The 115,006-nt window shown below is 64.2% G+C and carries 102 protein-coding genes and 2 pseudogenes (1 of these 104 cut by a window edge); 37 read left to right on the plus strand and 67 right to left on the minus strand.

What is annotated here, in order from left to right:
• Window positions 1-163 precede the first annotated feature (163 nt).
• Window positions 164-883: a cell division protein ZipA gene (zipA, locus tag ABB29_RS09700; RefSeq protein WP_057658544.1), complete on the minus strand. Its 720-nt coding sequence runs from the start codon at window positions 881-883 to the stop codon at window positions 164-166.
• 70 nt (window positions 884-953) lie between these two features.
• Window positions 954-4,457, minus strand: a complete 3,504-nt coding sequence (gene smc / locus ABB29_RS09705; RefSeq protein WP_057658546.1) for a chromosome segregation protein SMC — start codon at window positions 4,455-4,457, stop codon at window positions 954-956.
• Window positions 4,458-4,860: 403 nt separating this feature from the next.
• Here smc and ABB29_RS09710 point away from each other — a divergent pair, with 403 nt between their 5' ends.
• Window positions 4,861-6,063: an amino acid aminotransferase gene (locus ABB29_RS09710; RefSeq protein ID WP_057658548.1), complete on the plus strand. Its 1,203-nt coding sequence runs from the start codon at window positions 4,861-4,863 to the stop codon at window positions 6,061-6,063.
• A gap of 126 nt (window positions 6,064-6,189) precedes the next feature.
• Here ABB29_RS09710 and ABB29_RS09715 read toward each other — a convergent pair whose 3' ends face one another.
• From ABB29_RS09715 to ABB29_RS09730, 4 genes are all read right to left on the minus strand, one after another.
• The gene (locus ABB29_RS09715; RefSeq protein ID WP_057658550.1) at window positions 6,190-9,822 is read right to left on the minus strand and encodes a transporter substrate-binding domain-containing protein; all 3,633 of its coding nucleotides are present in this window, start codon (window positions 9,820-9,822) and stop codon (window positions 6,190-6,192) included.
• Between the two features lie 76 nt (window positions 9,823-9,898).
• The gene (locus ABB29_RS09720; protein WP_057658551.1) at window positions 9,899-10,540 is read right to left on the minus strand and encodes a response regulator; all 642 of its coding nucleotides are present in this window, start codon (window positions 10,538-10,540) and stop codon (window positions 9,899-9,901) included.
• A 377-nt stretch (window positions 10,541-10,917) separates the two neighbouring features.
• The gene (locus tag ABB29_RS09725; RefSeq protein ID WP_083487758.1) at window positions 10,918-11,727 is read right to left on the minus strand and encodes an OmpA family protein; all 810 of its coding nucleotides are present in this window, start codon (window positions 11,725-11,727) and stop codon (window positions 10,918-10,920) included.
• Between the two features lie 26 nt (window positions 11,728-11,753).
• The gene (locus tag ABB29_RS09730; RefSeq protein WP_057658553.1) at window positions 11,754-16,421 is read right to left on the minus strand and encodes a YadA-like family protein; all 4,668 of its coding nucleotides are present in this window, start codon (window positions 16,419-16,421) and stop codon (window positions 11,754-11,756) included.
• 313 nt (window positions 16,422-16,734) lie between these two features.
• Between ABB29_RS09730 and ABB29_RS09735 the strand changes: the two genes are divergently transcribed.
• Both ABB29_RS09735 and ABB29_RS16375 read left to right on the plus strand, forming a co-directional pair.
• Window positions 16,735-17,331 (plus strand): transposase, encoded by a 597-nt coding sequence (locus ABB29_RS09735; protein ID WP_083487762.1) that lies wholly within the window; start codon window positions 16,735-16,737, stop codon window positions 17,329-17,331.
• A 118-nt stretch (window positions 17,332-17,449) separates the two neighbouring features.
• A complete protein-coding gene (locus ABB29_RS16375) occupies window positions 17,450-17,593 on the plus strand; it encodes a hypothetical protein (RefSeq protein WP_157062597.1) in 144 nt (47 codons plus the stop codon).
• 99 nt (window positions 17,594-17,692) lie between these two features.
• Here ABB29_RS16375 and ABB29_RS09740 read toward each other — a convergent pair whose 3' ends face one another.
• The gene (locus ABB29_RS09740; RefSeq protein WP_057658557.1) at window positions 17,693-18,202 is read right to left on the minus strand and encodes a cupin domain-containing protein; all 510 of its coding nucleotides are present in this window, start codon (window positions 18,200-18,202) and stop codon (window positions 17,693-17,695) included.
• 141 nt (window positions 18,203-18,343) lie between these two features.
• Here ABB29_RS09740 and ABB29_RS09745 point away from each other — a divergent pair, with 141 nt between their 5' ends.
• Both ABB29_RS09745 and ABB29_RS09750 read left to right on the plus strand, forming a co-directional pair.
• On the plus strand, window positions 18,344-18,952 hold the full coding sequence (locus ABB29_RS09745; RefSeq protein ID WP_157062598.1) for a hypothetical protein: 609 nt from the start codon (window positions 18,344-18,346) through the stop codon (window positions 18,950-18,952).
• A 104-nt stretch (window positions 18,953-19,056) separates the two neighbouring features.
• Window positions 19,057-21,219 carry a M3 family metallopeptidase gene (locus ABB29_RS09750; protein ID WP_057658561.1) on the plus strand — a complete coding sequence of 721 codons (2,163 nt, stop codon included), beginning with the start codon at window positions 19,057-19,059 and terminating at the stop codon, window positions 21,217-21,219.
• A gap of 92 nt (window positions 21,220-21,311) precedes the next feature.
• On the opposite strand, the gene ABB29_RS09755 is transcribed toward ABB29_RS09750, so the two are convergent.
• From ABB29_RS09755 to ABB29_RS09785, 7 genes are all read right to left on the minus strand, one after another.
• Window positions 21,312-22,313, minus strand: a complete 1,002-nt coding sequence (locus ABB29_RS09755; RefSeq protein WP_057658563.1) for an HlyD family secretion protein — start codon at window positions 22,311-22,313, stop codon at window positions 21,312-21,314.
• 10 nt (window positions 22,314-22,323) lie between these two features.
• Window positions 22,324-22,521: a DUF1656 domain-containing protein gene (locus ABB29_RS09760; RefSeq protein ID WP_057658565.1), complete on the minus strand. Its 198-nt coding sequence runs from the start codon at window positions 22,519-22,521 to the stop codon at window positions 22,324-22,326.
• Window positions 22,511-24,652 (minus strand): FUSC family protein, encoded by a 2,142-nt coding sequence (locus ABB29_RS09765; protein WP_057658567.1) that lies wholly within the window; start codon window positions 24,650-24,652, stop codon window positions 22,511-22,513. Before ABB29_RS09765 ends, ABB29_RS09760 begins: the two co-directional genes overlap by 11 nt.
• Window positions 24,653-24,667: 15 nt before the next feature.
• Window positions 24,668-25,162 (minus strand): MarR family winged helix-turn-helix transcriptional regulator, encoded by a 495-nt coding sequence (locus tag ABB29_RS09770; RefSeq protein ID WP_057658569.1) that lies wholly within the window; start codon window positions 25,160-25,162, stop codon window positions 24,668-24,670.
• 249 nt (window positions 25,163-25,411) lie between these two features.
• A complete protein-coding gene (gene cfa, locus ABB29_RS09775; protein ID WP_057658571.1) occupies window positions 25,412-26,530 on the minus strand; it encodes a cyclopropane fatty acyl phospholipid synthase in 1,119 nt (372 codons plus the stop codon).
• 11 nt (window positions 26,531-26,541) lie between these two features.
• Entirely contained in the window at window positions 26,542-27,396 is an 855-nt protein-coding gene (locus ABB29_RS09780; RefSeq protein ID WP_057658573.1) for a DUF3298 and DUF4163 domain-containing protein, read from the minus strand.
• A 61-nt stretch (window positions 27,397-27,457) separates the two neighbouring features.
• Window positions 27,458-27,736, minus strand: coding sequence for a GNAT family N-acetyltransferase (locus ABB29_RS09785; protein WP_057659399.1), 279 nt, complete (start codon window positions 27,734-27,736; stop codon window positions 27,458-27,460).
• Between the two features lie 216 nt (window positions 27,737-27,952).
• Between ABB29_RS09785 and ABB29_RS09790 the strand changes: the two genes are divergently transcribed.
• Window positions 27,953-28,156 carry a hypothetical protein gene (locus ABB29_RS09790; protein WP_057658575.1) on the plus strand — a complete coding sequence of 68 codons (204 nt, stop codon included), beginning with the start codon at window positions 27,953-27,955 and terminating at the stop codon, window positions 28,154-28,156.
• 50 nt (window positions 28,157-28,206) lie between these two features.
• Here ABB29_RS09790 and ABB29_RS09795 read toward each other — a convergent pair whose 3' ends face one another.
• From ABB29_RS09795 to ABB29_RS09805, 3 genes are all read right to left on the minus strand, one after another.
• On the minus strand, window positions 28,207-29,001 hold the full coding sequence (locus ABB29_RS09795) for a histone H1-like repetitive region-containing protein (protein WP_057658577.1): 795 nt from the start codon (window positions 28,999-29,001) through the stop codon (window positions 28,207-28,209).
• 81 nt (window positions 29,002-29,082) lie between these two features.
• Window positions 29,083-29,703, minus strand: a complete 621-nt coding sequence (locus ABB29_RS09800) for a rhomboid family intramembrane serine protease (RefSeq protein ID WP_057658579.1) — start codon at window positions 29,701-29,703, stop codon at window positions 29,083-29,085.
• A gap of 9 nt (window positions 29,704-29,712) precedes the next feature.
• Window positions 29,713-31,287, minus strand: a complete 1,575-nt coding sequence (locus tag ABB29_RS09805) for a POT-type proton-dependent oligopeptide transporter (RefSeq protein ID WP_057658581.1) — start codon at window positions 31,285-31,287, stop codon at window positions 29,713-29,715.
• Between the two features lie 151 nt (window positions 31,288-31,438).
• On the opposite strand from ABB29_RS09805, the gene ABB29_RS09810 reads away from it, so the two are divergent.
• Window positions 31,439-33,211 carry a M14 family metallopeptidase gene (locus ABB29_RS09810; RefSeq protein WP_057659400.1) on the plus strand — a complete coding sequence of 591 codons (1,773 nt, stop codon included), beginning with the start codon at window positions 31,439-31,441 and terminating at the stop codon, window positions 33,209-33,211.
• Between the two features lie 38 nt (window positions 33,212-33,249).
• Here the strand turns inward: ABB29_RS09810 and ABB29_RS09815 are convergent, their stop codons facing one another.
• Window positions 33,250-34,002, minus strand: a complete 753-nt coding sequence (locus tag ABB29_RS09815) for a glutathione S-transferase family protein (RefSeq protein WP_057658583.1) — start codon at window positions 34,000-34,002, stop codon at window positions 33,250-33,252.
• Between the two features lie 290 nt (window positions 34,003-34,292).
• Here ABB29_RS09815 and ABB29_RS09820 point away from each other — a divergent pair, with 290 nt between their 5' ends.
• The 4 genes from ABB29_RS09820 (at window position 34,293) to ABB29_RS09835 (ending at window position 38,035) form a co-directional block, all read left to right on the plus strand.
• Window positions 34,293-34,841 carry a guanyl-specific ribonuclease gene (locus ABB29_RS09820; protein WP_425414752.1) on the plus strand — a complete coding sequence of 183 codons (549 nt, stop codon included), beginning with the start codon at window positions 34,293-34,295 and terminating at the stop codon, window positions 34,839-34,841.
• Window positions 34,838-35,275, plus strand: coding sequence for a barstar family protein (locus ABB29_RS09825; protein ID WP_057658585.1), 438 nt, complete (start codon window positions 34,838-34,840; stop codon window positions 35,273-35,275). Before ABB29_RS09820 ends, ABB29_RS09825 begins: the two co-directional genes overlap by 4 nt.
• Window positions 35,276-35,482: 207 nt before the next feature.
• Window positions 35,483-36,871, plus strand: coding sequence for an ATP-dependent RNA helicase DbpA (gene dbpA / locus ABB29_RS09830; RefSeq protein WP_057658586.1), 1,389 nt, complete (start codon window positions 35,483-35,485; stop codon window positions 36,869-36,871).
• Between the two features lie 63 nt (window positions 36,872-36,934).
• Window positions 36,935-38,035 carry a DNA glycosylase AlkZ-like family protein gene (locus tag ABB29_RS09835; RefSeq protein WP_057658587.1) on the plus strand — a complete coding sequence of 367 codons (1,101 nt, stop codon included), beginning with the start codon at window positions 36,935-36,937 and terminating at the stop codon, window positions 38,033-38,035.
• A 98-nt stretch (window positions 38,036-38,133) separates the two neighbouring features.
• On the opposite strand, the gene ABB29_RS09840 is transcribed toward ABB29_RS09835, so the two are convergent.
• Window positions 38,134-38,343: a cold-shock protein gene (locus ABB29_RS09840; protein ID WP_057658589.1), complete on the minus strand. Its 210-nt coding sequence runs from the start codon at window positions 38,341-38,343 to the stop codon at window positions 38,134-38,136.
• A 318-nt stretch (window positions 38,344-38,661) separates the two neighbouring features.
• Between ABB29_RS09840 and ABB29_RS09845 the strand changes: the two genes are divergently transcribed.
• A complete protein-coding gene (locus ABB29_RS09845) occupies window positions 38,662-39,219 on the plus strand; it encodes a YaeQ family protein (RefSeq protein WP_057658591.1) in 558 nt (185 codons plus the stop codon).
• Window positions 39,220-39,231: 12 nt separating this feature from the next.
• The gene (locus ABB29_RS09850) at window positions 39,232-40,413 is read left to right on the plus strand and encodes a BaiN/RdsA family NAD(P)/FAD-dependent oxidoreductase (protein ID WP_057658594.1); all 1,182 of its coding nucleotides are present in this window, start codon (window positions 39,232-39,234) and stop codon (window positions 40,411-40,413) included.
• 309 nt (window positions 40,414-40,722) lie between these two features.
• On the opposite strand, the gene ABB29_RS09855 is transcribed toward ABB29_RS09850, so the two are convergent.
• Together ABB29_RS09855 and ABB29_RS09860 are read right to left on the minus strand one after the other, a co-directional pair.
• Complete coding sequence (locus tag ABB29_RS09855) at window positions 40,723-41,703, minus strand: LLM class flavin-dependent oxidoreductase (RefSeq protein ID WP_057658595.1); 981 nt, start codon at window positions 41,701-41,703, stop codon at window positions 40,723-40,725.
• A 99-nt stretch (window positions 41,704-41,802) separates the two neighbouring features.
• A complete protein-coding gene (locus tag ABB29_RS09860) occupies window positions 41,803-42,474 on the minus strand; it encodes a glutathione S-transferase (RefSeq protein WP_057658597.1) in 672 nt (223 codons plus the stop codon).
• Window positions 42,475-42,595: 121 nt separating this feature from the next.
• Between ABB29_RS09860 and ABB29_RS09865 the strand changes: the two genes are divergently transcribed.
• Window positions 42,596-43,342: a glutamine amidotransferase-related protein gene (locus tag ABB29_RS09865; protein ID WP_057658600.1), complete on the plus strand. Its 747-nt coding sequence runs from the start codon at window positions 42,596-42,598 to the stop codon at window positions 43,340-43,342.
• Between the two features lie 180 nt (window positions 43,343-43,522).
• Here ABB29_RS09865 and ABB29_RS09870 read toward each other — a convergent pair whose 3' ends face one another.
• From ABB29_RS09870 to ABB29_RS09880, 3 genes are all read right to left on the minus strand, one after another.
• Complete coding sequence (locus ABB29_RS09870) at window positions 43,523-45,106, minus strand: protein adenylyltransferase SelO (protein ID WP_245622613.1); 1,584 nt, start codon at window positions 45,104-45,106, stop codon at window positions 43,523-43,525.
• Window positions 45,107-45,111: 5 nt separating this feature from the next.
• On the minus strand, window positions 45,112-45,894 hold the full coding sequence (locus ABB29_RS09875; protein WP_057658602.1) for a sulfurtransferase: 783 nt from the start codon (window positions 45,892-45,894) through the stop codon (window positions 45,112-45,114).
• A gap of 104 nt (window positions 45,895-45,998) precedes the next feature.
• Complete coding sequence (locus ABB29_RS09880; RefSeq protein WP_057659406.1) at window positions 45,999-46,364, minus strand: DUF6164 family protein; 366 nt, start codon at window positions 46,362-46,364, stop codon at window positions 45,999-46,001.
• Window positions 46,365-46,549: 185 nt separating this feature from the next.
• Here ABB29_RS09880 and ABB29_RS09885 point away from each other — a divergent pair, with 185 nt between their 5' ends.
• Window positions 46,550-46,984 (plus strand): FKBP-type peptidyl-prolyl cis-trans isomerase, encoded by a 435-nt coding sequence (locus ABB29_RS09885; protein ID WP_057658603.1) that lies wholly within the window; start codon window positions 46,550-46,552, stop codon window positions 46,982-46,984.
• 75 nt (window positions 46,985-47,059) lie between these two features.
• Window positions 47,060-47,275: a DUF6500 family protein gene (locus ABB29_RS09890; RefSeq protein ID WP_057658605.1), complete on the plus strand. Its 216-nt coding sequence runs from the start codon at window positions 47,060-47,062 to the stop codon at window positions 47,273-47,275.
• Between the two features lie 126 nt (window positions 47,276-47,401).
• Here the strand turns inward: ABB29_RS09890 and ABB29_RS09895 are convergent, their stop codons facing one another.
• The gene (locus ABB29_RS09895; protein WP_083487765.1) at window positions 47,402-49,075 is read right to left on the minus strand and encodes a serine hydrolase; all 1,674 of its coding nucleotides are present in this window, start codon (window positions 49,073-49,075) and stop codon (window positions 47,402-47,404) included.
• A 121-nt stretch (window positions 49,076-49,196) separates the two neighbouring features.
• Between ABB29_RS09895 and ABB29_RS09900 the strand changes: the two genes are divergently transcribed.
• The gene (locus ABB29_RS09900; protein ID WP_057658607.1) at window positions 49,197-50,468 is read left to right on the plus strand and encodes a TIGR03862 family flavoprotein; all 1,272 of its coding nucleotides are present in this window, start codon (window positions 49,197-49,199) and stop codon (window positions 50,466-50,468) included.
• A 242-nt stretch (window positions 50,469-50,710) separates the two neighbouring features.
• Here the strand turns inward: ABB29_RS09900 and ABB29_RS09905 are convergent, their stop codons facing one another.
• The 7 genes from ABB29_RS09905 to ABB29_RS09935 form a co-directional block, all read right to left on the minus strand.
• The gene (locus ABB29_RS09905; RefSeq protein WP_057658608.1) at window positions 50,711-51,058 is read right to left on the minus strand and encodes a RidA family protein; all 348 of its coding nucleotides are present in this window, start codon (window positions 51,056-51,058) and stop codon (window positions 50,711-50,713) included.
• A gap of 60 nt (window positions 51,059-51,118) precedes the next feature.
• Window positions 51,119-52,960 carry a sensor domain-containing diguanylate cyclase gene (locus tag ABB29_RS09910; protein WP_057658610.1) on the minus strand — a complete coding sequence of 614 codons (1,842 nt, stop codon included), beginning with the start codon at window positions 52,958-52,960 and terminating at the stop codon, window positions 51,119-51,121.
• Window positions 52,961-53,043: 83 nt separating this feature from the next.
• Window positions 53,044-53,310 carry a hypothetical protein gene (locus ABB29_RS09915; protein WP_057658612.1) on the minus strand — a complete coding sequence of 89 codons (267 nt, stop codon included), beginning with the start codon at window positions 53,308-53,310 and terminating at the stop codon, window positions 53,044-53,046.
• A gap of 278 nt (window positions 53,311-53,588) precedes the next feature.
• Entirely contained in the window at window positions 53,589-55,445 is a 1,857-nt protein-coding gene (locus tag ABB29_RS09920) for a GGDEF domain-containing protein (RefSeq protein WP_057658614.1), read from the minus strand.
• A gap of 8 nt (window positions 55,446-55,453) precedes the next feature.
• A complete protein-coding gene (locus ABB29_RS09925) occupies window positions 55,454-55,732 on the minus strand; it encodes a hypothetical protein (protein WP_057658616.1) in 279 nt (92 codons plus the stop codon).
• Window positions 55,733-55,763: 31 nt separating this feature from the next.
• Entirely contained in the window at window positions 55,764-56,564 is an 801-nt protein-coding gene (locus ABB29_RS09930; protein WP_057658618.1) for an SAM-dependent methyltransferase, read from the minus strand.
• 113 nt (window positions 56,565-56,677) lie between these two features.
• A complete protein-coding gene (locus tag ABB29_RS09935) occupies window positions 56,678-57,766 on the minus strand; it encodes an ABC transporter ATP-binding protein (RefSeq protein WP_057658620.1) in 1,089 nt (362 codons plus the stop codon).
• A 150-nt stretch (window positions 57,767-57,916) separates the two neighbouring features.
• Between ABB29_RS09935 and ABB29_RS09940 the strand changes: the two genes are divergently transcribed.
• The 4 genes from ABB29_RS09940 (at window position 57,917) to ABB29_RS09955 (ending at window position 63,370) form a co-directional block, all read left to right on the plus strand.
• Complete coding sequence (locus ABB29_RS09940; RefSeq protein ID WP_057658621.1) at window positions 57,917-59,278, plus strand: GH1 family beta-glucosidase; 1,362 nt, start codon at window positions 57,917-57,919, stop codon at window positions 59,276-59,278.
• Between the two features lie 85 nt (window positions 59,279-59,363).
• Window positions 59,364-60,389, plus strand: a complete 1,026-nt coding sequence (gene glk, locus ABB29_RS09945; protein WP_057658622.1) for a glucokinase — start codon at window positions 59,364-59,366, stop codon at window positions 60,387-60,389.
• Between the two features lie 348 nt (window positions 60,390-60,737).
• Entirely contained in the window at window positions 60,738-62,648 is a 1,911-nt protein-coding gene (edd, locus tag ABB29_RS09950) for a phosphogluconate dehydratase (RefSeq protein ID WP_057658623.1), read from the plus strand.
• 62 nt (window positions 62,649-62,710) lie between these two features.
• Window positions 62,711-63,370, plus strand: coding sequence for a bifunctional 4-hydroxy-2-oxoglutarate aldolase/2-dehydro-3-deoxy-phosphogluconate aldolase (locus tag ABB29_RS09955; RefSeq protein ID WP_057658624.1), 660 nt, complete (start codon window positions 62,711-62,713; stop codon window positions 63,368-63,370).
• Window positions 63,371-63,588: 218 nt separating this feature from the next.
• Here the strand turns inward: ABB29_RS09955 and ABB29_RS09960 are convergent, their stop codons facing one another.
• The 10 genes from ABB29_RS09960 to ABB29_RS10005 form a co-directional block, all read right to left on the minus strand.
• Complete coding sequence (locus ABB29_RS09960; protein WP_057658625.1) at window positions 63,589-64,506, minus strand: M14 family metallopeptidase; 918 nt, start codon at window positions 64,504-64,506, stop codon at window positions 63,589-63,591.
• 61 nt (window positions 64,507-64,567) lie between these two features.
• Window positions 64,568-67,726 carry a discoidin domain-containing protein gene (locus ABB29_RS09965; protein ID WP_057658626.1) on the minus strand — a complete coding sequence of 1,053 codons (3,159 nt, stop codon included), beginning with the start codon at window positions 67,724-67,726 and terminating at the stop codon, window positions 64,568-64,570.
• A 62-nt stretch (window positions 67,727-67,788) separates the two neighbouring features.
• Window positions 67,789-68,610, minus strand: coding sequence for a carbohydrate ABC transporter permease (locus ABB29_RS09970; RefSeq protein ID WP_057658627.1), 822 nt, complete (start codon window positions 68,608-68,610; stop codon window positions 67,789-67,791).
• Window positions 68,607-69,491: a carbohydrate ABC transporter permease gene (locus ABB29_RS09975; protein ID WP_057659410.1), complete on the minus strand. Its 885-nt coding sequence runs from the start codon at window positions 69,489-69,491 to the stop codon at window positions 68,607-68,609. Before ABB29_RS09975 ends, ABB29_RS09970 begins: the two co-directional genes overlap by 4 nt.
• 14 nt (window positions 69,492-69,505) lie before the next feature.
• Window positions 69,506-70,786, minus strand: coding sequence for a sugar ABC transporter substrate-binding protein (locus ABB29_RS09980; protein ID WP_057659412.1), 1,281 nt, complete (start codon window positions 70,784-70,786; stop codon window positions 69,506-69,508).
• Between the two features lie 74 nt (window positions 70,787-70,860).
• Entirely contained in the window at window positions 70,861-72,474 is a 1,614-nt protein-coding gene (locus ABB29_RS09985; RefSeq protein ID WP_057658628.1) for a glucoamylase family protein, read from the minus strand.
• A 131-nt stretch (window positions 72,475-72,605) separates the two neighbouring features.
• Entirely contained in the window at window positions 72,606-75,620 is a 3,015-nt protein-coding gene (locus ABB29_RS09990; RefSeq protein ID WP_057658631.1) for a TonB-dependent receptor, read from the minus strand.
• 72 nt (window positions 75,621-75,692) lie between these two features.
• A complete protein-coding gene (locus ABB29_RS09995) occupies window positions 75,693-76,733 on the minus strand; it encodes a LacI family DNA-binding transcriptional regulator (protein ID WP_057658632.1) in 1,041 nt (346 codons plus the stop codon).
• 168 nt (window positions 76,734-76,901) lie between these two features.
• Entirely contained in the window at window positions 76,902-77,192 is a 291-nt protein-coding gene (locus ABB29_RS10000) for a BolA family protein (protein WP_057658634.1), read from the minus strand.
• On the minus strand, window positions 77,189-77,488 hold the full coding sequence (locus ABB29_RS10005; RefSeq protein WP_057658635.1) for a YciI family protein: 300 nt from the start codon (window positions 77,486-77,488) through the stop codon (window positions 77,189-77,191). Before ABB29_RS10005 ends, ABB29_RS10000 begins: the two co-directional genes overlap by 4 nt.
• Before the next feature lie 361 nt (window positions 77,489-77,849).
• Between ABB29_RS10005 and ABB29_RS10010 the strand changes: the two genes are divergently transcribed.
• The 5 genes and pseudogenes from ABB29_RS10010 to ABB29_RS10030 all read left to right on the plus strand — a co-directional run bounded on the left by ABB29_RS10010 (window position 77,850) and on the right by ABB29_RS10030 (window position 82,977).
• On the plus strand, window positions 77,850-78,758 hold the full coding sequence (locus ABB29_RS10010) for a segregation and condensation protein A (protein ID WP_057658637.1): 909 nt from the start codon (window positions 77,850-77,852) through the stop codon (window positions 78,756-78,758).
• Between the two features lie 45 nt (window positions 78,759-78,803).
• Window positions 78,804-79,589, plus strand: a pseudogene (scpB, locus tag ABB29_RS16710) (SMC-Scp complex subunit ScpB); the annotation flags it as partial.
• A gap of 128 nt (window positions 79,590-79,717) precedes the next feature.
• On the plus strand, window positions 79,718-81,343 hold the full coding sequence (locus ABB29_RS10020) for a pseudouridine synthase (RefSeq protein WP_057658639.1): 1,626 nt from the start codon (window positions 79,718-79,720) through the stop codon (window positions 81,341-81,343).
• A 184-nt stretch (window positions 81,344-81,527) separates the two neighbouring features.
• Window positions 81,528-82,310 (plus strand): ferredoxin--NADP reductase, encoded by a 783-nt coding sequence (locus tag ABB29_RS10025; RefSeq protein ID WP_057658641.1) that lies wholly within the window; start codon window positions 81,528-81,530, stop codon window positions 82,308-82,310.
• A gap of 121 nt (window positions 82,311-82,431) precedes the next feature.
• Window positions 82,432-82,977 carry a TlpA family protein disulfide reductase gene (locus tag ABB29_RS10030; protein WP_057658643.1) on the plus strand — a complete coding sequence of 182 codons (546 nt, stop codon included), beginning with the start codon at window positions 82,432-82,434 and terminating at the stop codon, window positions 82,975-82,977.
• Between the two features lie 63 nt (window positions 82,978-83,040).
• Here the strand turns inward: ABB29_RS10030 and ABB29_RS10035 are convergent, their stop codons facing one another.
• The 11 genes from ABB29_RS10035 to ABB29_RS16780 form a co-directional block, all read right to left on the minus strand.
• Window positions 83,041-83,541, minus strand: coding sequence for a glutathione peroxidase (locus ABB29_RS10035; RefSeq protein ID WP_057658645.1), 501 nt, complete (start codon window positions 83,539-83,541; stop codon window positions 83,041-83,043).
• Between the two features lie 42 nt (window positions 83,542-83,583).
• Window positions 83,584-84,294, minus strand: a complete 711-nt coding sequence (gene lolD, locus ABB29_RS10040; protein WP_057658648.1) for a lipoprotein-releasing ABC transporter ATP-binding protein LolD — start codon at window positions 84,292-84,294, stop codon at window positions 83,584-83,586.
• A complete protein-coding gene (locus ABB29_RS10045) occupies window positions 84,287-85,534 on the minus strand; it encodes a lipoprotein-releasing ABC transporter permease subunit (protein ID WP_057658650.1) in 1,248 nt (415 codons plus the stop codon). Before ABB29_RS10045 ends, lolD begins: the two co-directional genes overlap by 8 nt.
• A 6-nt stretch (window positions 85,535-85,540) precedes the next feature.
• Window positions 85,541-85,933 (minus strand): hypothetical protein, encoded by a 393-nt coding sequence (locus ABB29_RS10050; RefSeq protein ID WP_245622598.1) that lies wholly within the window; start codon window positions 85,931-85,933, stop codon window positions 85,541-85,543.
• Between the two features lie 13 nt (window positions 85,934-85,946).
• Entirely contained in the window at window positions 85,947-86,201 is a 255-nt protein-coding gene (locus ABB29_RS10055) for an FAD assembly factor SdhE (RefSeq protein WP_057658653.1), read from the minus strand.
• Between the two features lie 46 nt (window positions 86,202-86,247).
• Window positions 86,248-87,030: a succinate dehydrogenase iron-sulfur subunit gene (locus tag ABB29_RS10060; RefSeq protein ID WP_057658655.1), complete on the minus strand. Its 783-nt coding sequence runs from the start codon at window positions 87,028-87,030 to the stop codon at window positions 86,248-86,250.
• A gap of 16 nt (window positions 87,031-87,046) precedes the next feature.
• A complete protein-coding gene (locus tag ABB29_RS10065; RefSeq protein ID WP_057658657.1) occupies window positions 87,047-87,250 on the minus strand; it encodes a hypothetical protein in 204 nt (67 codons plus the stop codon).
• Between the two features lie 10 nt (window positions 87,251-87,260).
• On the minus strand, window positions 87,261-89,051 hold the full coding sequence (gene sdhA / locus ABB29_RS10070) for a succinate dehydrogenase flavoprotein subunit (protein ID WP_057658659.1): 1,791 nt from the start codon (window positions 89,049-89,051) through the stop codon (window positions 87,261-87,263).
• 32 nt (window positions 89,052-89,083) lie between these two features.
• Entirely contained in the window at window positions 89,084-89,470 is a 387-nt protein-coding gene (gene sdhD, locus ABB29_RS10075) for a succinate dehydrogenase, hydrophobic membrane anchor protein (RefSeq protein ID WP_057658661.1), read from the minus strand.
• The gene (gene sdhC / locus ABB29_RS10080; protein WP_057658663.1) at window positions 89,467-89,859 is read right to left on the minus strand and encodes a succinate dehydrogenase, cytochrome b556 subunit; all 393 of its coding nucleotides are present in this window, start codon (window positions 89,857-89,859) and stop codon (window positions 89,467-89,469) included. The genes sdhD and sdhC overlap by 4 nt, the downstream gene beginning before the upstream one ends.
• A gap of 84 nt (window positions 89,860-89,943) precedes the next feature.
• A complete protein-coding gene (locus ABB29_RS16780) occupies window positions 89,944-90,129 on the minus strand; it encodes a DUF1674 domain-containing protein (RefSeq protein ID WP_083487771.1) in 186 nt (61 codons plus the stop codon).
• Window positions 90,130-90,167: 38 nt separating this feature from the next.
• Here ABB29_RS16780 and ygfZ point away from each other — a divergent pair, with 38 nt between their 5' ends.
• A complete protein-coding gene (gene ygfZ, locus ABB29_RS10085; RefSeq protein WP_057658665.1) occupies window positions 90,168-91,031 on the plus strand; it encodes a CAF17-like 4Fe-4S cluster assembly/insertion protein YgfZ in 864 nt (287 codons plus the stop codon).
• Between the two features lie 27 nt (window positions 91,032-91,058).
• Here ygfZ and ABB29_RS10090 read toward each other — a convergent pair whose 3' ends face one another.
• From ABB29_RS10090 to ABB29_RS10125, 8 genes are all read right to left on the minus strand, one after another.
• Window positions 91,059-91,616 carry an NADPH-dependent FMN reductase gene (locus tag ABB29_RS10090; RefSeq protein ID WP_057658667.1) on the minus strand — a complete coding sequence of 186 codons (558 nt, stop codon included), beginning with the start codon at window positions 91,614-91,616 and terminating at the stop codon, window positions 91,059-91,061.
• Between the two features lie 60 nt (window positions 91,617-91,676).
• A complete protein-coding gene (gene asnB, locus ABB29_RS10095; RefSeq protein WP_057658669.1) occupies window positions 91,677-93,626 on the minus strand; it encodes an asparagine synthase (glutamine-hydrolyzing) in 1,950 nt (649 codons plus the stop codon).
• 1 nt (window position 93,627) lies between these two features.
• A complete protein-coding gene (locus tag ABB29_RS10100) occupies window positions 93,628-95,892 on the minus strand; it encodes a thiamine pyrophosphate-dependent enzyme (RefSeq protein WP_057658671.1) in 2,265 nt (754 codons plus the stop codon).
• Between the two features lie 210 nt (window positions 95,893-96,102).
• Window positions 96,103-97,614, minus strand: a complete 1,512-nt coding sequence (locus ABB29_RS10105) for a serine hydrolase domain-containing protein (protein ID WP_057658673.1) — start codon at window positions 97,612-97,614, stop codon at window positions 96,103-96,105.
• 101 nt (window positions 97,615-97,715) lie between these two features.
• A complete protein-coding gene (locus tag ABB29_RS10110; protein ID WP_057658675.1) occupies window positions 97,716-98,381 on the minus strand; it encodes a glutathione S-transferase family protein in 666 nt (221 codons plus the stop codon).
• A 36-nt stretch (window positions 98,382-98,417) separates the two neighbouring features.
• A complete protein-coding gene (locus ABB29_RS10115) occupies window positions 98,418-98,969 on the minus strand; it encodes a GNAT family N-acetyltransferase (protein WP_057658677.1) in 552 nt (183 codons plus the stop codon).
• Window positions 98,970-98,998: 29 nt separating this feature from the next.
• A complete protein-coding gene (locus ABB29_RS10120; RefSeq protein ID WP_057658678.1) occupies window positions 98,999-100,162 on the minus strand; it encodes an acyl-CoA dehydrogenase family protein in 1,164 nt (387 codons plus the stop codon).
• A 134-nt stretch (window positions 100,163-100,296) separates the two neighbouring features.
• A complete protein-coding gene (locus tag ABB29_RS10125; protein ID WP_057658679.1) occupies window positions 100,297-101,109 on the minus strand; it encodes a glycine zipper 2TM domain-containing protein in 813 nt (270 codons plus the stop codon).
• Between the two features lie 171 nt (window positions 101,110-101,280).
• On the opposite strand from ABB29_RS10125, the gene ABB29_RS10130 reads away from it, so the two are divergent.
• Together ABB29_RS10130 and ABB29_RS10135 are read left to right on the plus strand one after the other, a co-directional pair.
• Window positions 101,281-101,496: a DUF6116 family protein gene (locus ABB29_RS10130; protein WP_057658681.1), complete on the plus strand. Its 216-nt coding sequence runs from the start codon at window positions 101,281-101,283 to the stop codon at window positions 101,494-101,496.
• Window positions 101,497-101,506: 10 nt separating this feature from the next.
• Entirely contained in the window at window positions 101,507-102,289 is a 783-nt protein-coding gene (locus tag ABB29_RS10135) for a TatD family hydrolase (protein ID WP_057658683.1), read from the plus strand.
• Here the strand turns inward: ABB29_RS10135 and ABB29_RS10140 are convergent.
• Complete coding sequence (locus ABB29_RS10140) at window positions 102,246-103,079, minus strand: tRNA threonylcarbamoyladenosine dehydratase (protein ID WP_425414753.1); 834 nt, start codon at window positions 103,077-103,079, stop codon at window positions 102,246-102,248. The two genes, ABB29_RS10135 and ABB29_RS10140, sit on opposite strands and share 44 nt — an antisense overlap.
• Window positions 103,080-103,158: 79 nt before the next feature.
• Here ABB29_RS10140 and ABB29_RS10145 point away from each other — a divergent pair, with 79 nt between their 5' ends.
• Together ABB29_RS10145 and ABB29_RS10150 are read left to right on the plus strand one after the other, a co-directional pair.
• Entirely contained in the window at window positions 103,159-103,605 is a 447-nt protein-coding gene (locus tag ABB29_RS10145; protein ID WP_057658685.1) for a cytochrome c, read from the plus strand.
• A gap of 213 nt (window positions 103,606-103,818) precedes the next feature.
• The gene (locus ABB29_RS10150; RefSeq protein ID WP_057658687.1) at window positions 103,819-104,298 is read left to right on the plus strand and encodes a glycine zipper 2TM domain-containing protein; all 480 of its coding nucleotides are present in this window, start codon (window positions 103,819-103,821) and stop codon (window positions 104,296-104,298) included.
• Window positions 104,299-104,407: 109 nt separating this feature from the next.
• On the opposite strand, the gene ABB29_RS10155 is transcribed toward ABB29_RS10150, so the two are convergent.
• Window positions 104,408-104,617, minus strand: a complete 210-nt coding sequence (locus ABB29_RS10155; RefSeq protein WP_057658689.1) for a cold-shock protein — start codon at window positions 104,615-104,617, stop codon at window positions 104,408-104,410.
• A gap of 239 nt (window positions 104,618-104,856) precedes the next feature.
• Here ABB29_RS10155 and ABB29_RS10160 point away from each other — a divergent pair, with 239 nt between their 5' ends.
• Genes ABB29_RS10160 through arsC form a run of 3 tightly spaced genes read left to right on the plus strand, consistent with a single transcriptional unit; the run spans window position 104,857 to window position 106,908 of the window.
• Window positions 104,857-105,342: a DUF456 domain-containing protein gene (locus ABB29_RS10160; protein WP_057658690.1), complete on the plus strand. Its 486-nt coding sequence runs from the start codon at window positions 104,857-104,859 to the stop codon at window positions 105,340-105,342.
• Between the two features lie 52 nt (window positions 105,343-105,394).
• Window positions 105,395-106,558, plus strand: a complete 1,164-nt coding sequence (locus tag ABB29_RS10165) for a phospholipase A (protein ID WP_057658692.1) — start codon at window positions 105,395-105,397, stop codon at window positions 106,556-106,558.
• Window positions 106,558-106,908 carry an arsenate reductase (glutaredoxin) gene (gene arsC, locus ABB29_RS10170; RefSeq protein ID WP_057658694.1) on the plus strand — a complete coding sequence of 117 codons (351 nt, stop codon included), beginning with the start codon at window positions 106,558-106,560 and terminating at the stop codon, window positions 106,906-106,908. The genes ABB29_RS10165 and arsC overlap by 1 nt, the downstream gene beginning before the upstream one ends.
• 31 nt (window positions 106,909-106,939) lie before the next feature.
• Here the strand turns inward: arsC and ABB29_RS10175 are convergent, their stop codons facing one another.
• The 3 genes from ABB29_RS10175 to ABB29_RS10185 are packed head-to-tail and all read right to left on the minus strand — an operon-like array spanning window position 106,940 to window position 109,921.
• Window positions 106,940-107,575: a glutathione S-transferase family protein gene (locus tag ABB29_RS10175; protein WP_057658696.1), complete on the minus strand. Its 636-nt coding sequence runs from the start codon at window positions 107,573-107,575 to the stop codon at window positions 106,940-106,942.
• Window positions 107,576-107,611: 36 nt separating this feature from the next.
• Entirely contained in the window at window positions 107,612-108,331 is a 720-nt protein-coding gene (locus ABB29_RS10180) for a Rossmann-fold NAD(P)-binding domain-containing protein (protein WP_057658698.1), read from the minus strand.
• 18 nt (window positions 108,332-108,349) lie between these two features.
• Window positions 108,350-109,921, minus strand: a complete 1,572-nt coding sequence (locus tag ABB29_RS10185) for a fumarate hydratase (RefSeq protein ID WP_057659417.1) — start codon at window positions 109,919-109,921, stop codon at window positions 108,350-108,352.
• A gap of 132 nt (window positions 109,922-110,053) precedes the next feature.
• Between ABB29_RS10185 and ABB29_RS10190 the strand changes: the two are divergent.
• A pseudogene (locus tag ABB29_RS10190) lies at window positions 110,054-110,653 on the plus strand (trimeric intracellular cation channel family protein); the annotation flags it as partial.
• A 176-nt stretch (window positions 110,654-110,829) separates the two neighbouring features.
• Here the strand turns inward: ABB29_RS10190 and ABB29_RS10195 are convergent.
• A complete protein-coding gene (locus tag ABB29_RS10195; RefSeq protein ID WP_157062600.1) occupies window positions 110,830-112,431 on the minus strand; it encodes a S8 family peptidase in 1,602 nt (533 codons plus the stop codon).
• An 83-nt stretch (window positions 112,432-112,514) separates the two neighbouring features.
• Between ABB29_RS10195 and ABB29_RS10200 the strand changes: the two genes are divergently transcribed.
• A complete protein-coding gene (locus tag ABB29_RS10200) occupies window positions 112,515-114,377 on the plus strand; it encodes an ABC transporter ATP-binding protein (protein WP_057658703.1) in 1,863 nt (620 codons plus the stop codon).
• Between the two features lie 45 nt (window positions 114,378-114,422).
• Window positions 114,423-115,006, plus strand: partial view of a PQQ-dependent sugar dehydrogenase gene (locus ABB29_RS10205; protein WP_083487775.1) — the 5' portion only. Its footprint extends 622 nt past the window's final position; the window shows 584 of its 1,206 coding nt (coding positions 1-584); the start codon lies at window positions 114,423-114,425; its stop codon lies beyond the right edge, outside the window.

Here is a 115,006-nt window from a genome sequence, read left to right on the forward strand (position 1 = left end):
GTAGAGCGCAGCTTGCTGCGCTGGAACTGTCTGGTGACGGGTTCTGTCTGTAGCGCAGCGAGCTGCGCTCTACCAGAGGTGTTGTTGTAGAGCGCAGCTTGCTGCGCTGGAACTGTCTGGTGACGGGTTCTGTCTGTGGCGCAGCGAGCTGCGCTCTACGGGCTCACCAGCGCGGGGCCTTGGTCAGCGGCGGGGCTTCGTGCTGGCGGTCGTAACCGCGCAGTTCTTCGCGGATGTGCTGGATGCGTTGACGGCCAAGGGTGTTGCGGCTGTCATCCAGGACCACGCCGTCCAGCAGTTCGGCCATGCGTTCGACGTTGGGCAGCAGTTTTTCCCAGGCTTCCAGCGCGGTGATCGGCGCTGGCAGGGTCAGGAAGAATGCAATGGCCGGGGTTTCCAGTTCGCGGATGTTGGCCATGTCGAAACTGCCCGGCTGCAGGATGTTGGCCATGCTGAAGACCGGGCCCAGCTCCGGCTTGTTGTCGATCAATCGGTGGAACACATTCATGTGACCGAAGGTCAGCCCGGTCTTTTCCGCGGCGACCACGATGTCCTCGCCGCGCAGGGTGTTGCCGGCCTTGGCCGCCACGTACAGCGAGACGATCTTGTCGAAATCCTGGTTCGGACGCTTGCCCAGGTCCGATTCAACCGCGGCCGCCCCCAGCCCCAGCTCCGGCTGGCTGACTTCATCGCCGCTGTAATCGGCACGTTCGATTTCGTCGTCGGTGGCCAGGCTCGGCTCGACCCGGGTGTTGTCGCGTTCGCCCGGCTCCAGCCGGCGGCCCTGACTGGGCTTCTTGGGGCGGCCAAAGAAAAAGATGGTCGCCAGCAGGATGACGCCGGCAATCAGGATGCCGATTCGAAGCATTGCCATGTCGGACACGTTGGGGTTCTCCGCCAGTTCTTGTTCAGACCGTTCTTGTTCAGACCGTTCTTGTTCAGACCGCTCTCGTTCAGGCCGCGCCAGCCAGGCGCGCGGCTTCTTCCAGGTCGACCGACACCAGCCGGCTGACGCCCGGTTCCCGCATGGTAACGCCACTGAGCTGGTTGGCGGCTTCCATGGTCGCCTTGTTATGGCTGACGAACAGGAACTGTACCTTCTCGCTCATCTCCTTGACCATGTTGGCGAGGCGACCAACGTTGGCTTCGTCCAGCGGTGCGTCGACTTCGTCGAGCAGACAGAACGGCGCCGGATTGAGCTGGAAGATGGCGAATACCAGCGCCACCGCGGTCATTGCCTTCTCACCACCGGACAGCAGCGAGATGTTGGACACGCGCTTGCCCGGCGGCCGCGCCATGATCGAGACGCCGGTGTCGAGCAGATCCTCGCCAGTCAGTTCCAGATAGGCATGGCCACCGCCGAACAACCGCGGATACAGCTGCTGGACGCCGGCATTGACCCGGTCGAAGGTGTCCTTGAAGCGGCCACGGGTTTCGCGATCGATCTTGCGGATGGCTTCTTCCAGGGTTTCCAGCGCGGTGGTCAGGTCGGCGTTCTGCGCGTCCAGATATTCGGAACGCTGCGAGGCTTCGCCGTACTCATGGATGGCGGCCAGGTTGACCGGTTCCAGCCGGCGCATGCGGCCATCGATCTGGTTGACCAGTTGTTCCCAGTCGCTGACGTTGGCTACTTCCGGCAAGGTGTTGATGACATCTTCGAGGACGAAGCCGGCGGCGACCACCGCCTCGGACAACTGGTCGGCCTTCAGCACCAGCGCCTGCTGATCGAGCTTGCGCTGCGAGATGCGCTCGCGCTGGGCCAGCGATTGTTCATCGCGCTGGTGGCGGGTCTGCTCGTATTGGCGCAACTGGTTGTCGATCCCTTCCAGCACCGAGCGCGCCTCGCCCAGTGCGCGGTCGGCGGTGACCCGGTGTTCCAGCGCGGCCTGGCGCTGGGCTTCCAGATCCTGCACCGGCGTATCGCCGTCGTTGAGCTGCGAGGTCAGTTCGGCGACCCGCGAGTCCAGCTGCCCGCGCTGGCTGCCCATTCGATCCAGCGCCTGGCTCAACGAGGCAATCTGGGTGCGCTGGTTTTCCAGGGTCAGTGCCAGTGCGTGGGTAGCGTCGCGCGATGCGCGGGCGGCTTCGCGGGCCTGGTCGCGGGCATCGACCAGCTGCCGGCGTTCGGCTTCCAGTGCCTGCCGGCTGCCTTCCAGATCGCCCATGCGGGTAACCGCGTCTTCGAGTTTGGAGCGCGCTTCGCGGGCCTGTTCGCGGCTGGCGTCCAGGGTTTCAATCAGTTGCGCCAGTTCGCTGTCGACCTTGTCCATCCGCGCACGGGTCGATTCCAGCCGGCCTTGCTGGCTTTGCAGCTGGCCGGCCAGTTCGGAGACGCTGCGGTGGGCCATGTACAGCGCACGCTGGGCATCCTCGCGTTGTTGTTCGGCGGCCAGCAACTGGTCACGCAGCGTCGCCTGCCGGTGTTCAAGTTCGGCTTCACGCTGCTGCAGGGTCTGGATTTCCGTACGCAGCGCCTGGATGTCGCGCTCGCGCAGCAGTGCGCCCTGCTTGGCAGCACCCGAGCGGACGATACGCACCCAACCGGCGCCGAGACGCTCGCCGTCACGGGTGATCACCGATTCGCCCGCATCCAGAGTCGGCAACAACTGCCGCGCGGCGTTCAGATCATCGGCCACGTGCAGGCGCGCCAGCAGCCGGCGGATCGCGGTGGGGCCCTGCACCTTGGCCGCCAGCGAGGTGGCGGCGACCTGCAGCGGCGCGGTGTCACCCGATACCAGTGCGATGCGGCCTTCGCCAAGTTCACCCAATGCATCGACCAGCGCTTCCGGGGCGTCAATCAACACGCCTTCGATCAGCTGACCGAGCGCGCCTTCAACCGCGTTTTCCCAACCGGGTTCGACGCTCAGCGACTCACCGACGCGGCGGGCGTCATCCAGCCCGCGCGCCTTCAGCCATGCCACCGCCGCGCCCTGCTCCTGGCCGAGCGCGGCATGTTGCAGGGTTTCCAATGAAGACAGCCGACCACGCGCTTCCTGTGCCTGTTTGCGCAGATTCGACAGCTCAGTCTGGGTGCTGCGTTGCTGCTCCTGCACGTCGCTGGCGGCCTGCTTGCGGGCCTCGACCTGCTCGGTCAGGGTTTCCAGCGATTCCTTCTGGGTGTCGTGCTGTTCCTGCAGTTGCTCGAACGCCGCGGCCAGTGCGCTCAGATCCAGGCCGCTGCGTTCGCTGGCCAATGCCTCGCGGCGACGTTCGGCTTCCAGCGCTTGGCGGTCGAGGTAATCGACGCGGGTGCGTTCGACATCACCAGCGCGTGAGGCCTCGGCCGAGTCGCGGCTATGGGTTTCCCAGCGCTGCTGCCAGTCGGACAGGCGCGCTTCGGCCTCCTGCAGCGCGTCCTGCTTGAACAGGTCTTCTTCGCGCATCTGTTCCAGCTGCGGCTCGGCATCGGCCACCGACTCGCGCAATACATTCAATCGGGTCTGGTCGCCGCTGATGTGCTGGCCCAGTTCGGCCAGAGCGGTCGCCGCCTCTTCATGCGCCTTGCGCACGCGCTCGGTCAAATCGCGTTGATGCTGGATCTGCTGCTCGACCCGGGCCAGCGTACTGCCCACCTGATAGACCTCGCCCTGCGCCCGGCTCAATGCCTCGACCGCTTCCTCGCGGCGCACGCGATCGGTCTCGATCCGGCTTTCGGCCTCGCGCTGCTCGGCGATCAGCTGCTGCAGCTTGGTTTCTTCCTGCGCCAGCGCCTCGCGCAGACCGCGCAGTCGACCATCCAGGCCGCGGTACTCGAGCGCCTTCCATTCGGCGTCCTTGACCTTGCGTTCTTCCTGCAGCGCCTGGTACTGCTCGGCCTGCTTGGCCTGGCGCTTCAGATGCTCCAGTTGTTTGGTGATTTCCTCGCGCAGGTCACCCAGACGGTCGAGATTTTCGCGGGTATGGCGGATGCGGGTTTCGGTTTCCTTGCGGCGTTCCTTGTACTTGGAGATGCCGGCGGCTTCTTCCAGATACACGCGCAGGTCTTCCGGGCGCGCTTCGATGATCTGGCTGATCATGCCCTGCTCGATGATCGAGTAGCTGCGCGGGCCGAGGCCGGTACCGAGGAACAGATCGGTGATGTCGCGGCGCCGGCACTTGGTGCCATTGAGGTAATAGCTGCTGGTGCCGTCGCGGCTGACCAGACGCTTGACCGAGATTTCATTGAAGGCGGCGAACTCACCGGAGATGGTGTGGTCGCTGTTGTCGAAGATCAGCTCGACGGTGGCCTGCGAGACCGGCTTGCGCGCGGCCGAACCGGAAAAGATCACGTCGGTCAGCGAATCACCGCGCAGGCGGCTGGCCGAGCTCTCGCCCATCACCCAGCGCACCGCGTCGATGATGTTGGACTTGCCGCAGCCATTGGGGCCGACCACCCCGGTCATGTTGGTCGGCAGGTGCAGCGTGGTCGGATCCACGAAGGATTTGAAACCGGCTAGCTTGATGGTGGAAAGGCGCATACGGCTTGGGTTTCCTGGCTTCGCAGTCGCTCGCAGGCGACGCGCCGCCATAAATGTGATTTTGGATTAAATGTGTCCGGCAAGCTTTTGAAATCAAAGACAAATGCTTGTCAGGCAACGCCAAAGCGACCCATGAGTATAACGGCCTGTCCGGTCCCGCGGCGACCGCGCCGGCCGTGGGTCAGGCGCTTCGCCGGCAAAGCGGCAGCCCCGGCGGTGGCGACACCCGCCGCTCGCCGCGGCCCAGCTCGTCCGGCCCGCCACCTGGGGCTTCGGCGACCTCCTTTCCCGGGCATGGTTGCGGCAGTAACCGTTGCCGTGGCAGTGCCGTCCGCGGCTGGCCCTGTTACGATTGCGGGGTTTGATTCCATCTCTCCCCTCCCCACTGCACAGGCTCCGACTCGTGTCCCAATTTGCATCCGTCGAACTGGTCCCCGGCGACCCCATCCTGGGTCTGACCGACGCTTACAACGCTGACACTCGCCCCGGCAAGGTCAACCTTGGCGTTGGCATCTATTACGACGAACAGGGCCGCATCCCGCTGCTCAAATGCGTGGAACAGGTGGAAAAAGCCCTCGCCGATGCCGCCAAGCCGCGCGGCTATCTGCCAATTGACGGGCTGGCCGCCTACGATCTGGAAACCCAGAAGCTGCTGTTTGGCGCCGACTCCGAACTGCTGTCGGCCGGCCGGGTGGCGACCTCGCAGACCATCGGTGGCAGCGGAGCCTTGCGGGTTGGCGCCGACTTCCTGAAGAAGACCCTGCCCAAGGCCAGGATTGCGATCAGCAACCCGAGCTGGGAGAACCACCGGGTGGTGTTCGGCAATGCCGGTTTCGAGGTCAGTGACTACCGCTACTACGACCCGGCCAGCCATGGCCTGGATTTCGATGGCATGCTGGAAGATCTGGGCAAGCTGGAGGCCGGCACCGTGGTCCTGCTGCATGCCTGCTGCCATAACCCGACCGGCGTTGATCTGACCGCTGGCCAGTGGCAACAGGTGGTCGAACTGGTCAAGCAACGGCAGTTGCTGCCATTCATCGACATCGCCTACCAGGGCTTCGACAAGGGCACCGACGCCGACGCCACCGCCATCCGCCTGTTCGGCGCATCGGGCATACCGGCATTCGTGGTCGCCAGTTCCTACTCGAAATCTTTCTCGCTGTATGGCGAGCGCGTGGGCGCGTTGTCGATCGTCGCCGCCGACCGTGACGAAGCCAAGCGCGTGCAGTCCAACATCAAGCGCACCATCCGCGCCAACTGGTCCAGCCCGTCGACCCACGGCGCGGCGCTGGTGGCTGGCGTGCTGGGCAGCACCGAACTGCGTGCGATGTGGGAAAGCGAGCTGGGCGAAATGCGCGATCGCATCCATCGCCTGCGCGCCGGCCTGGTCAGCAAGCTGGCCACGCTGGGCGCACCGGAGTTCGCCTTCATCCAGCAGCAGGCCGGCATGTTCTCCTATTCCGGGCTGAGCAAGGAACAGGTAGACCGCCTGCGCGATCAGTACGCCATCTATGCCGTCGGCACCGGTCGCATCTGCGTGGCCGCGCTCAGTTCCAGCAGCCTGGACCGGGTGGCCGAAGCGGTGTACGCGGTCAGCCGCGGCTGAGACATCGCTTTCCTGCAATCAACAACAACGCCGGCTTGATGCCGGCGTTGTCGTCTGTGGGTCAACTCCCCCATCCACAACGACACAACGAAGCCAGGCTCGCGGACAGGCGCGGGTGCGGCTGCGCTACGGCTGAACGGCGGCTTCGAGGTCGACGATCAGAGCATCGGTCAGCTGCAGCAACCTCGTGCGCAGCTGCTCCACGGTTGCCAATGCGACGCCCTCCTGTTCGCATGCCTGTTCCAGCGCTTCGGCTGCCTGCATCAGCGACTCCGCGGCCAACATCGCCGCGCCGCCCTTGATCCGGTGCGCGACCTTGCCCATCACTTGCGGATCACCGGCCTCGGCCAGCTGCAGACGGTCGCCGCGACTGGCTTCCAGCATCTTGTCCAGCAACAGGTTTACCGACGACGGCGTGGCACCGGTGATGCGTGACAGTTGTGCCCGGTATGCATGCAGGCGCTGCTGCTGGTCGTCACCGCGACCGGCCTGGCTGACCATCGCCAGCGCGCTCTCCAGGCGGGACAATTCGATCGGTTTGAACAGGCAATCATTCATGCCGGCATTGATGCAGCGTTGCCGCACCTGTTGCTGGGCATTGGCGGTAAAGCCCAGGATCACGCAGGCAGGCCGGCTCTGCTGGCTTTCCTGTTGGCGGATCGCACGCGCCAGTTGATAACCGTCCATTTCCGGCATGCTGCAGTCGGTGATGACCACATCGAAGCGGCCTTGCGACCACACCGCCAGTGCCTCGCGGCCATCGGCGCATGCCACCACGTCCTGTCCCAGGTGTTCCAACTGGCTTTGCAGCAGCATCCGGTTGGCCGGATGGTCATCGGCGACCAGCACGCGCAGGCGAGCGGCCGACGGGATTGATTCAACGCTCTCCGGCGGCGCGATTGCCACTGGTGCTTCGCTGCTGGCGACAGCGAAGTTCAAATGCACGGTGGTGCCTCGGCCGGCTTCGCTGCACAGTTGCAGCGATCCATTCATCATCTGGCACAGGGTCTTGCTGATGAACAGACCCAGTCCGGTACCGCCACGCGCACCCTTGGCCTGATAGAAAGGCGATGCCAGTTTTTCCTGCTCTTCGACCGATATGCCGATGCCGGTGTCTTTGACCTCCACCGAAAAAGGTACCAGCCCATCTGTTGCAGGTTGCCGCTGCACGTGCACATCAATGCCACCATGATCGGTGTACTTGACCGCATTGCCGACGATGTTGAACAGCACCTGCTTGAAGCGGATCGGATCCAGCAGCAGCCAGCCATCCAGGGTCGGGTCGAAATCCAGCGACAGCCGCAGGCCTTTCTGCTCGCAGGTGCCCTGGAACAGCTGCATCACCGAGTCCAGGATCGGGCGCAGGCGGGTCGGCGCCGGTTCGATGACGATGTTGCCTGATTCGATCTTGGAGATGTCGAGGATGTCACCCAGCAGCTCCAGCAGGCTGACCGCTGAATCGTGCGCGACCCGCAGCATCTGCTTCTCGTTGGCACCCTGTTTTTTCAGCGCCAGATCCAGCATGCCGATCACGGCATTGAGCGGGGTCCGGATCTCGTGGCTCATGGTTGCCAGGAAGGTGCTCTTGCTGTGGTTGGCTTCGTCGGCAAGTTCCTTGGCCCGCTTGAGTTCATCGATGAGCTCACGGCGCTCGGTCATGTCGATCCAGCCGCCGATCACGCCGATGGCCTGGCCGGCGGCATCCTGGTAGGGGATCACCCAGTGATAGATGTCGACCGGCCGACCATGGATCAGCACACGGCGATCTTCCATGATGCGTTCCTGCAACGCCATCGCCTTGTAGTGCGCGGCGCTGAAATCACGGACGCTCTGCGGGTCCAGCATGCCCTCGCCCACTGGCCGGTCAAGGGCGAGCGCATCGGCACTGGTGCCCAGCGCTTCCAGATAGGCGGTGTTGTGCAGCACCAGTCCCCGGCGCGTGTCCCAGGCATACTTCGGGTTCGGCATGCCATTGACCATGGTCCGCAGAAAGCTGAGCTGGCCTTCCATCGCTTCTTCGGCCAGCTTGCGACGGCGGATCTGGCTGCGCAGATAGGTGTTCCAGATAATCACGCCAGCGGCGATGCACAGGAACAGGATGATCGCGCGATAGATCACGCGCCGGTAATCGACCCACGAGGCGACCACGGCCGGCGCCTTGTCACGCCAGCGATTGGCCATCACACTCAATTCGTTGGGACTGACTTCCAGCAGGAAACCGTCGAGGAACCGGGCCAGGCCTTCGTCCTCACGACGCACCGCGAACGATGACTCGGACGGTGGAAAATCGACGACATTGCGGATCTCCATCTTGCCGGGGTAGTAGCGCGAGATGAAGTAATTGGCATTGATGGCCGGTTGCAGGACCGCGTCGGCCTTGTCTTCGGCCAGCAACGAAAAAGCGTCAGACACACCGTGCGCCGCTTCGATGCGGATTTTCGGATGGGTCCTGCGCAGCAGCGGTATCAACGCATGATGACGCGGCAGCGCCAGCGTTTTCCCTTCCAGATCCGACAATGACCGGATCCCTGAACCCGCGCGCACCGCCAGCACCCAGGGGCTGGAAAGATAACTGCGCGAGAAGCGCAGGGTACGTTCCCGCTCAGGCGTATCGCTCAGGTCAGCGACCACATCGACCTCGCCACGTTCCAGCGCCTCGATGGCATCACCGATGTCCGAATAGGGAGTCAGCTGCATCTCCAGCCCGGACTTGCCCTGCAGCGCCGACAACAGGTCGGCGGTCACGCCGTAATAGACCCCGTCCTCGCCCATGTACGACAGTGGCGCGTAGTTCCTGGGCACGCCGATCCTCAGTCGCTGATGAGCCTTCCGCCAGGCGATGGCCTCATCCGACAGCATCATGCGCTGATCGCCGGCGACGCCGCCGCCACTCCAGCGCTCGACCGCGCGTGCCAGCTCGCCGTCGGCCTTCAGCGCCAGCAGCGCCGCATCCAGAATGTCGAGCAGTGGCCGATGCCGATCGTCGACCAGGTAATGGAACGATTCGCCGGTCTGGCCGACGCTGCCGACGATACGCAATTCGTTGGAGAAGTTGCGGTTGACGAAGTAGTACGCGGAAATCGAATCACCCACGAACGCCTCGGCGTCGCCATAGGCGACCGCCGCCAATGCGTCGAAGGCGCTCGGGTAGCTCTTCACCGCGTCGCTACTGACCAGCTTGCGGGCAGCATCGGCGCCCATCCGGTGGCTGCTGTAGGTCAGCAGCGAGATCCGGGGCGCATGCTCACCCCGGAATGTGTCCCCGATCAGCCGGACCAGGACCAGTCCGTTGGTGGCTATGGGCAGCGTCGGCAGGCCGCGGTCATGCTTGTCGTCCGCGTGGGGACTGAAGATGAAGTCCACTTCGCCAACGCGCAGTGCGCGCAGCAGATCAGCGCGACTGCGGTAACGACGCAACTGGATGGGAACATGCAGGCTGGCACCGATCTGTCCCGCCACGTCGGCGGCCAATCCTTCCCAGTGCTCGCCATCGACATTCATGGCCAACGGCGGATAGTCTTCCGTTTCGATGCCCAGCACCAGTTCCGGCTTCGCCTTCAGCCAGGCCTGTTGCCGGGGATTCAATGCCACCTGTACGCCACTGCCCGCTGATCGATCCAGCAGCTTGAGTGCCGGTGCTGAAGTCTGATCCGCCGCCTGCCGCGCGGCCGCCTGCTGCGCATATGCAGGTTGGCAGGCCAGCAACACAAGCAACAACAACGCCACGGCCAGAGCAACCCGCTGCGCAGCCCATGACATCCACAGGCCATTGCCTGTGGCCGTTGTCTTCCCGCGCGTTGTGCCCCGCTCTACCGCATGGCGATTACAGGACATATCAAAGACCTGCTCTGGCAATCTCGTAAAGCTCGACGTCGTTCCTGACCGCCAGCTTCTTCATTGCGCTGTGTTTCTGCCGGCTGATGGTGGCTTTGCTGCGATGCAGCGCCTCGGCCACCTGGGTCACCGAGAGCCCGGACAGCAGCAGCCGCACGACTTCCATTTCCTTGGGCGACAGCAAGTCCAGTGAACCATGTGCAGCAGTGGCGCCGGCCTCATGCATGCCCTCCCGGCGCGCGCGGATTTCGCGACTGACGTAGGTGCTGCCGCGGTTGACCGCGTGCACGGCCGAAGGTAGTTCATCCATGTCGGCGCCTTTGCCAACCACGCCGATGTTACCCAGCACCAGCAGTCGCTCGAGGATGCCGATGTTGGCCATGCTGGTCATCAGCAGAATCGGCAACTGTGGATAGCGATGGCGCACACCGGCAATCATGCCGTAGCCATCGACCATGCCCGGCACCGGCATCGATAGATCGGCGATCAACAGATCGCATTCGTGGCTGGCCAACGCTTCGTGCAGCTCGGCCGGGGTGGTGACCTCGGCCACCACCTCACCCAGACCGGCGTTCTCGATAAGCATCCTGGCACCCAGCATCACGACCGGGTGGTCATCGGCGATGATTATCTTTTTCTTCATGATGAGGCAGTCCCCTTGATTCCAGGTCGCATTGGCATCGCTTCCTGCCTGATCATGCCGACACAATCATAATTCGTGTCACGGTTACGTGATAGCTGTTGTCCAGGCGGCTCCGCGCCTCCGGCGCGTGCCTCTCCCATACATTCCTCTGGATACCCGCCGATACAGGCCTCCCGCCTGCGGCGTGCCAGGGGTGGCCGCAGCTACTGTCCTATCGACAGCGCACTGCGACGATATGCGCTGCTTCGATTCGAAGATAGCGGTCAGAACGGCCAGAAACCGTGGCCCTGATCAAGAATCGCGGGCTCGATGCCAGCCGGTGACGCATGCAGAAGGCCACGACCCCACGGCCGTGGCCTTCTGCGGATTCAGCGCGCTCAGATCCCTTCGGCAATCACGTCCACGCGGCGATCCGGCTGCAGGCATTGCACCAGCGCAGGCGTCGCCCGCTCGCCCTGGCAGCCTTCGCTGACCGGCTCGGCCTCACCCTTGCCGACCGCGAGCACGCGATCAGCCGCCAGACCGTTGTTGATCAGGATCTGGCGGACGGTGTCAGCGCGCTGTTGCGACAGGCGCTGGTTGGCCTCGCTGGAGCCGATACGGTCGGTGTGGCCCACCACCAGCACCCGCACCACCTGTGCCTCGTTGAGCCTGGCGGCGATGTCGGCCACCTCCGCACGGCCATCCGGCAACATGTCAGCCTCACTGCCACCGCCAAAGCGGAACAATGAATCAGCGGACAGGCTGAATGCTTCCGGCGTATCGACCTCCGCTACCTCTTCAGGCTGCTGCTGCAGGCGGTCGGCGCATTCGGCCGGTGACCAGGCAAACGTCTGGCCGTGGTAGTCCTTGTCGAAGATGACCTTGTACTGGCAGGTGGTCACTTCATCGCCATCGCGGAAGTGGAACAGGTAGTCCCACTCGTGCACGCCGGCCAGCCCTTCGTTGAAATGCGGGCGGCCCAGCAACTGATACATCTGATCCTTGGTCACGCCCGGGCCGATCTGGCGCAGGGCTTCCACGGTCGGGAACGTCCCTTCCTTCAGCACCGCCTTGTCGGCCTGCGGGAACACAATCTGCTCGGCACGGCCTTCATCGTTGATGTTGCTGCTGACGTGGGTACAGGCCGCCAGCAGAGTGCTGGCGGCGACGACGGCCAGAAGGCCTTTGTTGATGCGGATGTTCATTCGTATGTCCTTGAAGTTCTTCTGGCTTACCACTGGATACCGGCGCCGACCGAGAAGCCCCAGTCGCGGTTGCTGTTGCCGCTGGCCGAAGCCTTGTACACGTAGCGGCCATTCTCGGTGATGCCCGACAGGCCGACAGCCATGCCGTACTCACCCTCGTAGCCACTCATGCCCACGCCCAGCATGCTCTTGCCCGGCAGGTACGCCTGCGGAATGCCGGTCATCGCCATGGCCGAAGCCACGCCAGCCCGGTAGCCGTCCTGGACGTTCCACACATCGCCCTGGATATCGTTGATGCGGGCGTCGGTGTAGCTGTTGGACTGGTTGATGGCGTAATTGACACCGCCATTGAGCTGGTTGACGTTGACCGCGTCGGTACCGGCAATACCCGGGGCCACACCGGTGATGGTGCGGTTACCGATGTTGACTTCGCCGGTCGAGCTGCTGGTGCCGACATAGGCGGCATCGTAGTCGGTCTGCGCGCCCACTGTGGTCGCCGAACCGGCACCCAGGGCCACGCTGTTGGCATGGCTGGCCTTGGCACCCTGGCCAATCGCGGTGCTGTCATCGGCGCTGGCTACCGCACCATTGCCCATCGCGGTGCTGTTGCTGCCGCTGGCAAGGCTGTCGTTGCCGACCGCGGTCGCCTGGTCACCACTGGCCACCGCACCGGCGCCGCCGGCCGCGGAGTTGCTACCGGTCGCCGCCGGCAGGTTGGCACTGACGTCATCGCTGGCGACGAACATCTGGTTACCGCCGCCACCAGTACCACCACCGTTGTCCGGCAGATTGTTGATGATGTTGCGGATATCGGTGATGTCACCCTGGATGTTGGTGATGTCATCGCCAAAGTTGGTGATATCGCCGCTGATGTCGGTGATGCTGTTGTCGGTGTACTCCTTCGACTTGTCGATGGCATAGCTGACACCACCATCGAGCTGGCTGACGTTGACCGCATCGGTCGGCGCCGAGCCGGCGGCCACGCCGGTGATCTTGCGACCGCCGATGTTCATCTCGCCGAGCGAATTGCTCATGCCCACGTAGGCGGCGTTGTAGCCCGTCTCGGCACCGACCGTGGTCGCCGAACCCGCGCCCAGGGCGATGCTGTTGCCATGGCTGGCGACCGCGCCGTTACCGATGGCCACGCTGTCGACGGCGCTGGCATTGCTGCCCAGGCCCATCGCAACCGCCTGGTCACCGGCGGCATTGGCATCCTTGCCCGAGGCAATCGCATCGGCACCGGTGGCGCCGTCGTTGTCGTAGTTGCCGCCATCGGTCGAATTGACGCTGTAGTAATGGGTCTTGTTGGCAGCGATCTCGTCGCTGGCCGCGTCACCCACGGCCTTCAACTGGGCGACGTTGACCGCATCGCTGTCTTCGCTACCGGCAGCCACGCCGGTGATCTGGCGGAACTTGCCGTTGGCCGCATCACCCACGCTGACCGCAGCCAGGCTACCGGTGGTCGCGGCAATCGCGGCCTGTTGCCCAGCACTTGCCGCCGTCGGCACATAACCGGCAACGCCCGCTTCACGCTCGGCGACCGCGCCGCTACCCAATGCAACGCCACCAGCGGTATGGGTCGTGGCATCGGCACCCAACGCAACCGAATCATCCTGATTGGTGGTTGCGCCATAACCCACGGCGACCGCATTGCTGACCGTCAGGCGTGCATTCTTGGTGCCGGTGTTGTTGGCGCCTGCGCCCAGCGCCACGTTGTTGCTGCCTTCCACCCAGGCACCGCTGCCGACGCCGATGGACACGTTGGCATCGCCAATCGAGTTCTGGCCGGCGTTGACACCCATCGAGTTGTTGAAGCTACCCACCGTGGCGAAACCAGCGGTGTGGCCAACCGAAGTGTTGTAGTCACCGGTGATGTTGGAGCCGGTGTTCATGCTGCCGATGGCGGTGTTGAAACCGACATCACCCTTCACGTTCTTGCCGGCGGCGTAGCCGACCGCGGTGTTGCTCGCGGTTTCGTTGAGCGAACCAGCACCTTGGCCAATCATCACGCTGCGGCTGCTGTCAACAGTGCCGTTGCCTGCGCCGCTGCCCACTGCGACACCGTCGCCGGTGCTTTCAGCTTTATTACCGATGGCCACACCATACTTGCCGGCGGCATGGCTGTCGAAGCCCATTGCAATCGCTTTTTCGCCAGCCGCGGTGGAGTTCACGCCCGCGGCAATGGCGTTAATGCCAGTTGCGCCGTCGTTGTCGTAGTTGCCACCCTGCACGCCGTTGTCGTTGACGCTGTAGTAGTGGGTCTTGGCGGCGTCGATTTCGTCGCTGGTAGCACTACCGGCTGCCTTCAGCTGGGCCACGTTGACCGCATCGCTGTCTTCGCTACCGGCGGCCACGCCGGTGATCTGGCGATAGCTGGCGCCGTCCGAACCCATACCCTGGTTCGGGTCAGCCACGCTGACCGCACCCAGGGTGCTGGTGGTAGCGGCAATCGCGGCCTGCTGGTCGGCGTCGGCGGCGGTCGGCACATAGCCGGTCGCGCCGGCTGCACGATCAGCCACCGAGCCATGACCCAGGGCAACACCGTCCTCCACGGTAACCATGGCCGAATTACCCAGCGCGGTACCGGACAGTACGTTGGCAACGGCGCCACCGCCTATCGCCGTGGTCCAGTACCCCTGGGCTTCGGACAAGTCACCCAGGGCAATGGCACTACCACCACCGGCCTTGGCCATATGACCCAGGGCCAGGGTTGCAGCGCCCTCGGTGTGGGCGCCATAGCCGATGGCGGTACCGCTATCGCTGCTGGCTGCTTCACCAATCGCAATGCCGCGGTCACGGGTGACAGTCGCTTTCGCGCCCAGCGCCACGCCGGTGCCGCCGGAGGCCGAGGCGTTCCAGCCCGCGGCAAGTGATTCGGCACCTGAAGCGCTGGCTCCACTACCAAAAGCGGCAGAATCCCTACCACTGGCATTTGCCTGCACACCTGCGGCCATGGCATTGACGCCGGTGGCACCATCGTTGTCGTAGTTGCCACCCTGCACGCCGTTGTCGTTGACGCTGTAGTAGTGGGTCTTGGCGGCGTCGATTTCGTCGCTGGTAGCACTACCGGCTGCCTTCAGCTGGGCCACGTTGACCGCATCGCTGTCTTCGCTACCGGCGGCCACGCCGGTGATCTGGCGATAGCTGGCGCCGTCCGAACCCATGCCCTGGTTCGGGTCAGCCACGCTGACCGCACCCAGGGTGCTGGTGGTAGCGGCAATGGCGGCCTGCTGGTCGGCGTCGGCGGCGGTCGGCACATAGCCGCTCGCGCCGGCTGCACGATCAGCCACCGAGCCATGACCCAGGGCAACACCGTCTTCCACGGTAACCATGGCCGAATTACCCAGCGCGGTACCGGACAGTACGTTGGCAACGGCGCCACCGCCTATTGCCGTGGTCCAGTACCCCTGGGCTTCGGACATGTCACCCAGGGCAATGGCATTACCACCGCCGGCCTTGGCCATATAACCCAAGGCCAGGGTTGCGGCGGCCTCGGTGCTGGCGCCAAAGCCGATGGCGGTACCGCTGTCGCTGCTGGCTCCGTCACCAATCGCGATGCTGCGGTCACGGGTGGCAGTCGCGTTCGAGCCCAGCGCCACGCTGGTGCTGCCGGAGGCCGCGGCATTCCAGCCTGCGGCAATTGAACTGTCGCCCGCAGCACTGGCCGAGTGGCCCAATGCGATGCTGTCCTGCCCTGCAGCGCTGGACATCGAACCGGATGCCAATGAGTTATCGCCATTGGCAGTGGAAAACAGACCCTGTGCGATCGCTCCGCTGCCACCGCTGGTGGCATAGGACCCGGTCGCCACCGAATTACTTCCTGCGGCAGTGGCAAGCGGCCCCAGCGCGGTTGCGCCTTTACCGATGGCGTCGGCCTGGTTGCCCAATGCCACGCCATTGTCACCGGCACTGGTGCCGTCGCCGATTGCTACACCCTGCTGCGCCGAAACCGTGGCTTTGTTGCCGATGGCAATCGAATTGGCGCCACTGGCTTTGGCACTTACACCCGCAGCGAGGCTCTGGGCACCACTCGCGCTCGTGTTCGCACCCGCCGCCAGCGAGGATTCGCCAGTGGCATTGGCCTTGAAGCCCAGCGAGGTGGAGTCGGTTGCCGTGGCCTTGCCGCCGTAACCTACGTTAGTCGCGTGCTCACCCGTTGCCCAGGAATTGGTACCGACTGAGGTGCTGTTTCCGCCGGTGGCATAGGCACTCTGTCCGACCGCCACTGCATGGTGACTATCTGCCGTCGCTCCCGCGCCGACCGCGGTGGAATATTCGCCTGCCGACGTCGCGGCGCCGAGCGCGGTGGAGAAATCCGATCCGGCATTGGCTTTTTCGCCCAGCGCGGTGGATCCACCAGTAGCGGCATTGGCCTGGTTGCCTACTGCGGTCGAGTGCAGACACTCAGCCAGCGGTGATGGAGCTCCATCTGGTGTTTGGCCGTTCTCCAGCGCCAGGCAGCCATCGGCGCCGCTGGCACCATCGCCGATGACGGTATTGGCAGGGTCACCCTGGTACGCCGTCTGCGCCTGCGCGGAAATCGCGAACAGACCAGTGCCCGAAAGTGCCATCACGCAACCGAGGGTGGTGACCAGACGCGAAGATTTGGACTTGGCCTTTCTTGTAGCCAGTTCGGAAGCGACCACGTGTCGCCCAAGATCACGGTCCCAGATGATGCTGAAAATACGGTTCATGCCTAACCCTCGCTCGATGATGAAAAGTGCAATGGAAAGCGAGGTTGCCGCGACATACTGCGATGCCCGGAGCACGCGTACAGACCTGCCTTCACCATTCAGGCGGGTATTGTGTGAATTGAAGAACAGGCATTCCATGCAACTAATTTGAAAGTAAGCAGCACGGCGCGCTTTGTGTGGGAACGGTTAAGCGCAGTGAACATGATCGCTGCGTCAGAACCCGAATATTCCAACTTGTTGCATATACGTGCGACGATGTTCGAGCCAATCATGTTCCGGGCAGGTATATGCCTCAATTAACACGGGAACGGACATGGCAGACCAGAAAGAACAAGAACAACAACGCGCCTCATCGAACCGCGTCTCCTTGCGGTCGACGTTGGGAGCCAGCAGGTTCGACAAGAAAATCAATCGCATCGAAGAGCAGGTGCTGGCGCCGGAGGCTACCTCGTTTCCCGGCATGGTCAGTGCCAAGCCTGGTCCGGTCGGCGCCGATTTTGGCCTGAGTCAACGCAAGTGGGAAGTGATCTACAAAGAGCTGTTCTCGCGACGCGTTCCCGGTCCCAGCAGGGGCGACAAAGCCATGCGCAAGTTCCTCGAAGCCACCCTGTGGGTCGCCTGCAGCAAGATGCGCTGGGCGGACCTGCCGGCCGACTACGGCAACTGGCACTCGATCTATGTGCGCTTTACCCGCTGGTCCAACACCGGCCGCTGGTCGCGTTTCATCCATGCGCTGCAGCGTCATGACGAACAGGCCATGGCACATCAGCTTTCGGTACTGGTTGCCGGTTACCAGTACCGGCACATGGTCAGGAACATGCGCCAGAAAATGCGTAACGGCTTGGTCGACGACAGCCCCGTCCAGCATTCGGCCGAGCTCGCCGGTGACTGGAATGACCGGCATCTCTGATCACCCCATGGCGGTTACCCATCTCCGCTCGCCGGCTGCAGCGTCGAGTCCGCTGCAGCCTGCTGGCGATGCGCACACGCAAAGCACCGCAACCCCCCAGCGGGCACCGGCACCTCCGGTGGACTATCCACCATCGCTGAAACTGGCGGCACTGTGGTTGAGCCGACAGCCGGACGGCGGGCTCGAGCGCGTGGTCGACGGTTTGCAAATCGACGAGCTGCAGCTGGCGCGCTGGCGCGCCACGCTGGCACGCCCCCGCTAGAAAGCGACTGACGCAGCGGCTGCCGGAGCATCGAGTGATGTGCCGGCGCCGGGGACTGACCCAGTCAGCATTACGATGGCTGCGCGCCCCGGCGCGCCCTCAATGCCCGGAACCGGTCTCGGTCTCGCCATTACCCGTGGTGCTGGTCGGGAACGAGTCCTTGCTGACCAGATCCACCACGTACATCACTGCCGGGTGATCCGTTTCGTTGACCGCCCAATGCTGTTTGCCATGGCCTGATTGATACACCTGCCCTTCCTGCATGGTGTAGCCCACCGTGCAATCGAGTTCGTAGATGGTCAGGCCGCCGTGCTTCATCATCACGGTCTCCGGCCGTTTGTCGTGCGAATGCAGCGGTATCACGACACCGGCGGGAATGGTCACCGTGCGAGCGCGATAACGCCAGCCGGGGCTGGCGATGGCTTCCAGGCCAAGATCCATCTCAGCCTCGACATGGACATCGACTTCGCCCTTGGCCTGGGTGGCAGGTGGCAACGGTTGCGGACCACTCTTGCCAGATGGGCAGCCACCGTTGGCGGCCGATGCCAGCATCGGCACGCACATGGCAAAGGTCAGGCAAACACCAGGGATTATCGGCAACAGGCGCATGGGTCACTCCATCATTGCAGGCTCCGCCAACTGCGGCATCCCATCAAAGGGCCATGCCGGGCCGAAAAGCAATTAACATTGCCCCGCTGCGCGCCGCGCCTGTTTCGCCAGCATCCCTGCGATCCCGCCGGAGGAATGGCCATGCAACCCGGTTCACTGCACACCATCGGCGACGCCGCCAGCCACTACACCCATATCCGCATCCTGATGGGCATGATCGTCGGTCTCGGCCTGACCCATCTGCTGCGTCAGGTGGCACGGTTGATCGAACATCCCGGGCAACGTGGCATCTACTGGGTCCATGGGGTATGGGCGGTCTTCACCTTCGTCTACCTGCTGCATTTCTGGTGGTGGCAGTATCACCTGTCCGCTGGCGTGGCCTGGACCTTCAATCTGTACCTGTTCGTCACCCTGTATGCCTTGCTGCTGTACCTGCTGTGCGCGCTGGCCCTGCCGGAGAACATGCAGGGCTACCACGATTACCGGGAGTACTTTTTTGCCCGCCGCGGCTGGTTCTTTGGCCTGCTGGCGCTGGTGTTCGCGGTCGACCTGGCCGATACCGCGCTCAAGGGCCACGACTATCTGCAGCGGTTGGGCCCGGAATATTACTGGCGCAACGGCGTATTCATCGTCGCCTGCCTGGCTGCGGCGCGGCTGCGCTCGGCGCGCGTGCACGGCGCCTTCGCGGTGCTGGCGCTGGCCTACGAAATCAGCTGGATTGCCCGCCATTACGAGCTGATGGGCAGCTGATCCGGGCAGGAAACACGGTTTTGCACGTGCCTTTGGTCACGGGGTGTTCGCTGGCGCCATCGGTTAGGCTGTCAGGCTCATGTCCACCCTGGATTACCCCGATTATGACCACCCGACTCGCTCTGGCGCTTGCCGCCACCCTGGGACTCGCCATGCCCGCCTATAGCCAGCCTGCCGCTACCCCGACCGAGGCCGCCATCGCCGGCAATCCATTCCTGGCCGAAAGCCCGCTGCCGCTGCATTACCCGCAGTTCGACAAGATCAAGGACGCCGATTTCGCGCCGGCCTTCGACTACGGCATGGCCCAGCAGCTGAAGGAAGTGGAGGCCATCGCCAACAATCCGGAGGCGCCGACCTTCGACAACACCATCATCGCGCTGGAAAAGAGCGGCCAGGTGCTGGACCGCGCGACCACGGTGTTCTTCAACCTGGTCGGCACCGATACCAACGACACCCGCAACAAGCTGCGCGCCGATTACGCCACCCGCTTTGCCGCCCATGGCGATGCCATCAACCTCAACGGCAAGTTGTTTGACCGCATCCAGACCCTGTATGCCAAGCGCGACTCGCTGGGTCTGGACCCGCAGGGCGTGCGCCTGATCGAGCGCTACCACACCAACTTCGTCCGCGCTGGCGCCAAGCTCAATGACGCCGACAAGGCCAGGCTGAAGGCGATGAATGCCGAACTGGCCGGCCTGGGCACCCGGTTCAGCGACAACGTGCTGAAGGATGTCAATGCATCGGCGGTGGTGGTTGATGATGTCAAGCAGCTCGATGGCCTGACCGAAAGCCAGATCGCCACCGCCGCCCGCATCGCCAAGGAGCGCGGCAAGGACGGCAAGTACGTCATCACCCTGCTCAACACCACCGGCCAGCCGCCGGAATCGGAACTGACCGATCGCGGCCTGCGCCAGCGCATCCACGAAGCCTCGATCGCCCGCGGCAGCCACGGCGGCGAATTCGACAACCGCGAAATCATCTCGCGGGTGATGAACCTGCGTGCCGAACGCGCCAAGCTGCTGGGTTACCCGAACTACGCCGCCTACGCGCTGGAAGACCAGACCGCCAAGACTCCGCAGGCGGTCAACGACATGCTCGGCAAGCTGGCGCCGGCCGCGGTTGCCAATGCCAAGCGCGAAGCCGCCGACCTGCAGGCGGTGATCGACAGCGAACAGGGTGCCAAGGGCGAAGCCAGCTTCCAGCTGCAACCGTGGGACTGGTCGTTCTATTCGGAAAAAGTGCGCGCGCAGAAGTACGACTTCGACGAATCGCAGCTCAAGCCCTATCTGGAAATGAAGAACGTGCTGGAAAACGGCGTGTTCTTCGCCGCGCACAAGCTGTACGGGCTGGACTTCAAGCCGCGTACCGACCTGCCCAAATACCACCCGGATACCTGGGTCTATGACGTGTTCAATGAAGACGGCAGCCAGCTGGCGATCTTCATCTTCGATCCGTATGCGCGTGATTCCAAGCGTGGCGGTGCGTGGATGAATTCGTACGTGTCGCAGTCGGCACTGACCGGCGACCAGCCGGTGGTCGCCAACCACCTCAACATCCCCAAGCCGGCCGCGGGCGAACCGACCCTGCTGACCTGGGATGAAGCCACCACCATGTTCCATGAGTTCGGCCATGCCCTGCATGGCATGTTTTCGAACGTGGAGTACCCGTACTTCAGCGGTACCAGCGTGCCGCGTGACTTCGTCGAATACCCGAGCCAGGTCAACGAGATGTGGGCCGACTGGCCGGAAGTGCTGAAGAACTACGCCAAGCACTACCAGACCGGCGCGGCGATGCCGCAGGCATTGCTGGACAAGGTCATTGCCGCGTCCAAGTTCAACCAGGGCTTTGCCACCACCGAGTACCTGGGTGCGGCCATGCTTGACCAGCGCTGGCATCAGCTGGCGGTCGGCCAGGTGCCGGACGCCGCCGGGGTGATCAAGTTCGAGGCTGACGCGCTGAGCGCCGACGGCATCAACTATCCGCCGGTGCCACCGCGCTACCGCACCCCGTACTTCAGCCACATCATGGGCGGCTACGCGGCCGGCTACTACGCCTACATCTGGTCGGAAGTGCTGGATGCCAACAGCCAGCAATGGTTCGAGCAGCACGGCGGCCTGACCCGCAAGAATGGCGACCATTTCCGCGAAACGCTGCTGTCACGCGGCGGCAGCGAGGACGCGATGAAGTTGTTCCACGACTTCGCCGGCCATGACCCGCAGATTGAACCGCTGCTGGAAAAACGCGGCCTGACCGCACCGGGCAAGTAACCGCCCGGCCGTTCAACAGCCGTGTAAAGCAGTAGGGGCAGTCATTGACTGCCCCTTTCTGTATCGGTCGCCTGCTGGTGCAACACGCCGCTTCACTGGCGCGGCAGCACCACCACGGTGGCGGTCATGCCGGCGGCCAGTTGCTGGCTGTCGGCGCGTTCGTCATCAAGGCTGACACGGACCGGGATGCGCTGCGCCAGCCGGACCCAGTTGTAGGTGGGATTGACGTTGGCCAGCAGATCGCCGCCAGTCGGGTTGTCGGTATCGGTGATGCCGTGGGCGATGCTTTCGACGTGACCCTTGAGCGGCCGCGATGAACTCATCAGCCGCACTTCCACCGGATCGCCGACCCGCAGCGATGGCATCTTGGTTTCCTCGAAATAGGCATTGACCCAGAACGAGTCGCGGTCGATCAGTGCCAGCCGCGCATTGCCGGCGTTGGCGTAATCACCGCTGCGCACATCCAGGTTGGTGATGTAACCCTCGACCGGCGCCCGCACCCGGGTGCGCTGCAGACGCAGTCGGGCGGTATCGACCGCGGCCTGTGCCTGCTGCACCTGCGCCAGCGCCTGTTGCTGGCTGGCCGATGCCTGGCGCTGGCTGGCGGCAGCCTGGCTGACGCCGGCCCGGGCCGCATTGGCGGCGGCCAGTGCGTCGGTGCGGCTCTCGTCGGAAATCAGCTGGCCCTGGATCTGCTGCCGGCGCTGGTACTGCGCCTGGTACTTGGCCAGGTTGGCACGCTGCTGCTCGGCACTGGCACCGGCGGCGACGATACTGGCGCCGGCGGCCTTGGCGCCGGCCTGTGCCACCGCCAGGCTGGCCTGTGCTTTGTCCAGCTCCAACTGGTAGTCGGCATCGTCGATGACGAACAGCACATCGCCTTTGTGGACCAGCTGGTTGTCTTTCACCTCGACCTTGCTGACCCGGCCGCTGACATCCGGGGCAATGCGGATCACTTCGGCACGGACCCGGCCATCACGTGTCCACGGCGAGTACATGTAGTGCTTCCACAGGGCATGGCCAGCCAGCGCGGCAAGTCCCACCACCACCGCGGTCAGCAGTATCCGCAATCCGGACAGGGTTCGTGCATTCATCGTCGTCATCTCAAAACAGGAGCAGGCCAAGACAGCCGAACAACAGGACAAACACCGCCGCCCGCAACAACGGTGGATGCCAGACATGGCGGTACCAGCCAAGGCGACCGGCAACCCCGTCCAGCAACGCCACCAGCACCAGCAGGCCAACAAACAACACCAGCAATCCCGGCAGCAGCATGCCGCCGATGGCGAATTCACGCGGCATGCGCGACCTCCCGGTTGAAACAGGCGATATACGGCGCCAATGGCGATTCGTCGTCGGCCAGCGCCAGCCGCATCAGGCGCAGTTGCGACAGTGCCCGGCGTTGTCCGGTCGAAGCTGCCGGCACTGCCGCCAACAGTGCAATCGCCGCGTCATGAGCGTGCGCGCAGATCCGGTAGCGCTCGGCATCGGGTTGCGCATACAGCGCCGCCAGCGTTGCCATCACCGCCTCTACCGCCTCGACGTGTTCGGCTGGCAAGCCGTCGCTGGCCATGCCCTGCCGCAGTTCGATCACGGCACGGCCGCTTTCGTGCACCGACAGCGCCCATGACAGCAACGCCCGCGAGTCATCGCTGCCCGGCGCGGTATGGCTGACCACCTGCTGGAACAGATCCCGGTGACCGCTTTCGAAGCGTTGCAGCAAGCCTGCCAGCGGTTCGCGCACGGCCATGCGGACCTGCTGCCGCAACGCGGCCATCTGACGCCGGCGCCAGTGCCCGCTGCCCAGCAGCGATGGCACCAGCACGAACGCCAGCAACACCGCGCCGACACCCACCATCTGCGCTACGCCGTCATTGACGAAGCCCAGCGGCGAAAACACCATTGGATTGTTGAGGCCGAGGATGTAGGCAAAGCCCATCGTGTAGCCCAGCCCGTGTACCGCCCAGGCTGGCCGGGTGGTCAGGTACGGGCCGATGATGAAGAACGGCAGGATGCCGGCGACCATCAACGCGAAACCATCCATCCGCGTCAGCACGAAGAACTCGCACACAAACCCCATCGACATGCCAATCAGGTAACCCACCGCGATCCGGCCCAGGATGCCGGTCGGATTGGGCGCGGTGGCGAACAGACCGGAAAAGATCGTCGCCAGCAGCATCATGCCCGCGCCCGATGGCCAGGCACTGGCAATCCAGAAGCTGGCCAGCACCCACATCGTCAACGTCGTCCGCAGCACCGCCAGGGCGGCGGCGACATGATCATGACCGCGCTGGAACCTGACCCGTTCCGGCGCCGGTCCCACGGCTATCCGCTGGCGCTGGCGCAATGCATGGTGGGCGTGGACATAGGTGGCCAGTTCGCTGGCAAAGCGCGAGACCAGCAACGCACCGGCATCGAAGTCATCCAGGCTTGCCGCGGCCGGCAGCGCTTTCCGCAGTGTGGCGGCACGTGCGTCCATCGCCGCCGCCGTGGCCTGCAGCCGCTGCTGGCAGACATCGTCATCGGCGTTGTCGGCGGACAGGCAGGCCAGGTCGTCGGACAACGGCCGGTACAGTTCGGCCAACGCACTGGCAAGTTCATGCGCCTGCCGCCGCTGCAGCCGGTTGAGCAGATGATGCAACGACTGGAAAGTGGTCGAGACCGCCATGAAATCATGATTGGCCCGCTGCATCTGCTCGCTGCGGGCACGCGCGTCGGCATCCTCGAACACCACCGAACTGCGCAGATCTTCCAGCGTCACCACGTCGCGGACAAAGCGCAGATGGGCGCGCTCCATGTCCTCGCGCGGCAGCTGCCCGGCGGTGGTGCGGCGGACGAAGTCGATGAAATGCTGGTACTGGGCACGCGCGGTCGCGCGCAGGCTGTCGCGCAAACGCACCGGGAAGATGCAGTCGCTGATGACCGCACTGACCAGCAATCCCAGCATCACTTCGGTGATGCGGGCGATGGCCGAGTCGAAGATGCCCTGCGGATGGCTGGCGACCGGCAGTGCGATGATGGCGGCGGTGTAGCCGGCCAGCACGAAAGCATAGGATTTGAAGTTGCGATGGAATACCGCGCCACCTGCGCATAGTCCGACCCACAGTCCCAGCGCGCCGAGTGACAGCACCCGCTGCTGGGCAAACAAGCCGACGATCAGCAGCGCCGCCAGTGCCCCGGCCAGGGTGCCCAGACTGCGGTAGAACGCCTTGGCCAGCACCATCCCGCTCTGCCGGTGCATGACGATGACCGTGGTCAGCATGGCAGTGCCTGGTGACGGCAGCTTCAGCCGCATCGCCAGCCAGCCGGCGATGAAGAACGCCAGCGCCGCCTTCAGCACGAACCGCCAGGCATCGCTTTCCTCGCGTGCGAAGCCGGACAGCGCCGTGCGCCACGCCGGCGCGGTCGATGGAATGGAGAGATTGCCCTGCATGGTTGAGCCGATGGACTACAGCGCGTCCATGCCCTCCAGCATCTTCTTCAGCAGGGTTTCCAGACGCTTCTGTTCGGCTTCGCCGAGGCCGCCGACCTCCAGTGCCAGCAGCTGGTTGATCTGCGGCAGCATGCGCTGGATCAGGTCCGTGCCCTGCCCGCTCAACGCCAGCACCAGCTTGCGCCGGTCGTTGGCGTCGGCACTGCGTGTAATCAGCCCTTTTTCGCACAACTGGTCGGTCAGACGGGTGATGTTGGCGGACTTCTCGCCGGTGGCTTCGGCCACTTCGCCGGGTGACAGGCTCTGCTCGGCGGTGCCATAGAGCATCATCAGGATGTCGTATTCGGCATGGTTGATGCCGTACTCGCGCAGCAGCAGGTTGGCGTTGTCGTGGATGCGCTTGTACAGATGCTTGACCAGCCGCACCAGCATCGCCGGCTCGCGCGGAAAGCTGGGCGAACGCTGGCAGGTCACCTCGATGCGTTTTTCAGTGGCGTCAAAGCTGCCCATGCCCGGCTCCGCGATGGATTCTGTTCATGGGCGGGATTTTATTACATAAATGAACTATCAACAATCATAAAACATACCGGGCAACAGCATGGTTCAGCCCGCCGACAGCTGTTTACCGCCATCCGCCCGCACGCCACGTGTCAACGCAGCCGGCTGGCGCGACTCCCCTCGTCTGGAATGCCTGCTGCTGGATCTCGCGGACGCCGCTTGCTCCGGCATCGCCGCCAGTCGCAGCGCGACATACCGGCCTCAGCGCGGGGCCAGATAGCCGCCGGGTACGCCGTTTGGTGACAGCACCAGTTGCCACAGCTGCGAACGCCGACAGCGGAACGTCGCCATCGAGCCGGACAGATAGAACCGCCACATGCGCCGGAAACGTTCGTCGTAGCGCACATCCAGCGCATCCCACGCCGCTTCCACGTTGTCGCGCCAGGCCTGCAGGGTACGGTCGTAATCGGTGCCGAAGTTGTGCCAGTCCTCGAGCACGAACAAGCCTTCCATCGCCTGGCTGATCTGCGCCGCCGACGGCAGCATCGAATTGGGGAAGATATAGCGTGCGATCCACGGATCGGTGCGGTGCACCGAGCGATTGGTGCCGATGCTGTGCAGCAGGAACAATCCGTGCCCGGGCAGCAGCCGGCGCGCGACTTCGAAGTAGGTACGGTAGTTCTTGACCCCGACGTGTTCGAACATGCCGATCGAGAACGCCGCATCGAACGGCTCGTCCAGTTCCCGGTAGTCCTGCAGCCGGATCTCGATCGGCAGGCCGGCGCACAGTTCGCGGGCGTAATCGGCCTGTTCCTGCGAGATGGTGACGCCGACGCCACTGACGCCGTATTGCTCGGCGGCGAATTTCAACGCCTCGCCCCAACCACAGCCGATGTCGAGTACGCGCATGCCCGGCCTGAGCCGCAGCTTGCGGCAGACCAGGTCCAGTTTCGCTGCCTGCGCCTGGTCGAGATCACTGGCCTCACGCCAGTAGCCGCAGCTGTAGACCAGGCGCTGGCCGAGCATGGCCTGGTACAGATCATTGCCCAGATCGTAATGGCGCAGACCGACTTCGCGGCTGCGGCTGCGGGTCTGCTGGTTGAACAGGCGTGCGCGCATCGCATCCCACAGCTCACCCGCGCCGTGCACCCGTTCGTCCAGTCGCGCCTGCAGCAGCCGCGACAGGAATTCATCCAGGCGTGCCACGTCCCACCAGCCGTCCATGTAGCTTTCGCCCAGGGCCAATGAGCCCTGTGCCAGCAGCCGCGCGTACAGATGGTCGTCGTGGACCTGGATGTCCCAGGGTCGATCGCCGCCTATCCGTACATCCGCCTCCTCGAACAAACCAGCAATCCTGCGTTCGAAACGGCGCTGCGGCATCGGGTCACCTGTCAGTGGGCAAACAACTCGAGGTAGGCGGGAGCAATGTGAGGATAAAGCAGGCCGGCGGGCACTTCCACCTGCTGCACGCCATCGGCATACGGCCCGACCTGGTACGGCGGAAACACGAACCGCAGCGCGACGATCTTGCCGCGGGCATCGAATATCGGCACGTACTGTTCGAAGTTGCTGGCGCTGGGCTGGGTGCCCTCCTCGATCATCCGCCCGGAATCCTTGAGCAGTTCGGCGCGCTCGGCCGGTTCCAGCTTGTCGGCTTCGGCGCGCATCGCCACTGCGTCCTGCAGCTGCTCGGCGACGTAGGCGCTGATGGTGCTCCAGCCGGTGGCGTCAGGGATCAACTCCTGCACCGGCAGCAGTTTCTGCTCCGCCACCAGCCACACGAAACGCACGATCAACGGTTGCCCGTGGGCACCACCGGTATAGCGGCTGCCATTGCCGGCGACCACGACCATCTGGCTGTTCTCGCTGACGATTTCGAACGCCAGCGACAATTCATACGGCGCCGACGGCACATCGTTGCCAAAGCCCTCGACCGCATCCATCAGCTCGCCGCGGGCGTCGTTGGCATAGCCGGACAGCACCGCGCCGAGGCCGGGGTAACGGTCCAGGCCCTTCGGATAGCTGATGCCGATGATGTAGCGCTCGTTGGTTTCAATGACATCCTGTAGCGCGGCATCGGCGTGGTCCGCCGGCTCGACGCTGGCCGGCAGACTCGCGGCGGCGGCCGCTGGCTGCGGCTGCGCGCCCTGCGCCGGCGCGGGCTCGCGCTGGCAGGCCGACAGCGCCAGTGCCAGGCAGCTGCCCAGCAGCAGCGTGGTTGAAACCGGATGGACAGACAACTTCACGGGTGACTCCTTGTACCGTTGAGGGCGACAGTTTATGCCGCATTGCGGCATGGCTCCACCGTCAGCCGCTCGCCAGCAGGTCCGCATACTGCGGATGGCGCTGGATATAGGCGGCGGCATAGGAACAGGCCGGGCGCACCGACCAGCCCTCGGCGCGGGCGTGCTCCAGCGCGGCCCTGACCAGATCGGCGGCGATGCCGCGGCCGCCTATGGCCGGCGGTACGCCGGTGTGGTCGATGATCATCTGCTGGCCGTGCAACTGATAGGTCAACTCGGCGGTCTGGCCATCGACCTGGGTGCTGAAACGCTGGCGCTGGCGGTCGTGCTGGATGTCGGTCATGGTGCTGCTCCGTTTGATTTCAATGCCTTCGGCCACGGCATGGGCGGCGTCGGATGGCGACTTTGGTCACCTTTCTGGTGTGCAAACTGACACTTCGCGTCACTTCTTCACCTGATACCGGCGGCGGACGGCTCCCGGCGGGTGGCAGGCAAGTTGGCACGGTATCTGCTTCCTTTCACATAAACCCACATTCACCTGTCCTTGGAGTTGTGTGCCATGAGCCTTGTCGACGCATTGCCAGACGTGTCCACCGCCAACGATTTCACCCTGCTGGAAGGCCTGTACCAGTTGGCCGTCAGTGGGCATACCAGCGACACCGAATTCGAACAGATCGACCGGGTTGTCTATGACCGGCTGATGTCCAGCTACGACAGCGCCATCGTCGGCAGCGCGCGCGCCCTGCAATCGCTGGCCGGCTGAAGCCCGGCCGTGCCGCCCGCGCGCCAGCCAGGCACGCGGGCCGGGGCCACTCAACGATTGTCGCGTTTGCCCTGGTTGTGCCGGTCCTGGGTGCCGACACTGCCCTGTATCGCACGCATCCGGCTCTCCGCGGAATGCAGTTCGGTTTCGTTGGCCGCCGAAGCGGTAGTCGCTTCACGCGCCGACGGGTCCGGATGGAATGGATGATCCAGCTTCTGCCATGGCTCGCCCTGGCGCACATGTTCCTGTTTGGCGGCCAGTAGGGCCCGGGTATTGGCCAGCGCCTGTGCCGGCGTAATCCGCTTGCGCGACGAGCGCGACGTCTTTGGGGCCTTCTTGGCCGTAGCCTTCTTGGCCGTAGCTTTCTTCGCCGTAGCTTTCTTCGCCGTAGCTTTCTTGACCGTAGCTTTCCTAGCCGTAGCCTTCTTTGCCGTAGCCTTCTTTGCCGTAGCCTTCTTTGCCGTAGCCTTCTTTGCCGTAGCCTTCTTGGCCGTAGCCTTCTTGGCCGTAGCTTTCCTGGCCGTAGCTTTCTTCGCCGTAGCCTTCTTGGCCGTAGCTTTCTTGGCCGTAGCTTTCCTGGCCGTAGCTTTCCTGGCCGTAGCTTTCCTGGCCGTAGCTTTCCTGGCCGTAGCTTTCCTGACCGTAGCCTTCTTGGCCGTAGCTTTCTTGGCCGTGGCCTTCCTGGTCGTCGCCTTCCTGGTCGTAGCTTTCTTGGCCGTGGCCTTCTTGACCGAGGTCTTCCTGGCTACTGTGTCATCCGAGGCCGACGCGCCGGCCGCTTTCTTGCTGGCCGCGGCCTTGCGCGGTTTGCTGGTGGCGGCCCTGGATTTGCTGGTGATTGCCATACTGCCCTCCCGGTGGATGGATGGCACCGGGATACCACGGCAAACCTTCAAGGAAAGTGAGCGTCCTCCGATTACCGTCGCTCAGCCGCCAAAGCTCGGGTTGCCCAGTTCCCGCAGGAAATGCGCCAGCACCGCCGGCTCCATCGCGACCATGAACATCACCCCGAACGCGGCACCAGCCAGATGCGCGCCGTGGTTGACGTTGTCGCCGCCGCGCTTGTCCATCCAGATGCTGTAACCGATGTAGACCACCGCGAACAGGATCGCCGGCGCCGGGATGAAGAACACGAAAATCCGCGCCCACGGCTGCAGCAGGATGAAAGCGAACAACACCGCCGAGACCGCGCCCGAGGCACCCAGGCTGCGGTAGTTGGGGTCATTCTGGTGCTTGAGGTAGGTCGGCAGGATCGACACCACCAGCGCGGCCAGATAGAACAGTGGATAGGTCAGCCGGCTGCCGGTGATTTCGGTCATCACCTGCTCGATCAGGCCGCCAAAGAAATACAGCGTGACCATGTTGAACAACAGATGCATGACGTCGGCATGGATGAAGCCATAAGTCAGCAGCCTGTCGTACTGCTTGTGCCGCTGGATTGCCGGCGGCCACAGGATCAGGCGCCCGGCCAGCGCCGGATTGCGGAAGGCCAGGAACGACACCAGCACGGTGATGGCGATGATGGCCAGGTTGATCGGCGATTGCATGCAATGTCCTCAGGCGGCGCGGTAGTTGTCCTGCATCGGATAGCGACGGGCGTACAGTGCGAACACCAGCGCCGCGACGAACGCGAACAGGGCAAAGAAGAACATCAGGAAGGCCGGCTCGCTGAGGCCGGTGCTGGCGATGTGCGCGGTCACCGCATCATTGCGCACCGCTGCGTTGGTCAGCAGCACCCACAGATTGCCGTACGACACCGACAGCAGCCAGAAACTCATGATGGTGCCCTTCATCTGCTTCGGCGCCTGGCTGTAGGCAAATTCCAGACCGGTCGCCGAGACCAGCACTTCGCCAAAAGTCAGCAACGCATACGGCAGGATCTGCCAGGCCAGCGACACCGGGTCGCCACCGTCGATCCACAGCTGGATGATGCCGGCGACAATCCACGCCAGCCCCGACACCGCCACCCCGAAACCCATCCGCCGCAACGCGGTCGGCTCGATGCCGAACCGGCGCAGCAGCGGGTACAGCACCACGTTGTTGAACGGAATCAGCAGCATCACCAGAATCGGGTTCAATGCCTGCATCTGCGCCGCTTCCTTGACCAGCCAGCTCGGCCACCACCAGGCATCGTGCGGCACCTGCATGGTCGCGCCCTGCAACACCCAGGTCGAGGCTTTCTGGTCGAACAGCGACCAGAACGGGGTCACCAGCGCGAACACGATCAGGATGCGCAGCACCGCGCGCACGCCTTCGATCGCTGCCGGCGGATGCAGCGAACCGACCCGGTCCAGTTGCATCGAGGCGCCGATGCTGACCAGTGCGATCAGCACCGCCAGGCCAATCAGGATCGCTTCAACCACACCCAGCAGCGGAATCAGCGCCAGCGAGGCGATCGCCAGTACCACGCCCATCGCGCCAACCACGCTGCCGGCGCCGCGCTGGCCCGGCAGGGTCAACGCGGTCCGCAGCACTGCCATGAAGCCATGCGGATCGGCCGGCGACGGCGGTACGTTGACGTACTTCCTGCGCCCCATCCAGAAGATGACGGTGGCGATGAACATCAGGATGCCGGGAATGCCGAAGGCGATGCTGGGACCATAGTTGCGCAGGAACAGCGGCATCAGCAGCGAGGCGAAGAACGAACCGAAGTTGATGGTCCAGTAGAACGCGTCGTAGACAACCTTGGCCAGGTGCTTGTTGCTCTGGTCGAACTGATCACCGACAAACGCCGACACCAGCGGCTTGATCCCGCCCGAGCCGAGGGCGATCAGGAACAGGCCGGTGTAGAAGCCTGTGCGGTTTTCCTCGAACACGGCCAGGCAGGCGTGGCCGGCGCAGTACACCAGCGACAGCCACAACACCGTGTTGTACTTGCCGAAGAAGCGATCCGACAGCCAGCCACCCAGCAGCGGGAAGAAATAAACCCCGATGACGAAGGTGTGGAAGATGTCCTTGGCATGGCCGCCGCGGTCGGCTTCCGGCAGGTAGGCCAGCAGGATGCTGCTGACCAGGAACGGCACCAGGATGTTGCGCATGCCATAGAAGCTGAAACGTTCGCAGGCTTCGTTGCCGATGATGTAGGGAATCTGGCGCGGCAGGCGCCCGTTGGCTTCAATTGTCGTGCTCATGCAGCATCCACAGGCAAATTTGTTAGAGGGTAACGTATCTGCACAGGCCGGGCGAACGGCAATGGTCATGCTGGGCAAAGCGGTCGCTGCTGGGCATCATGGCCGGTGCTTCCGGTTTCCACCTCTTTGTCCGCCCTTGATGGATGTCGCCATGCCCCGACTGATGCCAACCGCCCTGCTTTCGACCTTGCTGCTGTTCAGCCCGGTGGGCTTGCCGCCGGCCGCCGCCGCAGACCTCAGCACCCTCTCCGAACGCTCCGGCTTCATCCAGACCGGCCGCTACCCGGAAGTGCTGCAATTGTGCGACGAGTTCGTCAAGGCGTATCCCAAGGCGGTGCGCTGCATCCAATTTGGCACCACTCCCGAGGGCCGGCCGATGAAGGCGCTGGTGGTCTCCACCAGTGGCGCGCTGAGTGCCGAGCAGGCTCATCAGCGCAGGCTGCCGGTGGTGCTGATCCAGGGTGGCATCCACGCCGGCGAAATCGATGGCAAGGACGCCGGTTTCCTGGCCCTGCGCGAACTGCTGGAAGGCAAGGCCGCGCCCGGCGTGCTGGACAAGCTGGTCTGGGTGTTCGTGCCGGTGTTCAACATCGACGGCCATGAGCGCTTTGCCGCCTGGAACCGCCCCAACCAGCGCGGCCCGGCCGAGATGGGCTGGCGCACCACCGCCCAGAACTTCAACCTCAACCGCGATTACCTGAAAGCCGACAGCGCGGAAATGCAGGCGATGCTGGCGCTGGTCAACCAGTGGGATCCGCTGGCCTACGTTGATTTGCACGTCACCGATGGCGCCAAGTTCCAGCACGATATCTCGATCCAGGTCGAACCGATCCATGCCGGCGATCCGCAACTGCGTGCCAGCGGCCGCGCCCTGCGCGACAACGTGATCGCCGAGCTGGCGGCGGCCGGCTCGTTGCCACTGCCCTATTACCCGTCGTTCGTGGTCCGTGATGACCCGGCTTCCGGTTTCGAGGACAGCGTGGCACCGCCACGTTTCTCGCACGGTTATTTCCAGCTGCGCAACCGCATCGGCATGCTGGTCGAAACCCATTCGTGGAAGGAATACCCGGTGCGGGTGCGGATCACCCGCAACACCATCGTCTCGGTGCTGCAGCAGATGGCCGAGGACGGCCAGGACTGGCAGGCGGTGGCGCAGGCCGCCGACCAGCGCGCCAGATCGTTGGCTGGCAGCCCGGTGGCGTTGAGTTACAAGACCGGCCCGGCCTCGCACATCGTCGATTTCCAGGGCTATGCCTACTCGCGCACGCCATCGGAAGTGTCCGGCACGCTGATGACCCGCTATGACGAAAGCCAGCCGCAGGTATGGAAGGTGCCGCTGCGCGATGACATCCAGCCGGATGTGGTCGTCGACGCACCCGGGGCCGGCTATCTGGTCCCCGCCGCGCACGCGGCCTGGGTTGCTGAAAAACTGCGCCAGCACGGGGTCGAGTTCCGCCGTCTGGGCGCGCAGGCCGCTGTGGCCACCGACGTGTTCCGCGCTGACAGCAGCACGTTTGCCGGCGATTCGATGGAGAGCCACCAGCGCTTGAAAGTGACCGGCCAGTGGCGGCCGGAACGCCATGACATCGTCGCCGGCTCGCTGTTCGTGCCCATCGCCCAGCCCAGGGCGCGACTGGTGATGGCCTTGCTGGAACCCGATGCACCGGACTCGCTGCTGGCCTGGGGCGAGTTCAACAATGCCTTCGAGCGCAAGGAATACATGGAGGATTACGTGGCCGAGGATGTGGCGCGGGAGATGCTGCGCGACCCGGCGGTCAAGGCCGCATTCGAACAACGCCTGCGCGAGGACGCGGCGTTTGCCGCCGATCCGGCTGCGCGGCTGGACTTCTTCTACCAGCGGCACGCCTCATGGGATCAGCAGTACAACCTCTATCCGGTGATGCGACTGGATCAGGTGCCCTGAGCCATGCCCGCCGACGGCGCGCGGCCACCGGCACGCAATCAATAACCGCTCATCACCCCGGGCCGGGGACTGCCATCGCCCAGGGTGTGCTCGGTCAGGTCCACGCCGAGCTCGGTCAACACCTCGCGTTGTTGCGGTAACGGGGTGCGGGCGATGCGCTCCTCGATCCGTGCCAGTCGCTCGAATGCCGGCAACGCCCACGCCCGTTGCAGCAGCACCGCCACCCGTGGCCAGCGCTGCGCGTCCACCTGGTAACGGACAAAGGAGGCATTGCGAAAGAAGCTGGCAATGGTGATGTCGGCCATCGACAGATCACCGGTGATCCAGCCCTGCTCCGGCAGCTGTGACTGCAGATAGTCCAGCGCCTGTGGCAGTTCGCGATCACGGGCCTTGGCAAACACCGCCTCGTCGGTGCTCTGGTTGAACAGGAAGCGCTTCAGTCCTTTCTCGAAGAACATCCGCCGGATGATGACCTCGCCCAGTCGCGAATCGCAGTATTCCTCCAGCCAGCGCACCCGCGCCCGTTGCCGTGGGTCGGCCGGATACACCGGCGCCTGCGGGTGCGCGTCCTGCAGGTATTCGCAGATGACGGTGGAGTCATTCAGCACCAGCTCGCCATCGATGAGTACCGGAATCCGGCGCAGCGGACTGATCCGCGAAAACTCCTCGTTGCCAACGAACGGCGCGATCGGGTCCAGCCGGTAGGCCAGCCCTTTCAGATCCATGCAGACCAGCACCTTGCGCACGTACGGGGAAAGCGGATTGCCAATGATCGTGTACTGGCTGGTCATGTCTGTTCCTTGTGTATCGAGAGGCGGCGGCCGATCCGGCCAGGGGTCCATCCTAGAACGAGTCGGCAGGTCGCTGGCAAGTCCGCGCCAACGCTGGCACCGGGATGGCGCCTTCGTGGCTGCGTTGCGTTGCGTTAGTGCATCGTCTGGCTGGGATGGGTGGCACGTCATCGGATCCCCGGTTGCATGGCAACGCAGGTATCGCGTGGTCGGGTTCCGCACGTGGCCGCGCTTGCCGACAGTTAACACGCACATCGGTATGCTGCCCCGGTATTCCCGGAGAGGACGCCATGCTGCCGCCGCCACGCAAACGCCGTAGACACAGCCGCTCACGACACGGACGCTCGCGCAAGCCGTTTTTCTTGATCCTGTTGCTGCTGATCGTGGTCGGCGCCGGTTACTGGTACCAGCAACGTGCAGGCTGGGCAGGCGACGAATCGCCAGCGGTGGTGGCCGATGCGGCAACCCCGGCAGCGGCCAGGGTCGAGGACGGCCGCGTGGTCGCGCCGCTGGCCCTGCCCGATGTCAGCCAGACCAGTCCGGAAGCCGCGTCACTGCCGGCGTTCCTGCCGGCCGAAGCGCGGCAGACCCTGCAGCTGATTGCACGCGGAGGCCCGTTTCCGCATCGCCAGGACGGCAGCGTGTTCGCCAATCGCGAAGCACGCCTGCCGGCCAGGCCACGCGGCTATTACCACGAGTACACGGTGGACACGCCCGGGCTGGACCATCGCGGCACCCGCCGCATCGTCACCGGCGGCCAGCCGCCAGAGGTCTACTACTACACCGATGACCACTACGAGAGTTTCCGCTCGTTCCAACCGACAGGCACTCGCCCATGACTGAATCCGGCTTTGAACTGGGGCTGGATGATGCCGCCCGTGCCGGCGTGTTCTTCGTCACCCACGACGATATCCCGACGCTGGCCGCCGCCGGCCGCGATGCATCGTTGCTGGCCCCACGTATTGATCTGTCCGGCTGCATCAACAAGGCGACGATGATGTTGCGGTTTGCCACCGCGCTGGATTTCCCCTCCGGCAGCGGTCGCAACTGGGATGCCTTGTCCGATGCCCTGCGCGATCTGGGCTGGTTGCCGGCCAACCAGGGCCTGGTGCTGCTGCTGGAACATGCCGGCGACCTGCGCAGCGCCGACGAACGCAGTTTCGAGACCCTGCTCGATGTGCTCGACGAAGCCAGCCGGTTCTGGGCCGAACAGAGCACGCCGTTCTGGGCTTTCATCGCCCTGCCCGAGCAGGATTTCAGCGAGCTGTTGTAATCATGCTGTCGTAGGCGCTATCCATTTTTGCCCTCGTCCTGGTAGAGCGGAGCTTGCTCCGCTGAAGCAACCCGGCTCTGAAGCACCCAGCATTTGAAGCTCCCGGCATTCGACCAAATTCGGTCGTTGCGGCAAACGCAGCGGAGCGAGCTCCGCTCTACCGGATCCGCCCTTACGCGCAGCGGCGATTGCTGCGATCATGCCGGCATGACCATCTCCTCCCCTGATTTCAGCGCGCTGGCGCTGTCCCCCTCCCTGCTGCCGGGCATCGACGCGCTGGGCTATACCGTGATGACGCCGGTGCAGGCGCAGAGCCTGCCGGCGATTCTGGAAGGACGCGACGTCATCGCCCAGGCACCGACCGGCAGTGGCAAGACCGCCGCTTTCGGCCTGGGCCTGCTGCAACGGCTGGACCCGGGCCTGAGCCGGGCGCAGGCGCTGGTGCTGTGCCCGACCCGTGAACTGGCCGATCAGGTCGGCAAGCAGATCCGCACGCTGGCGGTCGGCATTCCCAACCTGAAGGTGTCGCTGCTGTGTGGCGGCATGCCGCTGGGGCCGCAGATCAGTTCGTTGGAAGCACACGATCCGCAGGTGGTGGTCGGCACCCCCGGCCGCATCCAGGAGCTGACCCGCAAGAAGGTGCTGCACCTGGGCGGGATACGCACGCTGGTGCTGGACGAAGCCGACCGCATGCTCGACATGGGCTTCGAGGAGCCTATCCGCGAAATCGTCGCCCGCACCCCGGGCAATCGCCTCAGCCTGCTGTTTTCAGCGACCTTTCCCGACAGTATCCGCGCGATCGCCCAGTCGATGCTGCGCAACCCGGTCGAGGTCACCGTGGCTGGCGGCGAGCGACCACTGGATATCGAGCAGGTTTTCCACGAGGTCGAGCCGGCGCGCAAGCAGACCGCGCTGGCCGGCTTGCTGTACCTGCACAAGCCCGAATCGACGGTAGTGTTCTGCAACACCCGCAAGGACGTTGATGAAGTAGCCGAATCGCTGCGCCATTTCGGCTTTTCGGCGCTGGCCCTGCATGGCGACATGGAGCAGCGTGATCGCGACGAGGTGCTGGTGCGCTTCGCCAACCGCAGTTGCAATGTACTGGTGGCCAGCGATGTGGCCGCGCGCGGGCTGGATATCGACGACCTCGCCGCGGTGGTCAACTACGAGTTGCCCAGCGATCCGGATACCTATGTGCACCGCATCGGTCGTACCGGCCGCGCCGGTCGCAAGGGGCTGGCCCTGAACCTGTGCGCGCCACGCGAAATCGGTCGCACCGCCTCGCTGGAAGAACGCAGCGGCCAGTCGCTGCAGTGGCAGCGCATGATCCCGGTGGCGCCGAAAGCACGCAGCGCACCGCAGGCGGCGATGATCACCCTGCGCATCGATGCCGGCAAGACCGACAAACTGCGCCCCGGCGATGTCCTTGGCGCACTGACCGGCGAGGCCGGGCTGGCCGCCAGCCAGATCGGCAAGATCGCCATCTTCGCCACCCGTTCGTATGTCGCCGTCGCCCGCGACCATGCCGACAGGGCGCTCGAACGTCTGAACAAGGGCAGGATCAAGGGCCGCAGCTTCCGCGTCCGCAAGCTGTAGCACCGTGCGGCGGCAGCGCGCCGGTGTGGCCGGCAACATCGTCCGCGGCGCATACTGCCGTCCATGCCCGCCCCCACCCTGGATGATCTGCGTCGCTACGCGATTGCGCGCAGCCTGTTCAAACCGACCACGCTGAGCCAGGCGATCAATCGCCTCGGCTTCGTCCAGGCCGACCCGATCCGGGCGCCGGCGCGGGCCCAGGATCTGATCCTGCACCAGCGGGTCAAGGACTATCGCGCCGGCGATCTGGAACGCCGCTACCGGCGCCTGGCGGTGGAGGAAGACTGCTTCGTCAATTACGGTTTCCTGCCGCGCCGGCACCTGCCACTGCTGCATCCGCGCAGCCCGCGCCGACGCTGGGACGCCGCGACCGAAGCCCAGGCGCGGGAGGTGCTCGACTACGCACGTACACGCCGCCTGACCCATCCGCGCGACGTGCAGCAGGCATTCGATCATGGTTCCATCCAGGGCTACTGGGGCAACCAGCTCAATGCCGGGACCCATCTGCTCGATGGCCTGCATTACCGCGGCCAGCTGCGGGTCGCCCATCGCGCCTCCGGCACCCGCGTCTACACGCCGGTGCAGCATCAGCCCGGCGATGACAGTCCCGCCACGCGTGAGCAGCGTGCGGCGCGGCTGGTTGACCTGATCGTGCAGCTGTATGCGCCGCTGCCGGCGCCGAGCCTTGGCTATCTGGTGACGCTGTTGCGCTATGGCGCGCCGGATCTGCAGGCCCAGGCACGCAGCGTGGTACGCGCTGCCCGCCAGCGCTACGCGCATGCCGACGCCGGCGGCCAGACCTGGTTCTGGCCCATCGATGAGAATCCACGCTCACGTCGCTACGCCGCGGACACCGGGCTACGCCTGCTGGCGCCGTTCGATCCGGTGGTCTGGGATCGGCGGCGCTTCGAGTTGTTCTGGGGCTGGAGCTACAGGTTCGAAGCCTACACGCCACCGGCCAGGCGACGGATGGGCCATTACGCGCTGCCCGTGTTGTGGCGCCAGCAAGTCATCGGCTGGGCCAATCTGAAAGTCGAAAACGGACAGCTGCTGCATCAGCTGGGGTTCGCCACTACCGCTCCGCGCGACGATGAGCTGCAACCGGCGCTGGCGCAGGCTTTGCAGCGGATGCGGGTGTTCCTCGGCCTCGATGAGCAGGCTTGACCGGCAACCCGGTCGGACAGCGCAGCCAGAACGCCACCCAAATAAAAACGCCGGGGGCTTTCGCTCCCGGCGTTCCAGTCACACGGTGAAGTGTGAAATTACAGCGGCTGGACTTCGTCAGCCTGCATGCCCTTCTGGCCCTGCACGGCGACAAAGCTCACGGCCTGGCCTTCCTGCAGCGACTTGAAGCCGGTGCCCTGGATCGCGCGGAAATGCACGAACAGGTCAGGACCGCTCTGCGGGGTGATGAAACCGAAGCCCTTGGCATCGTTGAACCACTTGACGGTACCGGTTTGACGTTCCGACATCTTTACTAACTCCTGAAACTATGAGGTTGAATATATCGCGGCACCGAAGGTTTTCGGACCGAGACTGAGTTGCAGGCGTTGGTAAAGCGGGAAGATGTAGCAGATGTTTCTACCCCATCAGGCTCACGATTCACGGTGACCCTAGCAAGCACAGTACGGCGAACTCTACTCGGGTTTGCCAACAAAAGCGACTTTTTTTTTGGCTGCCGTCAAAAAAATGTCCCCCGCCTGTTCAGGAATCCGGAAAAACCAGAAAAATCACCTATTTAGCGAATCTACGCCTATCATGGCGTCCCGTTTTCCACTGGAGTGGCCGGCATGGCGCCCAAGTCCACCGTTGTCAAAGCCGAGCTGCAGATCAGCGACATGGATCGCCACCACTACGGCACCCATCCGTTGACGATGGCCCAGCATCCGTCGGAAACCGACACCCGGCTGCTGGTGCGGCTGCTGGCGTTCGCGCTGCTGGCCGAGGACCGGCTGGAGTTCGGCAAGGGCCTGAGCACCGAAGAGGAGCCGGACCTCTGGCGCAGGGACTATACCGGCGACATCGAGCAGTGGGTCGACCTCGGCCAGCCCGATGAATCGCGCATTCGCAAGGCCTGCGGCCGCGCCCGCGAAGTGGTGGTGATCAACTACGGCGGTCGCGCCGCCGACCTGTGGTGGGAGAAGAATGCCGCCAGCCTCGCCCGCCACCGCAACCTGAGCGTGCTCGACATCAGCGCCCAGGACGTCGACGCACTGCTCGGCCTGTTGCCGGGTGGCCTGCGCCTGAGCGTGATGATCCAGGACGGCGAGGTTCAGCTGATGAATGATGCCAGCAGCATCACCATCATCCCCCGCTTCCGCCAGCGCGCGGTCCAGGCCGTCCACTGAGGCAACTGCGTGGTGGCACGATCGTTTGACGTGGTGGTCATCGGCGGCGGTGCCGCCGGCCTGATGTGTGCGCTGACCGCCGGCCAGCGCGGCCGTCGGGTGCTGCTGGTTGAACACGCCAACCGGGTCGGCAAGAAGATCCTGATGTCCGGCGGCGGCCGCTGCAACTTCACCAATACCGGCACCAGCCCGGCCAACTACCTGTCGGCCAATCCGCATTTCTGCAAGTCGGCGCTGGCCCGCTACACCCCGGCCGACTTCATCGCCATGGTCGAGCGCCATGGCATCGCCTATCACGAGAAGGAACTGGGCCAGCTGTTCTGTGATGAAAGCTCCAAGCTGATCGTCAGGATGCTGGTCGACGAATGCAGCGCCGCCGGCGTCGACATCCAGACCGGTTGCAGTGTCGAATCAGTCAGCCAGGGCGATGGCGGCTTCCAGCTACGCACCTCCATTGGCAGCGTCAGCAGCCCTTCGCTGGTGGTGGCCAGCGGCGGCCTGTCGATTCCCAGCATGGGCGCCACCGGCTTCGGTTACCAGCTGGCGCAGCAGTTTGGCCATCAGCTGTTGCCGACCCGCGCCGGGCTGGTGCCACTGACCCTGAGCGGCAAGCACCAGCAACGCTTTGCGGATCTATCCGGACTGTCGCTGCCGGTGCAGGCGCGCTGCGGCAAGCAGTCGTTCCGCAATTTCATGCTGGTCACCCATCGTGGCATCAGCGGTCCGGCAATCCTGCAGATTTCCTCGTACTGGCAAGCCGGCGACGATCTGCGGCTGGATCTGCTACCCGGCGAGGATGCCCTGGCATGGCTGCTGGAACAGCAGCGGCAGCGGCCGGCGGCGGAACTGAAGACGGTGCTGGCCGAGGCCTTGCCGAAGCGATTCGCCCAGCGCCTGTGCGAAGTCTGGCTGCCAAACCGGCCGATCCGCCAGTTCAACCAGCCGCAGCTGCGCGAAGTCGCCAGCCTGTTGCAGGCCTTCCCGCTGGTCGCCAGCGGCACCGAAGGCTACCGCACCGCCGAGGTGACCCTGGGTGGGGTCGACACCGACGGCATTTCATCCAGCACGTTGCAGTCGAAGAACGTGCCGGGCCTGTTTTTCATCGGCGAGGTGGTCGATGTCACCGGCTGGCTGGGCGGCTACAACTTCCAGTGGGCCTGGGCCTCCGGACACGCCGCCGGCCAGGCGGTCTGACCTCCCCCGTAGAGCGGAGCTTGCTCCGCTACCGTGACATCTGACGTAGAGCGGAGCTTGCTCCGCTGCCGTGACATCTGACGTAGAGCGGAGCTCCTCCGCTGCCGTGACATCTGACGTAGAGCGGAGCTCGCTCCGCTGCCGTGACATCTGACGTAGAGCGGAGCTTGCTCCGCTGCCGTTGACGTCTGACGTAGAGCGGAGCTTGCTCCGCTGCCGTTGCGGTACCGGTAGGCATGGTCCCGGTGCTGCATCCAGAAAAACCTGTTTGCGAAAAGCAGCGGAGCAAGCTCCGCTCTACCGGAGGTGCTACCGCATGCACTCGGCGGCAATCTCGAACGAACGCAGGCGCTTCTGGTGGTCGAAGATATTGGCAGTCAGCAACAGCTCATCCGGCCGATGGCGATCGATGAAGGCAGCGATGCCCTGGCGCACCGTATCCGGGCCACCGACCACCGCGCACGCCAAGGCGCGTTCGACCCCGGCTTTTTCATGCGGTTGCCAGAACGCCTCGATGTCATCGATCGGCGGCGGCACCAGGCCCGGCTGGCCACGGCGCAGGTTGACGAACGCCTGCTGCTGGGTGGTGAACAGGCGCCGCGCTTCCTCGTCGCTTTCTGCGGCGACCACGTTCAGCGCCAGCATCGCGTATGGCTGCGCCAGTTGCGGCGAGGGGCGGAAATCGCGGTGGTACACCAGCAATGCCTGATCCATCGCATCGGGGGCGAAATGCGAAGCAAAGGCAAAGCGCTGGCCCAGCGCCGCTGCCAGTTGCGCACTGAACAGACTGGAGCCCAGCAACCACACCGGCACATCGATGCCGGCGCCGGGCACCGCCCGTACCGGCTGTCCCGGCTCTGCTGGCTTGAAGTAATACAGCAGCTCCTGCACGTCCTGCGGAAACTGCTCGGCGCTGTCGAAATAGCGCCGCAAGGCCTTGGCGGTCGGCTGGTCGGTACCCGGCGCGCGACCCAGGCCCAGATCGATGCGATCCGGGTACAGGCTGGCGAGCGTGCCGAACTGTTCGGCCACCTGCAGCGGCGCGTGGTTGGGCAGCATCACCCCACCGGCGCCGACGCGGATGCGTGAGGTCGCACCGGCGACGTGGCCAATCAGCACTGCGGTGGCGGCGCTGGCGATGCCGGGCATGTTGTGGTGTTCGGCCAGCCAGTAGCGGTGATAGCCCTGCTGTTCGGCATGGCGGGCCAGATCGGTCATGTTGGCGAAGGCCTGGGTGGTATCGCTGCCTTCGCAGACCGGCGCCAGATCAAGGATGGAAAAGGGGATCATCGGACATCATCACGACAGGGGGATCCATGATCTGGGGCCGCCCGCCGTCCTTTCCAGCCCGTCACCGCCGGATCGGCCGGCATCGCGGCCGACGGCGATTCAGGTCAGCAGATCGTAGGGGCCGCCCTGCGCAAGGGCGCGCTGGTAGGCCGGACGTGCATGGATGCGCTGCAGGAAATCGGCCAGTCGCGGGTAATCCTGCAGGCCGGCACGGGCCTGCGCCGCCTCCAGTGGGAAGCTCATCTGGATGTCGGCGGCGCTGAAGTCATCGCCGGCAAACCAGCGGCGCTTGCCGAGTTCGCCTTCCATGTAATCCAGGTGCAGGCGCACCTGTGGCGAAACGAATCCCTTCATCGCCTTGCCGACGATGCCGCGGGCGATGGGCTTGGCGAAGAACGGCATCGGCGCCTTGGCAATCCGTGCCAGGACCAGGCTCAACAGCATGGGTGGCATCGCCGAACCTTCGGCGTAATGCAGCCAGTAGCGGTAACGCAGGCGTTCCGGGGTCCCCGGCGATGATGCCAGCCGGCGCGCGCTGTCATAGCGCTCGACCAGGGTTTCGATGATCGCGCCGGACTCGGCCAGCACCTGATCCTCGTCGACCACCACCGGTGACTTGCCCAGCGGATGGATCTTCTTCAGTGCCGCGGGCGCCAGCATGGTTGCGGAGTCGCGCTGGTAGCGCACCACCGTGTAGTCCAGTTGCAGTTCCTCCAGCAGCCACAGCACGCGCTGCGAGCGGGAATTGTTGAGGTGGTGCACGGTCAGCATGGCAACTCCAGGGGCAAGGGCCGGCGGACGCCAGGCGGGCATGCACGCAGCGGTGGGGGCCGTCGGAGCGTACGCAGAGTGTGTTAAAACTTCAATTCCATGGGTTCACTGCTTGTGTTGCATGTCGCGCATCCTCGTCTTCCAGCACGTCGCCGCCGAGCCGCTTGGCACGCTGGATCCGCTGATCCGCCTGCGTGGCCACCGCATCCGTTTCGTCAACTTTGAACGCGAGCCGGACGCACAGCCCAACGTCGACCGCTATCACGGCCTGATCGTGCTGGGCGGACCGATGAATGTCGAAGACCAGGCCAGCCGGCCGCACCTGCGCACCGAGCTGCTGGCGATCGAGCGGATGCTGCGACAGGGCAAACCGGTGCTCGGCATCTGCCTCGGCGCGCAGCTGCTGGCGCATGCGTTGGGCGCGCATATCCATCGTATCGAGACCCCGGAAATCGGCTGGTACCCGATCCACACCACCGACGCCGGCCGCGCCGACCGGGTACTGGCGCCACTGGGCGAGATGACACCGATCTTCCAGTGGCATGGTTGCCGCTTCGATATCCCTGCCGGCGCGGTCCAGCTGGCCCGTGGCGAAAGCTGCGAACAGCAGGCCTTCCGCTGGGGCGAGTCCGCGTTCGGCTTCCAGTTCCATCTGGAAATGGACACCCCGCTGATTGAACGCTGGCTGGCCAATCCGTCCTATCAGCACGATCTGCAACACGCCGGCCTGGCCCATGACGATGCCGCCATCCGCCTGCACACCGCCCGGCACATCCAGACCATGCAGGCCCAGGCGCGCGAGGTCTTCAACCATTTCCTGGATCTGATTGGCGAGCCGCAACAGCGCTATACCCTGCCCTCGCGTTAGCGGACTTCTAGATAAATCGTCATCCCGGCGAAAGCCGGGATCCAGCATTGGCACGCCATTGATTAAGGCTGGATCCCGGCTTTCGCCGGAATGACGAGGAATAGTTGACGTATTCAGAGATCTCCTAGCCGCAACGCTCTGCCCTCATTGCCGGCGCGGTAGAGTCGAACCGTTTGCCCGCTACGAACTACACGACAGCATCGAGCAGCCGGCCTTGTCGCGGGCCCAGTCGGGCCGGCGCTGGGCGAAGGCTTCGCGGCCCGGCTGTTCCTGGTAAGGATTGCGCATGACCTCAAGCAGTTCGCCGATGCCGGAAACATCTCCCTGCTCGGCGCGGTCGATGACCTGCTGGGCCAGGTAATTGCGCAGCACGTATTTCGGGTTTGCCTGGCGCATTTTCTGCTGGCGTTGTGCCGATTCCAGCGCATCATCGCGCAGGCGCTGGCGGTAGGCCTGCAGCCATTGCTGCAGATCCGACGCAATCGCATCGCGCTTGTCGGGGTCGTAGAACGCCGGCTGGAACAGCTCCAGTTCAGCAGCCAGATCCGGCGCCTCATCGGCCTGCACCTGGATCAGCGCACGAAAGAACAGGGTCATGTCCACTTCGCCGGCCTGCAGCAGATCCTGCAGGCGCTGCATCGCGGCCATGTCCCGCGGGCCTGCCATGTCGATGCCGAGCTTGCCCGCCACGTTGTCGCGCTCGGCCCTGTCCCAATGGCTGACATAGGCCTCCAGCCCCCGTTGCAACGGCGCCACGTCGGTGAACAGCAGTGACAGCGCCTGTGCCAGCCGGCCCAGATTCCAGTAGGCCACCCGCGATTGCCAGCCGAAGCGGTAGCGGCGACCACCGGCATCGGTGGTGTTGGGTGTCCACTCGGGGTCGTAATCATCAATCCAGCCGTACGGGCCGTAATCGATGGTCAGGCCGAGCACCGACATGTTGTCGGTATTCATCACCCCATGCACGAAACCGACCCGCATCCAGCCAGCGATCATCTGTGCGGTGCGGATGCAGATCTGCTCGAACCACTGGCCGTACAAGGCCTCGCCCTGGCCCTGCAGCTGCGGATAATCGCGGTCGATGCAGAACTCGACCAGCTGCCGCAGCAGGGCCAGGTCATTGCGCGACGCCGGCAGTTCGAAGTTGCCAAAGCGCAGGAACGACGGTGCCACCCTGCAAACGATCGCACCCGGTTCGGGCCTGGGATGGCCGTCATAGAACATGTCGCGCACCACCGGCTCGCCGCTGGCAACCAGGCTCAGCGCACGGGTGGTCGGAATGCCGAGATGGTGCATGGCTTCGCTGCACAGGAACTCGCGGATCGACGAGCGCAGCACCGCGCGGCCATCGGCGGTGCGCGAATAAGGCGTCGGCCCAGCCCCTTTCAGCTGTAATTCCCAGCGCTTACCGCTGGCGGCGATGACTTCGCCAAGGCTGATGGCGCGGCCATCGCCAAGCTGTCCGGCCCAGTTGCCGAACTGATGACCCCCGTAATTGGCCGCATAGGGCTGCATGTCCGGCAACAGGCGATTGCCGGCCATCAGTTCGGCAAATTCCTGGCTCGCGATCTGCGCCGGGTCGAAGCCGAGCTCGGCAGCCATCTCGTGCGACCACGCCAGCAAGCGAGGTGCGGCTACCGGCGTTGGGGTAACCGATGACCAGGCCGCGGCCTCGACCTGGCGCCGCCGCGGTCCGGTTTCCGGATCGCCCGGCAACTCATTGATGAAGCGGTTGTCGAACTGCAGTGGCATGCCGCCCAGCATGCGGTTCACGCCGCCTGGCTGGCAACATCGGCATCGACGGCCGGTGTCGGCTCATCCACCATCGGTTGCAGCTGCGGATCCAGGGCCACCCGCTGATCGAAAACGAAGCAACGGCCGTCATAGCCAAGGCCACCGACTTTCTCGAAGTAGCCAAGAATGCCGCCTTCCAGCTGCAGCACGTTGTCCATGCCGTCATCGCGCATCCAGATCGCGGCCTTTTCGCAGCGGATACCGCCGGTGCAGAAACTGACCACGGTACTGTCCTTCAGCGTATCGCGGTGTGGTTGCAGTGCCGCCGGTAGATCGGTGAACTTGTCGATCGGCAAGGTCAGCGCGCCACTGAAAGTGCCGTAGGCCACTTCCTGATCATTGCGGGTATCCAGCATCACCACCGGCTTGCCGGCGTCATCGTGTCCCTGCTGCAACCAGCGCGCCAGATCCTCCGGCTGCACCGCCGGTGCGCGGGCACCACTGGCCAGCGGCGAGGCGCCGGGGGTACGGAAGCTGATGATCTCCGGCTTGACCTTGACCTTCATCCGCGCGAACGGCTGGCGCTGGCTGTAGCTGTACTTGACCTGCATGTCGGCGAAGCGTGGATCCTCGCGCAAGCGGACGATGAAGTCGTGGATCGCCGCTTCGGCGCCGGCCAAGAACAGGTTGATGCCCTCCCCGGCCAGCAGCACGGTGCCACGCAGCTCCGCGTCCACCGCACGCGCACGCAGGACCGCGGCCAGTGACGGCGGGTCGGCAATGGTGACGAAATGGTAGGCGGCGACATTCAGGATCATCCGGCCATTTTACCCGCTGGCACTGAATCGCGCCGTGCCGCTGCCGCCCGCAGCGACCACGCCGGCGCCAAGGCCGACGTGGCGTGCCGGCAATGCGATCGCCGCTAACCCAGCAGCAGGAACGGCAGCGCCAGGGTCAACGCCACGATAAGCGCGATCGCCGCCAGCAGCACCAGCACATACAACGGCCGCGACATCAGCGCACGGGCGAAGGTTTCGGCGCTGCCATCGCGGATCGCCGCCTGGCGATCGGCGAGCGCGCGGGTCCTGCGCTGCAGCTGGTACTGATCCAGCAGTTCACGCGCACGCTGCCGCTGGTTCTCGTCCGACAGCCAGATGCCACCGGCGGAAATGCCCCACGGACTGGGCTGGGTCTCGTAATAGCCAATGCCATGCTGGTCCAGCAGCTCGCGTACATCGGCGGCTTCGTCGTCGGGCACGTTGCGCAGGTTGAAAAATAGTCTTGCCATCGGTTCCTCGGTCGAGCAGCCGCCTGCAATGCGGCGACCACGGGTCATGGCGCACATGCTACTGCAGCCCCGCTTGCCACTGACAACGCGGGTCGCCGCCGCCAGCGTCCAATGGATAGGCGCGCTCGCCGAAACCACGGCCATGCACTAGTCTGGGCGGCCCCGTCCTGCCCCCGGAATCCGAAATGCGCCTTGTCCTGACCGTGTTGCTGGCCTGTATGCTCGCCGCCTGTGCTCCGGACGGTCCACCGCCTGGCGGCGGCGTCGCCCAGCTCGAGCGCATCGATCAGAAGGTCGGCAGCGGCGACGTGGCGCGCAGCGGCCAGCAGGTCACCGTCCACTACAGCGGCTGGCTTTATGACGAAAACGCCGCTGACAAGCGCGGCCGCAAGTTCGACAGCTCGGTCGACCGCGGCGAGCCCTTCACCTTCCTGCTCGGTGCTGGCCGCGTGATCCGCGGTTGGGACGAAGGCGTGGCCGGCATGCACGTCGGTGGCAAACGGCTGCTGCTGATACCGGCCGACCTGGGCTACGGCCGCGAAGGCGCCGGCGGTGTCATCCCGCCGAACGCCTCACTGGTGTTCGAAGTGGAACTGCTGGCAATCAAGCCTGCACGCTGATGTCCGGCCGGCACAGCGCCGGAGTTTCCCCGCCACCCCGTTGCCGCAAGGCTGCAACCACCGGAGCCTGCCCACATGCGTCCAATTCTCAAGCAAAAAGCACTTCGTATCTGTCGGCAGAAGATTGAGCAGAAAGGCGGCAATGTAGGGCTGTCGTTCTATGCGTTCTTTGCCAACAGGAATGACGACCCCGAACTGTTGATGGAGGCCGCGACCTGGTGGATCCGCACGCACCAGCTCGACCATTTCGAGAAAGCGACAAAGATCATCGCTCTGCTCGAGAGCGAGTAGCCAGATCAGAGCACCCCGCTGCAGGGGGAGCTCCTAGCGGATCCGTTATTCCTCTTGGTACCGGCAGTCTTGCGTGGTCGAGTGAGCGGTCAAACCGCCGGCAGGACCAAGTTATGCAGCGGATCCCTAGCCAGCCGGCTGTTCCGGTCCGGCAGCCACCGGCACCAGCCGCAGGTCCTGGAAATCGAAACTGAAATCGGTCAGTGGCGAGATCGCTTCCATCCGCGCCTCGCGGATACTGCCGTCAGGTTCGAGGGCGAAGGTCAGAAAGGCATCGGCGTTCAACCAGCGCTCGCGCCAGCGCACGATGAAGGTGTCTTGCTGCCAATGTTCCAGATCGCCGACCAGTTGCCTGGTGTGGCTGAAGCGCAGCACCAGCTTGCCGCCTTCCTGGGCAATCACCACATCGCCATACCAGGGGTCGCGCAGGGTCGTGGCGTAATCGGCCAGCGGCAGCGATGGACCCGAGCTGGCGTCGCGCTGCGCCTGCAGTTCCTGCCATTTCTGGTCGGCCTTGTCCTTTGATTGCGCGACCGCCTGCGCGTACGCCGCCAGCCAGTCGGTGTGCGGCGCCTGCAGGTAAGCATCCAGCACCTGCATGGTGATGGCATTGAAGGCGGCGCCGACTTCCTGGCTGGTCAACACCACCACGCCCAGGTTCTGCCCCGGCACCAGGGTCACCCTCGACACCATCCCCGGCCAGCCACCGGTGTGCCAGACCAGCTTCTGGCCGCGATAGTCGGACAGGAACCAGCCCTCGCCGTAACCTTGGAAATTGGGCTTGGCCGCCTTCAGTGCCTCCACCTTGGGCTCGGACACCGGGATCGGCGTCAGCAGTGACCACATCTGCTGCTGGCTGTCGGCACTGAACAACTGCTGCTGCCTGCCCTGGGCATCGGTGTAGATGCCGCCGGCCAGTTGCATGCGCATCCACTGGCTCATGTCGTGCACGCTGGAATAGATCCCGCCGGCACCGGCGACGTTGGACCAGGTCATCCGCGGTGCCGGTTGCAGATCCTCGAAATTGGCCTTGGCATGGCCGCTGGCGACGTTGTCGCCGGGCTTCAGGTGGTCGCTGTTGTAGCGGGTATCGCGCATGCCCAGTGGCTGCAGGATGCGGGTTTGCAGGAATTGCTGGTAGCTCATCCCACTAACCTGTTCGATCACCTGCTGGGCGACCCCGAACAGGATGTTGTCGTAGGCGTAACGGGCCCGGAAACTGCCACTCAGCGGCACGTCGCGCAGGCGCCGGGCGACCTCTTCGCTGCTGTAATCGGTGGTCGGCCAGAACAACAGGTCGCCGGCACCCAGGCCCAGTCCGCTGCGATGGGCCAGCAGATCGCGGATGCGCATCTCGCGGGTGACATAGGCATCGGACATCTGGAACCACGGCAGGTGATCGATCACCCGGTCATCCATGTCCAGCTTGCCGTCCTCGGCCAGCATGTTGAGCGAGGCGGCGGTGAAGGCCTTGGTATTGGAGGCGATCGCGAACAGCGTGTCCTGATCGACCTTGGCCGGCTTGCCCAGCTCGCGCACCCCGTAACCACGCTCCAGCACTACCTGGCCATCCTTGACGATCGCCACCGCGATGCCGGGTACGTCGAACTGCTTGCGCACCGCTTCGACGTAGCCGTCCAGATCCTGCAGCGACGCTGGCAGCGCGGCGGGTGCCGCCTGCTGCGCCAGCACCTGGCCGCTGCACAGCAGCAGGCAGGCCGACAGCGCCAGGCGACATACGCGTCTGCCGTCACGACGTGGCGCAGCGTTGCGGGACAGGCTTGGGCGGACAAGGCTCATCGGCATCCTCGATTCGGTAAAACGCCGACGATACGGGATTCCAGCGGCGCCCGCCGCCTGCCAGTGGTCATTGCGTCGTGGACGCGCTGCGCCGGATGGCCACGGCTTGGCATAATGTGGCATGTCAACGTCTTCTTTCCCGCTCGCCAATGCCGCCCGCGTGGTGGTGATCGGTGGCGGCCCGGCCGGCCTGATGGCCGCCGAGATCATCCGCGCCGCCGGCCACCAGGTCCACGTCCATGAAGCCAAGGGCTCGGTCGGGCGCAAGTTCCTGATCGCCGGCAAGGGTGGCCTCAATCTGACCCATTCCGATCCGCCAACGCTGTTCGCCAGCCGCTACCGCGAGCGCGCCGCCGAAGTCGGTCGCTGGCTGCGCCGGTTTGACGCCGATGCGCTGCGCGAGTGGGCCCGCGGCCTGGGCGTCGAGACGTTCGTCGGCAGCTCGGGCCGGGTGTTCCCCAACGACATGAAGGCCGCGCCACTGCTGCGCGGCTGGGTGCGGCGGCTGCGCGAACAAGGGGTGGTCTTCCATGTCCAGCATCGCTGGCTTGGTTGGACGGACTCCAGCACGGGCAGCACCCGACAGCTGCGTTTCGAGACCGCGGACGGCGAGCAGCGCGTGGATGCCGATGCGGTGGTGCTGGCAATGGGGGGTGCCAGCTGGCCGCAGCTGGGTTCTGACGGCCATTGGCAGTCACTGTTGCAGGCACGCGGGGTTGCGGTGGCGCCATTGAAGCCTGCCAACTGCGGTTTCGACATCGACTGGAGCGAATACTTCATCCAGCGCCACGCCGGCGCGCCGCTGAAAGCTATTGCCGCGCACACCACCGACGCACAGGGTCGCGCGATCACGTTGCAGGGCGAATGCGTGGTCAGCGCCGACGGCATCGAAGGCAGTCTGGTGTATGCGCTGTCCGCCGGCCTGCGCGACACCATCGAACGCGAAGGCAGTACCGTGCTGCATCTGGACCTGTTGCCGAATCGCGATCCGGATCGCCTGCGCCGCGACCTGGCCAGGCCGCGCAACGGCCGCAGCCTCAGCGAACACCTGCGCCGGCAGGCCGGCATCAGCGGCGTCAAGGCAGCTTTGTTGTATGAGGTATTGGCCGCGGATCAACGCAACGATGTCGATCGGCTCGCCGCCACCCTCAAGCGGCTGCCACTACGCCTGCAGCGTCCACGACCGGTGGCCGAGGCCATCAGCAGTGCTGGCGGCGTCCGTTTCGAGGCACTGGATGAAGCCGGCATGATCACCGCCCTGCCCGGCGTGTTCGCCGCCGGCGAGATGCTCGACTGGGAAGCGCCGACCGGGGGTTACCTGTTGACCGCCTGTTTCGCCAGTGGTGAGTGCGCCGGCCGCGGCGTGATCGCGTGGCTGCGACAGTCGCAATAGGGATCGCTGGTGTCGACCGCCAATGCCGCGGTTCGGCCCGGAAAAAAAAGACCGCCTGCAACCGCAGGCGGCCACCAGAGCATGCAACGGACTACCAGCGACTGGTCGCCCGCAGTGGCTGCGGCGGACGGGAGAGGAGTCCGTACGCAGCGATGCGGGGCGTGCTGACAAGATAGCGCCGGCGATATGTGTTTTTGGTTAGCGCTGCAAGAAACTTTGATGACAGCGCCGGTGGCGCCGGCTCAGACCGCGGCGGTGATCACGATCTCGACCAGTTCCTCAGGCGTCGACAGCGCGGCCTGCACGGTGGCGCGGGCGGGCAGATGATCCTTGTCCATCCATTCTTCCCAGGCCTGGTTCATGCCGTCGTAATCGCGGGCGATGTCGTGCAGGAAAATCTCCGCCTTCAGGATGCCGCGCTTGTCGGTGCCCAGCGTCGCCAGCAGCGCATCGATGGACTGCAGAACCTGCCGGGTCTGCCCGACCACGTCCTGGCTGTCATCGTCAGCGACGATCCCGGCCAGATAGGCCACGTTGCCATGGATGACGGCGGCCGAATAGCGTTGGCCGGGTTGGATGCGCTTGATCATTGGAACTCCGTGCTGGTTGCGGTCGAGCACGGAGGATAGCCGCAGTCCGGCGGCGGCGCATCAAGCGTGCGGCATGCGGAAGTTCTTGGCGCCATGGCTGCTGACCAGCCGCAGCTCGCCAAGCTCGGCACTGGCGAACACCGGCTCGGCGTCTTCGTCGTGGCTCGTGGCCGCGCCTTCGTGCACGCAGACCCGGTTGCGGCCCAGGTGCTTGGCCCGGTACAGCGCGCGATCGGCATGCGACAACAATCTCGACAGCTGGTAACCGGAAGAAGCCGTCGAAGCGACGCCGAAGCTGGCGGTAATCGGGTAGCTGTGGCCGGTTTCGCTGGTATCGATGGCGGCGATGCGTGCCCGGCAGTCTTCGGCCAGCCGCGTCGCCGACTGCAGGTCGCAGCCGCGCATCAGGAACGCGAATTCCTCGCCACCCAGCCGGCCCAGCACGTCGAAGCGGCGGCAGACGTGCTTGCCGGCGCTGGCCACGTGCTTGAGTGCCCAGTCACCCATCGCATGGCCAAAACGGTCGTTGACGTTCTTGAAGTGATCCAGGTCGAACATGATCAGTGCCGCGTCCTCGCCGGTGGCCGCGCATTGCGCCAGCATCCGCTCGGCCTGATCGGTGAAGTAATGACGGTTGCAGGTGTCGGTCATCAGATCGGTCTGCGCCATCTTCTGCAACGAGCGCTGGATGCGCCGGGTGCGATAGATCCAGACCCCCAGCCCACCCAGCAGCAATGCCATCAACACCACCAGCAGGCGGGTGTTCTGGGTCGCCTGGCGTTCCAGTTGCTGCTGCAGCCGCAGCAACTGGTTCTGGTCGTCGAGCTGCTTGATCTTCTGCGCGTTCTGCGCGGTTTCGTGCTGCACCATCTGGTAGGCCAGCTCACGGGTCTTGACCTCGTTGAGGTAGGCCTTGTCGGCATCGGCATAACGACGGAAGTACACCAGCGCCTGCTCGTCATCGCCCCGTGCCTGGGCAACGCGGTACAGGGTCTGGTAGCCATCGACCACCGAATACGACGCCGGCATCGAACTGCCCTGCGCAATGGCCTCGTTGGCCAGGGTCTCCGCGGCGGGCAGATCGCCTTTTTCCATCATCAGCCGTGCCAGCAACGCCTTGAACTCGGCGATCAGGTAGGCGTAATGGGTCGCTTCGACGTCGGCTACGTGGCTGGACAGCAGCGAAACCGCTTCGTCGCGCCGTCCCTCGTCAAACCACTTGTGGGCCAGCACCGTGCGCATGCTGTTGGCGACGATGGGTTCGTTCTCCTGCAGGCACTGGTTGATCGATCTGCGGATATCCGCCGTTGACTGCAGCAACTGCTGCGACCGGTACAGCGCGTCCATCTCCAGGTAATTGGCGTAGCAGACATCGCGCGCCAGCAATGACAGGCCGCGCATTCTCTGCACGTAGGCCAATGCCTGCCGGTACTCACCCACTTCGATATGCAGGTAGGCAGCTTCAATCAGCAAGGTCGCCTTTAGATTGATGTCCTCTATCCGATCAATGTCCGGCTGCATCAGCGCAAGCTGGCGCAGGCTGTCGGAAAACCTGCGCGCCTTGGTGTACAGATTGACCAGCAGCGAGCCGGCCCGCAGCCGGATGCGTGGATCGCGGGCGGTGGCATGCAGTGACTGCAGTTGCGGGATGGCCAGTGGATAGCTGCCACCGTAGGCGAGTTTGAACGCAGCCAGGTATCTCAGTTTTTCCCGCTGCAGATCATCCAGCTCGCCCTGCCGTCGCTGCAGTTCTTCCAGCAACTGGGCAAACCGCGGCGCGTCGGCGCTGCGCAGATCATCGGCCTGCTGCAGCAGTTGTCCGGCCGTTGACGTCGGCACCGCAAAAGAAGGCGGCGCGGCAAAGACCGCGGAACCGGCCTGGATGGCCAGCACCGCGATCATCAGACACCACCGGCGTAGCGGGACTGTCATGGCCTGCCCTGCCTCGGTGCGACGCCAGCGCCGCACCGGTTCAGCGAGCGCGCTTATTCTTCTTCGTCGTCATCCTGCCGCACCGGTGACTCCATCGGCGCGTTCTCGTCTTCTTCATTGCCACCGTGCTGGATGGCCATCATCAGCTGGCGACCGTTCAAGGCCTGGTTCAGTGCGCCGGCATCGGCGGCCAACAGCGCGCGGCGCTGGTCGTCGGCCAGTGCCATTGTCGCCATCAGCGCTTCGATCTCGTTGGCGGGCAGTGCGGCCAGGGTGGGATTCTGGCCAAGGGTTTCGAGAAAACGGATTGCGTTGGACATCAGTGCGTTACTCCAGGCGGAAGTTGGAAGTACGTTCAACTGCGACAACAACGGATAACCAGGCCAGGCAGCGGCGACGTGTGCATCGTGACGCTGGAAGTGGCAAAACCCTGCTGGGAAATTCCGTCAGGCACTAGGCCCAACGCTGCAACGGCCCTGCCCCGGCCATTGCCGCAGTGTGTCACCGCCTTGCTGGCCGGACAATGGCCGCCAGCGCCGGCTGGCACGGCTTTCGGACCGGCGGTCGGATCCATGACCGGTGCCGCGGGCACCCCGGCCTACAGGACGATCTGGCTGCGGCTCGGCGGCTCGGCCTCGATGCCGGCGTCAAAGGCCGGCAACACCTCGATGGCGCGGTCGGGATGAGCCGCCAGCGGCTCCTCGCGCAACCGTGTTCCCACCACCCGGTTGCGGCCGTCGTGCTTGGCCCGGTACAGCATGCGATCGGCCTGTGACAACAGCCGCGACAGGGTGTAGCCGGCCTCGCAGGAGGCCATAACCCCGAAGCTGGCGGTGACCCTGAAGCGCTGGCCGCTGGGCGATGTATCGATATCGGCCAGAACCCGCCGGCATTCTTCGGCGATGGCCATGGCAGCCGCTGGTTCGCAGCGACGCAACAGGAAAGCGAACTCTTCACCGCCCAGGCGTCCGAACACGTCACCGCCACGGCACAGCGGCAGACAATCGCGGCTGACCTGCTGCAGCGCCCAGTCACCGACGGCGTGACCGAACCGATCATTGATGCTCTTGAAACCATCCAGATCGAACATCACCAGCGCAACCGGTTCATTGGCGGCTGCCGCCTGTGCCAGCGCCAGCTCGGCCTGGCTGGTGAAATGATGGCGGTTGGAGATGCCGGTCAGTGCATCGGTCTGGGCCAAGCTGCGCAGCGCCGACTGCAGGCGCTGGGTGCGGAATGCCCATACCCCCAACCCGGACAGCAGGATGACCAGCAGCACCACCATCAATCGCGAATTCTGGCTGGACTGCCGGTCGAGCTTCTGTTGCAGTCGCAGCAGTTGATTCTGGCTGTCCAGCTGGCGCAACCGATCGGCGTTCTGGGCCGACTCGTGCTGGACCATCTGGAATGCCAGTTCCCGTGCCTTGACCTCGTCCAGATAGGCACGGTCGGCATCGGCATAGCGGCGGTAGTAGACCAGCGCCTGCTCGTTGTCGCGGCGCGCCAGCGCAACCTGGTACAGGCTCTGGTAGCTGTCGACCATGGCCCGCGAACTATGCAGCGCGGCGCCCTGGGCGATGGCCTCGGTGGCGTAGGTTTCGGCCTCGGTCCACTGCCCCTTCTGCACCAGCAGCATTGACAGCAGTGACTTGGCTTCGGTGATCAGGAACGCGTAGTTGGTGGCCTCGATGGCATGCAAGTGCGAGGTCAGCAGGGCAATGGCCTGATCGCGCTTTTTCTCATCCATCCATTTGCGCGCCAGCAGCGTACGGATGTAATTGGACAACACCGGTTCGCGGGCCTGTTCGCAACGCTCGATGGCGCCCTGGATGTCATCATCCTGCTCGGGCATGCGCCCGAGCTTCAACAGTGCGGCAAACTTCAGGCCGTCACTGAGGCATGCATCCCGATCACTCAGCTCGTACTGCTTGACCGCCAGTGCGTCGCTCAGGCTCTGCTCGTATTTGCCGATGGTTTCGTGCAGATAGGCGGACTCGGTCAGCACCCCAATCTCGAGATCATCATTGTCGATGCCAGCGGCTTCCAGCTTGATCTGGTTGAGCAGGCGCAACGCATCGGACACCTGCCGCTTCTTCGAATAGATATTGACCAGGGTGGTACCGGCGCGCAGGCGCAGGCCGCGGTCGTTGCCACTGTCGCGTAATGCTTTGAGCTGGGCGATGGCACCGTCGAAATCACTCAGATAGGCCATCCGGTAGCCTTTCAGATAGGCCAGCTGCTCACCCTGCTGCTCGGACAGTGGTGCCTGCCCGAGGACCCGCAGCAGGTGCTCCAGTTCTTCCGGCTGCGAGCTGCGGATCTGCCAGGCACGCTCGAGCATCGCCGGCACCTCGCTCCGGGCCACACTCGCCGCCGCGGCCGGCGCGGCAGTGCCCGTCCCCGGCGCGATGGCCAGGGCGATGGACAGGCAGACGGTGGCCAGCCAGCTACGCATGCGCGGGTTCAGTCCTCCTGCGGCTCGTCCTGGCTGTCGTCGTCCCGTTGCGGCGCATCGGCAGGCGAACGTTCTTCGCTTTCACCGGGCTCACGCAGCATCGGCATCATCATCATCCGGCCGCCGAGCAGGTGGCTGAGGCGGGCGCTGTCGCCGGCGCGCAATGCGTCGCGCTGCTGGTCTTCCAGCGCCATGTCGGCCATCAGTGTTTCCAGGTCGGCAGCGGACAGCGCGGACAAGGTCGGGTTCTGGCCCAGGGTTTCAAGCAGGCGGAGACTGTTGGACATACGTGTTTTCCGGAGTTGGATGGATGCGGCATCAGGCCGCGGCGTTGGCCACATGCTGCAACCGGGACATCGCCTGTTGCAACGCGTGATTGGGTTGCATCGGGCGCGACGGCGGCACCACCAGTGTAGTGTGCAGACTCAGATCGGTGCTCGCCAGATCGCCCAGGGCGATGTGCTGCATGCGCGGGGTCTGCAGCGCCAGCGTGACCGCCTCATAGACGATGACCTGGTGATCGAGCGGATAATCCTGGGCCAGCAGATCGACCAGCAGCTGGCGTTGTTCGCTGCTGCTGGCATAGACCTTCAGGCTGCGGTCGCCGGCCAGCCCCACCTGCCACAGGATCAGATAGGCCGACGGGTCGATACGACGCTGGTACAGCATGAACTGGCTGGCCTCGAAATGCTGGCAGCCATAGCTGCCCGGGTCGATGCCCAGGTCGGCGTACAGGCAGTCCTCGGCCGACACGCCGGGCTCCATCACCGCCTCGAAGCCTTCGGCACGCGCCTGCGCCACCGCGCGGTGCGGTGCCATCGCGAACACGCCGGGATGGCCATAGAACGCGCCGCACACATGTTTGCCGGCACGCACTTCGGCCAGCAGCAGATCGACCATCTCGCGATAGGTGTCGCGCCGCGATTTGCCCTCCGCATACAGCGGCTGCAGGCTGCGCACATCGGGGTTCATCTGCTGGATCCACAGTTCGACCAGGGGATCGGAGACCGCCACGAACACCACGTCCGCATGCTCGATGTGATGTCGGGCACGTGGGCTGATGTGTCCGCCAAGCATCATTCCTGTCCCGACGCAGGCCAGAATCCCCGGTTGTTGCATTGTCTAACTTCTCTATTCAGGCCCCAGTCATGCCGATAGTATCGGAAAGTGAGAATCCGCACATCTAAAGGCGCGACCTGGGTCACGTTGCCGGAGCCGCCCGAGCACGCCCGTCAGCCGGCTTGCAGGCGCTCGCCGCTGTCGCCATCAAAGAAATGCAGCGCCGCCGGGGTTGGCCGCAACCGCAGCGATTGGCCGACCTCGGGCAGCGCGTCCGGCGACATCCGCGCAACCAGGGTCTGCCCGGCCCCGACCAGGTGCACGAAGGCTTCATTGCCGACCGGCTCCACGCTCTCGACCAGCGCCTCGAAACCGGCCGCGCCGGCATCGACCACCCGCAGGTCTTCCGGGCGGATGCCGACGGCCACCGGTTTGCCCAGCCAGTCACTGGCCACGGCCGCCTCGCCCAGTGCCATCCGTTCGCCACTGTCCAGCAGCAGCGACAACGCCGGGTCGGCCTGCAAGCGGCCGCGCAGCACGTTCATCGCCGGACTGCCGAGGAAGCCGGCGACAAACAGATTGGCCGGCCGCCGGTACAGGGCCATCGGCGTATCGATCTGCTGGATGGCACCCTCGTTGAGCACCACGATGCGCTCGCCCAGGGTCATCGCTTCGACCTGATCATGGGTCACGTAGATCATGGTTGCGCCCAATGCCCGGTGCAGGCGGGCGATTTCGGTGCGCACCGAATGGCGCAGCTTGGCGTCCAGGTTGGACAGCGGCTCGTCGAGCAGGAACACCGCCGGCTCGCGCACCAGGGCCCGACCCAGGGCCACACGCTGGCGCTGGCCACCCGACATCTCGCGCGGCAGCTTGTCCAGCATCTGGGTCATGCCGAGGGTGGCCGCGGCCTTGGCCACGCGCGCGGCGATTTCGTCCTTGCCGTGGCCACGCAGTTTGAGACCGAAGGCCAGGTTCTGGGCCACCGTCATGTGTGGATACAGTGCGTAACTCTGGAACACCATGGCGATGTCGCGATCTTTCGGTGCGACCTCGTTGACCCGGCGCTCGCCGATGTACAGGTCGCCGGAGGAAATGGCTTCCAGCCCGGCAATCATCCGCAACAGCGTCGATTTGCCGCAGCCGGAAGGTCCGACCAGCACCAGCAGTTCGCCATCACGGATATCGAAACTGGCGCCCTGCACGCCGACCTGGCCGTTGTCGTACACCTTGCGAACGTTGTCCAGCCGAACACTTGCCATGTCTGCTCCTGTTGTCGTCGCGCCGCCCATTGGCGGCTGGCGCGGGATGCCCCGCGCCGCCCGTTTCCAGTGGCGGCGGCTTGCGGTATTCTGCCATGTAACCGTTTACATGCCACCTGTTCCCACACTCAAGACCCTGCCGGAGGGGCCATGTCGAAGTCTTATGTTTTTCCCGAGGGTTTTGTCTGGGGCGCGGCCACCGCTGCCTACCAGATCGAGGGTTCGCCGCTGGCCGACGGCGCCGGCCCCAGCATCTGGCAGCGCTTCGCGCACACCCCCGGGCGCATGCTCAACGATGACAACGGCGACATCGCCTGCGACCACTACAACCGCTTCCGCGACGACATCGCAATCATGAAGTCGCTGGGACTGCAGTCCTACCGTTTCAGCATCTCCTGGAGCCGGGTGCTGCCCGAGGGCAAGGGCCGGGTCAACCAGAAAGGCCTGGATTTCTACGAACGGCTGGTCGACACCCTGCTGGAAAACGACATCGCCCCGGTCGCCACCCTGTTCCACTGGGACCTGCCGGCGGCGCTGGATGACCGCGGCGGCTGGTTGAACCCGGACGTGGCTGACTGGTTTGGCGAATACAGCGAAGTCATGTTCAAGCGCCTGGATGGGCGCATCAAGCGCTGGGCGACCTTGAACGAGCCGTGGGTGGTGACCGATGGCGGCTACCTGCACGGCGCGCTGGCGCCGGGCCACCGCAATCGCTTCGAGGCGCCGATTGCCTCGCACCACCTGCTGCGCGCGCATGGCAAGTCGGTGCAGGCCTACCGCGCCATCGGCCAGCACGACATCGGCATCGTGGTCAACATCGAGCCCAAGTACGCCGCCAGCGACAGTGCCGAAGACCAGGCCGCGCGCGATCGCGCCGAGGCCTACATGAACCGCCAGTACCTGGACCCGGTGTTCTTCGGCAAGTACCCCGAACAGATGCGCGACATCTTCGGCGAAGCCTGGCCGGAATGGCCGCAGGCGGACATGGACTTGATCAGCCAGCCGATCGATTTCATCGGCGTCAACTATTACACCCGCAACGTCACCCGCCACGATGAGTCGAGCTGGCCGTTGAAGGCCTCACCGGTGCGGCAGCCGCAGCATACGTATACGGAGACCGGCTGGGAGGTGTATCCGCAAGGACTGACCGACACCCTGACCTGGGTCAAGCAGCGCTATGGCAACCCGCAGGTGTTCATCACAGAAAACGGCGCGGCGTTCTTCGACCCGCCCAAGGCCGAGCGCGGCCGGGTCCGGGATCCGTTGCGGGTCAGCTACTTGCGCCAGCACCTGCGCGCGGTCCATGACGCCATCGATGCCGGCTGCAACATCGGCGGCTACTTCGTCTGGTCGCTGCTGGACAACCTGGAATGGTCGCTGGGCTACTCCAAACGGTTCGGTATCGTCCATGTCGACTACCAGACCCAGACCCGCACACCCAAGGACAGTGCGCGCTATTATGCGGGGATTGTCGCCAGCCATGGCGCCCGGTTAATCGACGAGGACGATTGAAACGCATGCAGCGGAAACCTTTTTTTGATGCCCGGCTCGAGCAGCCACGCCCGTTGAAGAATCCGCTGCAGGAGAGCCGTCAGGCATGAGCGCCACGGTCCGGGTACTGCTGGCCGATATCGGCGGCACCAATGCGCGCTTCGCACTGGCCGACACTTCGCTGCCAGTGCCGCTGCTGGTCGAGACCGTGCGCGGCTTTTCGGTCGCCGACTTCCCGTCGCTGGCCGAAGCCGCCAAGCACTACCTCAAGAGCATCGACGTCGAAGCCAGCGGCACCCTGGTGCGGCACGGCGTGTTCGCGGTGGCCGGTCGTGTCGATGGCGACGAGGCCCGCATCACCAACCATCCGTGGGTGATCTCGCTGGCGCGCACGCGGGCGGCGCTGGGTTTCGATGACATCCGCCTGGTCAACGATTTCGCTGCCCAGGCCATGGCCATCCCGCTGCTCGGCCGCGATGACGTGGTCAACGTCGGCAACGTGCCATGGACACCGGATCCGCAGGCAGGCTCGCGCAATTACGCGATTCTCGGCCCCGGCACCGGTCTCGGCGTGGGTGGACTGATCCTGCGCGACGGCAAGCGCTATCCGCTGGAAAGCGAAGGTGGCCATGTCAGTTTCGCCCCCGGTACGCCGGGTGAAATCGAAGTCCTGCAACGGCTGTCCAGCCAGTTCGGTCGGGTCTCGGTCGAGCGCCTGATCTGCGGACCGGGCCTGGTCAACGTGCACCGCGCGATCAGCGAGATCTCCGGTGTCGATCCCGGCATCCTGCTGCCGCCCGATGTCACCGCCCGCGCCGCCGCCGGCGATGAAACCAGCACCCGCGCCATCGACATGTTCTGTGCGGTGTTCGGCGCGGTTGCCGGCGACCTGGTGTTGACCCTGGGCGCATGGGACGGGGTGTTCCTGACCGGCGGCATGGTGCCCAAGCTGCTGGCGGCGTTGCAGCATTCCGGTTTCCGCCAGCGCTTCGAGCACAAAGGCCGTTTCTCGGCGACGATGTCGCGGATCCCGACCCTGGCGATCATGTTTCCGCATCCGGGCCTGCTCGGTGCTTCGGCGATTGCGCTGGAGCACTACGCCAAGGCCGAGTTGCCGGCCAGGAGCGCCTGATCAGCCGCATCCGGTAGAGCGGAGCTTGCTCCGCTGCTTGTCCGTGCAACATCCGTGATTACGGCCCGTATCTGATTATCAAGCGGAGCAAGCTCCGCTCTACGGGCGGGTTTAGGACCCGTTGCATTGACTGGTCTGTCTTTGGTCACTTTAAAAAAGTGCGTAAAAACCGTAGAAAGTAGCCTGTGTTTTCAGCCTGCAGCGCGTTTACTGCGGCGCACCTTCGCTATCTTGCCCGCCACCTGCGCACATCGCGCGCGCCGGCGCATGGGTTCCAAGAACAGGTCTGTGCTTCGCCCGCGGCTGCGGAATGATGGGCACATCCCTTCAGCAGCAAAGTCGACGCCCATGAGCCTGCATCCCCGCCTACACGCCATCACCGAACGCATCCGCAAGCGCAGTGCGCCGCTGCGCAAGGCGTACCTGGACAGCATCGACGCTTCGCGCCAGCGTGGTCCCAGCCGCAGCCGCCTGAGCTGCGGCAACCTGGCCCATGCATTCGCTGCCTGCGGGCCGACCGACAAGAGTCGCCTGCGCGCCGATGTCACCCCCAACCTCGGCATCATCAACGCCTACAACGACATGCTGTCGGCGCACCAGCCGTTCGAGCATTACCCGGAAATCATCCGCCAGGCTGCGCGCGAACTCGGCGCCACCGCCCAGGTGGCCGGCGGCGTGCCGGCGATGTGCGACGGTGTCACCCAGGGCCGGCCGGGCATGGAGCTGTCGCTGTTCTCGCGCGACAACATCGCCCAGGCGACCGCGGTGTCGCTGTCGCATGACATGTTCGATGCGGTGCTGTACCTGGGCGTGTGCGACAAGATCGTCCCCGGCCTGCTGATCGGCGCGCTCGCGTTCGGCCACCTGCCGGCGGTGTTCGTACCGGCCGGACCGATGACCCCGGGCATCCCCAACAAACAGAAAGCCGAAGTGCGTGAACGCTACGCCGCCGGCAAGGCCAGCCGCGACGAACTGCTGGAAACCGAAGCCGCCAGCTACCACGGCGCCGGCACCTGCACCTTCTACGGCACCGCCAATTCCAACCAGGTATTGCTGGAAGCAATGGGCCTGCAATTGCCGGGCACTTCTTTCGTCAATCCGGAGCAACCGCTGCGCGACGTACTGACCCGCGCTTCGGCCGAGCGTGCGCTTGAGATGACCGCGCTGGGCGAGGATTACCGGCCGATTGGCCATCTGGTCGACGAACGCGCGATCGTCAACGCCATCGTCGCGTTGATGGCCACCGGCGGTTCGACCAACCACACCATCCACTGGGTCGCGGTGGCCCGCGCCGCCGGCATCATCCTGACCTGGGACGACATCGATCAGCTGTCGCAGACCGTGCCATTGCTGGCACGGGTGTATCCCAATGGCGAAGCCGACGTCAATCGCTTCGCCGCCGCCGGTGGCACTGCGTTCGTGTTCCGCGAGCTGCTCGATGCCGGCCTGATGCACGACATCACCACGATTGCCAGCGACGGCATGCGTGCATTCTGTCGTGAGCCGCGCCTGCAGGATGGACGCCTGGACTATGTGCCCGGCGTCGCCAGCAGTGCCGACCCGGCGGTAGTGCGCCCGGTCGCCGAAGCCTTCGAAGCCCAGGGCGGACTGCGCCTGCTGCGCGGCAATATCGGCCGTTCGCTGATCAAGACCTCGGCGGTGAAGCAGGAATTCCGCACCATCCTGGCGCCGGCGGTGGTGGTCGACGATCCCCGCTCGCTCAACAAACTGCATGCCGCCGGCGCGCTGCCGCATGACTTCGTGGCCGTGGTCCGTTACCAGGGCCCGCGCGCCAACGGCATGCCCGAACTGCACTCGCTGGCACCGCTGCTGGGCTTGCTGCAGAACCAGGGACGGCGAGTGGCGCTGGTCACCGATGGCCGTCTGTCCGGTGCCTCCGGCAAATTTCCCGCCGCCATTCATGTCACTCCCGAGGCCGCGCGCGGTGGCCCGATTGGCAAGATCCGCGAAGGCGACATGATGTTCATGGACGCCGAAGCTGGAGTGCTGGAAGTGCAGGTGGACGCCAGCGAATGGGCAGCCCGTGAACAGGCCGCCAATACCTCACCGGCGGGCCTGGACCTGGGCCGCAACCTGTTTGCCTTCAATCGCGAGATGGTCAAGCCCGCCGATCAGGGCGCGCTGTCGATTTCCTGCGGCCCGCCCTGCCATGACGGCACCTGGGAATACGACGCCGAGTACGAACTTGGCGACAGCGAGTGGGCCGCCGCCGCACCCCATGAAGCCAAGGACGCCTGAGCAGGCGCGGCTATCATCCCTCCTCCACGCGCCGGCAATGGCGCTTGCCACAAGAGCCAGACATGAGCATCGACGTACACCAGCGCAAGGCCCAGCAACTTCTCAGCGCCGCCGGCATCCTGCCGGTGGTCACCGTGCACACCCTGGATCAGGCGCGACAGGTGTCCGAGGCACTGCTGGCCGGTGGCCTGCCGGCAATCGAACTGACCCTGCGCACACCGGTGGCGATGCAGGCGCTGGCGATGCTGAAAAAGGAACTACCTGACGTGGTGGTCGGTGCCGGCACCGTGCTCAGCGCCGAGCAGATGCAGCAGGCGATCGACGCCGGCGCCGATTTCCTGGTCACCCCGGGTACGCCACCGGCATTGGCCGACGCATTGGCCGAAGCGCCGATTCCAGTGGTGCCGGGCGGCGCGACACCAACCGAATTCATGGCCTTGATGGCGCGCGGCTTCCGCACCTGCAAACTGTTCCCGGCCAGCGCGGTCGGCGGACTGACCATGCTCAAGGGCCTGGCCGGTCCGCTCTCGGATCTGAAAATCTGCCCGACCGGTGGCATCAGCGAAAGCAATGCCGCCGAATTCCTGTCGCAACCCAACGTGCTGTGCATCGGTGGTTCGTGGATGGTGCCGGGCAACTGGATTGAAAGCGGCGACTGGGACAAGGTCCGCGAAAGCTCGGCCAAGGCTGCAAGCATCGTGGCGTCGGTGCGCGCGGGCTGAGGCCACGTCGCGCGGTGTAGCCGTTCGAGCCTCGTGTAAGACCGGCAGCGGAGCGAGCTCCGCTCTACAAGTAGGTGATGGCTATACAGCGCAGCGAGCTGCGCTCTACGTCAGAGATTTGTACGTAGAGCGCAGCTTGCTGCGCTGGAACATACAACACGTGACAGGACACGGACGATGGACCAGGAGCAGCGGAGCGAGCTCCGCTCTACGGCCAATCAACTGAGGGCGAAATCGAGTGCCGCGCAGACCGCCGCCACCTGTGCGTCATTGCACTGCTGCGGCGTCGCCCGCGGACTGTCCGGATAGACCTCGGTGGTGGTGGTGAAGCGTGCATCGGTGACGCCCGCGCACAAGCCAAGCTGTTTGACCGGATAGTTGATCACGCCATGGCCGACCACCGCTGATCCGATGATCTCGCCACGCGCGTCGGCCGGCGCGATATGGGTGACCTTTTCGACTGCGGCGATGACCGCCTGCTGGAACGCCGGCTGCGGATTCCCGCTGTCGCCGACCAGATAGAAACCATCGGGGATTTCACCGGGCTCGTACGGCTTGCCATCGCGCGCCGCCAGCGCCGGCCGGAATTCGCTTTCGTCGCTGTCGGTGGTTTCGTGCAGATCGATGTGCAACAGCACCTGGCCGGCATACGGTGCGACCAGATCCAGCAGCGCCGCCGATTCCCCAGCCGGACTGTCGGCATGGAACGAGCGATTGGGATCAATCGCATCCGGATTCCAGCGATGGATGCGCTCGTAAGCCCACGGACTGATGCACGGCGCGACCAGCAGATTGACCCGACCAGCGTAATCCTGAGCACGTTGCTCGAGAAACTGCAGCGCGCCGTGCACGCCACTGGTTTCGTAGCCGTGCACGCCGCCAGTGACCAGTGCCACCGGCAGATCCGGCTGCCAGGGCTGGCTCTTGAATGCATACAGCGGGAATTGCTGGTCGCCGTAATCGAGCTGGCCGTACTGGATTACCTCGAATCGCGGCCGCAGGCGTTCGACCACGCTCAGCACGTCATCGGCATAGCTGCGTTGCCGGCGCTGCCGTGCCAACCATTGCGCGCGTTCCGCGGCGCCCCAGGCCACGCCGGGGGTACCCACAGGATAGGCGGTGGTGGATGCGGTCATGTCGGGGCCTCGCTTGCGGAAAGACCGCGATCTTAACAAGCGGCCTGCACGCGGTCGAAGTTCAGGGCTGCAGCTGCACGCTGACCTCGGCCGGCAGCGCGTGGATGCGCAGCTCACCTTCCTGCCACTGCGCCGGTTTGCCGTTGACCAGGGTACGGCCGTCGGCCGGAGTCCCTGCCAGCGGCCAGGGCAGCACCAGTCCGCCCGCCGGCAGTGTCATGCCCTCTTCCACCCGCAGCTGCAACTGCCGCGCGTCGGCCTGCAATGCATAGTCCAATCGGCCGTAAGGGGTGCGCAGTCCGCTGATCGCCACCCCGCCTGCGCTGCTGATCCAGTCAGCCGGCACGCCCGCGGCCAGTACGATGCTGTCGTCGACCTCGCGCACATAGGCAAACATGTCCAATGCAGCGCGGACAAAATCCGATGCCACCCAGGCGTGCGGCAGGTCGCCGAGGAAGAACGGTGTGCGCGGCGTCCGCGACACCACTTCGCCCCACTGGTTCCACGCTGCCGGCGCCCGGTCCTTGAAGAAGAAATCAACCGCCTGCCCTGCCCGCTCGCGCCAGCCCAGGCGCACGAACGCCGACACATTGCGCCATTCGTACGGGGTGTAGTCCTTCCACTCGCGCTGGCCATCGCGGCGTTGCTGGAACTGCTGCCAGTAGCGTTCGAAGGTGTTGTTGAGCAATTGCGCCGGCAGCCGGCCCTGCTCGCCACCGGGTGCCAGCGCAATCGTGGTCGAGGTGGCATCGAAATCGCCCAACTCCGCGGCGCCGGGCAGATAATCGATGCCGTGCTGGCTGGCCGCCGCCCGCAGCGATGCATCGAGGTCATCGCGGAACTGATCCCGCGAAGCCGCCATGACCTGTGCTTGCTCGGGTTTGCCCAGCCATTGCGCGATGTCGACCGCGTCCTTGTAGCCACGCAGGGCCCAGAAGTTGTCCCAGTACGAATGCATCGGCTTGGCCGAATAGCCTTCATGGCTGATCGATACCGGCATCATCCCGTAGAAAGCCGGATTGCGGGCGCGGTTCTGCTCGGTGCGTTCGCTCAGCCGCAGCGATTCCATGTAGTCGTAAGCGGCGCGCACATGCGGCCACATCCGCTGCAGGAACGCCCGGTCACCGCTGTAACGGTAGTACTCGGCGATGTTGAAGATCAACTCGCCATGGCTGTCGTTTTCCGGCACCGGGTCACTGCCACGCTGATCGACGCAGCAGGGGACCATGCCGTCGTCGAACTGATAAGGCGCATACCAGTCCAGATAATCCTTGACCACTTCGCTGCGGCCCATCCGCAGCAACCCTTCGGAAATCATCGCGCCGTCGCGTATCCAGCTGCGCGAATAGGAACGGGTACCCGGTTGCAGGCGTGGACCGACCCGCGAAATCAACATGTGCGCGGTCGCGGTGCGCACGGTATCGGCAAATGCCTGGCCCTGCGCCGGCACGCGCATCCGTACCTGATCCAGTTTGTCGCGCCACTGCCTGGCCACGCGTTCCTGCGCCGCCGCTGCATCAAACGTGGCCGGTGGCTGCCAGTCACCGGTCTGCGGCACGACCAGGGTCACCTCGCGACTCTGCCCCGGCGCCAGCGTGCCGTTGTACAGCCAGGCGGCGGAGGCCAGACCGGTGGCATCGTTGATCCCGCTCTGTCTGGGAATGTCGCCGTCGGCCAGATGCTGGACTGCCATGCCGGCGTCGAACGAACTGGCGAAACCCTGATCACTGGCCGGATAGCAGTACAGCCTGGCCTGGCCGTTGACTGTCGCGCTCTGTTCGCCCATTTGCAGTTGTTCGATGCGGCTGACACCGCCAATGGTGTTGAGGAACTGGCTGGGCGGATTGACCTGCAGCGGTCGCAGCGCCAGCGCCAGTTGCAGCTGACGCGCGGTGCTGCCGGTATTGCTCAGCCGGTAGCGCGCCACCAGTTGTGCGTTGTCGGCCGTGCCCTGCACGAAGCTGGTGACCTGCAACGCCAGATCATTTTCCAGCCACTGCACCGAGGGTATCGGCAGATAACCATCCAGCAGCGATTGGCGGGTCTTGACCCCGGCCCAGTCGATCAGGCGGCCATCACTGAGCACGAACGGTTCGATGCTGAAACCACCCTTGCCGACTTCAATTGCGCCGTCCTCGCCGATCAGCCCCTGCTCATGGCCACCATCGAGGCCGACGATGGTCCAGTACGGTTGTTCGCCGCTGAAACCGCGCGGGTACCAGCCCTTCGGCGCATCGGCGGCCACCGCCTTGATGAAATCATTGGGATGCGCGCTGAATGCCAGCGGCTGCACCTGCAGCTCGGCCAGACCCAGCGCAGGCTGCGGGCCATCGATCGCATCCAGACGGATGTAGCGCGCTTCGGATTCCGGCAGGGCGATGTAGTCCTTGCCGCCGTTGCCATCGACCACGGTCCGCACATCCAGCCAGTGCTCCCCGTCCAGCGATGTCTGCAGCAGGTAATCCGAGGCCCACTGGCCGCGCGCCCAGCTCAACACCAGCCCACCAAATTCGCGCGGCTTGCCCAGGTCCAGGGTCAGCTGCGGATTCGGGGTGGCAGCGAAATCGGCATACCAGGCCGTGTCCTGATCACCGTCGACCGCATTGGCCGCCACGAACGTCGCCAGTTGCCCGCTGGCACTGGCCACCCCGGTCAATGGGCTGTTGTCCTGCGGCGGCAACGCCGTCAGCGTCAACTGGTCGAAACAGACGCTGCCCTTGCCGCCGGTCTGGTTGTAGATGGTGAACTCGAGTTTGGCGCTGCGACGCAGGGTCCGTTCCGGATCCGGGCCCCAGGCCTTGTCGATGTGGCGCTGCTTGTAGCGCACCGGGGTCCAGCCGGGCGGGAAATCGTAGTGCGGCCGGTTGACCCACCAGACGTTGTCGCCACTGGCATCGGCCAGCTTGAACTGCAGATCGTTGCCCGCTGGCGCGCCCTGCAGCTGGAATTCGAAGGCGTAGTTGTCCGGATATTCCAGCGCAAGATCGCGTTGCAGACCGGCGTAACCGGACACTCCGTTGAAGTTGTAATCCAGGCAGATCGCGTTGCCCTTGACGCCCTCGATCTGTCGCAGCGAGCCGCTGACCTGGTTGGAGGTGACCACGCGCCACGGGCCGGTGTCTTCGAAACCATCCAGCAGCCGCACCGGCTGTGCCGCGATGGCCGCGGTGGAGGTCGCCAGCAACGGCAGGACCAGGACAACAACGATGCGTTTCAACATGCAACACCTGCAAAGTAATGGATTCGTTCAGGCCGGCAGCGGTCATGCACGATGCTGCCGCTTCACCCTTTCACGCTACCGAGCAGCAGGCCCTGGATGTAGTAACGCTGCAACAGCAGGAACAGCAGCAGTACCGGCAGCACGGTCACCACCGACCCGGCCATCATCAACTCGTAGTCCATGACGTGCTCGCGCGACAGCGATGCCAGCGCCACCGGCAGGGTCTGCAGGCTGTCGTCGCTCAGCACGATCAACGGCCACATGAAGTCGTTCCAGGCGCCGAGGAAGCTGAAGATAGCCAGCGTCACCAGAATCGGCTTCAGCCCGGGCAATACGATCTGGAAGAAGATCCGCAACTCGCCGGCTCCATCGATGCGGGCGGCCTCCAGCAGTTCGTCTGGGATCGAACGCGCGTACTGACGGACCAGGAAGATGCCGAAAATCGCCGCCATGCCCGGCACGATGGCGCCGGCATAGGTGTTGACCAGCCCCAGCTGCTTGAGCAGCAGGAACAACGGCATCATCGCCACCTGTGAGGGAATCACCAGTGCCGCCAGCAAGGCTCGGAAGGTGGCATCGCGGCCCTTGAAACGCAGCTTGGCGAATGCATAGCCGGCCATGGTGTTGAACAGCAGCGACAGCAGCATCACGCAGCTTGCGATCAGGAAGCTGTTGAACAGATACCGGCCCATCCCGGCGCGCATGAACAGCTCGCGGTAATTGTCCAGCGTCGGCGCCGATGGCAGCAGCGGTGGCGGAAAATGTCCGGCTTCACCGGTATGCATGAACGACACCGACAACATCCACAACAACGGCCCCAGGCTGAGCACCGCCAGCAGCACCAGCAGACCATTGACCACCCAGCTGGCAAGCGGAGTTTTCATTCCACCCCCTTGCGCCGCGCAAACCACAGCAGGCCACTGGTTACCGCCGTCATCAAGACGAACAGCAGGAAGGCCACCGCCGAGGCATTGCCCAGGTTCCACCACTTGAAGCCTTCTTCATACATCAGGTACAGCACGCTCTTGGTGCTCTCCAGCGGGCCACCCTGGGTCATCACGTACGGCTCGGCAAACAGCTGGAAATAGCCGGCCATGGTCAGGATGCCAACCAGCAGCAACACCGGCCCCAGCATCGGCAAGGTGATGTGGCGGAACTGCGCCCAGCGCGAGGCGCCATCGATGCGCGCGGCTTCATACAGATCTTCGGGGATACTCTGCAGCCCGGCCAGGAAGATGATCATGTTGTAGCCGAAGTTCTTCCATACCGCGAACAGGATGATGGTCGGCATCGCCCAGTGCGGGTCGCCGAGCCAGTCGATCGGATCGATGCCGACCGCCGACAGCCCCCAGTTGATCAAACCGTAGCGGGTGTGGAACAGGTAACGCCAGATCACCGCCACCGCCACCACCGTGGTCACCACCGGGGCAAAGAACGCGGTGCGGAAGAAGCCCTTGAAGCGGCCCAGCTTGGAGTTCAGCAGCAGCGCCGCACCCAGCGACAGCAGCACCGACAGCGGCACCCCGACCACGACGAAGTAAAGCGTGTTGCCGAGCGTCTTCCAGAACAGCGGATTGCCGAGCAGGTTGAGGTAATTCTGCAGACCGATGAAGCGCAGGTTGCCGATATCGGCCAGTGCATAGATGTCGAAGTCGGTGATGCTCAGGGCCAGCGCCGCCAGCACCGGCAGGCCGAAGAACAACAGGATCACGGTCAGCGCCGGTGCGGCAAACAACCAGCCGGCCAGGCCAGTACCCGCGGGCATTTTCAGCGCCCTGCTCATTGCCTGGCCCCCTCGCCAGCGGCAGCAGGTGTGGCGGTCTCATGATCCAGCATCCAGCGGCGTTTCTCCAGGATCCGGTCAGCGCGGCGGTCGAGCTCCTCGGCGGCCTGAGCCACGCTCAGCCGATCATTGGCGACCTGTTCGGCGACCAGCTTCACTTCACTGGCAATCCGCTCCCATTCCGGCACCTTGGGTGTCGGAATCGCCCGTTCCAGTTGATCCCGGAACGCCGCCGCGTAGCGATCATTGGCCAGACTGACATCGCCCCACGGCGAGCGCCGCGGCGGCAGGTTGCCAGTCAATGCATGCAGCTTGATTTCGGCTTCGGGCGAGGACAGGTAACGGATCAGCTTCCACGCCGCCTGCTTGCGTGGCGACTGGCGGAAGATGACGAAGCTGGTGCCGTTGGCCAACGACGCACCCGGTCCATCCGGGCCGGGCAACGGCATCGTCATCCAGTCGCCCTGCTGGTCGGCTGGCAGGCGCTCCTTGAACTTGCTGATGTTCCAGGGACCGGAGACGTAGTACGCATACAGGCCGTGGCCAAACTCATCCCAGACATTGGAAATCTGGTTGTTGGTCAGCACCGGTGCCCACTTGCGCTCGAACATCTCGCGGTAGAACGCCAACGCCCGCTTGAAGCTGTCGCTGCGGAAGTTGCCGTAGCGGCCGCCGTCACGCAGCATCGGCTCCGGCTGCTGCAGCGCAAGACTCAGTAGTTGTTCGTACTCGTTCAACGGCAGCAGGATCGCGTAACGATCCGGCCCGACCTGCTGCTTGACCTTGGCCATTGCCTCTCGCCATTGCTCCCAATCGACCGGCACTTTGTCGATGCCGGCCTCGGCCAGTAAATCGGTGCGATAGAACGGCAGCCGGGTTTCCACATACCACGGCACCGCATATACCTGACCGTTGACCACGCCACTGTCCCAGACCCCGGGAAAGAAATCCGGCTGGTTGAAATCAGCGGCCGAGGCGACATAATCATCCAGCGGCTGCAAGGCACCCAGCGCCTCGAACTCGGCGATCCAGGTATTGCCCAGCGGCACAACGTCGGGCAGCGCATCGCCGGCAAAGGCGGTCAGCAGCTTCTCGTGCGCGGACAACCAGGGCAGTGGCTGCAGGTCGACACTGATGTCCGGGTTCTGGCGTTCGAATTCGGGGATCAGCTGCGCCACCACCTCGGCTTCGTATCCCATCACCCAGAAGGTGACCACTTGTCGCTGGCCATTGCTGTCGCCACAGGCGGCCAGTACCGCCATCAACAGCAGTGCCATCAGTGCCAGCCGCAGCTGGCGTCCGCGCCTGGGAACAGTGGAACATGCCAGGCCGGCCAGGGTCGGCTCAGTCTTCACTTCGGCTCGTCGGCGCTGCGCATCGGCACCTTTTCATCGCTGTTGTCATTCCGGCTCTTGGTCCGTTGCTGCGCGCGCGACTCGGCCGCGCCGGTGGCGCGTGCATCGGCGGCATCGTGGTCCGGCGGCGCCGCACGCGGATTTTCGCCTTCCGGGGTCAGCCAACCGCCAGTGAAGCCGGCCTGCTCAAGCCCTTTGCGGATGTAGGGATTCTTCTTCATCACGTCCCAGACGAAATCATTGCGGTAGTTGGCAATCATCGCCAGGATCGGCCCTTGGTCGATACCGATGTAATCCCCGGATACCCAGCCTTCACCGGGCACGATGCGCCCGTTCTTGAGTGGGATGTCGTAGTCGAAGCTCGGATTGAATGCATCCAGGAAGCCATAGCTGGAATACAGGTATTCACCATAGCGCTTGTGCATGGCCTTGGTCGCCGGAATGACGATTTCCGGTGCGAAAGGCAACGAGGCGATTGCCGCGGTCGGGGCGATGGTGCCATCGTCGAAGTTCTCGCGGAAGCCAACCCCGCGCGCCGAGTAATGGCGGAACTGGCGCTGTTCGCCGCGGTATTCCTGCAGGGTCTGCTGCGGGCCATCACTGGCGGTCAGGCCCCAGATGTTCTCGCCGTAACCACGCCACTGCATCGGATTTTCCTTGGCGTAGGCCTGCTGCGCATAGGTGGCGCGGCGACTGTTCTCGAAATAATCGATGCCGCGCTCGCGCATGTAGGCATCCTGGATGCCGCGGTAATCGATCCAGACATGGCTGTACTGGTGGCCGAACTGCGGGCCGAAGGTCAGGTACTCCTGCCCCTGGTACACGCCCCAGCTTTCGCTGTAGGTCCTGGTCCAGACTTCCCAGGCGTCCGGGCTGACCGGATGGGTCGGCGAGCCCAGCGCCAGCACGTACAGCATCATCGCCTCGTTGTAGCCCATCCAGTCATGCGGGATGAAGCCGCTTTCCGGATACCAGCCCATCGAAATAAGCGGTTTGTTCTGCTGCAACCACGGCCAGTCGACGCGCTTGTACAACAGATCCGCCAGTTTGCGGATCTCGGCTTCGTTGGCATCATCGCGGTCATAGTACGACTGCGCGAACAACACCCCCATCATCAGCAGCGCGGTATCGACGCTGGACAGTTCCACCCAACTGCCATATCGCTCACCGGTACGCATGTCGAGGAAATGATAGTAGAACCCCTTGTAGGCACCCTTGCCTTCGCGGGCGGTGCCATTGGGCAGATCGCGGAAGAACTTCAGCGTGATCAGGGTCCGTTCGACCGCCTGCCGGCGACTGATCCAGCCGTTCTCGATGCCGATCGGATATGCGGTCAGCGCGAAGCCGACCGAGGCGATGCTGGCGAACGGCCGCGACGGATAGCGATCCGGGGTCAGCCCATTGACCTCGTTGCTGGTGTCCCAGAAAAACTGGAACGTGCGCTTCTCGATGTCGCGGAACAACGGCGGCAACTCCGGCTTGCCGGGTGTGCCCTCCACCTCCGGTGCGACTAGTACCACCTCCGGCTTCTTCGGCGCCACCGGTGCCTTGGCGGCCGGCTCGGGTTGCGGTTTGCAGGCAGCCAGCAGCACGGCCAGGAACCCGACCATGAATGCAGGACCAAAACGATGCGGGTGCTTCTTCAAAACATACCTCTGATACACCAAGTCATACTGCTCCACCGCGCTGCATGCGCGGTTCGCAACTCGCCGCCCGGCATCAGCCGAGCGGCTACCAACTGCTACCAGTTCAAGCCAAACGTCAACTTGAAGGTGCGGGTCTGCCCTTCGATTTCATAGCTGGTGCGGTCACGATAGTTGTTATTGGCAACAAACTGACCAAGGGCTTCGTCATAGCCACCACGATAAGTATCGAACTGACTGTAATTGCGCCAATTGAACAGATTGAAGATGTCGCCGCGCATCCGGAAGCGCATGTCCTCGCTGATCTGCCACTCTTTCTGCAACGCGACATCGAACTGCTTGTAGCCCAACGTCGTGTCCGGGGTGACCGGGTCGAAGTAGCAGTTGTTGGGCACGTCGACGTTGAGGCAGTTGATGCCTTCCAGCGGCTTCGGCGTCGCCAATGTCAGTTTGCCCGACAGCGTCATGCCGTAGAAGTCAGCGATACCGGTCATGACCAGTCGATGCTCGGGCACCTCCACCGCCTGGGTAAAGGCGACATTGTCCAGATTGGGGTAATCAAACGAGAAATTGTCGGACTTGGTCCGGTTCTCCTCGGCATCGTTATAGGTGTACGCCAGTGTCATGCCCCAGCCGGAGTCGGCGGTATACGGTTTTTCCAGCGAGACCAGCAATGAAGTTGTGCGCGTCTCGACCGCATTGTTTCCGAGGAAGAAGCGCCCCCAGCCCGGCAGTGCCTGATCCCATGGCTGGCCACCCCAGTCCAGATCATTGTTGCGGAACTCGCCGTCCGGGTAGCGATTGCCCATCGTGAACAGGATGCCGTCCTTGCTTTCGACCCGCACCACGCTGACCGAGGACAGCCATTGCTGGCCCCACAGGCCAAACGCGTTGCGCATGCCCAGCGAGAACTGATCCGAGTACGGGGTCTTCAAGTCATTGTTGATCAAGAATACTTCGCTACCATTACTGGCATTGGCGGCCGCATAGGCGGCCAGCGTGGCCGGATCCAGAAAGCTGGGATCGAATTCCACGCAGGTCGGGCTCAAGGTGCACTGGTGTCCGGGCGTGCTGAAGTTCAGCTCGTAACGCTGGAAGGCCAGGCGATATTTTTCGTAAGACAGATAGTCGAACTGGTTGCGGTTATAGGAACGACCGGCACCGCCGAAGATCACATGGCGTTCGTCACCATTGATGTCGTAGGAGAAGCCTACGCGAGGCTGCCAGCCATCCTTGAAGGTGCTGCGGTTGTTACCATTGCTGATGTAGTCCTGGTAGTTGTAGTCAACATTGGCGTTGTTGATGTTCGGCCATGCCTGCAACGCCGCCACCAGTGCGTCTGGAGTGACATGGTTTTCGTAACTGGGGTTTTCTTCGTAGTCCCAGCGCAGGCCGAGATTAAGCGTCAGGTGCTCGTTGACGTCCCAGTCGTCCTGGATATAGACACCAAACTGCTTGGCTTTCGAAACCACATCGGTCGGATAGCCGTTGCCCGACGCGGTGTACTGGACGAAGTATGGAATATCGAAGCTCTGGGTAACGTCGTAGCGGAACTGCGGCGTGTACGGACTCTGTTCGAAGGCATTGAAATCAATCGACTTGTATTTGACCCCCATCTTGATGGTGTGGCCTTCCCAGCCGAAGAACGTCAAATCGTCCTGGAAACCATAGCCCTTCTGCCCCTTGTTCTGGAAATCACCGCCACCGCCGGCGAGCAATACTTCTTCCATGGCGGGATTGTTTAAATTCTCTTCGCCGCGACGCGGCACGAACAGCTGGTAGCCGACATCGAGATTGGCCGGGCGAGGACCAAACGATGAATCTTCATAGGTGACGTGCGCGTCGTTCAACCAGGTGTCGGCACTGTACTGGTAGCGCAAGTCGATGCGGGTTTCTTCGCCGGTCTTGTTGGTGCCGTTGCTGGCAATCTTGGTACCACCGATATTGGTCAGCTCTTCTTCTTCGCGCCGCTTCATGGTCAGTTCCAGAAGGTGCGCATCACCCAGTGTCCAGTCGATCTTGCCGAAGTACAGATCTTCACTGAACGGCGAGCTGACAGTGTCGCGTACCGCTGCCTGCAGATCCGGCGGCAGATTTTCAACCGGGTACTGGCGTCCCGGAATTACCGAGCGTGGGGTGTTGTAGTCCTTGCCTTCGTAGGTGACGAAGAAATGCATGGCGTCTTCGATGATCGGGCCGCCCAAGGCGATGCCGTACTGCTCGGTCTTGGACCTCGGCTTGACGGTTTCACCCCGCTCTTCGCGCTCGGTCTTGGCGGTCCAGTCGCTGCCGGTACGGTCCCAGAAGAAATCGCCGTGGAATTCGTTGGTACCGGACTTGGTCACCGCAGTGACTGCAGCGCTGCTCAACTGGTCGTACTCGGCCTTGTAGTTGGAGGTAATGACCTTGTACTCGCCGATGCCCAACTGCGGGAAGGGATTGCCGCGGCTGGAATCCTGCCCGGTGATGCCACCCTTCAACACGTAATCCTTCTGGCCGACGCCGTCGATGAATACGTTGACCGCATTGCTGTTCTGCGAGCCACTGCGCAACGAAGTCGAGCCTTCGGTACCGGTATTGAACTGGATGCCCGGAACGATGTCGGCAAATGCCAGGAAGTTGCGCGAATTCTGCGGCAACGCATCGATCTGCTTGGGCGATACATAGGTCGCGATTTCCGAGGTCTTGGTCTCGGCCAGGATTTCGGCGGTGACCTTGACCGTATCCAGGTTGGTGGCTTCGCCGGCGGTCGCGGTTTCGGCGACGCCGCCGACCGGGACGTTCAAGGTCGCGGTCTGGCCGACCTGCAGGGTGACCACCTTGGAACTGGACTGGCCGCCAGCGCTGACGTCGATGCGATAGGTGCCTGGTGGCAGGCCGCCGACGTTATAGCTGCCGGCCGGCGCGGTGACGGTGCGCTTGAGGCCGGTATCCAGGTTGGTGGCGGTGACCGTGGCTTCCGCCGCCGGGGCCGAGTCCAGGGTGACCTGGCCGCGGACGGTGGCAGCGGTGGACTGTGCCAGCACCGCAGGCGCGGCCAGGGCCAGGCAGCTTGCCAGAGCTGCACTGAGGACTCTGCGGGTCAGTCGAACGGGGTGGTTGCTATGGCTCATCTACGATCCCTCCCAGGGGGTGAGGCAAATCAATGAAGGCTGAAATCGGTTACAGGGGACGGCAAAAAAAAGCTACCCGGCTCCGGCCGGATAAGCAGGCGGTGGTGAATGCGACTGGCTGGAACCGCGCACCACCAGGGTCGGTGACAGCATCTGGCTGCGCTGGCCAGTCGTGTCGTTGTCATCGATCTGGTCCAGCAGGCGCGTCATCGCACGTTCTCCCAACCCGGCGATGCTGACCTGCATGGTGGTCAAGGGCGGGTGAACGAAGCGCGCCAGCGGGATGTCGTCGAAGCCGGCCAACGCAACCCGTGCGGGTACCTGCAGCCCCGACTCGCCCAGCGCGAACAGGCAGCCAAGCGCCATCATGTCGTTGGCCGCGAACACCGCATCGGGCAATGCCTCCGCGTCGGCGATTGCCTTGCCGGCCCGGTAGCCGGAAGCCTCGCTGAAATCCCCGGCCAACTCCCATGCGTCGGTGTCGTCACGTTCCTGCATCGCTTGACGAAAGCCACGTTGACGCTCGTGGGCGTCAAAATTGTCTTCCGGACCGGCGATGAAGGCTATCCGGCGATGGCCGCTCTGCAGCAGGTGCCGGACCATCTCCACCGCGCCACCAAAATTGTCGATGCTCAGGGACGGATAGTCCTGATTGTCCTGGCGGGTGTTGATCAGCACCGCCGGCAACAGGGGCGGCAGGTTGTCTTGCAGGAAGCCGCCGCTTTCGTGGTAAGGCGACAGCAGTAACAGGCCATCGACACGCCCGCGCATGGCTTTCAGCGCTTCCCCCTGCTCGGCGGTGTTGCCGTGGTAGCTCGACAACAGCAGGTGCTGGCCGCGTGCGCGGGCGACGGTGTCGATGCCCCGGATCAGTTCGGAAAAGAATTCGCCGTGCAGGTCGGGCAGGACCACGCCAATGGTCTGGGTGCGGCGGCTGCTCAGACTGCGGGCGGCGGCGTGCGGCTGGTAGCGCAGGCGGCTGGCGGTGGCGATGACGTGCTGACGCACGGCCTCGGCCACGTTCTCATGGCCATTGAGCGCGCGCGAGACCGTCGCCACGGATACATCCGCTTCCCGGGCTACGTCCTTGATGGTGATTGCGCTGCGGGCCACCCGCCGACCTCCAGGTCACGAACCAAGCGTTCGGATCGACTGTAAACGGTTACATGGCGTTAAGTAAACCTTTTGGAAAAGTGACTTTTTGTGCTTTCAATTCAATTACTTACTTGACTTATTTGTGACCGTTTCCTGCTGCAGCGCAACAGCCGCGGCCAGCTCCGTTCACTGCGCCGCCGATTCACCCGGCGCGTGGGCCTTGATGATCAGGGCATGGATGTCGGTCTGCATCATCGGCCCCAGCGCGGCATACACCGCGCGTTGCCGGGCCAGCAGCGGTTTGCCAGCGAAAGCATCACTGACCAGTTCAACCGTGTAATGCCCTCGCCCATCGCGCGCGCCGGCGTGGCCGACGTGCAGATGGCTGTCATCCACCACCTCCAGCCGCTGCGGCGCGAAGGCCTGCTGCAGGCACTGACGAATGCGTTCGATGCGTCCAGCGGCGGCCTCGCTCATGGCAGCACCTTGCGGAATGGCCGCACCTGGACCCGTTCATAGGTGCCGTTCTGCATATAGGGATCGGCATCGGCCCAGGCCTGCGCGGCCTGCAACGACTCGAATTCGGCAATCACGATGCTGCCGCTGAAGCCGGCCGGGCCCGGGTCATCGGCATCGATGGCCGGGCAAGGCCCCGCCAGCAACAGCCGGCCCTGCTCGCGCAGCGCTTCCAGCCTGGCCAGATGCGCGCCGCGTACCTGCAGCCGCCTGGCCAGTACATCGGCGCCGTCATATCCCTCAATCGCGTACCACATGCCGCACTCTCCAGAACCGGGAAGCTGAATTGTACGGCGGCGCCCGCCGCGGCAGGCTGGACAGCGGCTGATGCAGCGCTTAACCTACGAATCCTGCGGGGCCGGTAGCAATGGCCCGTCCGAACAGGCACCAGCTGGACCAAGCGGTCGCCAACGTTCCGATGCCCGGTTGATTGCGCCATCCGCCCCCGCCCGACGACCTTCTGCTGTCCGCCACCGCATCCGCGGCTGGCGTTGCTTGTTGATGAAACCAGCGCGTCACGCCCCGGACGCCTGACCGATGCATGACCACCAGATCACGCCGCCCCCGCCGCGTGCCGCTTGCCAACCAGGCTATGACCCGTATTACGGCTGTTGTTGAATGATCTCCGACGTCGCCCAAGAGGCGAATCCTGCCATCCCGACGCAAAATCCACAGCAGCAGGAAATGCCGCTGGCGGTGGTGCATGGGCAGGCAGTGCTGCAGATTCCGCAGGACCTGTATATCCCGCCGGATGCGCTGGAAGTCATCCTCGACGCATTCGAAGGACCGCTGGACCTGTTGCTGTACCTGATCCGGCGCCAGAACCTGGACATCCTCGACATCCCGGTAGCGGAAATCACCCGCCAGTACGTCGATTACATCAATGTGATGCAGGAACTGCGGTTCGAACTGGCCGCCGAATACCTGGTGATGGCCGCGATCCTGGCCGAGATCAAGTCGCGGATGCTGTTGCCGCGACCGGCACTGGAAGAAGGCGAGGAAGGCGATCCGCGTGCCGAGCTGGTGCGCCGCCTGCAGGAATACGAACGCTTCAAGCAGGCCGCCGAGGATCTGGACAGCCTGCCACGGCAGGACCGCGATACCACTCCGGTGCAGGCCTTCGTACCGGACCGGGCGGCGATCAAGTCACCGCCACCGGTGGAGTTGAAGGAAATGCTGCTGGCGCTGCACGACGTGCTCAAGCGCGCCGAGTTGTTCAGCGGCCACGCGATCAAGCGCGAGGCGCTGAGTGTCCGCCAGCGCATGGGCGATGTGCTGGGCCGGCTGCAGGATGGCAAGTTCCATCGCTTCGAAACCATGTTCAGCGCCGAGGAAGGCAAGCTCGGCGTACTGGTGACCTTCCTGGCGATGCTGGAACTGGCCAAGGAACAATTGCTGGACATTGTCCAGGAAGCACCGCTGGCGCCGATTTACGTCAAGTCGCTGGCCTTGAACAACACCAACGAGCCGCTGGCGTTCTCCAGCGAGTTCGATGATGGCGACGTCGCCGCCAACGACGAAGCCTGAGCCTGTCGATTGAGTTTTCCCATTCCGTTGAGCACCCCCTGACGCATGGATCAAACGCTGATTAACCGCATCGTGGAAGCTGCCCTGCTGGCGGCGACCCAACCGCTGACGCTGGCGCAGTTGCATGGGCTGTTCCCCGAGGACGAGCCGGCACCGCCGGGCAGCGTCGAACAAGCGCTGGAATCGTTGCGCGAGGCCTGTGCCGAACGCGGCGTGGAGCTGGTCGAGATCGCCTCCGGCTACCGTTACCAGGTCAAGGCCGACGTGCATGCCTGGGTCGCGCGGCTGTGGACCGAGCGCAAGACCCGCTACACCCGCGCCACCCTGGAGACGCTGGCGCTGATCGCCTACCGGCAGCCAATCACCCGCGGCGAAATCGAGCAGGTGCGCGGGGTGGCGGTCAGCAGCAACATCATCCAGGCACTGGAAGAGCGCGAATGGATTCGCGTGGTTGGTCACCGCGACGTGCCCGGCAGGCCGGCGCTGTTCGGCACCACCAAGGTGTTCCTGGACTACTTCGGCCTCAAGCGACTGGACGAATTGCCGCCGCTGTCGGAATTGAAGGACATCGGCGAGCTGGAACCCCAGCTGCCACTGGAAAGCGCACCGGAAACGATTGCCGCCGGGGCCGCCATGGCCACTGATGCCGACTCGGATGCGGATCCGGGTGCCCAGAGTGGCACGGAGGCTGGAAGCGGCAACGACGATGGCGTCGGCGACGACGACGACAACGACCCGCCTGCCATGGACCCGGCGGCGAACGATGACGCGTCGACGGATTCGACCGCCACGGATGACAGCGACATGGCCGGCTTGGATGCGCCGGACGATCACCTGCAGACCACTGCAACAAGCGGAACCGACGACGGTTCCGATACTTCCCTTCCTTCCCAAGATGACGACGCCAGCGACTCACACCCGGATTTCCCGGCTGACACGGCACCGTCGGAGCAGAAACAATGAGCAACACCCCCCGCAACAAACTTTCCCTGAAGCGCGAAGGCGCCGAGCAGGACGCATCGACCAAGCTCGAAGAGCGCCTGCACAAGGTCCTGGCCCAGGCCGGGCTGGGTTCGCGGCGCGCGCTTGAACAGCGCATCGCCGACGGCCTGGTCAAGGTCAACGGCGTGGTCGCGCAGACTGGCATGTCGATCAAGAGCGGCGACAGAATCGAGCTCGATGGCCGCAGCTTTGTCGCCAGCGCGCTGACCGAACCGGCACGCGTGCTGATCTACAACAAGCCCGAAGGCGAAGTGACCACGCGCGAAGATCCCGAAGGCCGGCCGACGATTTTCGAAGCGCTGCCGGCACTCAAGGGCGCGCGCTGGATCGCCATCGGCCGCCTCGACATCAATACCACCGGCCTGCTGTTGCTGACCACCGATGGCGAACTTGCCAACGCGATGATGCATCCGTCCTACGAAGTGGAACGCGAATACGTGGTCCGCGTGCGAGCGCCGGAAGGCCAGGACAGCGTGCCCGACAACATCCCCGATCGCCTGCGTCGTGGCGTGGCGCTGGATGATGGCCCGGCCAAGTTCGATGAAGTCGAACGCATCGGCGGCACCGATTCGCATGACTGGTTCCGGGTCGTGGTCAAGGAAGGCCGCAACCGCGAAGTGCGCCGCCTGTGGGAATCGCAGGGTTGCCAGGTCAGCCGCCTCAAGCGCACCCGCTACGGCAAGGTCAGCCTGCCGCAGCCGCTGCTGCGCGGCCAGTCACAGGAACTGCCGGAAGCCCAGGTCGAAGCGCTGCGCCAGGAACTGGGACTGGAAGACGGCACGCCGGCCGCGCTGACCCTGCAGCCGGTCATCGGCCAGCGCAAAGCAGCCAAGGCCACCCTGCATGTCTCGCACGAAGGCCGCAGCAAGGGTTACGTCAACGGCTCCAACACCGCCGATGAAGGCCGCGAACTGCGCCGCTTCGATCACGTCCGCGAAGACCGCGGTCGTGGCCGTGGCCGCAAGCCGCACGGCGGCCTGACCGTCAGTGGCGAAGCCGCCGCCAAGCAATCGCAGAAGCCATTCAAGCAGCGTGCACCGAAAGGTCCGAAGCCGCTGCCCGACGGCAACCCGGCCGCATTCCGTAGCTGGTACGTGCCCGATGGCGTCGACACCGGTCCCAGCGGACACCGTAACGCCGGTCCCGGCGCGGCCAGGAAACCCTACGCCGGCAAGCCCGGTGGCCGTGGCCCTGCCGGCGGTGGCAATCGCAACGCCAACCCTTATGGCGATCGTGGCGCCGGCGGTTTCAATGCCGAACGCGGTCCGCGTGGTGGCCAGGGTGGCGCCGGCCAGGGCCAGCCGCGCGCGCCGCGACCTTACGGTCATCCCGGCAACGCGCCGAGCTTTCCGTCCGATCACGCCAACCCCGGTTTCAGCCCGTACGGCCAGCCGCGTCCGCAGGGGCGTCCCGGTGGCGGCAATCGTGCTCCCGGTGGCCGCGGCCCCGGTGGCAACCGCTCGGCGGCGCCGGGTGGACGCGGTCCAGGTGGCAATCGCCCGGCAGGTCCGGGTGGTCGTGGCCCCGGCGGCGGACGCCCACCGGGTGGTGGCAACCGCGGCCCGCGCGGTGGCAATCGCTAGACACGCGACTCGACGGTGGCAGTGGCCCAGCGCCCTCCCACCGTCGTCGACGCCTGCGGTTTCGCGCGCGCGACGCAGCTTTCGGCAGCGTTCGCGCCGGCATCGCTGCGCTCACCCGCAGGTCAGAGTCGATTTCAGCATCTACGTTACAATGGCGCGCTGATCCAACCCTGATAGCGATCCCATGTCTTCTGCTTTTGGCACGGAAACCGTGCTGGATGTCCGTCACTGGACGGATGACTATTTCAGTTTCACCACCACCCGTGACGATGGCTTCCGTTTCGACAACGGCCAGTTCGTCATGATTGGACTGCAGACCGAGCAGGCGCGACCGTTGTTGCGCGCCTATTCGATCGCCAGCGCCAACTGGGAAGAGCAGCTGGAATTCTTCAGCATCAAGGTGCCCAACGGTCCGCTGACCTCGCGCCTGCAGCACATCAAACCCGGCGACAGCGTGCTGATCGGGCGCAAACCCACCGGCACCCTGCTGATCAGCGATCTGCACCCGGGCCGCAACCTGTACCTGCTGGGTACTGGTACTGGGCTGGCGCCGTGGTTGTCGATCATCAAGGATCCGGAAACCTACGAACGCTTTGACCGCATCATCCTGACCCATGGCGTGCGCCATGAAGGTGATCTGGCCTACCGCGACTACTTCGAGAAAGAGTTGCCGCACCACGAATTCCTCGGTGAAGCGATCAGCCGCAAGCTGCTGTACTACCCCGCCGTCAGCCGCGGTGCGTTCCCCAACCAGGGCCGGCTGACCCAGTTGATGGCCAGCGGCCAGATGATGGAAACGCTGGGAATTGAAGCGCTGGATCCGGAACACGACCGCGCCATGATCTGTGGCAGTCCGCAGATGCTGGCTGACTTCCGTGAGCTGCTCGATGGTCGCGGCTTCAGCGCCGCTCCGCGCATCGGCACCGCCGGCCAATACGTGTTCGAGCGCGCGTTCGTCGAGAAGTAAGCGCGCATCCAGCCGACATGGCCGCGGCGCAGGACAGGACCCGCGCCAGCGGACTGAAATGTTACTTGCCGCCGCGCTGGCGTAGTGCCAGATTGGCGCACCCTTCCCTTGCGCTCGCACCATGTCCCTGCGTTTCCTGCGTTCCCGACTGCTCATCGCCGGCCTGTTGTTGCTGAACCTCCCGGTCATCGCCGGCACCAGCGGGCAGCCGCAAGCCGGCGAGATCCCACCCCAGGATCTGGGCAAGCAATGGCGGGGCGAAGCGATCAACCTGGCCGATTATCGCGGCAAGGTCGTCATCGTGACGTTCTGGGCCTCGTGGTGTGGACCCTGTCGAAAAGAGCTGCCGGTGCTTTCGCATTTCCAGAAAACAGTTGGCCGTGATGCCCTGCAGGTGTTCGCGGTCAACTTCAAGGAATCACGCGAGGACTTCATGGCCATCGCCCGCAATCGCGATCTGGATCTGGACTACGTCCATGACCGCAACGGACAGGTCAGCGATCGCTACGGCGTGCATGCCCTGCCCAATATGTTCATCATCGACCAGACAGGTGAAATAGACCACGTGCACCTGGGCTATTCGGCCGACAGCCTGCCCGACATCATTGACGAACTGCTGGCACTGTTGCCGGAAGAAGTCCGCAATCGTCCGGCCCAGGGCAGTTGAGTATCGGCCCGGAGCAGCAGCGATTTCCTGCGTCGGGTAGCTTTTAGCGGAGCAAGCTCCGCTCTACTTGGGGCTGATCGGCCTGGCCAGGGCCTGTTCGATATCGGCCGCCAGTGATTGCGGTTTGTCGGTCGGTGCGTAGCGGGCGATCACCTGGCCGTCACGGCCGATCAGGAATTTGCTGAAATTCCATTTGATTGCCGACAGGCCAAGGATGCCGCTTTTCTGCTGCTTCAACCATTTCCACAGCGGATGGGCGTTGTCACCGTTGACCTCGATCTTGGCGAACATCGGGAAATCGACCGCATAGGTCAGCGAGCAGAACTGCTGGATATCGGCCTCGCTGCCCGGCTCCTGATGGCCGAACTGATCGCAGGGAAACCCAAGCACCACCAGCCCCTGCCCGCGGTACTGCTGCCACAGGGACTGCAGGCCTTCGTACTGCGAGGTAAACCCGCATCTGGAAGCGACGTTGACGATCAGCAGCACTTGGCCGCCGTACTGCGACAAGACCTGCGGATGACCGTCAATATCGGTAGCGCTGAAGTCGAATGCACTGCTCATCGTGATGCTCCCAGTCGCGGATACGGGCCTGACGCCCGCTTGTCAGAGCTGCTCGTGTGGCAGATGCCGCAGCTTGCCCTCGTGCAGTTCCAGCACGCGGTCGAGCTTGCGTGCCAAGCGCCGATCGTGGGTCACCAGCACCAGGCTGGTCTTCTGCGCGCGGTTGAGTTCGAGCATCTGCGCGAACACATTGGCCGCGGTTTTCTCGTCGAGGTTGCCAGTCGGCTCATCACCGAGCACGCAGGCCGGCTGGTTGACCAGCGCCCGTGCCACCGCCGCCCGCTGGCGCTCGCCACCGGACAGCTCGCCCGGCTTGTGCTCGACCCGGTGGCCCAGGCCAACCGAATCCAGCAGCGCCCGCGCCCTTTGCGCGGCGGCCTTGACGTCGGCGCCGGCCAGCATCACCGGCATCATCACGTTTTCCAGCGCGGTGAATTCCGGCAGCAGATGGTGGAACTGGTAAACGAATCCCAGCGACTGGTTGCGCAGCCGGCCGCGTGCGGCGTCGGTCAACGCCGACATCTTCTGCCCGGCCACGTAGACCTCGCCGCTGGTCGGCACGTCCAGCCCACCCAACAGGTGCAGCAGCGTGCTTTTGCCGGCGCCTGAAGCACCCACGATGGCCACGGTTTCGCCCTGCTCCACGGTCAACCCCAGGCCGTCGAACACCGGCGTGCGCATCCGCCCTTCGGCATAGGTCTTGGCCAGGTTTTCGCAATGCAGGACTGCGCTGGTCGATAGGTTGTCACTCATAACGCAGGGCCTCCGCCGGTTGCGTGCGCGCCGCGCGCCAGGCCGGGTACAGCGTCGCCAGGAAGCTCATCGTCAGGGCAATGCAGGCGATGGTCACCACGTCGCTGGTACGCAGGTCGTACGGCAGGCCAGTGATGTAATAGACGTCGGACGGCAGCAGCGTCACGTTGAACACCGACTCGATCAACTCAAGAATGCTTTCCAGATTGACCGTCAGCAGGATGCCGCCGATAACCCCCATCACCGTGCCCATGATTCCGATCAGCGAGCCCTGGACCATGAACACCTGCATCACCCCGCGCGGACTCAGGCCGAGCGTGCGCAGGATGGCGATGTCGGCCTGCTTGTCGGTAACCAGCATGACCTGCGAGGACACCAGGTTGAATGCACCCATCGCGATGATCAGCGACAGCAGTACGCCCATGACCGTCTTTTCCATTTTCAGCGACTGGTAAAGATTGGCGTTGTCGGTGGTCCAGTCGCTTATCCGGTAAGGCCCCTGCAGTTTCAGGGCCAGATCCCGGGCCACGTTCCAGGACTGGTCCATGTCGTGCAGCTTCAGGCGCACCCCGGTGACACCATCGCCCATCCGCAGCACCCGCTGCAGATCCTTGATGTCGGCAATGGCCAGGTTGCGATCGATCTCATTGTGGCCGACCGCGAAGATGCCGCTGACATGGAAGCGCTTGATCCGCGGCGATGAACCGACCGCGGTGTGCTGCAGGGCGGTAGTGGTGACCAGCACGGTATCGCCAACGTCGACCCGCAACCAGGCCGCCAGCTCGGCGCCAAGCAGGATGTTGAAGCTGCCCGGTTTCAGCGAATCCAGACGGCCTTTCTCCATCTTGTCAGCGAGTACCGACACATGCGGCTCGTCCGCCGGCAGCACGCCGCGAACCATCGCACCCTGCGGATCGCCATTGCCGCTGAGCATCGCCTGCACGTCGACGTAGGGGGCGGCACCGGCGACACGCGGGTCCTGCATGGCGACTTCCACTGCGTGCGGCCAGTCCGGCATCGGTGCGCCGACACCGGCAACGGTGGCGTGGGCCTGCATCGACAACAGCCGGTCACGGATTTCGCGCTGGAACCCGCTCATCACCGACAAGGTGGTAATCAACACGGTCACCCCCAGCGCGATACCGAGGATGGATGCCAGCGAAATGAAGGAGATGAAGCCGTTACGCCGCTTGGCGCGGAGATAACGCAGGCCGATGGCCACGGGGATAGGTTTGAACATAGGGCGTCATAGTGCCACCGCCGGCGGCAAAGGCGAAGTACCGGACGCAGTGGCGGCCAGTCGTAGTTCACGCCGGGTCATGGCCGGCAGGGTATCCGGCCACCAGACCCTGCGCTGCTGGCGTCGTCGTTGCGGATCGGTCCACTGCACGATGGCCAGCGGGCCACGCCAGCTGACCCGTACCGGCACCACCGGCCGGCCGTCGATCAGCACTGGATTTTCATTGCCGGGAAACAGGAACCGCAGCGACGGCTGCCGACGATACCGCCACAGGCTGCATCCGCCCTGCGCCACCGCCAGCGCCGACAGCAACAGCCTGGCCAGGCCGCCAGCCTGCGATTGCTGGATCGCCAGCACCGCCAGTACGGTCAGACCGCCCAGCAGCCATTGCAGCTGCACCGAGGGCCGCCACTCAAGCCGGCAGTGAACGGATCCTTTCGATGGCTTGCGCGAGGTCGTCATCCGGACAGTGTTCGTAACCCATGAACCAGCGCCACAGCTTATCGTCCTCGCATTCGAGCAGGCGTAGGAAAACACCGCGCTGGAGCTCGGAGTCGGTTGCCCAGCAGGCGCCCAGATAGCGCTCGAACAGTTGATCCAGCTCACGCATGCCGCGCCGGCAACGCCAGCGCACACGCTTGAGTTCGGGGGATTCGGACGGGTTCATGGCGTGCCGCCGGCCTGCCCTCGCGGGGCCGGGCCGGCTTTGGTGATCAGGCGCGACGCGCCATCATCAACTTCTTGATTTCGGCAATCGCCAGCGCCGGGTTCAGGCCCTTCGGGCAGGTCCGCGCGCAGTTCATGATGGTATGGCAGCGATACAGCTTGAACGGATCTTCCAGGTCATCCAGTCGCGCGCCGGTGTCCTCATCGCGGGAATCGGCGATCCAGCGATAGGCCTGCAACAGGATGGCCGGGCCCAGGTAGCGCTCGCCATTCCACCAGTAACTCGGGCAGCTGGTGCTGCAGCAGGCGCACAGGATGCATTCGTACAGGCCATCGAGCTGCTTGCGGTCTTCCGGCGACTGCAGCCGTTCGCGATCCGGCGGTGCCGGCGTCTGCGTCCGCAGCCACGGCTTGATCGATGCGTACTGGGCGTAGAAATGGGTCAGGTCCGGCACCAGATCCTTGACCACGTCCATGTGCGGCAGCGGATAGATCGGCACTTCTGCCTTCTTGCAGTCACTGATGGCGCGGGTGCACGCCAGGGTGTTGGTGCCGTCGATGTTCATCGCGCAGGAACCGCAGATGCCCTCGCGGCAGGAGCGGCGGAAGGTCAGCGTCGGATCAATCTCGTTCTTGATCTTGATCAGCGCGTCCAGGACCATCGGCCCGCACGCGGCCAGATCGACCTCATAGGTGTCGGTGCGCGGATTCTCGTTGTCGTCCGGGCTCCAGCGGTACACCTTGAAGGTGCGCGGCTGCTTGGCATCCCTGGCCGGGAAATGCTTGCCCTTGCGGACCTGTGAATTCTTGGGGAGCGAAAACTCTGCCATGGCTGATCTCGTTGGCTCAGGCTGCGTGCGCAGGGGATGAAGCGCGCACCGCGCGCACGATTAGGAAAACAATGTAGGCGACCAGTGGCGCCACCGCACAGGCCAGTGCCCAGCGACGGCGCTGCGGCCATGACATGCCGGTATCCAGCAGCATGCGCAGCGGGAACAGCAGCCAGACGGCAATGCCGACCAGTTGACCTGCTGACACCATGTCGGTCATCGACCGCGCCTCAGTAAACGCGCGGCTTCGGCGGCACCACGTCCACGTCCTTGCTCAACGTGTACATGTGCACCGGTCGATAATCGAAGCTGCACTTGCCGTTCTCGTCGACGTTGACCAGCGTGTGCTTGTGCCAGTTGACGTCGTCGCGATCCGGATAGTCCTCATGCGCATGCGCGCCACGGCTTTCCTTGCGCTGTTCGGCCGAATTGATGGTCGCCACCGCGTTGAGCAGCAGGTTGTTCAACTCGTAGGTCTCGATCAGATCGGAGTTCCAGATCAGCGAACGGTCGCTGACCTTGACGTCCTGGAACGAGGCGAAGATGTCGGCCATCTTGTCGCAGCCTTCCTTCAGCGTCTTGCTGGTGCGGAACACCGCGGCGTCAGCCTGCATCGTCCGCTGCATGCGATCGCGGATCACCGCGGTCGGGGTATCGCCGTTGGCATAGCGGAGCTTGTCCAGGTTGGCCAGCGCCTTGTCACAGGCGTCAGCAGGCAATTGCTTGTGCGGCGCGTTCTTCTTGATGGTCTCGGCGCAGCGGTTGGCCACCGCGCGTCCGAACACCACCAGATCCAGCAGCGAGTTGGATCCCAGGCGGTTGGCGCCGTGCACCGACACGCAGGCTGCTTCGCCGATGGCGTACAGGCCGGGCACCACCGCATCCGGGTTGTCGCCGACCTTGCGTACCACTTCGCCGTGGTAATTGGTCGGGATGCCGCCCATGTTGTAGTGCACGGTCGGCAGCACCGGAATCGGCTGTTTGGTGACGTCGACGCCGGCAAAGATATGCGCGCTCTCGGCGATGCCGGGCAGCTTCTCGTTGATCACTTCCGGTCCCAGGTGGGTCAGGTCGAGCAGGATGTGATCCTTGTGCTCACCGACGCCACGGCCTTCGCGGATTTCAATCGTCATCGAGCGGGCGACCACGTCGCGCGAGGCCAGATCCTTGTAATGCGGTGCGTAGCGTTCCATGAAACGCTCGCCGTTGCTGTTACGCAGGATGCCACCCTCGCCTCGCACGCCTTCGGTGATCAGACAGCCGGCACCGTAGATGCCGGTCGGATGGAACTGTACGAACTCCATGTCCTGCATCGGCAGGCCGGCACGCAGTGCCAGGCCACCGCCGTCACCGGTACAGGTGTGCGCGGAGGTCGCGCTGAAGTAGGCGCGACCGTAGCCGCCGGTCGCCAGCACCACGCCATGGGCGCGGAACAGGTGCAGCGTGCCTTCGGCCATGTCCAGCGCCAGCACGCCACGGCAGACGCCTTCTTCGTCGAAGATCAGATCCAGGGCGAAGTACTCGATCATGAAGCGCGCATCGTGCGCCAGCGACTGCTGGTACAGGGTGTGCAGCATCGCGTGGCCGGTGCGGTCGGCGGCGGCGCAGGTGCGCTGGGCCGGCGGGCCTTCGCCGTACTGGGTGGTCATGCCACCGAACGGACGCTGGTAGATCTTGCCTTCTTCGGTACGGCTGAACGGCACGCCGTAGTGTTCCAGCTCGATGATCGCCGGAATCGCTTCGCGGCACATGTACTCGATGGCGTCCTGATCGCCCAGCCAGTCCGAGCCCTTGATGGTGTCGTAGAAGTGGTAGCGCCAATCGTCCTCGCCCATGTTGCCGAGCGCGGCCGAGATGCCGCCCTGCGCGGCGACCGTGTGCGAACGGGTTGGGAACACCTTGGTGATGCAGACCGTCTGCAGGCCCTTGGCGGCCAGGCCAAACGTGGCACGCAGCCCGGCGCCGCCGGCGCCGACCACGACCATGTCGTATTTATGTTCGGTAATCTTGTAAGCGGACATCTAGTAGGAATCCTGTCGAAGGGCCTGTTGACTCAGGCGATGCCCAGCGCGATGCGGACCACGGCAAAAATGCTGACGATGGCGCCCAGCACGGCGATGAACTTGACCGATGTCTGCAACGCCAGGGCCAGCAGCGAATTGTGGATGTAGTCTTCCAGCACCACCTGCAGACCCAGCTGCGCATGCCAGAACATCGCGACCAGGAAGCCGACCAGCAGGATCGCGTTCCACGGCTTGGCGACGGCGGCGGTGGCGGTGACATAGTCGGCGCCGATCAGCTGCAGCACGAACACCAGGAACCAGATGCTCAGGAACACCAGCGCGGTGGCGGTCAGCCGCTGCAGCACGAAGTGCTCGGTCCCGGTCTTGGCGGCGCCCAGACCGCGGACATTCTTCAATGGGGTACGGAACCTGCTCATGCACCTGCTCCCAGCATCACGTAGGCCCAGACCAGCACGGTGATCACCAGGCTGCCGATCACCGACAGCCAGCTGTTACGCACGAATGCGGAGATGCTGTAACCGTGGCCGAAATCCTGGATCACGTGGCGGATGCCGTTGCACAGGTGGTAGGCGAATGCCCAGGTCCAGGCGAACAGCAGCACCTGTCCGTACCAGGCCGAGGCCAGGCCAAGGAAGCAGTTCCAGGCGTCGGAACCCAGCATCAATGCCAACAGCGCGGCGGCGATGACCAGGGCACCGGCCGACAGTGCGATGCCGGTAGCGCGGTGGAGGATGGAGGTCACCATCTGGATCTGCCATCGGTAGACCTGCAGATGGGGAGAAAGCGGACGTTGTGGTGTCGCCATTCGCTGGGCTCGTTTCTCGGCTGGTGCCGCCGTCGATGACTTCATCATTTGAAGGCACCGGCGACCGCGTTGGCTAAATGCTGATCAGAAATCGATGCAGCGTCCGTTTTTTTCCCAGTCACCGTAGCGGGTCGGCTCGGGACCGTTCCTGCCACCGATTTCGGCGGGTGGCGCGTCGTCCGCTGGCACCTTCTCCCCGGGCAGTGGCTCACCCGTGGATAACGGTGTTTCAGTTTCGGACTCGGGAATGGGAGGTGTTTGGCCTATCATGCAATTCTCGCAACGCACAAATTTTAGTCCTCCCTCCTTTGGCTGACAACCTTTCCCATACCGATTCGCCGCTGCGCACGCTTCCCGGGCATGCCGTGGTCCGCCTGCATGGCCCGGAAGCGACCGTGTTTGCTCAGGCTCAGTTCGCCAATGACGTGACCGCGCTGGCGCCAGGTCACTGGCAATGGAATACCTGGCTGACGCCCAAGGGTCGGGTAATTGCGCTGTTTGCGCTGCTCAAGCTGGCCGAGGACGACATCCTGCTGCTGCTGTTGGACATGCCGGCTGATGAGTTCGTCGTCCAACTGCGGCGCTTCGTGTTCCGGCGCAAGCTGGACATCACCGTACTGCTGGACTGGCAAGTGAATGGTGACAATTCGCCCAGCCAGGCCGGGGGCGCGCGGATCCTGACCCTTGGCGAGGGCCACGAACTGGACATGGGAACCCCGGCACTGCCACGGCGGTTGCGCCTGCAACCGCTCGCCGACGCGGCCGCCGCCGAAGCCGACCATGACTGGCGACGGCAGGATCTGTCACTGGGTGTGCCGCGGCTGGGCCCGGCACAGCGGGAACGCTGGACCCCGCAACAGCTGTCGCTGGATCGCCTGCAGGCGTTCAGCGTCAAGAAGGGCTGCTATCCGGGACAGGAAATCGTCGCCCGCACCCATTTCCTCGGCAAAGCCAAGCGCGGGCTGGTGCTGTTCCAGAGCGTAGCGACCATCGACGAAGACATGCCGGTCAACGTCGGTGAAACACCGGTCGGCGACATCGTCTGCGTGGACAGCAGCGCGTCAGCGGCGCTGGCGCTGGCGGTGATGCCGCGCGAGCAGAAACTGGAAGGCTTGAATGCCGGCGGCCATGACTTGACCGCCCTGCCCTTGCTGGACGGCCTCGCCCGCTGAGCCGGCACCTGGCCGCTGCGTTGCCAGCTAGCGCCGCAGCTGCACTTGCAGCCACTGCACGTAGCTGTCGATGAACTTCTGCAATGCGGTGCGCGTGCGCTCGTCGTTGATCCGGCCTTCGTCGTCGATCAGTCCTTCACTGAACTGGACCAGCGCCTCCGGGGTCGGCATCGTCAACACCCCCATCGCCGCCAGCACGTTGCGCAGGTGCTGCTGCGACAGCGCGCTGGCGGTGCGACCGGGCGAAGCACCGGCGATGGCCGCCAGCTTGCCGCCGAAGGAACTCCTGCCGGCCGGCCGCGAGGCGAAATCAATCGCGTTCTTGAGTACGCCGGGAATCGAATGGTTGTATTCGGGCGTAACGAACAGCAACGCGTCGGCGGCTTCGATGGCCGCCTTGAAGGCGGTGGCAGGCGCCGGGAAATCGGCGTCGTACTCCTGGTTGTAGAGCGGCAGTTCGCCGATTCCGGCCCGGCTGGCCTGGATGCCATCGGGCAGCATGCGTTCGAGTGCCGTGGCCAGTTTGCGATTGATCGACGCCTTGCGCAGGCTGCCGACGATCACGACCAGTTTGATCGGTTCCATGTGCATTGTTCCTTGTGCGAATCAAACCCCAGCATGCCACGGCTGGCGCTGACAATGGCATCAAGCGACACCATTGTTCACCGCGGCACGCACCTGGCGCCAATGCTGCAGCCAAGCCTGGAACATCAGCAGGTTCCACAGGTGGGTATGCCATTTGCGCTGACCCTGCCGGAACTGTCGCAGCAGGCCGCCGACCCGGTCGGCGTCCAGGTAGCCTTGTCGTGCCAGCGTCGCCGGCTCCAGCAAATCGTCAGCCCACTCTTTCAGATCGGCTTGCAGCCAGTCGCCGACCGGCGCGCCGAAGCCCTGTTTGCTGCGGTCGACCAGATCGTCGGGGAGGTAGCGACGCAACACGTTCTTCAGCAGGTACTTGCTGGTGCCGTCACGATATTTGAAATCCATCGGCAGCGACCAGGCAAACTCGGCCACCCGCCAGTCCAGCAACGGGCAACGCGCCTCCAGGCTGACCGCCATGCTGGTGCGGTCGACCTTGCACAGCAGGTCATCGGGCAGGTAGGCCATGAAATCCGCCAGCATCATCGCCTCGTGCTCATGCCCCGGCATGGCCAGTGGCTCGGCATCGCGGTAGATCGACCACGGCTCGACCGCCCCCGGCACCGCGGCGGACGGATCCCGCCAACGTGAAATGCGATTGCGGTAGACGTCACCAATGCCACGGGCATCGACCTCGGCCAGCACCGCCGCCAGGCCACCGGCGCGTGCGGCTTCGCCGCTATAGGGCATGCGCCGGGCCAGCCATCGACGCAGATGTGTTGGCACCCGCTGCAAGCTGCTCCAGTTGCGTACCGCACGCTGGTAGCGGGTGTAGCCGTAGAACAGCTCGTCACCACCATCACCGGACAGCGCCACCGTCACCTGCTGGCGGGCCAGCCGGCACAGCAAGGCCGTCGGCACCTGCGAAGAATCGGCAAATGGCTCGTCGAACATCGACGGCAGCGTCGGCACCACCGCCAATGCATCGGCGCCGCTGACATACAGCTCGGTATGCGCGGTACCCAGATGCGTGGCCACCTGACGCGCGGTCTGCGCTTCGTCGTGATGCGAGCCCTGGAAACCGATAGTGAAACTGCGCACGGGTGGCGCACTCTGTGACTGCATCAACGCGGTGACCAGCGACGAATCGGTACCGCCGGACAGGAACACTCCGACCGGCACATCGGCCACCATGCGCGCGCCGACAGCATCCCGCAGCAGGCCATCAAGTTGTTGCTCGGCCTCGACCGCATCGCCGGCAAAGCCATTGGCGATTGCCTGCTGCATGCGACTACGCGCGCACCAGAAGCGGCGCTGATCGCGGTACGGGTCATGCGCCTGCGGGCCGCGCTGGACATCGGCTGCATCCAGCCGCAGCAATGACCCGGGCATCAGTTTGAAAGCATGCTGGTGGATGCAGTGCGGCGCCGGGATATAGTCCAACCGCAGCAACAAGGTCAGCGCGTCGCGGTTGACGTCATTATCAAATGCCGGGTGCTGCCACAGCGCCTTCAGTTCAGAGCCGAACACCAGATCGGCTCCGGCCCAGCCGTAATACAACGGCTTCTTGCCGACCCTGTCGCGGGCCAGCCACAGACATGCCTGCTGGCGATCCCACAGTGCAATCGCGAACATGCCGTTGAAACGCGTGAGTGCCGCTTCGATGCCCCACTCCACCACTGCGGCCAGCAGCACTTCGGTGTCCGAATGTCCGCGAAAGCCATGACCGAGCGCCGACAATTCCTTACGCAGACTGGCGAAATTGTAGATTTCGCCGTTATAGGCCACCACATAGCGGCTATCTGTCGACGGCATCGGCTGGTGCCCGGCCGCGGACAGGTCGAGGATGCTCAGTCGCTGGTGGGCCAGCGCGATGCCGGCGCCGGCCTCGGCCCAGACACCGGCGTCATCCGGCCCGCGCAGCCGCAGCTGACTGCCCATGCACGCCGCCAGGCCGGCCAGTTCCGCCTGCGGCCGGTCGGCCCGCGCCAGCAATACTCCCGCCAGGCCGCACACCCTAGGGGGCCAGCCGGCCGGCGGCGGCAACGATGTCTTCTTCGCCCGGCAATACCAGGAACGCAGCGCCGGCCAGCGGCGTATAAGTGTCCGCGCCGACCACGCGCGCGAACGGGCGTGCAGCGTAACCACCTTCGGCAATCGCGGTGATGATGCCTTCGCCGACGCCCGCCGAATGCCGGCCCTCGTCAACCACCACGATACGTTTTGCCGTTGCTGCCTGTTCGACAATGAACGCTTCGTTCAACGGCACCAGCCAACGCAGATCGACCACCCGTACCTGCCAACCATGTTGCTGCTGGATGCGCCGTGCCGCGCGCAGACTCATCGGTACGCCATTGCCGTAGCTGAAAATCACCAGATCCTCTGCATCGGCATCGTAGACGCGGCCCTCGCCCAGCACCATCGCCTGATCCGGTGCCGGGTACGGGAACAGCCACTGGCCATCACCGCTGTCGTACAGATCCTTGGTCATGTACAAGGCGATCGGTTCAAGGAAGATGCTGACCCGGCCGTCGACCCTGGCCAGCGCCGCCAGCGTACGCAGCATGGTCGCGGCGTCATCGCCACGCGACGGACAACCGACCACCAGGCCAGGGATGTCTCGCAGCGCGGCAATCGAATTGTCGTTGTGGAAATGGCCGCCAAAGCCACGCTGGTAACCCAGTCCAGCCATCCGCACCAGCATTGGATTGCGGTACTGGTTGTTGCTGAAGAACTGCAGGCTGGCCGCTTCGCCGCGGATCTGATCGCAGGCGTTATGGAAATAGGCCAGGTACTGGATCTCCGGCAGCGGCAGCATGCCCATGTTGGCATAGCCCTGGGCGAGCCCCAGAATCATGGTTTCATCAAGCAGGGTGTTAAACACGCGGGCTGACTTGAATGCTTTCTGCAAGCCCTTGGTAACCGTATACACCCCGCCCTTCTGGGCCACGTCCTCGCCAAACAGCAATGCTTCCGGATACTTGCAGAACAGATCGTGCAAGGCCTGGTTGATCTGGATCGCCAGATGTCGTGGCGGCAGGTTTTCCGGCAGCTTGTCGTCGCCGCCAAACACCTCAAGCCGCTTCTGCGCCGCCGGGGTGCGACAGGCCTCGGCCATCACCGCTGACGGCGTGTACGGCGCCAGTGGCGCAATCACGTCTTCCAGCCGATCCAGCTTGGGCAGCTTGTCGGCGGCCTCGGCGGCGGCGAAACAGCGCGCGCGGATCGACTCGTACAGTGCCAGCAACTGGTCCTTCGAATACAGGCCTGATTGCAGCGCGATGGCGGCCGAACGCAGCAGCGGATCGCTGGCCTCGACCGCGCACAGTTCTTCCAGCGGTCGCCATTCGATTTCAAAATCGGTACCGGCGTGACCCATGATCCGGGTCGTGCGCAGATGCAGGAAGGTCGGCCGCCGGCGCTGCCGGCAATGTTCGACCGCGGCCTGCACCTGGGCATAGCCGGTGGCCAGATCGAGGCCATCGGCGGTGAAATAATCGAGATCGGCGCGCTGCGAGAAATTGCGTTCGATCCAGCCGCCCGGCGTCTTCACCGAGATGCCAATGCCGTTGTCCTCACAGACGAACAGCACCGGCGCCGGCAGCTTCTGGTAGGCGGTCCACGCCGCCGCGTTGAACGCGGTCTGGGCGGTGGCATGATTGCTGGAGGCATCGCCGAACGAGCAGATCACGATGCTGTCGTCCGCTATCGGCAGCGGATGGCCGATACGCTTGCCCTGTTCGATGGCGACCGCGGTACCCAGTGCCTTTGGCAGATGCGAGGCGATCGTCGATGTCTGCGGCAGCACCCACAACGGTTTGCTGCCCCAGACTTTGTGGCGGCCACCAGAGGCCGGGTCGGCGGCGCTGGCGGCGAATGACATCGCCGAATCCATGACCGGATCCATGTCCAGCAACTTGCGGAAACGCTCGGCCATGAACGCACCGCTGCGGTAATGCAGGAATGCCGGATCGGTATGCCGGGTCAGCCGCGCCACCATCGCATTGCCTTCGTGGCCTGAGCTGCCGATGGTGTAGAAGACCTTGTTCTGCACCCGCAGCACCCGCGCCATCAGATCCAGATGGCGCGATATCAGCTGCGATTCCATCAATTCGGCAAAGCCCTGTCGATCCAGTGCGCTGCCAGGCAAGATCGGCGCATCCGCATCAGCGCTGCCGGCGATCGGGCCTTGCCACTGATTGACGAACTCGATGAAGTTCTGGTCGCAGATCTCGGCGCGGTTCAGGCCACGCATGCGAGCGGGAATTGGCTGAGTAATCATGTTGTGCACTTTAGCTGGATATCGGAATCAAGTGGCAGATAAATGGGCAGCGAGCCAAGCACTGCCCGCGTACGCAGGGATGAAGCCAGCGTGTGTTATGCATGCATAACAGCGCTTCTTTACTTGTTATGACCATGTCGGCTGCCTACGATATTCCTAACCACACAGCACTGATTGACATCGCGAAGCGGCGTCGGCTTCAACAAATTGTCAAGCAGCGTCCCCTCGGACAAGCGCATCCAGAAAATCAATAAAAGCCTGGTCTGTTCCCGTCAAGCGAAGAATGGGGAGCACGGCCTTCGAACCATTACTGCTATTTGTGAAAATAACGGCCCCTGAGCCTGTGTCCGGCGAAAAATACGCGAAGGTAAAGGTCCCATCGTCGGACCCGGTGTGCATGAAGTACCGGGCATCATCAATGACAAACAGCTCCCAGCCCAATGCCATACCAGCGAGTGCAGGACAGCGATCCTTTGCCATGCTCTTGCATAGATCTGCTTTTCTGTCAGTTTGAATCCTTGACCGGTCGGCAGAGAGTGGACTGATTTCGCGCTGTGCGCGGATGACACCTGAAATAAACTGCGCATAGTCGCTTGCTGACGAGAAAACATTATCGGACGCCACAGCGCTATTACTTATCTGCGGCGCAAGTTCCTTGCCCTGGGCATCGTGCGGGTACGCGATGCGACCATCCAGCCATGGCTGTTCAGTATAAGTTGTCTGGCGCATGCCGTTAGGAGAAAAGACAAGACGATCGGCCCAGTAATCAATCGGGTGCTTGGTCTTGTTTAAAATGAAGTGCGCCAGGTACTCATAACCCTCACCTGAGTAGCCAAAGGATTGGCCTGGATCGCGCTCGAAGGCAAGCCTGCCATTTCTCCAGTTGGGAAATCCCGTCTTGTGCGCCAACGCAATTCGAGGCGTGAGCAGGTTTCGTCGTGGATCGCTGGATATGTCTGGATCCGTCCAGAATTCGCTCATGTTCTCATCCAATGAGATCTTGCCGACAGCAGCAAGCTGTAGCGCAACCTCGGCAGAGATCGGCTTGCTGAGAGAGGCGATGTTGTACAGCGTTGCCGGGGTCGCCGCCACGCCTTTTTTTGCTTGTCCCCAAGCGCCTGCGAAACTCGGAATTCCGTTTTCAATAAGCGCTAACGAAACACTCGTCACATCGTTCTTATTGATGATGTCATCGATATCCGTTGAACGCATGGCATGCACATCCGATGTCTGGACAGCACTCGCACGATGACCAAAGCTCAAACTGCGTGTTATTTCCCATTTTCCATTCAAATTTCGCCACACCATGACGAAATCCGCCTCTCCATCACATCTGTTGGTACCGTTCTGACAGAAGCGATGGACTCCCGTTTCAATCGCACCGAAGTCCTTTATCGGTGAAACCTTGAAGGTTCCTTCAATCAGAACGCGCGTATACTTTCCACAAGCATACTTTTTGGTGTTTGCGAGCATCGCCTCACGACTCCAGGTGACGCCACCATTGTCGTGGTAAAACTCCACATCACTTGCAAAGTACGACGCGTGCCTTGCAAGTTCAGCGTCGTCTGCACACTTATTGAATGAGTCAAATAGCGCCTGGTCGAGATGGTGAATCGTTTCCCTCAAATGCGCGTCGTCATTCGACTCCGCCATCGCAGTGCAGGGCAAACTGAAAATAACCGATAAAATGAAGGACGCTACGACCTCTGGTTTCCGTTTCATTCAATTGCCTTGATAGCCAAAGGAAGAGCCTAACATTGAGTTCTGGTCGCAGATCCCGGCGCGGTTCGGGTCACCCATGCGGGCGGGAATGGTGGAACTCATCAATGGTCATCCTGTTGGCTGGCGGCCAGGCGTCGCGCTACCTCGGCGTCCACCGCTGGCAGGGCGACAAAACCCGGGGTCTGGCGCACCCGCAGCAGCCAATCGCGCACATGGGGAAAAGGTTGCAGATCGACGCCACCGTCGCCGGCGCAATGGCTATAGGCGAACAGCGCGATGTCGGCGATGCCGTAGTGTTTGCCGCTGAACCAGTCGGCCTGGCGCAGATGGGTTTCCATCACCGCCAGTGCCTGAGCCGATTGCGCACGCAGGCGTGGCAGTTCCGCCCGGCGAGGCGAATCCAACGGCGTCCAGCCGCTGATGAAACGCGCCACCGCGACATACGGCTCGTGGCTGTATTGCTCGAAGAACATCCAGCTCAGCATCTGCGCCCGTTGCCAGGGATCATCGGGCAGCAGTGCGCTGCCCTCGGCCAGCCAATGCAGGATGGCGTTGGATTCAACCAGGCGGCGACCGTCGCTGGTTTCCAGCATCGGCACCTTGCCGTTGGGATTGCGGGCCAGGTAATCGGCGGTGTGGGTGGCGCCATTGGCGCTGTCGACCTCATGCCATTGGTAGTCGCGTCCCAGCTGTTCCAGCAGCAAGCGGACTTTGTAGCAGTTGCCCGACGTGGACATGCCGTAAATGCTGACCTGTGCTGCTTCCATCAGTTGGTTCTCCGGCGCTGCCGCCACGTTGTCATGTCAGCCAAGTGCCTGCTTGCGCGCCAGCCACTGGGGGCGGGTCTGGCCCCAGATTTCCACCGGCTGTTCGTGGTGGGGCTCGGGTAACGCGCCCATCCGCAGGTAGTCCGAACCCAGCTTGCGCGCCACTGCCTTGGAGTTGTGGTTGTCCGGCGCGATGGTATGGATGACCTCTTCCCAGCCCAGGGCTTCGAATGCCCAGTCCATCGCCGCGCTGGCGGCTTCCGGCGCGTAGCCCTTGCCCCAATGCTGGCGGGCAACGCCCCAGCCGACTTCGGTGCCCGGCCATTCGGCTGGCTGCCAGGGACCAATCCGCCCGACCCACTGGCCGCTGGCTTTTTCGATCACCGAGAACATCGCGAAACCCTGCATCGCCCAACTGCCGATCTGGCTGGTCAATGACCGCCACGCCGGCGACCGTGCCTGCACGCCGCCAATAAAGCGGGTCGCCTCTTCGTCGGCCATGAATGCCGCCATGGCATCCAGATCCTGCGCCTGCGGGATGCGCAACAGCAGGCGTGGGGTTTCCAGTGTGATCTCGGGCAGGTTCATCGGCTGCGCTCATCCATGCGTGGCAACGGTCAGAATGCGTTGATGCCGGTCAATTCGCGGCCGATCACCAGTTGATGCACGGTTTCGGTGCCCTCGTAAGTGATCACCGATTCCAGGTTGAGGCCGTGGCGGATGGCCGCATGCTCGGTGGTGATGCCGGCCGCACCCAGCAGATCGCGGCATTCGCGGGCGATGTCGATCGCCATGCGGCAATTGTTCCACTTGGCCAGTGACACCTGCTGCGGCTGCATCTGGCCGGCGTCCTTCAGACGGCCCAGCTGCAACACCAGCAATTGCGCCAGAGTGATGCGGCGGGCCATCTCGGCCAGCTTGATCTGCGCACTCTGGGTCGCCGCCACCGGGCGATCGAACAGGATCCGTTCCTTCGAATAATTCAGTGCTTCATCCAGGCAGGCGATGGCCGCGCCAATCGGCCCCCAGGTGATGCCGTAGCGGGCCTGGGTCAGGCAGCCCAGCGGACCCTTCAGGCCTTTGACGTTGGGCAGGCGGTTGCTGTCCGGCACCCGCACGTTGTCGAAGAACAACGAGCTGGTGACCGACGCACGCAGGCTCATCTTGTGCTTGATTTCCTGGGCACTGAAGCCGGCCATGCCTTTTTCGACGATGAAGCCCTGGATGCCGTCGTCGGTCTGTGCCCAGACAATGGCGATGTCGGCCAGATTGCCGTTGGTGATCCACATCTTGGAACCGTTGATCACCCAGTCATCGCCATCGCGACGGGCGTGGGTCTTCATGTTGGCCGGATCCGAGCCGCCATGCGGTTCGGTCAGGCCGAAGCAGCCGATGACCTTGCCCGCGGCCATCTCCGGCAACCAGCGCTGGCGCTGTTCTTCGCTGCCGTAAGCGAAAATCGGGTACATGCACAGCGACGACTGCACGCTGACGAAGCTGCGGATACCGGAGTCGCCGCGTTCAAGCTCCTGGCAGATCAAGCCGTAGCTGACCGCATTGAGGCCAGCGCAACCGTACTCCTCGGGCAGGGACGAGCCCAGCAATCCCATCGAGGCGATTTCGGCGACCAGCTCGGCCGGGAAGCGCGCCTGATCGAACGCGTCGCCGATGATCGGCCGCACCCGTTCGTCGGTGAAACGGGCCACGGTGTCCTGCACCGCGCGCTCTTCTTCACTCAGCAGCGAACGGACATCAAACAGATCATACGGTTGCAGGGCCATGCAGCTTTCATCCGGTCAGGAACAACCGCTGATTGTATGCGCCGGCCGCGCTGCCGGTAACCCCTTGGCAATTGCCCCGCAACGCAACAAAAAAGCCGGCTTGCGCCGGCTTCTCTGTTTGCTTCATCGGTCGCTCAACCGTTGCTGGTCTTGCTGGCCGAAGCGGTCTGGGTGACCACCTTGCCGTCGATGACCGGCAGCCGGTCGCCCGGCTTCTCGTCCAGACGCACGGTGTTCTCCTGCCCATCGAAACGATAGGTGACGTCATAGCCGACCACGGTGTCGACATTGCCCATCGGGATGCGGCTGCCGGGCTTCTTGTCGGTACGCATGGTGCCGGTGCTGCCGTCATCGTTGCGGTAGGTGACGTTGTAGCCGGTCACTCGCGAAGACTCGGAAGTCGCGTTCTCGGTATGGCACTGGCGTTCGGTACGGCTGACCACCTGACCACCCACATGGCGCTTGTCGACCTGGTTGCCGATCAGGCCACCGGCCGCGGCGCCGGCCACCGTCGCGGCCTTGCGACCGTTGCCGCCACCGACCTGATTGCCAAGCAGGCCGCCGATCACGGCACCGGCCACGGTGCCGCCGGCGTTACCGTCGCGCTCGGGCAGGCGCTCCTGCACCACCACGTCCTCACAGACCTGGTGCGGGGTGGTGCTGGTGGTGGTTTCACGCACCGGCTCGGTGCCGATCACGGTCGCATAGCGGGTTTCGGCCTTGGTGACGGGGTCGACCTTGACCACATCGGCGTATTCAAGACCGCGCGGCTTGATCGCATCTTCGTTTGCGGCCCCGTCCAGCAGACTGCCATCCTGGGTCATGGCCGGCGTGTCAGTCAGCTGATTGGCGCTGGAATTGCCGTCCTTGAGGAATGCCGCGGTGGCCACGCCTCCGACCAGCAACGCGCCTACGGCAACCAGAATCGTCGTGGTGTTGCTTTTCATTGCAGTTCTCCCTGGGGTTTTCGAACCCATGCTTACGATCTATGTGACATTCCACCACCGCGAAGCTGAACAAGACCCCCTTTTGCCCAGACCAAGGCTGCTGTTCCGTGAACACCGTGGCGAAAACGTCCCCATGTTAGGTTTGTCCGACTCCATTGTCCCGGCTCACCGATGAGTAACCCAATCCTGCTCCCATTTCTGAACTGGGCCCGCAAACTGCGCTACCCCACCCTGTTCAAGATCACCGCCGCGCTGTTCCTGCTGGATCTGGTGATACCGGACGCGGTTCCGTTGGCCGATGAAATTCTGCTTGGACTGGGCACGCTGCTGCTGGCCAACTGGAAATCGCGCAAGGATCCGCCGGCGATCAAGTCACCGCCACGCTGACTGGCCCGGCATGCAGCTGATCGACAGCCACTGCCATCTGGATGCCAGCGAATTCGATCCTGATCGCGGCGAGGTCATCGCCCGGGCAAGGGCGGCTGGCGTGGGTCAGCAAATCGTGCCCGCCATCAATGCCCGCGGCTGGCCGGGACTGCGCGACCTCTGCACCGCCGGGGCCGGATTGCACCCGGCCTATGGGCTGCATCCGATGTTCCTGGCCGACCACCGGCCATCCGATCTGGACGATCTGAAGCAGTGGCTGCGGAGCGGGCAAGCCGTCGCGGTCGGCGAATGCGGGCTGGATTTCTACATCGAGGATCTGGACCGGCGCCAGCAGCACTACTACTTCGATGCCCAGTTGCGGCTGGCACGGGAGTTCAATCTTCCGGTCATCGTCCACGCACGGCGGGCGGTCGAGGCGGTCATCGTCGCCATCAAGCGGATCGGTGGCCTGCGCGGCGTGGTCCACAGCTTTGCCGGCAGTCCCGAACAAGCCCGGCAACTGTGGGACCTGGGCTTCATGCTCGGCCTTGGCGGTCCGGTCAGCTACCCGCGCGCGCAGCGACTGCGGCGACTGGTCGCGGACATGCCGCTGGAATACCTGTTGCTGGAAACCGACGCCCCTGACCAGCCCGACGCCGGCATTCGTGGCCAACGCAACGAGCCGGCGCGGCTGGCGACGATTGCCGCGACCATCGCCGGACTTCGCGGCGAAACGGTCGAGCACGTGGCCGCGGTCACCACCCGCAACGCTATGCGTCTGTTTGCGCTGCCGGTGCTGCCGGACGCGGCTTGAGCAGCAGTTCCAGCGCCTTGCCGACCATGGCGAAGGCAAAGGTGCCGGTGATGTGGGTGGCAGCGCCCAGACCGACGCCACAATCCAGCTTGAGCGCGGCATCGGCACCGAGCTGCGGGCGTAGTCCACAGACGCTGCCATCGGCCTGCGGATACTTGACGTTCTCCAGCGAATAGACCGCCTGCACCGAGAAATAACGGCCAGGGTTGCGCGGGAAGTTGAAATCGGAGCGCAGCTTCTTGCGCACCAGTGCCAGCAGCGCGTCGTGCTCGGTCCGCGACAGATCCCGCAACCGGATCTGGGTTGGATCGGTGCGCCCGCCGGCGGAACCGGAAACGATGATCGGCAGCTTGCGGCGGCGGCACCAGGCAATCATCTCGACTTTGACCCGGAAGCTGTCGCAGGCATCGAGGACCAGGTCAAAACCACGGTCAAGCAGGGCTTGCATGTTGGCCACGGTCAGGAATTCAGCGACCGCATCGACCTCGATCAGGGGATTGATGGCGCGGCAGCGCTCGGCCATCGCCTGGGCCTTGTTGCGTCCGTACATCCCTTCCAGGGCCGGCAGCTGGCGGTTGGTATTGGAGACACAGATGTCATCGGCGTCGATCAAGGTGAGATGGCCAACACCGGACCGCGCCAGCGCCTCGACCACCCAGGAGCCGACCCCACCCATGCCCACCACCGCCACCCTGGCCCCGGCATAGCGCGATACCGCGCCTGACCCGTACAACCGGTCGATGCCGGCAAAGCGGTCACGCAAGGCTGGCTGCAGTTCGTTACTTTTCATCACATATATTGTAGCCGTGGCAAATCCGGCGATGGGCGTCGTACCATGAAACGCTCAATTCCCGTGGAGCCAGTTCGCCGTGACCAGCCAAGCCCCGAAAAGCGACGCATCGAAAAGCAACGCCTCGCGTTATCTGTTCCTGTTCCTGATCGGACTGGTGGTCGGCGCGGTGGCGACGGTGATGATCGTGCGCACCCTGCAGGCGCGGCAGGATCACTTTCCGACCGCGGTGATGCAGGTGATGGCCAAGCACAATGGCCTGCTCGCCGAGACCGTGCAGCAGAACCGCTGCGCCGCCACCGATACCGCACCGCAGGTCCGCGCTCTGCGCACGATGGCCAACGATCTGGAGCCGGCCTTCCCCGGTTACGCCGATGACGCGCGATTCGTGCAGCATGCCAGCCAGTTCCGCGCCAAGCTGGACGCCGCCATTGCCAACCCGCCGACCGACTGCAGCGCCGCCGCGGCACTGGCCAATGACGTCAAGGAAAGCTGCAAGGCCTGCCACCAGGATTTCCGCGGCTAAGCACCCTCATCCGTAGAGCGGAGCTTGCTCCGCTGCAGCCGTACGAACAGCAGCATCCTCGATAGCCCCTTCGCAGCGGAGCAAGCTCCGCTCTACGGGGATCATTCAGGCTATTGGCTGGTCTTTTCATCACGTTCACATAGTTCTGCACAGGATGCTTTCACCAGGTCCGTGACCGGACCGTCCTGAAGTGAACACGTCGAGGAGACACGCATGAAAACCGCTCTACTGGCTTTGGGCATTACCGCCATCGCGACACTGGCCGGCTGCGCCAGCACCTCGCCCGGCTACGGCAGCAGCTATGGCAGCCAGGGCAGCTACCCCTCTTCTTCCAGCAGCAGTGCCTACTGCGCCGATTGCGGCATTGTCGAGGACATCCGCACCGTGCCCGGCAGCGGCACGCCGTCGGCGACCGGCGCCATCCTCGGCGGCATCGTCGGTGCCGTGGCCGGTCGCGAAATCTCCCAGCAGACCGGCGGCAGCGACGGCAACAAGAACATCTCGACGGTGGCCGGCGCGGCGGCCGGCGCGGTCGCAGGCAACGCGATACAGAAGCGCACCACCGGCGATACCTACGACATCACCGTGCGCATGGATGATGGCCGCCGCATCACCGTCAACCAGCATGATCTGGGCGGCATCCGCGAGAATACCTACGTGCGGGTACAGAACGGCAAGGTGGTTCTACGCTGAGTCGTTGCGCCCGGGGTAAAACAAAAGAAGCCCGGTTCTACCGGGCTTCTTGTTGTGCAGTTGAACTGGGCACATCCAGTGAACGTGCCTGGCTCGGACCATGCAGCCGTTACATCGGCTCCACAGCGTCGGCCTGCAGGCCTTTCTGGCCCTGGACGACGGTGAACGTTACCTTCTGGCCTTCCTTGAGGCTCTTGAACCCCTGGCTCTGGATGGCTCGGAAGTGGACGAATACATCTTCACCATTTTCACGACTGATAAAGCCAAACCCTTTCGCATCGTTGAACCATTTGACGGTTCCTGTTTCACGATCAGACATCGACTTGCTCCTTGGATCAGGTGGTGGATACGTCACGCAGGACGGCTGGTTGCAAGGAGGAAGCGAGGGACAAGCAGTACAGTGATGTTCAGGGATCATCGTTCTCTACCGCATCAGGCCACGATTCACGGTGACTTGACAAACACAGCGGCTGCACGTTAACCCGAGAAATGTGAAATTGCAAACAGTTCACGTCACGTTTATAAACAGCCAAGCTGTTGATTGCCTAGGAGAATTAGTTGGATACCCAGTCGCTGTACTACGTTCTAGCGGTGATTCTGATGCTGGCCGGGCTGGCCGGCGTAGTACTTCCGGCACTTCCCGGACTGCCACTGGTGTTCATTGGCATGCTGCTGGCGGCCTGGGCCGGCGACTTCCAGCAGGTCGGCTGGGTCACGCTGGTGGTGCTGGGCCTGCTGACGGTGCTCTCGGTCGCGGTCGATATCTTCGCCACGGTCGTGGGCGCACAGCGGGTCGGTGCCAGCCGCAAGGCGCTGCTGGGCGCCGCAGTCGGCACCCTGGTCGGTTTGTTCTTTGGCCCCATCGGGCTGTTCGCCGGGCCCTTCTTCGGCGCATTGCTGGGTGAGTTGTGGCACCAGCCTGCGTTGGGCAAGGCTACCCGCGTCGGAGTTGGCACCTGGCTGGGGATTGTCCTGGGCGTGGTCCTGAAGCTGGGGCTGGCCTTCGCCATGCTCGGCCTGTTTATAGTGGCGTGGTTTTTCTGAGGCTGGCGTGCCCGATCAGCTGTCCAGTGAACTCTTTTCCAACAAGGTATCCATGAAAACGACTTTCGCCCTGACGCCGCTTGCGGTCCTGATTCCCCTGCTGGCCGCTTCCGCCGCCGCGGCGCAGGAAGTGCAACCGATGCCGTCGACACCCGAGGCCTGCATGGCGGTCGAATCCAACGCCGCACGCCTGGCCTGCTACGACGCCGCAGTCGGTCGCCAGGCACACAACACCGAGCTGGCCGACGCCCAGGCCGCCGCCGCCAAGCAGGCGCTGGATGAAAGTCGCGTTGCCGACTCGACTGCAAAGGAAAGCGCCCTGCAGAAGGGTCGCCGCAAGCTGGGGGCGGTATACGGCGTCGACGACCCGATGCTGGAGGAAGCGGTCGCCAACGCCGGCAAGGGTTCGCTGCTGGACAGCCGTTGGGAGCTGGCGCGTGACTCCAAACTGGGCGTGTTCCAGATGCGCGGCTACAAGCCGGTGTACCTGCTGCCGGCATTCTGGACCAGTGACAAGAACGAGATGCCGCAGTCGCCCAACCCCAACAACACGGTCACCGAGGCGCAGCCGCTGACCAGCGTCGAGGCCAAGTTCCAGCTCAGCTTCAAGACCAAGTTCGTCGAGAACATTTTTGGCGACAATGGTGATCTGTGGGGCGCCTACACCCAGAGTTCGCGCTGGCAGGTCTACAACGGTGACATCTCGCGACCGTTCCGCGAAACCAACTACGAACCGGAAGTGATGCTGGTGTTCCGCAACAGCTACCACATCGGTGGCTGGAACGGCCGCATGACCGGCATCAGCCTGGTCCATCAGTCCAATGGCCGCAGCGACCCGCTGTCGCGCAGCTGGAACCGGGCGATCCTGAGTTTCGGCCTGGACCGCGACAACTGGGCCTTCGTCGCCCGGCCCTGGTATCGCTTCGATGAAGACAGCAGCGATGACAACAATCCCGACATCGAGGATTACGTCGGCCGTGGCGACGCGATGCTGACCTACAGCAAGGATGGCCATGAATTCACAGTCCTCGGCCGCCATTCCCTGCGTGGCGGCGATCGCTCGCATGGCGCGCTGCAGTTCGATTACGGCTTCCCGATCAGCCGCCAGTTGCGCGGCCACCTGCAGTTGTTCCATGGCTACGGCGAGAGCCTGATCGACTACAACCACAAGGCCACCTACCTCGGCCTGGGCGTGTCGCTGCTGGAATGGTACTGATGGACGAGGTGACGATTTACCACAACCCGTCCTGCAGCAAGTCGCGGCAGACCCTGCAGCTGTTGCGGGAGCATGGCATCGAACCGTGCATCATCCACTATCTGCAAGCGCCGCCGTCGGTGCCGACGCTGCGGGCCCTGCTGGCCGGCATGCAACTGCCGGCACGCGAACTGCTGCGCAGCGGCGAGGACGAATACCGGACGCTGGGGCTGGACGACCCGCAGCTGGATGACGACGACTTGCTGGACGCCATGCAACGGCATCCGCGGTTGATCAACCGCCCGATCGTGGTCACCAGCCGGGGCGCCCGCCTGTGCCGGCCACCGGAGCGGGTGCTGGAACTGCTTTGACCTACTCGCCGGCGCGACTGGCGGCGGGGCCTCAGGTCCAGTCGGTCAGGCCTTCGCGGCGATAGGTTTCCTTGAAACTGGGCATCGCTTTCATCGCGTCGGCGTGCGCCTTCAGTACCGGCCAGCTGTCAGTGGGGCGTGGCATGTTGCGCGACCAGCGCATCAACATGGTCAGCATGAAATCGGCCGCGCTCGACTTTTCGCCCAACAGGTACGGCCCATTGACCTGCAGGTGGTCGGCGACCTGCTGCCAGCCGGCTTCCAGTTTCAATCGCGCCTGTTCGCGGCTGGCCTCGCGCTGGGCCGGGCCAGCCGGCTCGTCCGGATAGAACCAGGCGCGATAGGCCGGCTGCAGGGTGTTGGCCATGAACAACATCCAGCGGTAGTACTGCGACCGTTGCAACGACCCCAATGGCGGCGCCAGCGCCGCTTCCGGGAACAGATCGGCCAGGTGCATGACGATGGCGGCAGCTTCGGTCATCACCTGCCCGTCCAGCACCAGCGTCGGCACTACCCCGGCCGGATTGAGGGCGAGGTAACCCGGGGCCTTCTGCTCGCGCTTTTCGAAATCCAGCACGGTCAAGTCATGCGGTACCTGCAGTTCGATGAGCAGCCAGTGCACCACCAGGCCGGCGGTACTGAAGGAGGTATACAGGGTCGCGCTCATGGGTCGGGTCTCGTCGGGTGGGATGTCAGCGATGCATCATCGGCTTGCGCCGCGGGCCAGCGCCAGCAGCGCGTCATGGTGGTGCACATGTATACCGTTGCCGGACTGGCGGCAGAGCTCGACCAATGCCTCGGCCACTGTCTGGGCGGGGATTGCACGGTAATCGCGCAACGGGCCGAGCAGCAGGCCGTTGTACAGCCGCGACAGGCGCTGGCCGAGCTGTTCGCCGCCGCGTGGCTGGCTGCGATGGCCGAGCAGCAGGCTCGGACGCAGGATGTCGATACGCTGGAAGCCGACCTGCCCCAGCTCCTGTTCCATGCGCCCCTTGACCCGCAGGTAGAAGCTGCGCGAACGCGGCGATGCGCCGACCGAGGACATCACCACCGCGTGCCGCGCACCATGCTGGTGGGCCAACCGCGCCAGCCGCAGGACCAGTTCCAGATCCACGGCCTCGAATGCCTGCCGCGAGCCGGCGGCCTTGAGCGTGGTACCCAGGCAGCAGGCGAACACATCCAGACGGGCCTGCCCCTGTTGCAACCATTGCTCGACATAACGTTGGCCGGCCGTGCTCGGCAGATCGCAACGGATGCCGCGCAGGCGTGGATGCCGTAGTCCGGTCTCGCGGCGGACCGGCGACCAGATATCGAATCCCGCCGATTGCGCGCGGGCCAGCAGGCCGGGCATCGCCAGCCCACCGACCAGTCCGGTGGCGCCGGCAAACAACACATCGGCCGTGGCCTGCCTTGATTCATCCATGAGATCCCGCTCCTCCGGTCAGACCGCTTCCACCACCACCGGAATCTTGCCGATGCGCGCCTGCCACTCGCGCGGCCCGGTCTTGTGCACCGACTCGCCGCTGGAATCGACCGCCACCGTCACCGGCATGTCCTGCACCGTGAATTCATAGATGGCTTCCATGCCCAGATCGGCAAAGCCGACCACCCTGGCCGCCTTGATCGCCTTGGACACCAGGTAAGCGGCGCCGCCGACGGCCATCAGGTATGCCGACTTGTGCTTCTTGATCGCCTCAATCGCCATTGGGCCGCGTTCGGCCTTGCCGACCATCCCCAGCAGCCCGGTCTGCGCCAGTACCTGTTCGGTGAACTTGTCCATGCGGGTGGCAGTGGTCGGGCCAGCCGGGCCGACCACCTCATCGCGGACCGGATCGACCGGACCGACGTAGTAAATGAACCGACCGCGCAAATCCACCGGCAACGGCTCGCCCTTGTTGAGCATGTCGACCATCCGCTTGTGGGCGGCGTCGCGCCCGGTCAGCAGCTTGCCATTGAGCAGCAGGGTCTGGCCCGGCTTCCAGCTGGCGACCTGCTCGGGGGTGATGCTGTCGAGATCGACGCGGGTACCCTTGCTGGCGTCATAGGTCAGCGTCGGCCAGTCTTCCAGCGAGGGCGGATCCAGCATCACCGCGCCACTGCCATCGAGGGTGAAATGGGCGTGGCGGGTCGCGGCGCAGTTGGGAATCATCGCCACCGGCAGGTTGGCCGCGTGGGTCGGGAAATCCTTGACCTTGATGTCGAGCACGGTGGTCAGGCCACCCAGGCCCTGGGCACCGATGCCGAGCGCGTTGACCTTGTCGTACAGTTCAAGGCGCAGTTCTTCGGCGCGGTTGCGGGGACCACGGGCCTGCAGTTCGGTGATGTCGATCGGCTCCATCAGCGATTCCTTGGCCAGCAGCATCGCCTTCTCGGCGGTGCCGCCGATACCGATGCCGAGCATGCCCGGCGGGCACCAGCCCGCGCCCATCGTCGGCACCGTCCTGAGTACCCAGTCGACGATGGAATCGGATGGGTTGAGCATGGCGAACTTGGACTTGGCTTCGGAACCGCCCCCCTTGGCAGCGACGATCACATCGACCTTGTTGCCGGGTACGATCTTGACGTTGACCACGCCCGGGGTGTTGTCGCGGGTGTTCTGGCGTTTGCCGGCCGGGTCGGCCAGCACGCTGGCCCGCAGTTTGTTGTCGGGATGGTTGTAGGCGCGGCGCACGCCTTCATTGGCCATGTCCTCCACGCTCATGCTGGCGTCGTCCCAGCGCACGTCCATGCCGATTTCCAGGAACACGGTGACGATGCCGGTGTCCTGGCAGATCGGCCGATGGCCTTCGGCACACATCCGTGAATTGATCAGGATCTGGGCGATTGCGTCCTTGGCCGCCACCGATTCCTCGCGCTCGTAAGCCGCGGCCAGGCTCTTGATGTAGTCCACCGGGTGGTAGTAGCTGATGTACTGCAGTGCATCGGCAATGGACTGGATCAGATCTTCCTGTCTGATGGAAACCGGCTGGCGGTTGGAAAAGGCATCGGTGGCATTCGAACTGGCGTGGCTCACGGCGGGCATCGGGCTGGCGGAGGGGACGCCTATTGTAATTCCAATGCCCGCCGCGCTGGTTCCAGCGCCGACGCCCGCATGCCCGGCCGGCCGGATTTGGCGATCCGCCGGGCTGCCAGCACAATGGCGCGGATGGAAACCACCATCCTGGTCCTGGACCTCGTCGGCACCTTCGTCTTCGCGCTTTCCGGCGGCACCCTCGGCGTGCGCCACCGGCTGGATCTGTTCGGCGTGCTGGTGGTTTCGTTCGCCGCCGCCAGTGTCGGCGGCATCATGCGCGACATCCTCATCCACGCCCTGCCGCCGGCCGCACTCAGCGACTGGCGCTATGCCAGCGTGTCGCTGGTCGCCGGGGTCGTGGCGTTCTACTGGAGCCCGCTGATCGAACGCCTGCAATACCCGGTGCGAATGTTCGACGCGCTCGGCTTGGCCCTGTTCGCGGTCGCTGGCACCCAGAAAGCGCTGGACGCCGGCATGCCACCGGCAGCGGCCGCCGGCCTGGGCATGCTGACCGGGATCGGCGGCGGCATTGCCCGCGACATTCTGCTGGCCCAGGTCCCGCAGGTGCTGCGCGCGGAGCTGTACGCGGTGGCGGCGCTGGCCGGCGCCAGCATGGTCGCGCTCGGCCACGTGCTGGGACTGCCGGCGCAACCGGTGGCTTACGCAGGCATGGTCGTCTGTTTCGGCCTGCGGATGATGGCCCTGCGCCATGGCTGGCACCTGCCGGTGGCATTGCAGTCGCAGGCCGGTGAAAGCGAGGATCTCGACAGCAAGGTCGGCCCCGGACCGGTGCGCAAGCCGGTCATCCGCCGGCGCCGGCGGCGCTGACAGCCTATTGCGCAGGCGGACAAGTGCGGGCCTCGTCGAAGGCAACCGCTTTGTTCCAGCTTGCTGTCGCCGCTGCCTGGCTAAGGCTCGAGTTCGCGCACGCGCAGCAGCCTTGAACTGCGCGGTGGCGAGGTTCGCGCCCGGATTGCCGCAAGCGCATCGGGCTGGACAGTTGCAGTTGCGGTGGTCGCCAGCAGCGGCCCGACTGCGACACTGCTGCCGCTCGTGCGTGGGCCGCGCGGTGGTATCAACGGCTGCGCACCGCGCACGGCAATCGGTTGCCTCGGCGAGCTGAAGTATCCGGGCTGCAGCAGGTCCACCGCATCCGGGCAGTCAAGAAACGCATATCCGCGTCCACTGACGATATCGGTTACCCGCGAATAGGACAGGCGCACGGCGTCCATCCGCTGCACGACCGTGGCTGCTGGCGCGGCCTGCTTCAATGCCAGCTGGCAGGCCGCGACCATCGGCGCTGCCTGCGAAGTCCCGCCGAACACCGAGGTGCCGCCAGCGAGGCCGACCGAGGTCACCATCGCGCCGGCGGCATACAGTGCAGTGGTGGCGCTGCGGTTGCTGAAACAGGCCGGCTGGCGCGGCGCGCGCGAGGCTTCGGTACAGCCCAGCAGAGTCGCCGGACCGGCGTTGACATCCCAGGCCGCGGCGACCCCCAGCACGTTGCTCAGGCAGGCCGGCGCCGACATCGCGTTGGCGCTGCCCTGGTTGCCAGCCGACGCGACCACCACCGCTCCCAGCTCGGTCAAGCGATCCACCGCGGACTTGAGCGCGCGCGTGGAGGAGCGGCTGTTGTCGCAACTGCCGGCATACAGATCCCAGCTGCCGAGGCTGAGGTTGACGACATCGACGTCGGGATGATGACTGGCCAGCCAGTCCAGCGCCGCGACCACGTCCGACGAACAGCAGAAGTTGTTCTGGCGGTCCAGCACCTTGACCGCGACCAGCTGCGCCGCCGGCACGGCGCCACGCGGCGCCACCCTGCCCTGGCCGACGATGATCCCGGCCACGTTGCTGCCATGGCCATTGTCGTCCTCGGCCGCGCCCTTGCCTGACTGGCTGGTCAATCCATTCGGGCAGCAGCCGCGGTCGCCGTCGGCAAGCGAGCAGAAGCACTGCTCATCCAGCAGTTGCGCGGCGATGTCCGGGTGATCACTGTCGACGCCGGTGTCGATGACCGCCACTTTCATGCCACGGCCATCCAGGCTGGCCGGCTGCAGCAGGCTGACCCCATTGACGACCGAAGATTCGTCCGGCGCGACCGAGGCGCCGGTGCCGCCACGGTCCAGGTCGACGCCGAGCACGCGGGGATTGCGCCGTAATCGTTGCAGCGCCTGAGCATCCACGTCCATCACCAGCGCGGGCACCTGCGCGAAACTGCGGCGCACGCGATAGCCACCGCGCGGCAAGGTCGAAAGCAGTGCGTCCCGGTCCTGGCTGACCCGGCGGGCCCGCTGCTTCGCCGCCAGCGCCAGTCCGCCGGCCGGCAGGGATGTCGCCGACATGGATGGCACGCGGTTGCCGGCGGTGGAATCCAGCATCACCATCACCCGCGCCCTGCCGTGCTGCTGGACCGCCATCTGCGCCTGCGGCGACACCGGGTCCGCCCATGCCGTCGCCATCGCGACCATCAGGCCCAGACCCCAGATCATCTTGATAACGCGATGCACGCATCCCCCGTGTTACATCGTTCGAACTACGTGGAATTAGTAGCGGTTCCCACCATATCTGTCATTCTGTTAATGATTGAACTGTGCAGAGAGTCACCATAAACACCAGCACTCAACGTCCCAGCCTGCGCGAGCGCTTCAATGCGATGCGCAACCTGCCGCCATTCCTGCGCCAGATCTGGCAGACCAGTCCGGGCTTGACCCTGGCCAGCCTCGGTCTGCGGTTGCTGCGTGCGTTGTTGCCGGTGCTGACCCTGTACGTCGGCAAATTGATCATCGACGAAGCCATCCGGCTGGTCGCCCTGGGCCTGCCGCACGACCTGCTCGATTACTGGCGACAAGGTGTGCTCAACCACCTGCTGCTGTTGCTGGCACTGGAATTCGGGCTGGCGATCCTGTCGGATCTGCTCGGCCGCATCGTCAGCTACGCCGACGGCCTGTTGTCGGAGCTGTTCACCAATGCCACCAGCATCCGCCTGATGGAGCACGCCGCGACCCTGGATCTGGAAGATTTCGAAGACCCGGATCTGCAGGACAAGCTCGACCGCGCGCGTCGGCAGACCATGGGCCGGGTCAACCTGATGAGCATGCTGTTCGGCCAGCTGCAGGATGCGATCACCGTGGCCAGCTTCGCCGCCGGCCTGCTGGTCTACGCGCCGTGGTTGATCGTGCTGCTGGCGCTGGCCCTGATCCCGGCCTTCATCGGCGAAGCGCACTTCAACGCGCTCGGTTACAACCTCAACTTCCAGTGGACACCGGAGCGCCGCCAGCTCGAATACGTCCGCCAGACCGGCGCCAGCGTCGAGTCGGCCAAGGAAGTGAAAATTTTCAATCTGCACACCTTCCTGGTGTCGCGCTATCGGACCCTGGCGGAAGGTTTCTATCGCGCCAACCGCGCCCTCGCCCGCCGCCGCGCGATCTGGGGCACGCTGCTGGCTGGCCTGGGCACGCTGGGCTATTACGTGGCTTACGGCTACATCGCGTTGCGCACGGTGCGCGGTGACTTCAGCATCGGCGATCTGACTTTCCTTGCCGGCAGCTTCCTGCGCCTGCGGCAATTGCTGGAAGGCCTGTTGATCGGTTTCTCGCAGGTCGCTGGACAGGCGTTGTACCTGGACGATCTGTTTTCCTTCTTCGCGATCAAGCCCGAAATCACTTCACCGCCAGACCCGCTGCCATTCCCGCAGCCGATCCGGCAGGGCTTCGTGTTCGAGAACGTCGGCTTCCGCTATCCGGACGCCGAGCGCTGGGCGGTACGCGGACTGCAGTTCGAACTGCGCGCCGGCGAGGTGCTGGCGCTGGTCGGCGAGAACGGCGCCGGCAAGACCACTCTGGTCAAGCTGCTGGCGCGGCTGTACGACCCGGACGAGGGGCGCATTCTGCTGGATGGCCATGATCTGCGTGACTACGATCTGGATCAGTTGCGCGCCAATATCGGCGTGATCTTCCAGGATTTCGTCCGCTACCACCTGACCGCCGGCGAGAACATCGGTGTCGGCCAGATCGACGCGATGCACGACCAGAGCCGGATCCGCGATGCCGCACAGCGGGCGATGGCCGATCAGGTCATCGACGCACTACCCAACGGTTACGACCAGCTGATTGGCCGCCGCTTCAAGACCGGGGTCGATCTGTCCGGCGGCCAATGGCAGAAGATCGCCATCGCCCGCGCCTACATGCGCGACGCGCAGGTGATGATCCTGGACGAACCCACCGCCGCACTGGATGCACGCTCGGAGTTCGATGTCTTCCAGCGCTTCAAGGAACTGTCCGACCAGCGCACCGCGGTGCTCATCTCGCATCGTTTTTCCAGCGTGCGGATGGCGGATCGGATCCTGGTGCTCAACGAAGGCCGGCTGGAAGCCAGCGGCACCCACGAACAGCTGCTGGCCGCGGGTGGTCGCTACGCGGAACTGTTCGAACTGCAGGCCGCAGGCTATCGTTGAGACCTGCCACCTCCGCGCCGACGACTTTCGAGGAGCTCGATCCCGATGAACACCCCGCATCTACTGGTCCGAACCGCGCTGTCGCTGCTGACCGCCACGGCACTGGCCGCGTGCCAGCCACAAGCCAACGGCACCGCGGCCGCTGGCGACCAGGCCCCGGCCAAGGCCAGCACCGCCGCGCCGGTACAGGCCAGCAGCAGCCAGGGCGACTACACCACGCTGGTAATTGCCAGTGGCCTGGAACACCCGTGGGCGCTGGCACCGCTGCCCGACGGCAGCCTGCTGGTCACCGAACGCCCCGGCCGCCTGCGCCGGATCAGCGCCGACGGTACGGTCTCGGCGCCGTTGAGCGGACTGCCGGCGGTCTATGCGCAGGGCCAGGGCGGACTGCTGGACGTGGTGCTAGCACCGGATTTCACCAGCAGCCAGCGCATCTATTTCAGTTACGCCGAACCGGGCGAAGGTGATCTGGCCGGCACCGCCGTCGCCTACGCCACGCTGACCGACAACGGTCTGGTCGATGTCACCCGCATCTACCAGCAACAGCCCAAGGTCGAAGGCAAGAACCACTTTGGTTCGCGACTGGCCTTCGATCATGACGGCCACATTTTCATCAGCCAGGGCGAGCG

The sequence above is a fragment of the Pseudoxanthomonas dokdonensis genome (genome assembly GCF_001431405.1).
In the GTDB taxonomy this organism is placed as follows: domain Bacteria; phylum Pseudomonadota; class Gammaproteobacteria; order Xanthomonadales; family Xanthomonadaceae; genus Pseudoxanthomonas_A; species Pseudoxanthomonas_A dokdonensis.

Bases quoted from the DNA above. Each gene is read 5' to 3' on its own strand.
- lolD (WP_057658648.1), bottom strand. From the start codon at position 84,294: ATGAGTGACAACCTATCGACCAGCGCAGTCCTGCATTGCGAAAACCTG.
- ABB29_RS09970 (WP_057658627.1), bottom strand. From the start codon at position 68,610: ATGAAAACTCCGCTTGCCAGCTGGGTGGTCAATGGTCTGCTGGTGCTG.
- ABB29_RS09910 (WP_057658610.1), bottom strand. From the start codon at position 52,960: ATGATCGCGGTGCTGGCCATCCAGGCCGGTTCCGCGGTCTTTGCCGCG.
- ABB29_RS09835 (WP_057658587.1), top strand. From the start codon at position 36,935: ATGCCCGCCCCCACCCTGGATGATCTGCGTCGCTACGCGATTGCGCGC.
- ABB29_RS09905 (WP_057658608.1), bottom strand. From the start codon at position 51,058: ATGATCAAGCGCATCCAACCCGGCCAACGCTATTCGGCCGCCGTCATC.
- ABB29_RS09920 (WP_057658614.1), bottom strand. From the start codon at position 55,445: ATGCGTAGCTGGCTGGCCACCGTCTGCCTGTCCATCGCCCTGGCCATC.
- ABB29_RS09760 (WP_057658565.1), bottom strand. From the start codon at position 22,521: ATGCCGCGTGAATTCGCCATCGGCGGCATGCTGCTGCCGGGATTGCTG.
- ABB29_RS09720 (WP_057658551.1), bottom strand. From the start codon at position 10,540: ATGAAGAAAAAGATAATCATCGCCGATGACCACCCGGTCGTGATGCTG.
- ABB29_RS09845 (WP_057658591.1), top strand. From the start codon at position 38,662: ATGGCGCCCAAGTCCACCGTTGTCAAAGCCGAGCTGCAGATCAGCGAC.
- dbpA (WP_057658586.1), top strand. From the start codon at position 35,483: ATGACCATCTCCTCCCCTGATTTCAGCGCGCTGGCGCTGTCCCCCTCC.
- ABB29_RS10175 (WP_057658696.1), bottom strand. From the start codon at position 107,575: ATGAGCGCGACCCTGTATACCTCCTTCAGTACCGCCGGCCTGGTGGTG.
- ABB29_RS09820 (WP_425414752.1), top strand. From the start codon at position 34,293: ATGCTGCCGCCGCCACGCAAACGCCGTAGACACAGCCGCTCACGACAC.
- sdhC (WP_057658663.1), bottom strand. From the start codon at position 89,859: ATGGCGACACCACAACGTCCGCTTTCTCCCCATCTGCAGGTCTACCGA.
- ABB29_RS10155 (WP_057658689.1), bottom strand. From the start codon at position 104,617: ATGTCTGATCGTGAAACAGGAACCGTCAAATGGTTCAACGATGCGAAA.
- ABB29_RS10000 (WP_057658634.1), bottom strand. From the start codon at position 77,192: ATGAGCGAGGCCGCCGCTGGACGCATCGAACGCATTCGTCAGTGCCTG.
- ABB29_RS09755 (WP_057658563.1), bottom strand. From the start codon at position 22,313: ATGAATGCACGAACCCTGTCCGGATTGCGGATACTGCTGACCGCGGTG.
- sdhA (WP_057658659.1), bottom strand. From the start codon at position 89,051: ATGTCCGCTTACAAGATTACCGAACATAAATACGACATGGTCGTGGTC.
- ABB29_RS09805 (WP_057658581.1), bottom strand. From the start codon at position 31,287: ATGAGCACGACAATTGAAGCCAACGGGCGCCTGCCGCGCCAGATTCCC.
- ABB29_RS09785 (WP_057659399.1), bottom strand. From the start codon at position 27,736: ATGACCGACATCCAGCACGACCGCCAGCGCCAGCGTTTCAGCACCCAG.
- ABB29_RS09915 (WP_057658612.1), bottom strand. From the start codon at position 53,310: ATGTCCAACGCAATCCGTTTTCTCGAAACCCTTGGCCAGAATCCCACC.
- ABB29_RS10100 (WP_057658671.1), bottom strand. From the start codon at position 95,892: ATGATTACTCAGCCAATTCCCGCTCGCATGCGTGGCCTGAACCGCGCC.
- ABB29_RS09795 (WP_057658577.1), bottom strand. From the start codon at position 29,001: ATGGCAATCACCAGCAAATCCAGGGCCGCCACCAGCAAACCGCGCAAG.
- ABB29_RS09860 (WP_057658597.1), bottom strand. From the start codon at position 42,474: ATGCTGACCGTGCACCACCTCAACAATTCCCGCTCGCAGCGCGTGCTG.
- ABB29_RS09930 (WP_057658618.1), bottom strand. From the start codon at position 56,564: ATGCAACAACCGGGGATTCTGGCCTGCGTCGGGACAGGAATGATGCTT.
- ABB29_RS09825 (WP_057658585.1), top strand. From the start codon at position 34,838: ATGACTGAATCCGGCTTTGAACTGGGGCTGGATGATGCCGCCCGTGCC.
- ABB29_RS09735 (WP_083487762.1), top strand. From the start codon at position 16,735: ATGGCAGACCAGAAAGAACAAGAACAACAACGCGCCTCATCGAACCGC.
- ABB29_RS09790 (WP_057658575.1), top strand. From the start codon at position 27,953: ATGAGCCTTGTCGACGCATTGCCAGACGTGTCCACCGCCAACGATTTC.
- ABB29_RS09815 (WP_057658583.1), bottom strand. From the start codon at position 34,002: ATGACCAGCCAGTACACGATCATTGGCAATCCGCTTTCCCCGTACGTG.
- ABB29_RS09840 (WP_057658589.1), bottom strand. From the start codon at position 38,343: ATGTCGGAACGTCAAACCGGTACCGTCAAGTGGTTCAACGATGCCAAG.
- ABB29_RS10105 (WP_057658673.1), bottom strand. From the start codon at position 97,614: ATGAAACGGAAACCAGAGGTCGTAGCGTCCTTCATTTTATCGGTTATT.
- ABB29_RS09715 (WP_057658550.1), bottom strand. From the start codon at position 9,822: ATGTCATGGGCTGCGCAGCGGGTTGCTCTGGCCGTGGCGTTGTTGTTG.
- ABB29_RS09885 (WP_057658603.1), top strand. From the start codon at position 46,550: ATGCGCCTTGTCCTGACCGTGTTGCTGGCCTGTATGCTCGCCGCCTGT.
- cfa (WP_057658571.1), bottom strand. From the start codon at position 26,530: ATGCCGCAGCGCCGTTTCGAACGCAGGATTGCTGGTTTGTTCGAGGAG.
- ABB29_RS10045 (WP_057658650.1), bottom strand. From the start codon at position 85,534: ATGTTCAAACCTATCCCCGTGGCCATCGGCCTGCGTTATCTCCGCGCC.
- ABB29_RS09960 (WP_057658625.1), bottom strand. From the start codon at position 64,506: ATGACCGCATCCACCACCGCCTATCCTGTGGGTACCCCCGGCGTGGCC.
- ABB29_RS09980 (WP_057659412.1), bottom strand. From the start codon at position 70,786: ATGGCACTGCTGTTGATGGCGGTACTGGCCGCCTGTGGCGACAGCAAT.
- ABB29_RS09725 (WP_083487758.1), bottom strand. From the start codon at position 11,727: ATGAACATCCGCATCAACAAAGGCCTTCTGGCCGTCGTCGCCGCCAGC.
- ABB29_RS10125 (WP_057658679.1), bottom strand. From the start codon at position 101,109: ATGAAAAGCAACACCACGACGATTCTGGTTGCCGTAGGCGCGTTGCTG.
- ABB29_RS10025 (WP_057658641.1), top strand. From the start codon at position 81,528: ATGTCTTCTGCTTTTGGCACGGAAACCGTGCTGGATGTCCGTCACTGG.
- edd (WP_057658623.1), top strand. From the start codon at position 60,738: ATGAGCCTGCATCCCCGCCTACACGCCATCACCGAACGCATCCGCAAG.
- ABB29_RS10110 (WP_057658675.1), bottom strand. From the start codon at position 98,381: ATGGAAGCAGCACAGGTCAGCATTTACGGCATGTCCACGTCGGGCAAC.
- ABB29_RS10165 (WP_057658692.1), top strand. From the start codon at position 105,395: ATGAAAACGACTTTCGCCCTGACGCCGCTTGCGGTCCTGATTCCCCTG.
- ABB29_RS10130 (WP_057658681.1), top strand. From the start codon at position 101,281: ATGAGTAACCCAATCCTGCTCCCATTTCTGAACTGGGCCCGCAAACTG.
- ABB29_RS09880 (WP_057659406.1), bottom strand. From the start codon at position 46,364: ATGGCAAGACTATTTTTCAACCTGCGCAACGTGCCCGACGACGAAGCC.
- ABB29_RS09870 (WP_245622613.1), bottom strand. From the start codon at position 45,106: ATGCTGGGCGGCATGCCACTGCAGTTCGACAACCGCTTCATCAATGAG.
- ABB29_RS09855 (WP_057658595.1), bottom strand. From the start codon at position 41,703: ATGATCCCCTTTTCCATCCTTGATCTGGCGCCGGTCTGCGAAGGCAGC.
- ABB29_RS16780 (WP_083487771.1), bottom strand. From the start codon at position 90,129: ATGATAGGCCAAACACCTCCCATTCCCGAGTCCGAAACTGAAACACCG.
- ABB29_RS10055 (WP_057658653.1), bottom strand. From the start codon at position 86,201: ATGAACCCGTCCGAATCCCCCGAACTCAAGCGTGTGCGCTGGCGTTGC.
- ABB29_RS09810 (WP_057659400.1), top strand. From the start codon at position 31,439: ATGCCCCGACTGATGCCAACCGCCCTGCTTTCGACCTTGCTGCTGTTC.
- ABB29_RS09975 (WP_057659410.1), bottom strand. From the start codon at position 69,491: ATGCCCGCGGGTACTGGCCTGGCCGGCTGGTTGTTTGCCGCACCGGCG.
- ABB29_RS09965 (WP_057658626.1), bottom strand. From the start codon at position 67,726: ATGTTGAAACGCATCGTTGTTGTCCTGGTCCTGCCGTTGCTGGCGACC.
- ABB29_RS10005 (WP_057658635.1), bottom strand. From the start codon at position 77,488: ATGTGGTACGCGATTGAGGGATATGACGGCGCCGATGTACTGGCCAGG.
- ABB29_RS10090 (WP_057658667.1), bottom strand. From the start codon at position 91,616: ATGGAACCGATCAAACTGGTCGTGATCGTCGGCAGCCTGCGCAAGGCG.
- ABB29_RS09875 (WP_057658602.1), bottom strand. From the start codon at position 45,894: ATGATCCTGAATGTCGCCGCCTACCATTTCGTCACCATTGCCGACCCG.
- ABB29_RS09925 (WP_057658616.1), bottom strand. From the start codon at position 55,732: ATGTCCAACAGTCTCCGCCTGCTTGAAACCCTGGGCCAGAACCCGACC.
- ABB29_RS09800 (WP_057658579.1), bottom strand. From the start codon at position 29,703: ATGCAATCGCCGATCAACCTGGCCATCATCGCCATCACCGTGCTGGTG.
- ABB29_RS09740 (WP_057658557.1), bottom strand. From the start codon at position 18,202: ATGCGCCTGTTGCCGATAATCCCTGGTGTTTGCCTGACCTTTGCCATG.
- ABB29_RS10140 (WP_425414753.1), bottom strand. From the start codon at position 103,079: ATGAAAAGTAACGAACTGCAGCCAGCCTTGCGTGACCGCTTTGCCGGC.
- arsC (WP_057658694.1), top strand. From the start codon at position 106,558: ATGGACGAGGTGACGATTTACCACAACCCGTCCTGCAGCAAGTCGCGG.
- ABB29_RS10115 (WP_057658677.1), bottom strand. From the start codon at position 98,969: ATGAACCTGCCCGAGATCACACTGGAAACCCCACGCCTGCTGTTGCGC.
- ABB29_RS10180 (WP_057658698.1), bottom strand. From the start codon at position 108,331: ATGGATGAATCAAGGCAGGCCACGGCCGATGTGTTGTTTGCCGGCGCC.
- ABB29_RS09900 (WP_057658607.1), top strand. From the start codon at position 49,197: ATGTCAACGTCTTCTTTCCCGCTCGCCAATGCCGCCCGCGTGGTGGTG.
- smc (WP_057658546.1), bottom strand. From the start codon at position 4,457: ATGCGCCTTTCCACCATCAAGCTAGCCGGTTTCAAATCCTTCGTGGAT.
- ABB29_RS09955 (WP_057658624.1), top strand. From the start codon at position 62,711: ATGAGCATCGACGTACACCAGCGCAAGGCCCAGCAACTTCTCAGCGCC.
- ABB29_RS10135 (WP_057658683.1), top strand. From the start codon at position 101,507: ATGCAGCTGATCGACAGCCACTGCCATCTGGATGCCAGCGAATTCGAT.
- ABB29_RS10060 (WP_057658655.1), bottom strand. From the start codon at position 87,030: ATGGCAGAGTTTTCGCTCCCCAAGAATTCACAGGTCCGCAAGGGCAAG.
- glk (WP_057658622.1), top strand. From the start codon at position 59,364: ATGAGCGCCACGGTCCGGGTACTGCTGGCCGATATCGGCGGCACCAAT.
- ABB29_RS09985 (WP_057658628.1), bottom strand. From the start codon at position 72,474: ATGGTCGGGTTCCTGGCCGTGCTGCTGGCTGCCTGCAAACCGCAACCC.
- ABB29_RS10035 (WP_057658645.1), bottom strand. From the start codon at position 83,541: ATGAGCAGTGCATTCGACTTCAGCGCTACCGATATTGACGGTCATCCG.
- ABB29_RS09770 (WP_057658569.1), bottom strand. From the start codon at position 25,162: ATGGGCAGCTTTGACGCCACTGAAAAACGCATCGAGGTGACCTGCCAG.
- ABB29_RS10020 (WP_057658639.1), top strand. From the start codon at position 79,718: ATGAGCAACACCCCCCGCAACAAACTTTCCCTGAAGCGCGAAGGCGCC.
- ABB29_RS09990 (WP_057658631.1), bottom strand. From the start codon at position 75,620: ATGAGCCATAGCAACCACCCCGTTCGACTGACCCGCAGAGTCCTCAGT.
- ABB29_RS10065 (WP_057658657.1), bottom strand. From the start codon at position 87,250: ATGACCGACATGGTGTCAGCAGGTCAACTGGTCGGCATTGCCGTCTGG.
- ABB29_RS09765 (WP_057658567.1), bottom strand. From the start codon at position 24,652: ATGCAGGGCAATCTCTCCATTCCATCGACCGCGCCGGCGTGGCGCACG.
- ABB29_RS09935 (WP_057658620.1), bottom strand. From the start codon at position 57,766: ATGGCAAGTGTTCGGCTGGACAACGTTCGCAAGGTGTACGACAACGGC.
- ABB29_RS10010 (WP_057658637.1), top strand. From the start codon at position 77,850: ATGATCTCCGACGTCGCCCAAGAGGCGAATCCTGCCATCCCGACGCAA.
- ABB29_RS09750 (WP_057658561.1), top strand. From the start codon at position 19,057: ATGACCACCCGACTCGCTCTGGCGCTTGCCGCCACCCTGGGACTCGCC.
- ABB29_RS09895 (WP_083487765.1), bottom strand. From the start codon at position 49,075: ATGAGCCTTGTCCGCCCAAGCCTGTCCCGCAACGCTGCGCCACGTCGT.
- ABB29_RS09940 (WP_057658621.1), top strand. From the start codon at position 57,917: ATGTCGAAGTCTTATGTTTTTCCCGAGGGTTTTGTCTGGGGCGCGGCC.
- ABB29_RS10030 (WP_057658643.1), top strand. From the start codon at position 82,432: ATGTCCCTGCGTTTCCTGCGTTCCCGACTGCTCATCGCCGGCCTGTTG.
- ABB29_RS10150 (WP_057658687.1), top strand. From the start codon at position 103,819: ATGAAAACCGCTCTACTGGCTTTGGGCATTACCGCCATCGCGACACTG.
- ABB29_RS09865 (WP_057658600.1), top strand. From the start codon at position 42,596: ATGTCGCGCATCCTCGTCTTCCAGCACGTCGCCGCCGAGCCGCTTGGC.
- ABB29_RS09745 (WP_157062598.1), top strand. From the start codon at position 18,344: ATGCAACCCGGTTCACTGCACACCATCGGCGACGCCGCCAGCCACTAC.
- ABB29_RS09890 (WP_057658605.1), top strand. From the start codon at position 47,060: ATGCGTCCAATTCTCAAGCAAAAAGCACTTCGTATCTGTCGGCAGAAG.
- ABB29_RS10120 (WP_057658678.1), bottom strand. From the start codon at position 100,162: ATGGCCCTGCAACCGTATGATCTGTTTGATGTCCGTTCGCTGCTGAGT.
- ABB29_RS09730 (WP_057658553.1), bottom strand. From the start codon at position 16,421: ATGAACCGTATTTTCAGCATCATCTGGGACCGTGATCTTGGGCGACAC.
- sdhD (WP_057658661.1), bottom strand. From the start codon at position 89,470: ATGAGCAGGTTCCGTACCCCATTGAAGAATGTCCGCGGTCTGGGCGCC.